At 68.9% G+C, this 113,439-nt stretch carries 108 protein-coding genes and 6 pseudogenes (1 of these 114 cut by a window edge); 52 read left to right on the plus strand and 62 right to left on the minus strand.

Annotation, left to right across the window (positions count from 1 at the left end; translation table 11 throughout):
* The coding region (locus ACGFNP_RS02815; RefSeq protein ID WP_393314054.1) for a hypothetical protein at positions 1–425 on the plus strand (425 nt) is incomplete at its 5' end.
* A 253-nt stretch (positions 426–678) separates the two neighbouring features.
* Here the strand turns inward: ACGFNP_RS02815 and ACGFNP_RS02820 are convergent.
* From ACGFNP_RS02820 to ACGFNP_RS02845, 6 genes are all read right to left on the minus strand, one after another.
* Positions 679–1,338 carry a hypothetical protein gene (locus ACGFNP_RS02820; RefSeq protein ID WP_358341261.1) on the minus strand — a complete coding sequence of 220 codons (660 nt, stop codon included), beginning with the start codon at positions 1,336–1,338 and terminating at the stop codon, positions 679–681.
* Positions 1,339–1,700: 362 nt separating this feature from the next.
* The gene (locus ACGFNP_RS02825; RefSeq protein ID WP_393314057.1) at positions 1,701–2,672 is read right to left on the minus strand and encodes an ABC transporter permease; all 972 of its coding nucleotides are present in this window, start codon (positions 2,670–2,672) and stop codon (positions 1,701–1,703) included.
* The gene (locus ACGFNP_RS02830; RefSeq protein WP_393314060.1) at positions 2,669–3,637 is read right to left on the minus strand and encodes an ABC transporter permease; all 969 of its coding nucleotides are present in this window, start codon (positions 3,635–3,637) and stop codon (positions 2,669–2,671) included. Before ACGFNP_RS02830 ends, ACGFNP_RS02825 begins: the two co-directional genes overlap by 4 nt.
* On the minus strand, positions 3,630–5,156 hold the full coding sequence (locus ACGFNP_RS02835) for a sugar ABC transporter ATP-binding protein (RefSeq protein ID WP_393314063.1): 1,527 nt from the start codon (positions 5,154–5,156) through the stop codon (positions 3,630–3,632). The genes ACGFNP_RS02830 and ACGFNP_RS02835 overlap by 8 nt, the downstream gene beginning before the upstream one ends.
* Before the next feature lies 1 nt (position 5,157).
* Entirely contained in the window at positions 5,158–6,219 is a 1,062-nt protein-coding gene (locus ACGFNP_RS02840; RefSeq protein WP_358341269.1) for an ABC transporter substrate-binding protein, read from the minus strand.
* Positions 6,220–6,234: 15 nt separating this feature from the next.
* Positions 6,235–8,745 (minus strand): PA14 domain-containing protein, encoded by a 2,511-nt coding sequence (locus ACGFNP_RS02845; protein WP_393314066.1) that lies wholly within the window; start codon positions 8,743–8,745, stop codon positions 6,235–6,237.
* A gap of 193 nt (positions 8,746–8,938) precedes the next feature.
* On the opposite strand from ACGFNP_RS02845, the gene ACGFNP_RS02850 reads away from it, so the two are divergent.
* Both ACGFNP_RS02850 and ACGFNP_RS02855 read left to right on the plus strand, forming a co-directional pair.
* On the plus strand, positions 8,939–9,739 hold the full coding sequence (locus tag ACGFNP_RS02850; RefSeq protein WP_358341273.1) for a DeoR/GlpR family DNA-binding transcription regulator: 801 nt from the start codon (positions 8,939–8,941) through the stop codon (positions 9,737–9,739).
* 74 nt (positions 9,740–9,813) lie between these two features.
* Positions 9,814–11,295, plus strand: a complete 1,482-nt coding sequence (locus ACGFNP_RS02855; protein WP_358341275.1) for a sugar ABC transporter ATP-binding protein — start codon at positions 9,814–9,816, stop codon at positions 11,293–11,295.
* Here the strand turns inward: ACGFNP_RS02855 and ACGFNP_RS02860 are convergent.
* Both ACGFNP_RS02860 and ACGFNP_RS02865 read right to left on the minus strand, forming a co-directional pair.
* Positions 11,292–12,287 carry a CehA/McbA family metallohydrolase gene (locus tag ACGFNP_RS02860; RefSeq protein ID WP_358341277.1) on the minus strand — a complete coding sequence of 332 codons (996 nt, stop codon included), beginning with the start codon at positions 12,285–12,287 and terminating at the stop codon, positions 11,292–11,294. The genes ACGFNP_RS02855 and ACGFNP_RS02860 overlap by 4 nt on opposite strands.
* Positions 12,288–12,296: 9 nt before the next feature.
* On the minus strand, positions 12,297–13,145 hold the full coding sequence (locus tag ACGFNP_RS02865; RefSeq protein WP_393314071.1) for a polysaccharide deacetylase family protein: 849 nt from the start codon (positions 13,143–13,145) through the stop codon (positions 12,297–12,299).
* A 187-nt stretch (positions 13,146–13,332) separates the two neighbouring features.
* Here ACGFNP_RS02865 and ACGFNP_RS02870 point away from each other — a divergent pair, with 187 nt between their 5' ends.
* The 4 genes from ACGFNP_RS02870 to ACGFNP_RS02885 all read left to right on the plus strand — a co-directional run bounded on the left by ACGFNP_RS02870 (position 13,333) and on the right by ACGFNP_RS02885 (position 16,853).
* Positions 13,333–14,355, plus strand: a complete 1,023-nt coding sequence (locus ACGFNP_RS02870) for an AraC family transcriptional regulator ligand-binding domain-containing protein (RefSeq protein WP_393314074.1) — start codon at positions 13,333–13,335, stop codon at positions 14,353–14,355.
* A gap of 311 nt (positions 14,356–14,666) precedes the next feature.
* On the plus strand, positions 14,667–15,599 hold the full coding sequence (locus ACGFNP_RS02875) for a site-specific integrase (protein WP_358341282.1): 933 nt from the start codon (positions 14,667–14,669) through the stop codon (positions 15,597–15,599).
* Positions 15,596–16,117 (plus strand): hypothetical protein, encoded by a 522-nt coding sequence (locus ACGFNP_RS02880; RefSeq protein WP_393314077.1) that lies wholly within the window; start codon positions 15,596–15,598, stop codon positions 16,115–16,117. The genes ACGFNP_RS02875 and ACGFNP_RS02880 overlap by 4 nt, the downstream gene beginning before the upstream one ends.
* 97 nt (positions 16,118–16,214) lie before the next feature.
* On the plus strand, positions 16,215–16,853 hold the full coding sequence (locus tag ACGFNP_RS02885) for a hypothetical protein (protein WP_393314080.1): 639 nt from the start codon (positions 16,215–16,217) through the stop codon (positions 16,851–16,853).
* Positions 16,854–17,045: 192 nt separating this feature from the next.
* Here the strand turns inward: ACGFNP_RS02885 and ACGFNP_RS02890 are convergent, their stop codons facing one another.
* The 3 genes from ACGFNP_RS02890 to ACGFNP_RS02900 form a co-directional block, all read right to left on the minus strand.
* Positions 17,046–17,462, minus strand: coding sequence for an SgcJ/EcaC family oxidoreductase (locus ACGFNP_RS02890; protein ID WP_393314082.1), 417 nt, complete (start codon positions 17,460–17,462; stop codon positions 17,046–17,048).
* An 84-nt stretch (positions 17,463–17,546) separates the two neighbouring features.
* The gene (locus ACGFNP_RS02895) at positions 17,547–17,699 is read right to left on the minus strand and encodes a hypothetical protein (RefSeq protein ID WP_358341305.1); all 153 of its coding nucleotides are present in this window, start codon (positions 17,697–17,699) and stop codon (positions 17,547–17,549) included.
* Between the two features lie 152 nt (positions 17,700–17,851).
* On the minus strand, positions 17,852–18,043 hold the full coding sequence (locus ACGFNP_RS02900) for a hypothetical protein (RefSeq protein WP_393314084.1): 192 nt from the start codon (positions 18,041–18,043) through the stop codon (positions 17,852–17,854).
* 201 nt (positions 18,044–18,244) lie between these two features.
* Between ACGFNP_RS02900 and ACGFNP_RS02905 the strand changes: the two genes are divergently transcribed.
* Positions 18,245–18,463: a sigma factor gene (locus ACGFNP_RS02905; RefSeq protein ID WP_358341309.1), complete on the plus strand. Its 219-nt coding sequence runs from the start codon at positions 18,245–18,247 to the stop codon at positions 18,461–18,463.
* On the opposite strand, the gene ACGFNP_RS02910 is transcribed toward ACGFNP_RS02905, so the two are convergent.
* Entirely contained in the window at positions 18,397–18,795 is a 399-nt protein-coding gene (locus ACGFNP_RS02910; protein ID WP_358341312.1) for a hypothetical protein, read from the minus strand. The genes ACGFNP_RS02905 and ACGFNP_RS02910 overlap by 67 nt on opposite strands.
* A 416-nt stretch (positions 18,796–19,211) precedes the next feature.
* Here ACGFNP_RS02910 and ACGFNP_RS02915 point away from each other — a divergent pair, with 416 nt between their 5' ends.
* Both ACGFNP_RS02915 and ACGFNP_RS02920 read left to right on the plus strand, forming a co-directional pair.
* On the plus strand, positions 19,212–19,415 hold the full coding sequence (locus ACGFNP_RS02915; RefSeq protein ID WP_393314088.1) for a hypothetical protein: 204 nt from the start codon (positions 19,212–19,214) through the stop codon (positions 19,413–19,415).
* Between the two features lie 153 nt (positions 19,416–19,568).
* Entirely contained in the window at positions 19,569–20,309 is a 741-nt protein-coding gene (locus ACGFNP_RS02920) for an SDR family NAD(P)-dependent oxidoreductase (protein ID WP_393314091.1), read from the plus strand.
* 487 nt (positions 20,310–20,796) lie between these two features.
* On the opposite strand, the gene ACGFNP_RS02925 is transcribed toward ACGFNP_RS02920, so the two are convergent.
* The 4 genes from ACGFNP_RS02925 to ACGFNP_RS02940 form a co-directional block, all read right to left on the minus strand.
* On the minus strand, positions 20,797–21,387 hold the full coding sequence (locus tag ACGFNP_RS02925) for a TetR/AcrR family transcriptional regulator (RefSeq protein ID WP_393314093.1): 591 nt from the start codon (positions 21,385–21,387) through the stop codon (positions 20,797–20,799).
* A 136-nt stretch (positions 21,388–21,523) separates the two neighbouring features.
* Positions 21,524–22,537, minus strand: coding sequence for an NADP-dependent oxidoreductase (locus tag ACGFNP_RS02930; RefSeq protein ID WP_358341324.1), 1,014 nt, complete (start codon positions 22,535–22,537; stop codon positions 21,524–21,526).
* Positions 22,538–22,610: 73 nt separating this feature from the next.
* Positions 22,611–23,522, minus strand: a complete 912-nt coding sequence (locus ACGFNP_RS02935; protein WP_393314096.1) for an alpha/beta hydrolase fold domain-containing protein — start codon at positions 23,520–23,522, stop codon at positions 22,611–22,613.
* Between the two features lie 74 nt (positions 23,523–23,596).
* Complete coding sequence (locus ACGFNP_RS02940; protein ID WP_358341329.1) at positions 23,597–24,412, minus strand: oxidoreductase; 816 nt, start codon at positions 24,410–24,412, stop codon at positions 23,597–23,599.
* A gap of 115 nt (positions 24,413–24,527) precedes the next feature.
* Between ACGFNP_RS02940 and ACGFNP_RS02945 the strand changes: the two genes are divergently transcribed.
* Positions 24,528–24,779 carry a hypothetical protein gene (locus ACGFNP_RS02945; protein WP_358341332.1) on the plus strand — a complete coding sequence of 84 codons (252 nt, stop codon included), beginning with the start codon at positions 24,528–24,530 and terminating at the stop codon, positions 24,777–24,779.
* 138 nt (positions 24,780–24,917) lie between these two features.
* Here the strand turns inward: ACGFNP_RS02945 and ACGFNP_RS02950 are convergent.
* A pseudogene (locus tag ACGFNP_RS02950) lies at positions 24,918–25,040 on the minus strand (FHA domain-containing protein); the annotation flags it as partial.
* A 17-nt stretch (positions 25,041–25,057) separates the two neighbouring features.
* Positions 25,058–25,399: pseudogene (locus tag ACGFNP_RS02955) on the minus strand (FHA domain-containing protein); the annotation flags it as partial.
* A 116-nt stretch (positions 25,400–25,515) separates the two neighbouring features.
* On the opposite strand from ACGFNP_RS02955, the gene ACGFNP_RS02960 reads away from it, so the two are divergent.
* Positions 25,516–25,869, plus strand: coding sequence for an STAS domain-containing protein (locus ACGFNP_RS02960; RefSeq protein WP_393314100.1), 354 nt, complete (start codon positions 25,516–25,518; stop codon positions 25,867–25,869).
* A gap of 187 nt (positions 25,870–26,056) precedes the next feature.
* Here the strand turns inward: ACGFNP_RS02960 and deoC are convergent, their stop codons facing one another.
* On the minus strand, positions 26,057–26,815 hold the full coding sequence (deoC, locus tag ACGFNP_RS02965; protein ID WP_393314103.1) for a deoxyribose-phosphate aldolase: 759 nt from the start codon (positions 26,813–26,815) through the stop codon (positions 26,057–26,059).
* Positions 26,816–26,937: 122 nt separating this feature from the next.
* On the opposite strand from deoC, the gene ACGFNP_RS02970 reads away from it, so the two are divergent.
* The 3 genes from ACGFNP_RS02970 to ACGFNP_RS02980 all read left to right on the plus strand — a co-directional run bounded on the left by ACGFNP_RS02970 (position 26,938) and on the right by ACGFNP_RS02980 (position 30,216).
* On the plus strand, positions 26,938–27,687 hold the full coding sequence (locus tag ACGFNP_RS02970; protein WP_358341338.1) for a GntR family transcriptional regulator: 750 nt from the start codon (positions 26,938–26,940) through the stop codon (positions 27,685–27,687).
* A gap of 558 nt (positions 27,688–28,245) precedes the next feature.
* Positions 28,246–28,848 (plus strand): DsbA family protein, encoded by a 603-nt coding sequence (locus ACGFNP_RS02975; RefSeq protein ID WP_358341341.1) that lies wholly within the window; start codon positions 28,246–28,248, stop codon positions 28,846–28,848.
* Positions 28,849–29,286: 438 nt separating this feature from the next.
* Positions 29,287–30,216: a hypothetical protein gene (locus ACGFNP_RS02980; protein WP_358341344.1), complete on the plus strand. Its 930-nt coding sequence runs from the start codon at positions 29,287–29,289 to the stop codon at positions 30,214–30,216.
* Between the two features lie 272 nt (positions 30,217–30,488).
* Here ACGFNP_RS02980 and ACGFNP_RS02985 read toward each other — a convergent pair whose 3' ends face one another.
* The 10 genes from ACGFNP_RS02985 to ACGFNP_RS03030 form a co-directional block, all read right to left on the minus strand.
* Entirely contained in the window at positions 30,489–31,322 is an 834-nt protein-coding gene (locus ACGFNP_RS02985; protein WP_393314106.1) for an NAD(P)H-binding protein, read from the minus strand.
* Positions 31,319–32,197: an alpha/beta fold hydrolase gene (locus ACGFNP_RS02990; RefSeq protein WP_358341349.1), complete on the minus strand. Its 879-nt coding sequence runs from the start codon at positions 32,195–32,197 to the stop codon at positions 31,319–31,321. The genes ACGFNP_RS02985 and ACGFNP_RS02990 overlap by 4 nt, the downstream gene beginning before the upstream one ends.
* Complete coding sequence (locus tag ACGFNP_RS02995; RefSeq protein WP_393314109.1) at positions 32,194–32,649, minus strand: nuclear transport factor 2 family protein; 456 nt, start codon at positions 32,647–32,649, stop codon at positions 32,194–32,196. Before ACGFNP_RS02995 ends, ACGFNP_RS02990 begins: the two co-directional genes overlap by 4 nt.
* The gene (locus ACGFNP_RS03000) at positions 32,646–33,050 is read right to left on the minus strand and encodes a nuclear transport factor 2 family protein (RefSeq protein WP_358341354.1); all 405 of its coding nucleotides are present in this window, start codon (positions 33,048–33,050) and stop codon (positions 32,646–32,648) included. The genes ACGFNP_RS02995 and ACGFNP_RS03000 overlap by 4 nt, the downstream gene beginning before the upstream one ends.
* 265 nt (positions 33,051–33,315) lie before the next feature.
* Entirely contained in the window at positions 33,316–33,537 is a 222-nt protein-coding gene (locus ACGFNP_RS03005) for a hypothetical protein (RefSeq protein WP_393314113.1), read from the minus strand.
* A 20-nt stretch (positions 33,538–33,557) separates the two neighbouring features.
* Positions 33,558–34,088 (minus strand): pyridoxal-dependent decarboxylase, encoded by a 531-nt coding sequence (locus ACGFNP_RS03010; RefSeq protein WP_393314116.1) that lies wholly within the window; start codon positions 34,086–34,088, stop codon positions 33,558–33,560.
* Positions 33,974–34,282 (minus strand): hypothetical protein, encoded by a 309-nt coding sequence (locus ACGFNP_RS03015; protein WP_358341362.1) that lies wholly within the window; start codon positions 34,280–34,282, stop codon positions 33,974–33,976. Before ACGFNP_RS03015 ends, ACGFNP_RS03010 begins: the two co-directional genes overlap by 115 nt.
* Positions 34,283–34,575: 293 nt before the next feature.
* The gene (locus ACGFNP_RS03020; protein ID WP_393314121.1) at positions 34,576–35,238 is read right to left on the minus strand and encodes a DUF4097 family beta strand repeat-containing protein; all 663 of its coding nucleotides are present in this window, start codon (positions 35,236–35,238) and stop codon (positions 34,576–34,578) included.
* Positions 35,239–35,762: 524 nt separating this feature from the next.
* A complete protein-coding gene (locus ACGFNP_RS03025) occupies positions 35,763–36,347 on the minus strand; it encodes a recombinase family protein (protein ID WP_358341368.1) in 585 nt (194 codons plus the stop codon).
* A gap of 265 nt (positions 36,348–36,612) precedes the next feature.
* Entirely contained in the window at positions 36,613–37,587 is a 975-nt protein-coding gene (locus tag ACGFNP_RS03030; protein WP_393314124.1) for an Lrp/AsnC family transcriptional regulator, read from the minus strand.
* Positions 37,588–37,712: 125 nt separating this feature from the next.
* On the opposite strand from ACGFNP_RS03030, the gene ACGFNP_RS03035 reads away from it, so the two are divergent.
* Together ACGFNP_RS03035 and ACGFNP_RS03040 are read left to right on the plus strand one after the other, a co-directional pair.
* Positions 37,713–38,561 carry an NAD(P)H-binding protein gene (locus ACGFNP_RS03035; protein WP_358341373.1) on the plus strand — a complete coding sequence of 283 codons (849 nt, stop codon included), beginning with the start codon at positions 37,713–37,715 and terminating at the stop codon, positions 38,559–38,561.
* A gap of 66 nt (positions 38,562–38,627) precedes the next feature.
* On the plus strand, positions 38,628–38,918 hold the full coding sequence (locus ACGFNP_RS03040) for an antibiotic biosynthesis monooxygenase (RefSeq protein WP_358341376.1): 291 nt from the start codon (positions 38,628–38,630) through the stop codon (positions 38,916–38,918).
* 176 nt (positions 38,919–39,094) lie between these two features.
* Here ACGFNP_RS03040 and ACGFNP_RS03045 read toward each other — a convergent pair whose 3' ends face one another.
* Positions 39,095–39,340, minus strand: coding sequence for a Tn3 family transposase (locus tag ACGFNP_RS03045; protein ID WP_393316575.1), 246 nt, complete (start codon positions 39,338–39,340; stop codon positions 39,095–39,097).
* A 263-nt stretch (positions 39,341–39,603) separates the two neighbouring features.
* On the opposite strand from ACGFNP_RS03045, the pseudogene ACGFNP_RS03050 reads away from it, so the two are divergent.
* Positions 39,604–39,906, plus strand: a pseudogene (locus ACGFNP_RS03050) (DUF4158 domain-containing protein); the annotation flags it as partial.
* Positions 39,907–40,266: 360 nt separating this feature from the next.
* On the opposite strand, the gene ACGFNP_RS03055 reads toward ACGFNP_RS03050, so the two are convergent.
* Positions 40,267–41,520, minus strand: a complete 1,254-nt coding sequence (locus tag ACGFNP_RS03055) for an MFS transporter (RefSeq protein WP_393314128.1) — start codon at positions 41,518–41,520, stop codon at positions 40,267–40,269.
* Between the two features lie 56 nt (positions 41,521–41,576).
* On the opposite strand from ACGFNP_RS03055, the gene ACGFNP_RS03060 reads away from it, so the two are divergent.
* From ACGFNP_RS03060 to ACGFNP_RS03075, 4 genes and pseudogenes are all read left to right on the plus strand, one after another.
* Complete coding sequence (locus tag ACGFNP_RS03060; protein WP_393314131.1) at positions 41,577–42,128, plus strand: CGNR zinc finger domain-containing protein; 552 nt, start codon at positions 41,577–41,579, stop codon at positions 42,126–42,128.
* A gap of 639 nt (positions 42,129–42,767) precedes the next feature.
* Positions 42,768–43,298, plus strand: coding sequence for a GNAT family N-acetyltransferase (locus ACGFNP_RS03065; protein ID WP_393316578.1), 531 nt, complete (start codon positions 42,768–42,770; stop codon positions 43,296–43,298).
* A 108-nt stretch (positions 43,299–43,406) separates the two neighbouring features.
* A pseudogene (locus ACGFNP_RS03070) lies at positions 43,407–43,658 on the plus strand (tyrosine-type recombinase/integrase); the annotation flags it as partial.
* Entirely contained in the window at positions 43,651–46,077 is a 2,427-nt protein-coding gene (locus ACGFNP_RS03075) for a tyrosine-type recombinase/integrase (protein ID WP_393314134.1), read from the plus strand. The pseudogene ACGFNP_RS03070 and the gene ACGFNP_RS03075, both read left to right, overlap by 8 nt.
* A gap of 230 nt (positions 46,078–46,307) precedes the next feature.
* On the opposite strand, the gene ACGFNP_RS03080 is transcribed toward ACGFNP_RS03075, so the two are convergent.
* Entirely contained in the window at positions 46,308–47,093 is a 786-nt protein-coding gene (locus tag ACGFNP_RS03080) for an alpha/beta hydrolase (protein ID WP_393314137.1), read from the minus strand.
* Positions 47,094–47,888: 795 nt separating this feature from the next.
* Positions 47,889–49,058 carry an alpha/beta fold hydrolase gene (locus tag ACGFNP_RS03085; RefSeq protein ID WP_358340266.1) on the minus strand — a complete coding sequence of 390 codons (1,170 nt, stop codon included), beginning with the start codon at positions 49,056–49,058 and terminating at the stop codon, positions 47,889–47,891.
* A gap of 99 nt (positions 49,059–49,157) precedes the next feature.
* Between ACGFNP_RS03085 and ACGFNP_RS03090 the strand changes: the two genes are divergently transcribed.
* The 6 genes from ACGFNP_RS03090 (at position 49,158) to ACGFNP_RS03115 (ending at position 54,568) form a co-directional block, all read left to right on the plus strand.
* Complete coding sequence (locus ACGFNP_RS03090) at positions 49,158–49,769, plus strand: TetR/AcrR family transcriptional regulator (RefSeq protein WP_358340265.1); 612 nt, start codon at positions 49,158–49,160, stop codon at positions 49,767–49,769.
* Positions 49,770–50,015: 246 nt separating this feature from the next.
* Positions 50,016–50,453, plus strand: a complete 438-nt coding sequence (locus tag ACGFNP_RS03095) for a VOC family protein (protein ID WP_358340263.1) — start codon at positions 50,016–50,018, stop codon at positions 50,451–50,453.
* A gap of 33 nt (positions 50,454–50,486) precedes the next feature.
* A complete protein-coding gene (locus ACGFNP_RS03100) occupies positions 50,487–50,645 on the plus strand; it encodes a hypothetical protein (RefSeq protein WP_358340261.1) in 159 nt (52 codons plus the stop codon).
* Positions 50,642–51,976: a dihydrolipoyl dehydrogenase family protein gene (locus ACGFNP_RS03105; RefSeq protein ID WP_393314142.1), complete on the plus strand. Its 1,335-nt coding sequence runs from the start codon at positions 50,642–50,644 to the stop codon at positions 51,974–51,976. The genes ACGFNP_RS03100 and ACGFNP_RS03105 overlap by 4 nt, the downstream gene beginning before the upstream one ends.
* A gap of 80 nt (positions 51,977–52,056) precedes the next feature.
* Complete coding sequence (locus tag ACGFNP_RS03110) at positions 52,057–53,520, plus strand: hypothetical protein (RefSeq protein ID WP_358340257.1); 1,464 nt, start codon at positions 52,057–52,059, stop codon at positions 53,518–53,520.
* 151 nt (positions 53,521–53,671) lie between these two features.
* The gene (locus ACGFNP_RS03115; protein ID WP_393316581.1) at positions 53,672–54,568 is read left to right on the plus strand and encodes a M23 family metallopeptidase; all 897 of its coding nucleotides are present in this window, start codon (positions 53,672–53,674) and stop codon (positions 54,566–54,568) included.
* 9 nt (positions 54,569–54,577) lie between these two features.
* Here the strand turns inward: ACGFNP_RS03115 and ACGFNP_RS03120 are convergent, their stop codons facing one another.
* From ACGFNP_RS03120 to ACGFNP_RS03130, 3 genes are all read right to left on the minus strand, one after another.
* Positions 54,578–55,225, minus strand: a complete 648-nt coding sequence (locus ACGFNP_RS03120) for a class I SAM-dependent methyltransferase (RefSeq protein ID WP_393314145.1) — start codon at positions 55,223–55,225, stop codon at positions 54,578–54,580.
* A 592-nt stretch (positions 55,226–55,817) separates the two neighbouring features.
* Complete coding sequence (locus ACGFNP_RS03125) at positions 55,818–56,294, minus strand: leucine-rich repeat domain-containing protein (protein ID WP_393314148.1); 477 nt, start codon at positions 56,292–56,294, stop codon at positions 55,818–55,820.
* A gap of 229 nt (positions 56,295–56,523) precedes the next feature.
* Positions 56,524–57,507, minus strand: coding sequence for an alpha/beta hydrolase (locus ACGFNP_RS03130; protein ID WP_393314151.1), 984 nt, complete (start codon positions 57,505–57,507; stop codon positions 56,524–56,526).
* 69 nt (positions 57,508–57,576) lie between these two features.
* Here ACGFNP_RS03130 and ACGFNP_RS03135 point away from each other — a divergent pair, with 69 nt between their 5' ends.
* Positions 57,577–58,155: a TetR/AcrR family transcriptional regulator gene (locus ACGFNP_RS03135; protein ID WP_393314154.1), complete on the plus strand. Its 579-nt coding sequence runs from the start codon at positions 57,577–57,579 to the stop codon at positions 58,153–58,155.
* Positions 58,156–58,263: 108 nt separating this feature from the next.
* Here ACGFNP_RS03135 and ACGFNP_RS03140 read toward each other — a convergent pair whose 3' ends face one another.
* From ACGFNP_RS03140 to fxsT, 8 genes are all read right to left on the minus strand, one after another.
* A complete protein-coding gene (locus ACGFNP_RS03140) occupies positions 58,264–58,524 on the minus strand; it encodes a hypothetical protein (RefSeq protein ID WP_393314157.1) in 261 nt (86 codons plus the stop codon).
* A gap of 257 nt (positions 58,525–58,781) precedes the next feature.
* Positions 58,782–59,360: a DUF4240 domain-containing protein gene (locus ACGFNP_RS03145; protein WP_358340246.1), complete on the minus strand. Its 579-nt coding sequence runs from the start codon at positions 59,358–59,360 to the stop codon at positions 58,782–58,784.
* Positions 59,361–60,104: 744 nt separating this feature from the next.
* Positions 60,105–61,121 carry a coiled-coil domain-containing protein gene (locus ACGFNP_RS03150; RefSeq protein ID WP_393314160.1) on the minus strand — a complete coding sequence of 339 codons (1,017 nt, stop codon included), beginning with the start codon at positions 61,119–61,121 and terminating at the stop codon, positions 60,105–60,107.
* A 143-nt stretch (positions 61,122–61,264) separates the two neighbouring features.
* Positions 61,265–62,866 carry a protein kinase gene (locus ACGFNP_RS03155; RefSeq protein WP_393314163.1) on the minus strand — a complete coding sequence of 534 codons (1,602 nt, stop codon included), beginning with the start codon at positions 62,864–62,866 and terminating at the stop codon, positions 61,265–61,267.
* A gap of 136 nt (positions 62,867–63,002) precedes the next feature.
* Positions 63,003–64,082, minus strand: coding sequence for an FAD-dependent oxidoreductase (locus ACGFNP_RS03160; protein WP_393314166.1), 1,080 nt, complete (start codon positions 64,080–64,082; stop codon positions 63,003–63,005).
* 92 nt (positions 64,083–64,174) lie between these two features.
* Complete coding sequence (locus tag ACGFNP_RS03165) at positions 64,175–65,668, minus strand: M28 family metallopeptidase (protein WP_358340240.1); 1,494 nt, start codon at positions 65,666–65,668, stop codon at positions 64,175–64,177.
* Between the two features lie 188 nt (positions 65,669–65,856).
* A complete protein-coding gene (locus ACGFNP_RS03170) occupies positions 65,857–67,323 on the minus strand; it encodes a S8 family serine peptidase (RefSeq protein ID WP_393314169.1) in 1,467 nt (488 codons plus the stop codon).
* Positions 67,324–67,409: 86 nt separating this feature from the next.
* Positions 67,410–70,451 carry an FxSxx-COOH system tetratricopeptide repeat protein gene (fxsT, locus tag ACGFNP_RS03175; protein ID WP_393314172.1) on the minus strand — a complete coding sequence of 1,014 codons (3,042 nt, stop codon included), beginning with the start codon at positions 70,449–70,451 and terminating at the stop codon, positions 67,410–67,412.
* Positions 70,452–70,535: 84 nt separating this feature from the next.
* Here fxsT and ACGFNP_RS03180 point away from each other — a divergent pair, with 84 nt between their 5' ends.
* On the plus strand, positions 70,536–72,578 hold the full coding sequence (locus ACGFNP_RS03180) for an alpha-amylase family glycosyl hydrolase (protein ID WP_393314175.1): 2,043 nt from the start codon (positions 70,536–70,538) through the stop codon (positions 72,576–72,578).
* Between the two features lie 27 nt (positions 72,579–72,605).
* Here the strand turns inward: ACGFNP_RS03180 and ACGFNP_RS03185 are convergent, their stop codons facing one another.
* Positions 72,606–74,411: a GMC oxidoreductase gene (locus ACGFNP_RS03185; protein WP_393314178.1), complete on the minus strand. Its 1,806-nt coding sequence runs from the start codon at positions 74,409–74,411 to the stop codon at positions 72,606–72,608.
* 117 nt (positions 74,412–74,528) lie between these two features.
* Here ACGFNP_RS03185 and ACGFNP_RS03190 point away from each other — a divergent pair, with 117 nt between their 5' ends.
* From ACGFNP_RS03190 to ACGFNP_RS03200, 3 genes are all read left to right on the plus strand, one after another.
* Entirely contained in the window at positions 74,529–77,510 is a 2,982-nt protein-coding gene (locus ACGFNP_RS03190) for an AAA family ATPase (protein WP_393314181.1), read from the plus strand.
* 328 nt (positions 77,511–77,838) lie between these two features.
* Positions 77,839–78,120 (plus strand): hypothetical protein, encoded by a 282-nt coding sequence (locus tag ACGFNP_RS03195; protein ID WP_393314184.1) that lies wholly within the window; start codon positions 77,839–77,841, stop codon positions 78,118–78,120.
* 1 nt (position 78,121) lies between these two features.
* A complete protein-coding gene (locus tag ACGFNP_RS03200; RefSeq protein ID WP_393314187.1) occupies positions 78,122–78,739 on the plus strand; it encodes a hypothetical protein in 618 nt (205 codons plus the stop codon).
* 86 nt (positions 78,740–78,825) lie between these two features.
* Here ACGFNP_RS03200 and ACGFNP_RS03205 read toward each other — a convergent pair whose 3' ends face one another.
* Positions 78,826–79,995: a helix-turn-helix domain-containing protein gene (locus ACGFNP_RS03205; RefSeq protein WP_393314190.1), complete on the minus strand. Its 1,170-nt coding sequence runs from the start codon at positions 79,993–79,995 to the stop codon at positions 78,826–78,828.
* Between the two features lie 249 nt (positions 79,996–80,244).
* On the opposite strand from ACGFNP_RS03205, the gene ACGFNP_RS03210 reads away from it, so the two are divergent.
* From ACGFNP_RS03210 to ACGFNP_RS03220, 3 genes are all read left to right on the plus strand, one after another.
* Complete coding sequence (locus ACGFNP_RS03210) at positions 80,245–80,781, plus strand: ATP-binding protein (RefSeq protein WP_358340225.1); 537 nt, start codon at positions 80,245–80,247, stop codon at positions 80,779–80,781.
* Between the two features lie 179 nt (positions 80,782–80,960).
* Positions 80,961–81,275, plus strand: coding sequence for a hypothetical protein (locus ACGFNP_RS03215; protein WP_393314194.1), 315 nt, complete (start codon positions 80,961–80,963; stop codon positions 81,273–81,275).
* A 14-nt stretch (positions 81,276–81,289) separates the two neighbouring features.
* A complete protein-coding gene (locus tag ACGFNP_RS03220) occupies positions 81,290–81,691 on the plus strand; it encodes a hypothetical protein (protein WP_393314197.1) in 402 nt (133 codons plus the stop codon).
* A gap of 83 nt (positions 81,692–81,774) precedes the next feature.
* Here ACGFNP_RS03220 and ACGFNP_RS03225 read toward each other — a convergent pair whose 3' ends face one another.
* Positions 81,775–82,587, minus strand: a complete 813-nt coding sequence (locus ACGFNP_RS03225) for an SAM-dependent methyltransferase (RefSeq protein WP_358340219.1) — start codon at positions 82,585–82,587, stop codon at positions 81,775–81,777.
* Positions 82,588–82,957: 370 nt separating this feature from the next.
* On the opposite strand from ACGFNP_RS03225, the gene ACGFNP_RS03230 reads away from it, so the two are divergent.
* The gene (locus tag ACGFNP_RS03230) at positions 82,958–83,299 is read left to right on the plus strand and encodes a hypothetical protein (protein ID WP_358340217.1); all 342 of its coding nucleotides are present in this window, start codon (positions 82,958–82,960) and stop codon (positions 83,297–83,299) included.
* A 77-nt stretch (positions 83,300–83,376) separates the two neighbouring features.
* Positions 83,377–83,580 carry a cupin domain-containing protein gene (locus ACGFNP_RS03235; protein ID WP_393314201.1) on the plus strand — a complete coding sequence of 68 codons (204 nt, stop codon included), beginning with the start codon at positions 83,377–83,379 and terminating at the stop codon, positions 83,578–83,580.
* A gap of 285 nt (positions 83,581–83,865) precedes the next feature.
* Here ACGFNP_RS03235 and ACGFNP_RS03240 read toward each other — a convergent pair whose 3' ends face one another.
* Positions 83,866–84,996, minus strand: coding sequence for a helix-turn-helix domain-containing protein (locus ACGFNP_RS03240; protein ID WP_358340214.1), 1,131 nt, complete (start codon positions 84,994–84,996; stop codon positions 83,866–83,868).
* Positions 84,997–85,980: 984 nt separating this feature from the next.
* Here ACGFNP_RS03240 and ACGFNP_RS03245 point away from each other — a divergent pair.
* From ACGFNP_RS03245 to ACGFNP_RS03295, 11 genes are all read left to right on the plus strand, one after another.
* Positions 85,981–86,316, plus strand: coding sequence for a TraR/DksA family transcriptional regulator (locus tag ACGFNP_RS03245; RefSeq protein ID WP_393314204.1), 336 nt, complete (start codon positions 85,981–85,983; stop codon positions 86,314–86,316).
* Positions 86,317–86,385: 69 nt separating this feature from the next.
* Positions 86,386–87,036, plus strand: a complete 651-nt coding sequence (locus tag ACGFNP_RS03250) for an STAS domain-containing protein (RefSeq protein ID WP_393314207.1) — start codon at positions 86,386–86,388, stop codon at positions 87,034–87,036.
* Between the two features lie 207 nt (positions 87,037–87,243).
* The gene (locus tag ACGFNP_RS03255; protein ID WP_393314210.1) at positions 87,244–89,982 is read left to right on the plus strand and encodes a universal stress protein; all 2,739 of its coding nucleotides are present in this window, start codon (positions 87,244–87,246) and stop codon (positions 89,980–89,982) included.
* Positions 89,983–90,534: 552 nt separating this feature from the next.
* Positions 90,535–90,939, plus strand: a complete 405-nt coding sequence (locus ACGFNP_RS03260) for a VOC family protein (RefSeq protein ID WP_393314213.1) — start codon at positions 90,535–90,537, stop codon at positions 90,937–90,939.
* A gap of 662 nt (positions 90,940–91,601) precedes the next feature.
* Positions 91,602–92,294: a GTP cyclohydrolase I gene (gene folE / locus ACGFNP_RS03265; RefSeq protein WP_393314216.1), complete on the plus strand. Its 693-nt coding sequence runs from the start codon at positions 91,602–91,604 to the stop codon at positions 92,292–92,294.
* A gap of 6 nt (positions 92,295–92,300) precedes the next feature.
* Positions 92,301–93,182 carry a dihydrofolate reductase family protein gene (locus ACGFNP_RS03270; RefSeq protein WP_393314219.1) on the plus strand — a complete coding sequence of 294 codons (882 nt, stop codon included), beginning with the start codon at positions 92,301–92,303 and terminating at the stop codon, positions 93,180–93,182.
* Positions 93,183–93,308: 126 nt separating this feature from the next.
* Complete coding sequence (locus tag ACGFNP_RS03275) at positions 93,309–93,971, plus strand: CBS domain-containing protein (RefSeq protein ID WP_393314222.1); 663 nt, start codon at positions 93,309–93,311, stop codon at positions 93,969–93,971.
* Positions 93,944–94,291 (plus strand): magnesium transporter, encoded by a 348-nt coding sequence (locus ACGFNP_RS03280; RefSeq protein WP_393314225.1) that lies wholly within the window; start codon positions 93,944–93,946, stop codon positions 94,289–94,291. The genes ACGFNP_RS03275 and ACGFNP_RS03280 overlap by 28 nt, the downstream gene beginning before the upstream one ends.
* A 180-nt stretch (positions 94,292–94,471) precedes the next feature.
* Positions 94,472–95,287 carry a trehalose-phosphatase gene (otsB, locus tag ACGFNP_RS03285; RefSeq protein ID WP_393314227.1) on the plus strand — a complete coding sequence of 272 codons (816 nt, stop codon included), beginning with the start codon at positions 94,472–94,474 and terminating at the stop codon, positions 95,285–95,287.
* 38 nt (positions 95,288–95,325) lie between these two features.
* Positions 95,326–97,782 carry a glycoside hydrolase family 65 protein gene (locus ACGFNP_RS03290; protein WP_393314230.1) on the plus strand — a complete coding sequence of 819 codons (2,457 nt, stop codon included), beginning with the start codon at positions 95,326–95,328 and terminating at the stop codon, positions 97,780–97,782.
* 7 nt (positions 97,783–97,789) lie between these two features.
* A complete protein-coding gene (locus tag ACGFNP_RS03295; RefSeq protein WP_393314233.1) occupies positions 97,790–98,578 on the plus strand; it encodes an HAD family hydrolase in 789 nt (262 codons plus the stop codon).
* Between the two features lie 22 nt (positions 98,579–98,600).
* Here ACGFNP_RS03295 and ACGFNP_RS03300 read toward each other — a convergent pair.
* The 10 genes and pseudogenes from ACGFNP_RS03300 to ACGFNP_RS03345 all read right to left on the minus strand — a co-directional run.
* Positions 98,601–99,054 (minus strand): annotated as a pseudogene (locus tag ACGFNP_RS03300) (transposase family protein); the annotation flags it as partial.
* Between the two features lie 127 nt (positions 99,055–99,181).
* Complete coding sequence (locus tag ACGFNP_RS03305) at positions 99,182–101,176, minus strand: aconitate hydratase (protein ID WP_393314236.1); 1,995 nt, start codon at positions 101,174–101,176, stop codon at positions 99,182–99,184.
* Between the two features lie 104 nt (positions 101,177–101,280).
* Entirely contained in the window at positions 101,281–101,643 is a 363-nt protein-coding gene (locus ACGFNP_RS03310) for a DUF488 family protein (protein ID WP_358340190.1), read from the minus strand.
* 63 nt (positions 101,644–101,706) lie between these two features.
* The gene (locus ACGFNP_RS03315) at positions 101,707–102,948 is read right to left on the minus strand and encodes an NAD(P)/FAD-dependent oxidoreductase (RefSeq protein ID WP_393314240.1); all 1,242 of its coding nucleotides are present in this window, start codon (positions 102,946–102,948) and stop codon (positions 101,707–101,709) included.
* Positions 102,938–104,065, minus strand: a complete 1,128-nt coding sequence (gene tal / locus ACGFNP_RS03320; RefSeq protein ID WP_358340187.1) for a transaldolase — start codon at positions 104,063–104,065, stop codon at positions 102,938–102,940. The genes ACGFNP_RS03315 and tal overlap by 11 nt, the downstream gene beginning before the upstream one ends.
* 188 nt (positions 104,066–104,253) lie before the next feature.
* Entirely contained in the window at positions 104,254–104,805 is a 552-nt protein-coding gene (locus tag ACGFNP_RS03325) for a hypothetical protein (protein ID WP_393314243.1), read from the minus strand.
* 153 nt (positions 104,806–104,958) lie between these two features.
* Complete coding sequence (locus ACGFNP_RS03330; RefSeq protein ID WP_393316584.1) at positions 104,959–106,617, minus strand: SulP family inorganic anion transporter; 1,659 nt, start codon at positions 106,615–106,617, stop codon at positions 104,959–104,961.
* Positions 106,618–106,685: 68 nt separating this feature from the next.
* Positions 106,686–107,027: a metalloregulator ArsR/SmtB family transcription factor gene (locus ACGFNP_RS03335; protein WP_357657552.1), complete on the minus strand. Its 342-nt coding sequence runs from the start codon at positions 107,025–107,027 to the stop codon at positions 106,686–106,688.
* Positions 107,027–107,290 carry a hypothetical protein gene (locus tag ACGFNP_RS03340; protein WP_358340185.1) on the minus strand — a complete coding sequence of 88 codons (264 nt, stop codon included), beginning with the start codon at positions 107,288–107,290 and terminating at the stop codon, positions 107,027–107,029. Before ACGFNP_RS03340 ends, ACGFNP_RS03335 begins: the two co-directional genes overlap by 1 nt.
* Before the next feature lie 122 nt (positions 107,291–107,412).
* On the minus strand, positions 107,413–107,688 hold the full coding sequence (locus ACGFNP_RS03345; RefSeq protein WP_393314247.1) for a pyridoxamine 5'-phosphate oxidase family protein: 276 nt from the start codon (positions 107,686–107,688) through the stop codon (positions 107,413–107,415).
* A gap of 140 nt (positions 107,689–107,828) precedes the next feature.
* On the opposite strand from ACGFNP_RS03345, the pseudogene ACGFNP_RS03350 reads away from it, so the two are divergent.
* From ACGFNP_RS03350 to ACGFNP_RS03360, 3 genes and pseudogenes are all read left to right on the plus strand, one after another.
* Positions 107,829–107,891, plus strand: a pseudogene (locus ACGFNP_RS03350) (hypothetical protein); the annotation flags it as partial.
* A gap of 237 nt (positions 107,892–108,128) precedes the next feature.
* Entirely contained in the window at positions 108,129–108,335 is a 207-nt protein-coding gene (locus tag ACGFNP_RS03355) for a hypothetical protein (protein WP_393316642.1), read from the plus strand.
* A gap of 149 nt (positions 108,336–108,484) precedes the next feature.
* Complete coding sequence (locus tag ACGFNP_RS03360; RefSeq protein ID WP_358340177.1) at positions 108,485–109,063, plus strand: dihydrofolate reductase family protein; 579 nt, start codon at positions 108,485–108,487, stop codon at positions 109,061–109,063.
* Here ACGFNP_RS03360 and ACGFNP_RS03365 read toward each other — a convergent pair.
* The 4 genes from ACGFNP_RS03365 to ACGFNP_RS03380 form a co-directional block, all read right to left on the minus strand.
* Positions 109,045–109,755, minus strand: a complete 711-nt coding sequence (locus ACGFNP_RS03365) for a helix-turn-helix domain-containing protein (RefSeq protein WP_393314250.1) — start codon at positions 109,753–109,755, stop codon at positions 109,045–109,047. The genes ACGFNP_RS03360 and ACGFNP_RS03365 overlap by 19 nt on opposite strands.
* 186 nt (positions 109,756–109,941) lie before the next feature.
* Positions 109,942–111,141, minus strand: a complete 1,200-nt coding sequence (locus tag ACGFNP_RS03370) for an AI-2E family transporter (protein WP_358340173.1) — start codon at positions 111,139–111,141, stop codon at positions 109,942–109,944.
* 267 nt (positions 111,142–111,408) lie between these two features.
* Positions 111,409–111,558: a GPGG-motif small membrane protein gene (locus ACGFNP_RS03375; RefSeq protein WP_358340171.1), complete on the minus strand. Its 150-nt coding sequence runs from the start codon at positions 111,556–111,558 to the stop codon at positions 111,409–111,411.
* 240 nt (positions 111,559–111,798) lie between these two features.
* Positions 111,799–113,439, minus strand: partial view of a LuxR C-terminal-related transcriptional regulator gene (locus ACGFNP_RS03380; RefSeq protein ID WP_393314255.1) — the 3' portion only. The gene runs 1,167 nt beyond the window's last position; the window shows 1,641 of its 2,808 coding nt (coding positions 1,168–2,808); its start codon lies off the right edge, out of view; its stop codon occupies positions 111,799–111,801.

The raw sequence follows: 113,439 nt of genomic DNA on the forward strand, positions 1-113,439 counted from the left end.
TGAGACTCGACCAACTAGCGGAGACTCAGAACAACCACACGCTGAGACTCGACCAACTAGCGGAGACTCAGAACAACCACACGCTGAGACTCGACCAACTAGCGGAGACTCAGAACAACCACACGCTGAGACTCGACCGAGTGGATGCGAGACTCGACCAAGTCGACGCGAGACTCGATCAAGTGGAGATGAGACTCGATCAAGTCGACGCGAGACTCGACCGAGTCGAGGTGAAGCTCGACGAGCACAGCCGGACGCTGGCCGAGCACCGAGAGATCCTGGACACCCACACAGAGATCCTCGATACCCACACGGAGATCCTGGACGGACACACGCACACGCTCGACAAGCACACCCGGATGTTCGAGACGATGTTCACCCACTTCGGCATCCCACTCCCCACCGAAGACCCCCACAACAACTAGAGGCCCCGTCAGGCTGGGTCCAGCAAAAGGAACGGGGACCGTCTCTCGACGATCAGCCAGCGAGTGCGTGAGCACATCCGCCTGATCCCCCAACGGTCCCCGCACAGTAGGGCAGCACCGGCGCGACGTACTCGCCGCATCTCGCGAGACACCAGCGATCCGCCGCCGCTGCCGCCTGACCCCCAGGCGCCTCTCCGGCGGTCGACTTGGCTCCGTAGGGCCCGGGGCTGAAGTGCCCCGGGCGACCCGATGCCTACTTGTCGGAGAGCAGCCGTCCGCGGAACTGCGGGTGGTCGGTCTCCCAGTATCGCCAGCCTTCGATCCTCGACGGGATGCTCGCGATGCCGGTACCGACTCTGACCTCGCTGCAGTTGTGGAGCCGTGCCCACTGTCCCCAGTGGACGCGGTAGCCGAAGACGCGGTACCACATGTTTCCGTACTTGCCGTCGCTGATCGTCCGCGTGTAGTCGTGGCCCGTGAAGATCATGTGCCTCTTCTCGAGGTGCGGAGTGACCTCGAGGTTCACCGCGCGGACGATTTCGTCAGTGGAGACCACGTTGCCGATCGCGGTGTCGTCTGACCTTCTGACTGAGGCGAACCTGTTCTTGTCGGCCTCCACGAACGCGAGCACCTCGAACTCGTGGTGGACCGAGACGGTCATCTCGCCGCCGGGACCGTCGGTGTAGCGGGTGCGCGGAATGAAGAAGTTGTGCGGCCTGAGGGAATGAACCCTGATGAAGGTTCCCGCCTCGCAGCCTCCCCCGTCTCCGACCAGGACCGGCTTGCGGAGTTTGTGCTCGAGATGGTGGAAGCGGTCGTGCCTGTGGTCCGGCGTCGGACCGTTCGCGAGGGCTGGGTTGGTCGTGGTGCCGGCAAGGGCCACGGACAGGGATCCTGCCACGGCCAGCGTCATCAGTCCTTTTGCCGAGCGCCGCCGCGCCGGCTGGGTCGGTATGGCTGTGGCGTCGCTTTTGGGAGTGTGCGTGAACATAGAGGTACCGTTTCTTTTGGAGCGCGGCCGTGACCGCGGCTAACCCATTGGCCGGAAGACGGCCCATGCCTGCCCGCTGGGCGACCCAGCGTGACTGAAAAAATACTTACAGCAGCCATCGATCTCCTCCCGCCGCCACGCCGAAAAGGACTTCCCCGGACAGGGAAAGCAAAGGTGAAAAAACATCAGTGAATGTCTGACGCGGCCCGTTATCCCGCCGAACCACCAAACGCGACAGCCCCCGGGAAGTCACCTCCCCAGGGGCCGCGCCGGTGTGGCAGCCGTTACGACAGTCGCTGCGCCTTGCTCAGCAGCCGCTGCGCCACCACCACCAGTGCCAGGAACGCCCCGCTGACCACCTGCTGGAAGGCCGACGTCAGGCTCCCCACCTGGTTGATCAGGCTTTGGATCACCCCCAGGAGCAGCACCCCCGCCACCGTCCCGGTGATCCCGCCCGCGCCGCCGGTCAGCAGGGTGCCGCCGATGACGACGGCGGCGATCGCGTCCAGTTCCAGCCCGATGCCAAGGATCGTGACCCCGGACGAGAGCCGAGCCGCGTTCAGCGCGCCCGCGAGGCCCGCCAGCAGGGCCGACATCACGTACACCGCCACTTTGGTACGCGCCACGGGCACGCCCATGAGCGCCGCCGCCTGCTCGTTGCCGCCGATCGCGTAGACGTTCTGCCCGAAACCGGTCCGCTGCAGCAGCACCATCGCGACCAGGGCCAGCACCGCGGTGATGTAGACGGGGTACGTCAGGCCGAGCAACTCCCCCTGCCCCAATGACGCGAAAGCAGGATTTTTCACCAAATAGGTGGTGGCCCCCTCGTCCGAAATGGCGAGCATCAACCCCCGCACGCCCAACAAACCCGCCAATGTCACGATAAAAGGGGCCATGCCGGTGCGAGCTATGACGAGGCCCTGCAACAGACCGACCACCCCGCACGCGCCCAACGGCAACGCCAGCGCCATGAGCAGGCCGTACTGGGACCCGTAGGCCGCCAGTACCCCGCCCAGCACGAACAGCGACCCCACCGACAGGTCGATCCCGCCGCTGATGATCACGAACGTCATCCCGATCGCGATGATCGCCAGGAACGACGACGAGACCACCACACTGGCCGCGTTCCCCGCCGTGGCGAAGGAGTCGAAGGCCAGGCTGCCCACGATCACCAGCATCGCCAGCACCATGAGCGCCCCGTGCTGCTGGAGCACCCGGCTCACCTGCTCACGCCGTACAGAGGCTACGGAGGTCATCGGTTCGCACGCTCCCTGGTGGCGTAGACGGCGGCCAGGATGATGACCGCCTGGACCATCTGGGTCCACGACTGCGGCAGGTTGTGCTTGATCAGTGTCGCCGCGAGCAGTTGCATGAGCAGCGCGCCCATGACCGTGCTGAGCACCCTGATCCGCCCGCCGGTGAGCGGCGTGCCGCCGACCACGACCGCGGTGATCGCCGACAGCTCGATGAACAGGCCGAGCGACGTCGGGTCGCTGGCCTGCAGGCGGGCCGTCGCCAGCACCCCGGCCAGCGCGGCGAGCAGCCCGGAGATCACGTACACGATCAGCAGCACCCGTTTGACCGGCAGGCCCGACAGCTCGCTGGCCGAGCGGTTGCCGCCGATCGCGACGACCTGCCGGCCGAACGTCGTGCGCCGCACCACGAACAGCATGATCAACGTCAGCGCCGCCGCGATCAGCACGATGAACGGGATCCCGGCCACCGAACTGCTGCCCAACGCGATCAGGTCCGGGTTGCGGAACTCGACGAGCTGCGGCACCAGGACGTTCGCGATGCCGCGTATACCGACGAGCAGCGCCAGCGTGGCCACGATCGGCTGGACGCCCACGTAGGCGACCAGGGCCCCGCCAGCCGCGCCGACGATCGCTCCGCCGATCACGGCGACGATCAGCGCGGGCAGCGCGCCGTACCCCAGGTAGAGGGCGACGAGCGCGGCGGCGAGCGCCATGACCGAGCCGACGGACAGGTCGATGCCCTGGGTGCCGATCACCAGCGCCATGCCGAGCGACACGATCACGATGGGCGTGACCTGGACGAACTGGGTGCGGAAGTTCGACGCGTCGAGGAAGTGCGGCGTGAACAGCACGTTGAACAGCAGCAGCGCCAGCACGGCCGCGTACACGCCGTAGTCCTGCACCCAGGCGAAGACCCGCGGTTTGAGGTCGGCCCGCGGCACCGCTTTCGAGGTGAGTTCAGTCATCGGACTGCTCCGCGATCGTCGCCATGATTCTCTCCTCGGTCACCTGGTCACCGGTCAGCTCCCCGACGACCGCGCCCTCGCGCAGCACCAGGATGCGGTCGGCGCCCTCGACCAGTTCCTCCAGGTGGGAGGAGATCAGCAGCACGCCCAGCCCCTCCTCGGCCAGCTCGTCGATCAGCGCCTGCACCTCGGCCTTGGCGCCCACGTCGATGCCGCGGGTGGGCTCGTCGAGCAGCAGCACCTTGGGACGTACCGCCAGCCAGCGGGCCAGCAGCACCTTCTGCTGGTTGCCGCCGGACAGCTCCGACACCAGCTGGTTCGGCGAGGCCGCCTTGATGCGCAGCCGCCGCATGAAGATCTCGACCATCCGGTCGATCTTCGCGTCGGACACCACGCCCGCCCTGGCCAGGGCGGGCAGGGCGGCCAGCGCGATGTTCTCGCGGACGGACAGTGTCGGGACGATGCCCTCGGCCTTGCGGTCCTCGGGCAGCAGGCTGATGCCCGCCCTGATCGCCGCGGTCGTGGAGCCGCCGCGCAGCGGCAGCCCGGCCACGAGCACCTGCCCGCCGTCGAGGGGCATCGCGCCGACGATGGCCTTGGCGGTCTCGGTACGGCCCGCGCCAAGAAGGCCGCCGAGCCCCACGACCTCGCCGGGCCGTACGGACACGTCGATCCCGTCCAGGACGTGCCGCCGGGTGAGGCCGCGCGCCTCGACGGCCGGTGGCTCCTGGCCGTTCGCGGCGCGGTGGCGATCACGGGAGAACCTGGTCAGGCCACCGGCTTTGACCTCGTTCAGGTCGCGGCCCAGCATGAGCGAGATGAGCTTGAGCCGGTCGAGCCCCGCGAGCGGCCCGGTGTGCGCGACGCGGCCGTCGCGTAGCACAGTGACCCGGTCGCACACCCGGTAGAGCTCGTCGAGCCGGTGGCTGACGTACATGACGGCGATGCCCTCGCCGCGCAGCCGCCTGATCACCCCGAACAGCGTCTCGACCTCGCGCGGCTCCAGGGACGAGGTCGGCTCGTCCATGATGACCACGCGGGCGTCGACGGCCACGGCCCTGGCCAGGGCGACCATCTGCTGGGCTCCGATGCCGAGCGTGCGCAGCGGCCGCCGGACGTCGGTCTCGACGCCGTAGCCGGACAGGATCCGGGCGGCTTCGGCGTACATCCTCGTGGCGTCGATCACCCCGAAGCGGCCGCGTGGCTCGCGGCCGAGCAGCAGGTTGCGGGCGACGCTCATCATCGGGACGAGGTTGACCTCCTGGTAGATGGTGGAGATCCCGGCGCGCTGCGCGTCGAGCGGCGTGCCGAAGGCGGCGAGCGCGCCGAGGTGGCGCAGTTCGCCGCCGTCGGGATGGTACACGCCGGTGAAGACCTTGATCAGGGTGGACTTGCCCGCGCCGTTCTCCCCCACGAGGGCGTGCACCTCGCCGGGGAGGAGGGCGAGATGCACACCGTCGAGAGCGAGTACGCCGGGGAAGCGCTTGCTGATCCCCTTCGCCTCAAGAACCGCATCCAACTCAGTACGCCTCACCGAGGGAGTTCTTGGCGTTGGACGTGTCGTAGTCGCGGTCGGAGATGACCACCTTGTCGGGGATGGCCTGGCCGTCGAGGAACTTCTGCGCGGTCTCGAAGGCGAGCGGCCCGAAGCGGGGGTTGGACTCGATGACCGAGTGCAGCCAGCCGTCGGCGATGCCCTGGACGGCGCTGCGGGTGCCGTCGACGGACACGATCTTGATGGTGCCCGCCTCCTTGCCCGCGCCCTTCAGAGCGGTGACCGCGCCGAGCGCCATCTCGTCGTTCTCCGCGTAGATGCCGTTGATGTCGGGGTTGGACTGGATGAGTTGCTCGGTGACCTGCTGGCCCTTCTCACGGGCGAACTCACCGGTCTGCTCGAAGGAGATCTGGATGCCCGGCGCCTTCTCCGCGATCCGCTCCTTGAAGCCGTCGGTCCGCTCGGTGGTGACGTTGTTGCCGGGCGCGCCGAGCAGGATGGCGACCTTCCCCTTGCCCGACAGGGCGTCGATCATCCGGTCCGCGGCCCGCTTGCCCTGCTCGTGGAAGTCGGAGCCGATGAAGGTCAGGTAGTCGCTGCACGCCTTGGCGTTGATCTTCCTGTCGACCGTGATGATCGGCACCTTCTTGGCCGCGGCCTGCTGGAGCACTGGCTCCCAGCCGTCGGAGTTCAGTGGCGCGATGACCAGCAGTTGCACGCCCTGGGCGATGAGCTGCTGCACGTCGGTGATCTGCTTGGAGAACTGCGACTGGGCGTTGGTGACCTTGAGATTGGCGATGCCCAGCTTGGCCGCCTCATCCTTGATCGACTTGGTCTCGGCGATGCGGAACGGGTTGGCCTCCTTCTCCGACTGGGAGAAGCCGACGGTGGCCGTCTTGAGGTCGAACTTCTTGCCGCCGAACTGGTCGAGCGTGCACGTCGGTCCCGCCGAGCCGCTGGGGCTCTGCACGACCTGCTGCCCGGCCGTGCTGGTGGCGGCGGGCGCGCTCTGCGGCTCCTCCGACTTGGCGCAGGCCGACGCGGTGAGGAGTACGGCCAGCGCCAGGCAGGCTGTACGGAGATTCATAGGGGTTCCTTCCTATCAGGCGCAAGCCGGGGAGATCTGGTCGGTGAGCGCCTTGTTCGCGTCGTGGACCCGGGCGACGTCGGTCTTGGTGACGGCTCTGTCGTAGGTCATGAGGCCGTTGAGCTCGGTCTCGACGTCGGTGGTCTGGGTGTAGATCGCCGCGCTGAGCTGGTCGCAGGCGTGCAGCTTCTGCAGGGCCTTGGCCATGTCGACGTAGCGGGTGGTGAGGGCCTCGGGGTCGGGTTCGACCGCGTAGCCCCAGCCGCCGCCCGACCAGGTGTGGCCGATGAGCGGGAGTCCCAGGCCGCCGTACTCGCCGATCACGACGGCTCTGGTGCCGGTGGGCTTTCCGGGGGTGCCTGGGCCGGGGTAGATGTGGAAGTCCTGGACGTCGCCGTTGCCGCCGTCCTGAGCTCCGCAGCAGTTGACGCCGCTCATGTTGTCGACCAGGCGGGAGGGGTCCCAGCTCTTGACCAGGTCGGCGATGCGGGCCTGGTCGTACTGGCCCCAGCCCTCGTTGAAGGGCACCCACATGATGATCGACGGGCTGCTGCGGTGCTGGTCCACCAGCTCGCGCAGCTCGGTCTCGAACTGCGGCTTGTCGCCGGTCTTGAACATGGCGGGCATGTCCTGCCAGACGAGCAGGCCGAGCTTGTCGGCGTGGTAGTACCAGCGGTCGGACTCGACCTTGGTGTGCTTGCGCACGGTGTTGAAGCCGAGCTTCTTGGTCTGCACGAGGTCGTACTTGAGCGCCTCGTCGGTGGGGGCGGTGTAGATGCCGTCCGGCCAGAAGCCCTGGTCGAGCGGGCCCATCTGGAAGACCGGCCGGCCGTTGAGGAGCATCCGGTTGTTCTCCAGCGTGATGGTGCGCATCCCGAAATAGGACTTGATCTCGTCCTGCTTCACCCGGACCGTGAGGTCGTACAGGAACGGCTTGTCCGGCGACCACAGCTTGGGGTTCGGCACCGGCAGCCGGAGCTCGGTGCCGACGGGCCCGGAGACCGTGCCCACGACCTTGTGACCGTCCTTGGCCACGATCACGGCGGTGCCGGCCGAGCCCTGGACAGTGACGCGCAGCGCCTTGCCCGCGACGTCGGGCACGGTGTCGACGCGGTCGATGTGCTGCTGGGCGACGGGCTCCATCCAGACGGTCTGCCAGATGCCGGAGACGGCGGTGTACCAGATGCCGCTCGGGTCGAGCCGCTGCTTTCCGATGGGCTGCTGCCCGCTGTCGGTCGGGTCGGTGACGCCGACGACGAGCTCCTGGGATCCGCCGCGCTTGAGCGCGTCGGTCACGTCCGCGGTGATCCGGCCGTAGCCGCCCTTGTGCGCGCCGACCTGCTTGCCGTTCACGTAGATGGTGGCGTCCCAGTCGATCGCGTCAAGGTGCAGGAGCAGGCGCTCGCCGCTCCACGAGCGGGGCACCTCGAACGTCCTGCGGTACCACATGCGGTCCTCGTGCCGGCCGATGCCGGACAGCTGCGACTCCACCGGGTACGGCACGACGATCCGCTCGGCCAGGTCACGGCCGGTGGGGACGGCCTCGCCCGGCTTGGCGGCGGCGAACTGCCAGGTGCCGTTGAGGCTGCGCCACCTGTCCCTGACCAGTTGGGGGCGCGGGTACTCGGGCAGCGGGTTCGCCGGGTTCACGTCCTTGGACCAGCGGGTCTTGAGGATGTAGGCGGACTCGTTGACGACGAAGGCGTAGGGGAACGCGGCGACGGGGGTGCCGTCGGCGAAGGAGAGACCGGTGCCGTCGTAGGCGGCGCGCAGCGTGCTCCCCGCCTTGGCCGGAACCGGATATTTCAGCTTAAGCACCACCGTGTCCCGATTTTTCAGGGCTACGGAGGCTACGGGCCATTTGGTGCCGGCGACGGTGAGGACCAGGTGGTCGGTCAGGTCGGCCGGCAGCGGGGCGAGCGCCTTGGCGAACGTCAGCGTGGCCAGGTCACCCGTCGCACCGACCTTCGCCTCGCTGGGCCCGGGCGGGTCGAACCCGTCCGGCGGCGTGAACGCCTCGGACGGCACGGCCACCTTCGGCTGGCTGGCGCTCTGCCAGCGCAGGTGCAGGTTCGCCCCGCCGAAGTGCTCGAAGTACTCGACCTTGATGTCGTAGTCCTTGCCCGCCTCCAGCGCGATGGGCGTGCCCACCTGCTCCCGGTCCCAGTCGTCCACCCAGTGGTCGATGACGGCCTTGCCGTCCACCCAGAGCCGGAAGCCGTTGTCGCCGATGATCGAGAACGTGTACGTCTCGGAGTGCTCGGGCCGGATCTTGCCGGTCCACCGGACGGTGACGTCGTCATCCCGGCCGGTCAGCAGCTTGAGCGCCGGGTTGAGATCGGCCATTTCCAGGCTCGGGTCCACGACGCTGGCCTTGAGCTCGCCGAAGTCGAACGCGCCGGCCGCCGAGGCGAGGTAGTAGTCGCCGCGCAGCCCATGCCGTTCGGCGGCGGCACCCGCCGGGGTGGGAGCCTGCCAGAGCACGGCCAGCAGCACGGCGATCATTGCCGCGAGTGACTTTCGCACAGGGTGTCCTTTCACGCTGGGGGATGGAAGGAGGTGTCGTACGCCATGCCGTTCGATCAGGATCGGACAGGTTATGACCCTGTATGGCTCTCAAATAAGCACCCTTGGACCGAGCCGGTCAAGATTTCCGATCAAATTCGTTCTCATATGATCAGAGGTGAGCCGGAGTTGAGCATTCGTCTATGATCGGGATGTGAGCGACACGCAGAGCGACGGCCGCCGGCCGGTGTTCGCCGCGGAACGCCGGCAGCGCATCCTCGAACTGGTGCGCGCCAACGGCGCCGTGTCCTTGCGTGAGCTCGCCCAATCCGTGCACTCCTCCGAGGTGACCGTCCGCCGCGACCTGCGCGCGCTGGAGTCGGAGGGCCTGCTCAACCGCCATCACGGCGGGGCCACCCTGCCCGGCGAGCTGTCGCGCGAGGCGGGCTACGCGCACAAGGTCTCGCTGGAGTCCGCCGAGAAGGCGGCGATCGCCGACCTCGCCGCGGCGCTGGTCGAGGACGGTGACGCCATTGTCGTCGGTCCCGGCACCACCACGCAGGAGTTCGCCCGCCGCCTGACCAGGCACGCGGAGCTCGCCGTGGTGACCAACTCCCTGCTGGTGGCCCAGGTGCTCGCCGGCTCGCCGCGGATCGAGGTGATGCTGACCGGCGGCACACTGCGCGGCTCGATCCTGGCCCTGGTGGGCAGCGCGGCCGAGCACTCTCTGTCCGGGCTGCGGGTGCGCCGGGCGTTCGTCTCCGGCAACGGGCTCACCGCCGAACGCGGCCTGTCCACCCCGAACATGCAGGTGGCGGGCGTCGACCGGGCGCTGGCCGCGGCCGCCGAGGAGGTCGTGGTGCTGGCCGACCACACCAAGATCGGCGTCGACACGATGGTGCAGACCGTCGCCCCCGAGCAGATCGGGCACCTGGTCACCGACGAGGGCGCGCCGGGCGACGTGCTCGACGAGCTGAGCGGCAGGGGCGCCCGGCTACATATCGCCCGTATCTGATCGAATGTGACATTTCTGTTACTGGATTGTTTCCTTCCGCGACCACGATCGAGGCGGAGGCAAGCGTGTTGCAGGTGGCCGGTGTTCTCAAGTCGTTCCAGGGCGTGACCGCGCTCGACCATGTCACGCTCTCCGTGCGCCCCGGCGAGGTGCACGCGCTGATCGGCGGCAACGGCGCCGGCAAGTCCACCCTGGTCAAGGTGCTCTCCGGCGTCTACCAGCCGGACGCGGGCCAGCTGCGTTACCTGGACGAGCCCGTCAGGTTCGGCAGCCCGGCCGAGGCCAGGCGGGCCGGCATCGCCACCATCCACCAGGAGACGAACCTGGTCCCGACCATGAGCATCGCCCGCAACCTGCTGCTCGGCAGGGAGCCGCGCGGCCGCCTCGGGCTGATCGACTTCGGGGCCGCCAACGCCCGCGCCCAGCAGGTCCTGGCCGAGTACGGCCTGCGGACCGACGTCCGCAAACCCCTGGGCACGCTGGGCGAGGGGGCCAGGCAGCTCGTGGCGCTGGCCAGGGCGGCCACCGCCGACGCCCGGCTGGTCATCATGGACGAGCCCACCTCCGCGCTGGAGCATGCCGAGCTGGAGACGCTGTTCGGCGCGGTGGCCCGGCTGCGCGACGAGGGCCGCTCAGTCGTCTACGTCACGCATCGGCTGGAGGAGCTGTACGAGGTCTGCGACCACGTCACCGTGCTGCGTGACGGCCGCGTCGTGCACACCGGCCCGCTGACCGGGCTGGATCGCCTCCGGCTGGTGTCGCTCATGCTCGGCCGGCCGTTCCACCCGGTGCAGGAGGCGATCGAGCCCGGCGAGCCGGACGAGCCGGGCGACGAGCCGGTGCTGGAGGCGAAGGGGCTCACCCGCCACCACGTGCTCGACGGCGTGTCCTTGGCGGTGCGCGCGGGCGAGGTCGTCGGCCTCGGCGGCCTGCTCGGCGCCGGGCGCAGCGAGACGGCCAGGGCGATCGCCGGTGTCATGCCGGTGGACGCGGGCCAGGTGACCGTGGCCGGCGCGGCGGCCCGCAAGTGGTCGATCAGGAGCGCCATCCGCGCCGGCGTCGGCCTCGTCCCCGAGAACAGGAAGACCGAGGGCATCGTCCCCACGCTGTCGGTACGCGACAACATCGCGCTGGCCGCGCTCCCCCGGCTGTCCCGGGCCGGGATCGTCTCCGACGCGCAGATCGACGGCATCGTCGAGACGTTCATGAAGCGGCTCGGCATCAAGGCCGTCTCGCCGCGCCAGCCCGCGGGCGAGCTGTCGGGCGGCAACCAGCAGAAGGTGCTGCTGGCCCGCTGGCTGGCCATGCACCCCAAGGTGTTGCTGCTCGACGAGCCGACCCGCGGCGTCGACGTGGCCACCAAGCTGGAGATGCAGGCGCTGCTCGACGAGCTGGCCGTGGACGGGCTGGCCATCCTGCTGATCTCCTCGGACGTGGCCGAACTGGCGGGCAACTGCGACAGCGTGGTGGTGCTGCGCGACGGCGCGATCAGCGCGCAGCTCAACGGCGCCGAGGTGACCGAGGACCGCCTCCTCGCGGCCCTGGCGAAGGGCTAGCTGAGAATGATCGGGTTGCTGAGCGCCGCCATGTGTCCTGCGGCGTGGCGTACTTCGATGCGGACGAACGCCGATTCCGCCGCGCTGGTGCGCCACTCCACGGTGCCCGATCCGGGCACCGATTCGCGGTGCGCCTTGCCGCGATCGGTGTGAAAGGTGATGGTCCCGGACGGCACCCCGCGTACGTCCACCCGTACCAGCGCCGGCTCGTCGCCGGTCTTCAGCCGCTCACCTATCCCGGCGCTGCGATCACCGGCGGAGACCGTGAGCGACAGTTCGATGGCGGCCGACTCGGCGATCCAGCTGCGGCCGGCCCGGATGCCGGCGAGGACCGCGTCCGTAGTCAGTTCCTCGGCCAGCACGACGGTGTGCGGTGTGCCGATCTGGCCCTCCAGATGGGTGTCGCTGTTTCCCATCGCGGGCCGCCATCGCCCGCCGTGGATGTCGGCGGCCAGGCCGCGGCCCCACTCGGCCAGCGCTGCCTCGTTGTCGGCGTTCCAGGGCAGGTCCGAGGCCCACAGCCCGTTCCACACCTCGACCACGTCGACCTTCTGGAACGGATACATGAACACGCCGGAGGGGTACGGCGCGTGCGGGTGGGCCGCCACGCACAGCCCACCGGCTTGACGTACCTGGTCCAGTTGCCGGTCGACCACGTCGTCGCGTAAGCCGTATCGCCAGTCGACCACCTGCCCCGGGTCGATGCCGAGCGCCAGCCAGTGCCCGGTCTGTGTGGTCACCTCCTGGCCCAGGACCACCAGCAGACCGGCGGCGTGCGAACCCCAGGCGGCGTGCGCGGCGGGTGTGTTGTGCTCGGTGGTCGCGATGAAGTCCAGCCCGGCCTCACGGGCACCGGCCGAGAGCTGCTCCGGCGTCAGCTCTCCGCCGTTCGAATACGTCGAGTGCACGTGGCAGTCACCTCGGTACCAGCCACGCCCCCGACCCGCCACCCACCTCGGCGGCAATTCCGCCCGTTCGTCAGCCTTGGCCATCCCGGCAGCCTACGTGCTCGCGTAGTGCTCGGCGATGTCATCGCTCGTCGTCAGCCACACACCGGGGTGGCCGGCGACGTACTCAAGGGCCTGTCCGAGGTATTTCGCGCGGAACGCCTGGCCGATCACGAACGGGTGCAGCGCCAACGCCATGACCCGCCCGCTGTCGGCGGACTCGGCATAGAGCTGGTCGAACTGGTCCTTGACCAGTCGCACGAAGTCGTCGCCGCTCATGCCGTGCATCGTGAAAATGCCCAGGTCGTTGAGTTCGAGCGAGTACGGCACGCTCAGCATCCCCGGGACGTTCAGCCGGTACGGCTGGTCGTCGTTGGTCCAGTCCAGTACGTAGCTCAGGCCGAGCTCGGCGAGCAGGGACGGCGTCTGGAACGTCTCGGTGAGCGCGGGACCGAGCCAGCCGCGCGGCCGCTGCCCGGTGGCCTTCTGAATGGTCTCCACCACCTCGCTCAGGTAGGCGCGCTCGTCGTCGACGTCGGCCTGGAGCGTGGAGTTGTTCTTGCCGTGGGCAAGCCAGGCCCAGCCGCGGGCGTTGCCCGCCTCGATGATCTGGGGGTACCGCTCGCACACGTCGGCGTTGAGCAACGTGCTCGCCCGGAGCCCGTACCGGTCGAGGATCTCCATCACGCGCCAGATCGCCACCCTCGGCCCGTAGTCGCGCCAGCCGTAGTTCAGCGGATCCGGCACCAGCGCCGCGGTCGCTTCGTTGATGCTGGTGGAGGGGCGGTCGATCGTGAAGTGCTCAACGTTCAGGCCCACGTAGAAGGCGACGCGGGCGCCGCCCGGCCAGTGGATCGGGTCGCGTCCGACGATCGGGCTGTAGTCGAACAGCGTGTTCTCCATCGCGTTTCCTCTCGGATCGGTTCACCTGCCTGACCCTGAAGGTAGGATTCCGCGCTCTCCGTCAGGAGGGCTGAAGGCGCCACCAGGTGGGCCGAAGGCGCCAATCCGATATGTCACGCTAAAAGGGTCATCGCCGCCCCGGGAGAACAGGCCGTTGATGGTGAACGACACGATGCGAGACGGCGCGGTGGCAGACACCGTGAAAGGCACCGTCTCCCCCCATCTGACCCGCTTACTGGTCCGCGCGGGCCTCGCCGCGGGCCTGGATCGGTCGCGCCTCGCCGGCGTGCCCGGCCTCGCCGTACTGGACGAGAACGGGATCCGCATCCCCACCGCGACCTGCCTGCGGGTCTGGGAAGTGATCTCCAGCCCGGCCTGGGAGGCGGGCGGCAGCAAGCGGGTCATGGAGCTGTGGCGGCCGGGCTCGCTGGGTGTGTGGGACTACCTGTTCTCCGTCTCCGGCACCCTCGGCGACGCGCTCCGCGTCTCCAGCCGCCACTTCACGGCCATCGCCGACCCCGCCGACCGGCTCCTCGTGACCCGCGACGACGGCGGCGGAACGACAGCGGGCTGGCAAGGCCCCTACCGCGACCACCCGGAATACCCGATGATCGCGGAGTTCGTGCCGTACATGCTGCTCACGCTGACGAGCCTGGCAGCCGGGCGACAGCTCACACCGGTGCGCGTACGGCTGCCGCACCGCCCGCCCGCCGACGTCAGGCGTCTCGTCGAGCTGTACGGCACCAGCGACATCGAGTTCGAGGCCGACCATCCATCGATCACGTTCGCCGAGGCGGACATGGACGCTCCCCTGCCGCGCGCCGACCCCGCGCTCGCCGCGATCCTGGACGACCACGCGCGGCTGTCCACCGCGGCCGCCCGCCCGGTGCTGGGCTGGCTCGACCGCTTCCACGCCGTTCTGGAGTCCGCGGTCGCGAGCGGCCCGCCGGGCCTTGACCAGGTGGCCGGACGGCTGGCCATGAGCCCGCGGACCCTCCAGCGCCGCCTGCGCGAAGAGGGCACCACCTGGCGCGAAGAGCTGGAAAGGCTTCGGCAACGCCGGGTGGACCGCCTGCTGCGGGAGACCTCGCTCAGCGTGGAGTCCATCGCCGCGCGGGTCGGCTTCACCGACTCCCGGGCGCTGCGGCGAGCCATCCACCGCTGGTACGGCCACGGCCCGGCCGCGATCCGCGCGAGCGGCCCGGCCTAGTCCACCGGCTACCCGAGGGACATGGCGTCGGGATGATCACCCGTGAGCGGGGCCGCCGGCGCGGCAGGTCCCGCGCCGCTTCACCCGCGGCGACCCGGAGCACCCCACCTACCAGGTGATCGAGGAGATGGGCCGGGCGGTGCGTACATGGTTCGTCTGCGACTAGCTCGCCGACGCCGAGTTGCGGCAGGAGATCCACGAGGGCTCGCAGGTCGTGGAGAACTGGAACAGCGCGAACAAGGACCTCTTCTCCCTGTTAACTGCACTTCTATCCCACCCTTCACAGGGGTACCAGGAGAGGAGAGCAGTTCATGGACGACGTTCGTACGGCTCTGTTGGAAGGGCGCATGGACCTTCCTCGAGTCGGCGAGGTTCGTGCCGGGGGCCGGTCATCGCTGCCCTATCTCGTCGTCGATGCCCGGGAGGCCGAGGTCGAGCCCATCAGCAAGTACCTGCGGGATCTCGCGCTCAGTGATGCGAGCCCGTTGACGTGCCGGTCCTACGCCCACGATCTGCTGCGCTGGTGGCGGCTGCTCGATGTCCTGGGCGTCGGCTGGGCACAGGCCACGAGCGCGGAGGTGACCGTGCTGGTGGGCTGGCTGCGTACGGCGCGCAATCCGCAGCGTCGGCGCACCTCGAAGCTGCGGCCCGGGACGGTCAACCTGCGTACGGGCAAGGCGGCGCTGCCAGGAGGGTACGCGGCATCGACGATCAACCACACGCTGTCGGTACTGTCGGGCTTCTACGCCTTTCACGCTCACTATGGACGCGGTCCTGCGAGCAATCCGGTGCCGGATCAGCAAGGGCGGCGGGCGTTGCTCGCGCACCGCAACCCGCTGGAGCCCCACCGGCTCGCGCCCCGGGCGAGGCTGCGGCAGAAGGTCGTCGAGCAGGCGCCGCGATCCATCCCCGACCCCTTGTGGGCCGAGTTGTTCGAGGCGATGACCTGTGACCGCGACCGGGCGCTGCTGGCCTTCTACGTCTCTGGCGGAGCCAGAGCCAGCGAGTTGCTGGAGCTGCGGTTAGATCACGTGGACTGGGCGGGCATGCGGATCTGGGTCACCTCGAAGGGGTCGCATGTGCTGCAGGAGATCCCCGCGTCCCCGGAGGCCTTCGGCTACCTGGCCCTCTACCTCGACGAGCATGGGCTGCCGGAGCGGGATCAGCCAGTCTGGCGGGCTCTGCACGGCACGCCGCGACCGTTGACCTACTCGGCGATGCGAACGCCGACGGCCGTGCGATGAGCGAGGAAACGCACGCCTCCTGCTCCGGTAACGGCGCCTGCTTCCCTTCCAAGACCCGCGCCACCTTCTACTGCACATGCCCAGAAAGCCACGACTACGTGCCGCCGAAGTCTGCCGAGAAGCCCAAGGTGCCGGTCAAACTCGTCCGCGAAGGCAACATCGCCTGGGGCACCAGCGGCGAACTGCGTCAGGAGTGGCTCAAGCAGCGCCTGGCCTCCCGCACCGACCCTGGACAGGTCGTGCTGCGCGCGGTCACCCGGCTGCTGGCCGTGGAGATGCCTGAGCCGCTGAGCGACCTGTTCGGCGCAATTCACCGCAAGCAGTTTTACAAAGACCTGGTCGGCGCACCCAAGGTCGAACAGGTCACCTCCGCGTCCACGGCGCGGCTCGGCTGGATGCTGCTGGCCCGCGTCGCCGCGGCGATCGAGTACTGGCTGACTCAGAACAGCTGGTCGAACTACCTGTGGCGATCCGATTGCCTGCGAGCCGAGACGCGGCCCAGCAGATCGGGGTCGTGACCTGTCAACCAATCTCAAGAACGACGGGCAGGGACTCGACCTGCCCCCGGAGGAGTGGATCGCTCCGCCGGACCCCGGGCCCGGCATCGCTCCCCTCATGCACATCAGTTCTCCCGAACCGTCCTGGCTTGCCACTCAGGACTTCCCGCAGCTGGTCACCCGCGCCCGGCTCGCACGCCTGGTGCGCAAGTTGCCCAGAGCCCGGCGCGGATGGATTCTCGACAGCGACGCCTACCAGCATCTGCAGCGCAACGGTACCTGGGTCATCCCCGCCGAGCAGTACGCCGCCGAGGCCGACCGGTGGATGCGCCGCATCGGCCGGCTCAAGGCCGCGGCCGTGCAGGACTGGCCGACCGAGGATGAGGTCCTCGCCGCCACCGAATCGCGCATCATCGCGCTTCGGGGACCGGTGCGGTTTCTGCCGGACTACGTACGGGCGCATCAGGAGTGGACGATTGAGTCCTATCTGCGCCTGCGGTCGCTGGCGCCCCGCGTACCGTGGATGCCGGTCTTGCAGGGCCGTACCTCCGGGGAGTACCTCCGCCATCGCCAGATGTGGGCTGAGGCCGGCGTGGATCTGGCCGCGCATTCCCTGGTCGGCATGGGCTCGCTGTGCAAGCGCTCGGGCAGCATGCTCAGCTTCTTCCAGATGACGCTCGTCATCGAAGAGCTCGCCCGTGACGGTATTCGCCTGCACGGATTCGGCCTTCTCTTACCCAACCAACATCTGTCGTGATCGCAGCTTCCAGCAGAGTAGTGGATGACGATCAAGTTGTCAGCCGCGGCTGTCGCGCCAGGAGGTCGTCGAGAGGTCCATCAGCCGCGTGAAAAGACCCCGCCGGACGTGGGTGCCGGACGGGGTCTTGATGTGCGGGTTGGCGGCTTGGTGCGCGTCTTGTGGCTGGAGGTGTGTCGCGGTCGAATGCGGTCAGTCGCTGCTGAGCACGCTGGTGTTCTGGCAGGCGGTCAGGCGCCACTGCCCGTCCTCCTTTGCCATGACGAACAGTGGCGTGCCCACCTCCTCCGTCCCGTCGGGGTTCCGATAGACCTGGCGCACCTTCACGGCTGCGACGTCGGGACGGACGAACAGCACGTGTTCGACCTCGAACGTGACCGTGGTGTCCTGCATCCCTCCGGGAAGCACCTGGTGCGTGAACGTCGAGATCGCATCACGGCCGAAGAGGCGCTTGCCGTGGCCTGTTGTCCAGATCGCGTCGGCTCGGAACAGAGCAACGAACTCGTCAGGGAGTTCATTGTTCTGGGAGTGCTCAACTGCGGCCACCACCTGCTTGATCGCTTCGATGTCGGTCTGGCTCGTCTGGTCGGCAATGTTCGTTGTGCTCATGACGATGGACGATAGAACCTTAAGTTTGCTTGAGGTCAAGAGCGTCAATCGTGCCGGGCGGGGTCTTGATGTGCAGTGATGCCCTCAGGCTAGGAGGCCCAGGGTTTCGGGCGTTTCCCAGGCGGTCAGCTGCCGCTCGGGGTCGGTTTCCTCCTGCGTGCACTGGTTGATCAGGCCGGCGAGGGCTTGCCGGTCCTGCTCGGGCAGGTCGGCATCCGGCGCGTTCAGCTGATCCATGGCAGCTACCATCCATCTCGTATGGTGATACGCGATTCCTGCATTGTGGACAATGCTGCCGCGTGGACATGCCTGACCGCCACAGGCTTTCGGTAGATGAGACGCTGGGGCGGTAAGCCCGCATGAAGATCGGCCACGTACGGAAGGCAGGGCTAGCAGATCCATGTCTCGTGGCGCAGGACGGCGCGCCAGCCGTCGGGGGTCCGACCGTAGGCCGTCGACGCGTACCAGGACTGCGTTTCCTCGCCCATGGCGCTCATCACCTTGTAGGTGATCACGGCTGCCGCGTCGCCGAGTCGCTTGAGGACGACATCGTGTGCCTGGCTGCGGTGTTCCGGCCACACCACCTGGAAGCTGACTCCACGTGACGCAGATCACATCCTAGAACGCGAACTCGCGCCAGCCGTACGGGCGAAAGCTGACAACCAGTGCGTACGGACAGGAGCACCATGTGATCGCCGAAGAATTCGGCAGAACCGACGACGCCGAGCTGATACGGCGCTCGGAGCGCGTTCCGGAGGACTTCGCCGACCTCTTCGACCGCCATGCGGAGGTATGTCGCCAGGCGGCTGGGCCCCTCCCTGGCCGACGACATCGTCTCCGACACCTTCCTGGCCGCTTTCCGGCGCCGCCACCGCTACGACCCGAGCCATCCCGACGCAGCGGCCCTGGCTGTACGGCATCGCCGCCCGGCTCATCAGCCGGCGTCGGCGTCCGCGGGGAACGCGTTCGGCTTGTCTGCCTGCTCCGGCTTGCCCCAGTAGCGGATGCGGTTCTGGAGCGCGACGCGCGATACGCCGAGCATCCGGGCGATGGGGCCGACTTCGATCGGCTGCTCGGCGGCCGCGTCGGCCACCTTGCGCCGCTGCGACGGGCGCAGTTCGACGCCCTGCGCCTTGATGTCGCCCGACACCATGGTCAGGTCGAGCTTGTACTCGGCGCCGATTTCGGCGATCTCCCACTGCCTGCCGTCCAGGTGGCCCTGGTAGAGGGCGGCGATGTCCTGCCGCCGGATCTCCCGGACCGCGTCAGCGAGTGCGCGCTTGGCTTTGAGCTCCTTCGCGGCCTCGTCGCGCTTGGCAAGCGCGGTGTTCACGTCCCAGTCGGAGAGCTGCTCGGCGATCTCCTCGTCGGACTGCGTGACAGGCCCGCCGGTCGGGAACAGGGAGGAGGCACCAACGCCGGTGTTCTTGGACGCCTTCTGCTTGTTCCACCCCTTGGCCTTGTGCCGGTAGTGGAGCGTCCAAACGGCCTTCCCGAGGAGGTCACGGGCGTCCTTCGCGGCGGCGTTCGCGTTCGCGGCGAGGCCGGCCGCGCACGAAGCCGAGTTGGCGCGCCTGCGTGCCGAGCTGGACGCCGTGAACGAGGCGCTGCCGCAAGGCGGGCATCGACTACCCGCAGGGCGCGCGTGGGATCCGCGACCTCTACAACGCGTTCCAGGGTGCGCTCGAAGGTCGGCGGGAAGCGGTGGAGGAGCTCCGCACCCTCAAACGGTGACAGAGCGTGCAAAGGGTGCTGAAACCCGCGTCGGAAGAGACGAACGGCCGCTACCTCATCTACAAGTGGAACAACGCCGACGGCGTGAACGTGGTGCGCTACGGCGTCACGAAGGGCCGCGGCCACAGCACCATCCCAGAGGAGATGCGGCTGCTCTGGAACTGGTATGAGCTTTGGAAGAAGGCTCCTGACGGGAGTAGCACCTACGTAGGGCGGTAGGAGTCGGCCTGCACCGTCCAGGTGCCAACGTGGCGGCGGCTCCCTCGACGACCCGGCCGTGGCCGGGCACCAACCAGCTGAACATTACAACGAGCCAGCCTGCCAACCGCGATCCCTGAGGACGCACAGACCTCACGCGCGAGCGATCCACAAGTGACAACCACGACCGTCGCCGCCAAGCACGCCGTCATAACCGGAGCGAGCTCAGGCATTGGCCTCGCTGTGGCACATCGGTTGCTCAACGAGGGCTGGCATGTCACCGGAGTATCTCGACGCCCGTCACCGAGCACCATCCACCCGCCCGCCCAAACCGGCGGATCCGCCAGCTCCAGACTGTCCTGGCTGTGCGTGGACCTCAGCGACGTGGAAGCCGTCGGTCAGGCCCTCGCGACGGTGACCGGCGACATCGACGCCATCATCCACTCCGCAGGACTTCAGCGCACCGCAAAGCTTGGTGCGCTGAACATGGCAGATGGCGCAGCGATGTGGCAGGTGAACGTCGCCGCGGCTAGCTACGTCGTCAACGCGTTAAGCGGACAGCTCGTGGCTGGCGGCCGAATTGTTCTGCTCGGCAGCCGGACAATGCAGGGAGCCGCCGGCAAGAGCCACTACGCCGCCACAAAGGCCGCCCTGCTTGGGCTATGCCGGTCGTGGGCCATCGAATTGCTACCCCACGCGATCACCGTGAACGTCGTTGCGCCAGGCCCGACCGATACCCCCATGCTGAAAGACCCGGCCCGGTCCGATATACCGCCCAAGACGCCTCCGCTGGGCCGGCTCATCCGCCCGGATGAGGTAGCCGGCCTAGTCTCGTTCCTCCTCGGCCCCGACGCCGGCGCGATCACAGGCCAACACCTCATGATGTGTGGCGGGGCCTCGCTGGCCCTGCCCTAGGGACCATGTCCGAGCGGTTCCCGTGCTCGCTGTTGTTCGCTTGTCGAAGTAGGAGCTCCAATGTGCCCTGCGGCAGGTGAGCGGTGCGGTGCTGGCATAGCAGGTGGCACAGCGTATCTGCCGGTCACGCTTGATCCTGCTACCCAGCCCTATAGGGCAGGAACTGCGCGAACTGCGTCTCGATCGGCTGGTGAAGACTGGCGCAAACCGATCGGGCGAGGTCAGCGGCCATGATCTCCACCGCACCGTTCTCCCTCCGGGCTTGGGGAGCATCATGTTCGCCCGTCAACGCTGGGACGAGCTTGCCGATGTTGCTGTGCTTCCCGGGAACGAGGTCACGGACCCGGTAGGCGATGGGCGACCCGTCGTCCCCCACCGGCACGCGTACGGCATGACGAGCCGCCTGTCCGTCAGCCGTAGCCGGGTACCGGGAGCGTGCCCGCCGTGCAGGCGGCACGGCGGGGCTGCCGCGTGGTGCTGCGGCGTGTCAGCGGGACTCCTGTGCGCCGAGCAGAGTGAGGGCGTTGCGGATGCCCTCTTCGAGGAGTTCGTCGGAGAGTCGCCGGTCGGCCAGGGCGCGGGAGAGCTGCAGCGTCCCGACCATCATGGCGTAGACGCTGAGGGTCTTCGTGCGCACCGAGCGCGGATCGGCAGGCGCCAGGCGAGCGGCGATACCGTCGATGACGGCGAGCACGCCGTCGGTGTACGCCTGCTTGGTCTCGTCCGCGCAGCGCCCTATCTCATCGAGGAGTGCGGCGGAGGGGCAGCCGTCGTCGGGACTGTCGCGGTGCTGGGGCGACAGATACCACCGTACGATCTGCTCGAGTCCGGCGATCCCGGGGGCCGCCTGCTCGATGACGTTCGCGTACTGCGCGCGCAATTGGTCCGCGACCGCGGCGGCCACGAGATCGTCCTTGGTTTCGAAGTGGCCGTAGAAGGCGCCGTTGGTCAGTCCGGCGTCCACCATCAGCGTCGAGATGCCCGAGCCGTCGATACCGTCCTTCTTGAACCGGCGGCCGGCGGTTTCGATGATCCGCTGCCGGGTCGTCTGCTTGTGCTCTTTCCCGTAACGCACCACGCGCTCGCTCCTTTGTACGCCGGAAGGGACGCCTGCCCTCCGCCAGCTTCGCCATCATATTGGATTACGAACGAACTCCAATGGTAGGCGAACGGCGTCTGGAGCACCGCCACGCCTTCTCTGCGGCCAGCCCGATTCAGTCGTTGCCGGGCGCCATCGAGATCACGACCTTCCCGGCCGTGGTACGCCCCTGCTCGACGTACGCCATCGCCTCGAGCGTCTGGTCGAAGGGGAAAGTTCGGTCGATGACCGGGCGGAGCCGTCCGTTGTCGTACAGGGCGCCGAGTTCACGGAGCTGGGAGCCGCTGGCCTGCATGAAGAAGAACTGATAGCGCACGCCCAGGGCCTTGGCCTGCTTGCGCACCTTGCGGCTGAGCGCGTTCATGGCCACGCCCATGAACGAGGGGGCGCCGAGTTGTCTGGCGAAACCGGCGTCCGGCGGGCCGGCGACACCGATGGCCAGGCCGTCCGGTTTCAGTACGGTCAGCGACTTCTCGAGGTTCGCCCCGCCCAGGGAGTCCAGCACCAGGTCGTAGCCGCACAGCACCTTCGAGAAGTCCTCCTTGGTGTAGTCGACGACGATGTCGGCGCCGAGGCTCCTGACCAATTCCTTGGTGCGGGTGTTCGTCGTCGTCGCCACCGTGGCACCGAGGTGCTTGGCGAGCTGGATGGCCGTCGATCCGAGGCCACCGGCACCGGCGTGGATGAGCACCTTCTGGCCCGGCTTCACATGGGCACGGTCGACGAGGATCTGCCAGGAGGCCAAGGCCACCAGCGGAACCGCGGCCGCCTCGCGGAGGGTGAGTGACTCCGGCTTGGGCGAGACGTCGTCCTGGTCGATCGCAATGAACTCGGCGAAGCCTCCGATCCGAAGGTCGCGGGGACGTGCGTAGACCTCGTCGCCGACGGCCACGTCGCGCACGGCGGACCCGACCTTCGTCACGACGCCAGCGACGTCGTGGCCGAGCACGAAGGGCAGCTTGTACCTCAGGAGTCGTTTGAACTCCCCGTTGCGGACCATTTTGTCCAGCGGGTTGATGCTGGTGGCACTCACTCGGACCAGGACGTCGCCGTCCCCGACAGTGGGCTCTGGAACGTCTGCGGCGCGTACGCCGTCCTTGCCGTACTTCTCGACGACGAATGCCTTCATGTCAGCCATCCCTTTGCGTGGTCTTCTCGGTTGTCTTTCGGCGGACGATGCGCATGTCCGGGCGACTTGCGCATCAGCTGCCGAGGTGCCGGCGGAGCCACTGACCCATCTGCTCGATCGCCCGGTCCACCTCGGGCACGCGCCCCGCGCCCAGGATGAACGAGTGCTGGCCCTCGGGCAGCGGGCGGACCTCGGAGAGGATCTTGAAGTCGGCGAGTCGGCGGCCGAAGTCGGCGCCCTCGCCGGCAAGCGTCTCGTGCTCGCCGTAGTGGAGGGCCGTGGGCGGCAGGCCGGTCAGGTCGGCGTTCAGGATGCTGATGTCGGGGTCGGTGAAGTCCACGCCGGAGTCCTGCAGCCAAGCTGCTCGGAACTGCTCGAGGATGTCCCGGCTGAGCATCTTGTCGTGTTCCTCGTTCTCGTCCACCTTCGGGTTGCTGATGGTGAGGTCGGTCCACGGTGAGATGCTGATGATCGCCCCGGGGGTCGCCTCGCCCTTGGCGAGCAGGCGCAGTGGCAGCATGACCGCGAGGGTGCCTCCGATGGAGTGGCCGGTGCTGCCGATGTTCCGCGGCTCGTAGCCCTGCGTGAGCAGCCAGCGGTAGGCGGTCTCGGCGTCGTCGATCTGCGCCGGGTGGGGGTGCTCGGGCGCCAGGCGGAAGCCCACGACGAGTGAGCGGGCTCCGGCCGCCTTGGCGATGTGGCCGGCGGCCTTGCGGTCCGATGCGATGGAGGCGGCGACCGATCCGCCGAAGTGGAAGTGGAGCAGGGCCTTGTCGGGGTCGGCGCCCTCGGGGATGGCCCACAGGGCGGGGACGCCGTCGGCGTCCACGTCGGCGTAGGTGACGCCTTCCGGCTCGGTCGATGCCGAAGCATGTGTGTCGACGATGTCGCGGACGACGGCCAGATCGAGGCCCGGTGTCGACGCCTTCGCGCGCACGCTCTCGAGGAACTGCGCGAACTGCTGTGCTTGCGTACTGATTCCCATGGTGATGCTCCTGTTCAGGTCGGAGGTGAGTGCACTTCTCGCGCGCAGTGCAGGCCGATGGGCCGGGTGCGATGTCAGCCGGGCATGCGGTTGAATCTGCGGATCTGCTTGTCGAAGATCCCGGCGGGGACCAGGCGTCGCGCGGTGGTGATGCGTGAGGCGAGCGGTCCAGCGGTGTAGCGCAGCTTCGGCTTCGGGGCGGTGGCCGCCGTGACGATCTCCTTGGCGACGACGGCGGGGTCGTCGCCGGTCTTCATCGCCTCAGCGACCACTTCGTCGAAGACACGCCGCCGCTCCGCATACAGCGGCAGCGGGGTGTCGGGCTGCGCGGCATTGGCGTCGAAGGCGGTCCGGGTGTAGCCGGGCTCGACGAGCAGGACGCGGACGCCGTGCTCGCGGACTTCGTGGTCCAGTGACTCGGAGTAGCCCTCGATGGCGTGCTTCGCGGCGACGTAGAGGGCCATGTAGGGCTGCGGGATGACGCCGAGGACGGACGAGAGGTTGACGATGCGTCCACGGCCCTGGGCGCGCATGTGCGGCAGGACGGCCTTCGTCATGCGGACGAGACCGAAGAAGTTGAGGTCGAAGAGCCTCTGTGCCTGGGCGACGGAGTTCTCCTCGGCGGCGCCGGCCGAGCCCAGACCGGCGTTGTTGACGAGGACGTCGATCCGTCCGAACCGTTCGATCACTTCCTGGACGGCGGCGGTGACGGATTCGTCACTGGTCACGTCGAGGTCGAGGAAGGTCACACCGGCGGGCGGGGTGAGTCCCGAGGTGTTCCGTCCGGTTCCGATCACCTCGAACCCGGCTGTGGCGAAGGCGCGAGCGGTTGTGTTACCGATCCCCGATGACGCCCCCGTCACGAGTGCTACCGGCCGATGTGTCGCCATCACAGACTCCCTGCATCATTAAATTTCGATCGTTTAGCTTACGGTCGTAATATTATTAGGGGACCGGGCGGATGGCAAGGAGCGACTCCGGCGATCGCCGGGAACCTGCGGCTTGGTGCGGGAGGGGAAAGAGGGCGCCGAAGGCGGCAGGCCACCGATACAAGCCAGCAGCGGCGCCCGCCGACAGCCGTCCCCCCGCGAGGTGTTCCTCGGCAGTCACCTCTACTGGCAGAACCACGACCTGCTGTGGGAGCCGGTCTCCCGCAGCGACCTCGGCGAGGAGAACTGGCTGCACCTGGCGTATGCCGACAAGACCCTGGTGACCCAGATCGACGGACTGGGCGCCGCCGCTGCCACCACGCAGTAGACGGGCTGGCCCACATCCTTGGCCACCCTGCCGTCACTGGTGGTGCGCATGCTGGAGCTCCCCGGAGGCCGCGTGTTGGAGATCGGCGCCCTTCTTACTCTTCGGCTTGGCGGCCGGTTTGGCAGGCTAGATGCCTTTACGTGCGGGTGCCGTACGTGATCCGAACAAGTCAGTCCGGATCACGCCGACTGCGGCAATGACGAAGAACCACAGCACCGCCAGGAATGCGAGCCGGATCAGCAGCAGCGTGAGCTCGGACATGGACCGTTTGTCCGCCCCTAATCGCGCCGGAACACCAGAGTCGTACGTCCAAGCGTCACTCGCGTGCCGTTTTGGAGCTCGACCCTGCGTACCGGCTGGCCGTGGACGAACGTGCCGTTCGTCGATCCGAGATCGACGAGAGCGACGTTTTGACCCTCGACGCGCAACTCCGCGTGGTGACGTGACACGCCGGGGTCGACAAGACGAAGGTCGCAGTCGGTGCCCCTGCCCAGCAAGGTCACCGGAGTGGTGAGCTCGTAGGAGCGGTCGCCCTGCGGGTCGTCCTGAGTGGACACGAGCAGCCTGGGCCGCCCGTTGAAGGCATTGGACCTCGATGGTGGCAGATCGCTCGCCGGCTTCGTCGGCCTCGCCCTGGCCATCACGAGATATCTGACGCGCGCGCAGGACTGATCTCATGGCCGCTCTCACCTGTTCCCGTCCTGCCAGACGGTCCACCCGCTGCCGGGGAGCCGCGATGACCCCGCTGACGTTCGCCTGCCAGCACGTGCCCGGCGTCACCGTGATCTCGATGGCCGGAGACCTGAACGCCGCCAACGTCGACCAGCTGGACGCCTTCGTCAGCCGGGCGCGGCGGCAGCCAGGCGATCACTTGGTGCTCGATCTGAGCGAGGTACCGCATGTAGGCCGTTCAGGCCTGCGTGTGCTGCTCAATGTCCGGGCCCTGCTCCGCCGGCACGGAGGCGACCTGCACCTGGCGTCCCTTCAGCAGGCACCCGCCCGGCTGCTGAACGACACCGGAGCCAGACTCATCCTGACCGTGCATCACAACGTGGAACAGGCCATCCTCGCAGCGCTGCGGGCACACTGAACCACTCCAGGCCGGGGCTCCGCTCCCGAAGGTGTCCCCAGCCGCCAGGTATGGATCGTTACTCACGCAGGAACAGCCGTTGGCGATGAGACGGACAGCACTGCCTGGACATGGACACCCGCCTCGACCTCGCAGCCGCCTAACCACGCGGGTCGGGGGGCGCTACGCCCTCCACGATGCTTCCCACTCAGTAGCCCGCCGTCAGTTCGGCGGCGCTCGCGGTGGGCAGGTTGCCGTTGCGGCGGCTTTCCAGGTCGTCGAGGATCGCCGCGGTGGCTGTGGCTCCGAAGCGGGTGGCGCCGAGCTGGTGCAGGTGCAGGAGCGCGTCCAGGGTGCGAACGCCTCCGGCGGCTTTGACCTGCACGTTCGAGGACACGGTGCGGCGCATCAGGGCGATGTCGGCGGCCGTCGCACCGCCGCGGGCGAACCCGGTGCTGGTCTTGATGAAGGCTGCGCCCGCGGTCTCGGCGGCCTTGTACCCGGCGGTCTTGTCCTGGTCGGTCAGGTAAGCGTTCTCGAAGATCACTTTGACGGACAGGCCCTCGGCGGCCTGGATGACGGCGGCGATCTCGTTCTGGACGAACGCGACGTCGCCGCCGCGCAGGCGGCCGATGTTGATCACCATGTCAATCTCTTCCGCCCCCAGGGAGATCAGTTCGGTGCTCTCGAAGACCTTCGCCTGCGTGGTGCTGCTGCCGTGCGGAAAGCCGACGACCGTGCCGACGCGAACCTGGCTACCGCGCAGCGCGGCGGCCGCAGCCGCCACGTCGGCGGGCCGCACGCACACCGACGCCGTGCGGTACTTCAGGGCAATTGCCAGGCCGTCCTCGACCTCGGCCGGAGTCAGTTCGGGCCGCAGCAGCGAGTGGTCGATCATCTTCGCCACCTGCTCGCGTGAGGGCAGGTGGCCGTCCCAGCGCGGGACGTCGATCGAGGCCACGGACATGATGCTCTCCTTCGGGTCGCCCGAGTAAGCTGTATATACAGCCTATACAGATCTGAGTGACGGTGTCGACTGGCGTCACACTGGGAGCCGACACCATCCGACTGAGGAGGAGCACACCCGCCATGGCCGCGTCGCAACCGCTGTACGAGCGCATCGAGAAGCAGCTGCGCCGGCGCCTCGAAGGCGCCGGCGACGGCGATCCGTTCCCCTCCGAATCGCGGCTGGCGCAGGAGTTCGGTGTCTCCCGGATGACGGCGCGCGCCGCTCTGGTCCGACTGGAGCGCGACGGCCTGCTGGAGCGGGTCCCCGGGCGAGGCAGCTTCGTGCGGCAGGCCGCCGCCGCCCGGCCGGTCGGCACCCTGCTGAGCTTCCATGACCAGGCCCTCGCCCTTGGCAAGACACCGCGTTCCCGGGTCCTGGAGGCCGCCGTGCGCCCTGCCTCCCACCAGGAGATGGCCGCCCTCTACCCGGCCCTCACCACGCAGCCCGCGTCCGTGGTCGCCATCAGCCGCGTCCGGCTCTTCAACGACCTGCCCGTGGCCATCGAACACGCCACGTTCCCCGCCACCCTCGACGCGCTGCTCACCGCAGACCTGGAGACCGGATCACTGCACCAGACCCTCCGCCGCACAGGACTGCACCCGACCCTCGGCTCCTCCGTCCTCACGGCGCGCACAGCCGACGACGATGCACCGGAACTCGACGTTGACCCCACCACGCCGATGCTCGTCGAGACGCGCTCCATCATCGACCAGGATGGGAACCCTCTCGAATACACGATCAGCTCCTACGTGGCGCACCGCTACGCGCTCAAGGTCGACTTCTTCGTCTCCGCGCCCGGCCACCCCTCGCACCGGGCCGACACACGTTAGGCGCCTGAGGTGTCTGACGTGACTAACAGGCCTTCAAGCGTCTGACCAGCAGGTTCGCTTGACAACCCCAGATAACCATCGCGCCCTCAACTCAAGAACTGTTGCTTACCCTGCTCGGCCGCCTGGCGCGGGCAGCCCAGCCGCGCCGCCCCTGGCTGCGGGTGACCGTCTCGCCCTGGTGGGCTCGGGTCCTCCTCGCCGCCGGCACGCCTGGCGCCCGTCTGCACGCTGACCGCCAGCTTTCCCTCCGTGCCTACGATCGGCCCGGGCCAGGACCTGCGCGGCGCGAACCTGTGACGTGCCACGGTTTATGTCGCTGTTTCGGCCACGCTCTTGTCGTGATTCAGAACAGTCGAGCGGGACACCGCGGCCGAGGCCAGCAACTGCCCGGGTTCCGCCACCGCGTGGATGAGTATCTCGGGGACACGGGCTGACTGGGCCTGGCAAGCTCTGTGGTCGCGCACCGGCGGGCGTGGCGGTTGGCCCAATCAGATTGCCAGGAATCGGCTCTTCTGTAGGGTCCATGCGCTGAGATTGAATGCCGCTGTGCAGATAGACATGTGGTTCGACCCGAAATGCCCTTGGGCGTGGAACGCCTCTCGCTGGCTGCTCGAGGTGGAGCAGGTTCGCGACGTTCAGGCCCGGTTCCATGTGATGAGCTTGGCCATTCTGAACGAGCGTCGCGATGATCTGGAGGACTGGTATCGGGAGTGGCTGGGTGACACCCGCGCTCCTGTGCGGGTTGCGATCGCAGCTGAGCAGGCCTTTGGCAACGGCGTGCTCCGTGACCTCTACACGGCACTCGGCAACTTGATGCATCACGCCAAGATGCCTATCGGCCGGGAGCTCTTCACGAAGGCGCTGGTCGCGGTGGGACTGCCCGAACGGCTGGCGGATGCCGCCGACTCCGCAGAGTACGACGAGGCGCTCCTCGCCAGTCACCGCGCGGGCCTGGACCCTGTCGGGGAGAACCTCGGCACACCTGTGATCCACGTCCCCACCCCAGACGGGTCGGTGAACGCCTTCTTCGGGCCGGTGGTAACCCCGGCGCCCCGCGGCGAGGCGGCGGGACGGCTGTGGGACGGAATCCTCCTTACTGCGGCGACCGACGGGTTCTTCGAGCTCAAGCGCGGTCGTACCCGTTCACCACAAGTGGACTGATGAGCCTCCGAGCGCACGCTCGGGCTCGCCGAGTTGAGCAGCTCCATCGGCGACGGCACGTTCTTCGCGACGTCGGCCCTGTACTTCACCGTGAGCGTCGGCATGTCGGTGCCGCGGGTCGATTGTTGTGCACCAGGTTCCACGGGCCTGGGGAGTGTCCCCGTCTGATCCTCGAGGCGAGGGCCGGTAGACAGGTAAGGCGCTGGCAGGCGAGGACGAACGCCTGGGCGCCCAAGGCCAGGTGCGCTCAATCCGCAGCTTCCGATGCCGGGCGTCGGAACCAGAAGCCACGGTCAACACCCCCGACCGGATCCTTAAGCGGGATCGCCGTCCTCATAGGTTCTCCGGAGGCACGGCTCCGCCGGCGGCGACGCGTATCGCCAACCCGCTGGGAAGCAGCAGCTGCTGCTGGGCTGAGCACGAAACCTAGGAGTGATGATGAGCCTGGCCAGCCTCGGGCTGACCACAGAGCAGGAACGCCTCTACCGCTACCTGCTGCGCAAACCGCATGCCAACCTGGATGCGGCCGGCGTGGAGCTCGGCATGGCCGACGGGCGCGGCGTGGCCGCCGAGCTGCGCGCGCTGAGACTGGTGGACGAGGCGCTGACCGTGGTGACCCCGACCGCCGCCGTGGACCTGCTGGTGCGGCGGCGGGTGGAGCAGACCCAGCGGCAGCTCACCGAGCTGACCGTCGCCTGGGACGTGCTCAAGGAACTGACCGAGGAGCATCGCAGCGGCCGGCATGTGCAGATGGTCGAGCACCTGACGGACGGGCCGACCGTGACCCGGCGCATGTATGCGATGCTGGGCGACGATCCGGGTGAGTTCGTGCACATGAAGGAACGGGCACTGTACCGCGGGACCGAGTACGCCGCCGCTCCGTTCAAAGGCTTCCTGGCCGCCGGTCTTCGCAGCCGCACCCTGTTCTCAGCGCAGGCCCTGGAGGACCCCGAGCAGGAGCCGTACGCGCGGTTCTGGCACACGCTGGGGGACCTGCACCGGGTCACCACCGAGCCGTTCCGGCACCTGGCCGTCGTCAACCGGTCGGTCGCGTTCGTCCAGGCCGATCCCGCTGACCCGAAGGCAGGCGCGCTGCAGATCCGCCAACCTGGCGCGGTGGCGATGCTGGCGGAGGTCTTCGAGGGCATGTGGGCACGCGCCCGTGACCTGGACGACCTGCCGCTGTCCCCTGTCGAACAGCGGGTCCTGCATGCGCTGACCAGCCATGACACCGACGAGGCCGCAGCCCGCTCGATCAACGTCTCGGTCCGCAAGTTCCGTGCCCACGTCGCCGATCTGATGGCCCGCCTCGGTGCGAGCACCCGCTTCCAGGCCGCTCTGCTGGCCAGGGACCGCGGCTGGTTGTGACGCCCCTGGCGGGCACGCAGAATCATGCTCCTCGTCTGCTGTCCCCGGTACACGCGGTGTGCACCGAACCGACCGTGACCACCTGCGAGCGGTGACCGCTGACGCGGTCCAGCTACTGCCCGACGACGAGAACATCCGTCCGTACACCGACCGAGCCCGGCTGCGTCGAACCAGGCGGAAGCGCCAATCCGAGCCCAGTGCCCGGAACTCGGCACGGTGTGGGGGAGCCCGAGAGGACGATCATGCCCTGATCTGCCCGCTCAGCCGGCAGCTCAAGGGTCCGTCCGCGCGGTGAAGGCAGCTCGGTGGGCGATGGCCCACTGCTGGAAGGTCCGTGGTGGCGTTCCGGTCACCTGCTCCACCGTCGGATAGATCTGGGATTCGTCGAGCGTGCCGTCGCTGTAGAAGCTGAAGAACGCTTGGATGTACTCTTCGGGGATCTTTCCGGCCATGTCGGCCCGGGCTTCCGCGTCCGACAGCGCGTGGAAGCGCAGATCACGGTCGAGAACCTCGGCCAGGACGGCCAGCCGCTGGGCGGGCAGGAGCCGTTCCGGCCCGCTGAGCGGGTACATCCGTCCCTCGTGGTTGGGATCCAGCAGGGCGCGGACGGCCACGGCCGCGATGTCGTATGGGTCGACCGAGGCGATCGGCACCTCGCCGAACGCATCCCTGATGACATCCCCGGCCTGCAACTGCGGCAGCCAGCGCAGCGCGTTGGACATGAACGCATTGGGCCGCAGGACCGTCCAGGCCAGCCCGGATTCGCGCACGGCCGTCTCCGAACGGATCATGTACTGCGAGACGGCGTTGCGCGTGTCGGTGGCGACGCTGGCCAGGCTGGACAGCAGCACGACCCGTTCCACTCCGGCCCGCCGTATCCGGGCGAGCAGGCCCGTCATGTTCCGGTAGCCGGGCAGCAGGAACACGCTGCGCACCCCGTCGAGCGCGGCGCCGATCGAGCTCGGCTCGTTCAGGTCGCCGACGGCCTGCTCCACCGGCAGGTCGGCGGGTTCGCGTACCAGCACGCGCGCGGGTTCTCCGGCGTGCACCAGAGCCTGGACGACCTCGCCGCCGACGTTGCCGGTGGCTCCGCTGACGAGGATCATCGCAGCGTCCTGCCGAAGTGGGCGACGACGGCGTCGACCGACACGGTCACCTGTGGCTCCTGGTCGTAGAAGTCGAACTGGGTGCCCTGGGTCCAGTGGATGTCCTTGGGCCCGGCCAGCCCGGCGTGGAAACGCCGTGCCCCATCGGGGATGGCGGCGTCCTCGCTGTGCACGAGCAGGGTGGGCTGGGTGATCTGCGGCGCGAGGACGATGGAGTCGTAGGTGAGCCAGTCCGGCCAGGACATCACCGCGAAGCGGTTGGGCCAGGCGGGGATGCCGCCGCGCTCGGGGTTGAGGTAGAAGTCGATGTCGTACGGCATGGCCGCGCGCGGGTCGGTGGCGCTGACGACCGGCACGTAGTCGATCTCGCCGGTCTCGTCGTACCGGGACCGGGCCTCCCGCCCGATCTTGATCTTCTCGGCGATCGCCTCGGCGCCGCCGTACGCCTGCTCGCAGATGGCGGCGTCGTGCAGCCACGGCGCCACCAGGGCCAGGGACGTGACGAGGGGGTCGTGGGCGGCGTTGCCGGCCATGTACATCGCGGCCGCGCAGATGCCCAGCGCGCCCAGCCGGTCGGCGTCGACGGCCGGGTGGGTGGCCAGAAAGGCGACCGCGTGGTGGATGTCGAGGACCTTGCGGGCCGGCTCCTCCACGTCGCGCGGCTCGCCGCCCGACTCGCCGAAGCCGGTGAAGTCGAAGGAGAGCGCCGCGTAGCCGCGTTCGGCCAGGCGCTGGGCATAGCGGTCGGCCATCAGCTCCTTGACGCTGGTCCAGGTGCCCGCGACCACCACGCCCGGGGCCCGCTCCACGCCCTGGGGCAGGTACAAATTGCCGGTCAGGGTGACGCCGTCGCTGTCGAAGGTGACCTTGTTCACGCATACTCCAAAGTGGCCTTGGTGATCAAACCGTTGGTGATGTCGAAGTGGTAGTTGGCGCGGAAGCCGCCCGCTCCGCCGGGCTGGAAGCGGACCAGCATGGTGACCCCGCCGGTGCGCGGGGTGTGGTTCAGCAGCGTGTAGACGCCGCCGATGACCTCGTCGGCGGCCCACCGCCGGATGGCGTCCCGGCCGCGGATCTCGCGCCCGACGTCGATGACGAGGCCGTCGGGCGCGAAGGCGGCGGCCAGAACGTCGGCGTCCTTGGCCGCCACGGCGTCCAGGTAGCGCTGCGCCGCCGGGTCCAGCGGCCCGCGGGAGGCGGTCGGCGAGGGCAGCGGCTGGACGGCGTCGGTGGCGACCGCGCGCAGGAAATCGCTGCCGGTCACGGCCACCACCCCGCCGACGACCAGCACGGCCGCCGCCACACCCACGATGGTGGGTATCCTCATCGGGTGCCGTCGCTCCAGGCTGCGGTCATCAGCACTTCGGTGATTCGCCAGCCGTCGCCGGTGCGTGTCAGGTCGAAGCGGTAGGTGCCGCCCAGCGTCCACAGGGTGTCGTCGGTCTTGCGGTGGGTGGCCTGGAAGGAGGCGGTGCACACCGCGGTGTCGCCGTTGATGGTGGCCAGGTGGTTGCCGATCAGGTGCTGCGTGGCCACGTAGGCGCCGAGCGCGCCCTGCCAGCCCTCGATGATCTGCGCCGGGGTGAGGGTGATGGGTTCGCCTCCGTTGAGGCTGGTGTAGTCCAGCCTCACCTTGTCGGCGAACACCTCAGCGAGCCTGCTCCACTCCCGCTGATCGGCGTACCAGGCCATCCGGGTGCAGGTGTCGAGGATGTCGAATCGATCCATGCGGCCCAGCATGTCGGTCGTCGCTGCGGGCGCGGGAGACGGAGAAGTTGCAGGCAGGGCTGCAGGAAACTGCGACGTTGGGCGCGGAACTTGCGCACGGAAACGTCGAGCGAGCGTGCTGTCTCCGGGGGCGCGGGCTGGACCGGCGGGCGATCGTCCAGTTCGAATCGAGGTGTCCGTGACGTGTGAACGCTTTCCTCAGCCTGGGCCATGGCCCTTTCGTCCTTCTTCGGTGAGGTGATGCCTGCACGGTGAGGGCGTTGAGTCACGGTGGCCGGGGGACGAGGCGGATGATTGCGGCGATCGACTGGTCCACGTCCGTCTCGGCCGTGTAATCGTTCGACGCTGAGATCCGCATCAGCCGCCGCCCTCGCCAGGTCGTGCCCGCCCAGCAGGTGCCGTCCGCCTGCACCGCCGTCACCACCTGGTCGGTGCGCGTGTCGTCGCCGAAGCTGGCCAGCACCTGGTTGAGTACGACCTCGTTCACCACCTCGAACCCAGCCGCGGTCAGACCATCGGCGAACCGGCGGGCCAGTGCGCAACAACGATCGACCAGGGCCGCGACCCCCGTCGCGCCCCAGCTCCCGCAGCCCGGCCCACACGGCGAACCCGCGGGCCCGGCGCGAGGACTCGGCGGTGAGGTCCGCGCCTGCCGGAACCGACCAGGTACGCGGCGGTGTAGGACATCACCGCCGCGTGCACGTCGGGGCGGGCGCAGAACGCGAAGCCTGAGTCATAAGGTAGGTTCAGCCATTTGTGACTATCACAGGCCCACGAGTCCGCCAGCTCCAGCCCGTCCACCAGATGCCAGGTCGCGGGGTTCGCCACCGCCCACAATCCGAACGCTCCGTCCACGTGCGCCCATCCGCCGTGCCGGTGGACCAGCTCGCATGCCTGCCGCAGCCGGTCGCAGGCGCCGGTGCTCAGGTTGCTGGCCTGGAGGCAGATGATGGTGGGGGCGGGGAGCCGGCCCGGAGCACCGCCTGCAGTGCTTCGAGGTCGATGGCCGTTCGGTCCGGCCGGCACCGGCTCCACCACGTCCGTCCCGAGGCCGAGCAGGCCCAGTGCCGGAACGAGGTGCGCTGGTAGCCCTCGCGCCGCTCGGTGGCCACCGGCAGCATGGCGACCGCGTCGGCCAGCAGCGGTCCCTCCGCGCGCTGTGCCGCCGTCTTGAGCGTGTTCTGGACAGGGCTCGCGGCAGCGAGATCGGGGGTGGCGGCCATCAGGGTCATGCTGGCCAGTAGGGCCGTGCTGGTGAGGGCGGTACTGATCAGGGAGTGGCGCCGTGGGGGGGTGGGACATGCCGATCCTCTCACAGGGAACTACAAAGAGCGAATTTCCAACTACTCAATGTAGTGATCTTTGTGAGGGTGACTCTCTACCGGTGTGGTGACCGTTCGGTTTCCCTGGGTTCTCCGGACCACGAACCCGAGTGGAGGGCCTGGAACGGCCCCGGTCCGCATGGATGGACCGGGGCCGTTCGTCGTGACCGGGCTTGGTCTGCCTCTCCTTGGGAGGTTGCGGGTCACAGGCTGCGGGCGGTGATGTCGCCGTTGGAGGTGGTGGCGTGGATGTCGAGTTCGGCGGTGCCGTTGTTCTTGAGGGCGTTGGTGATGCGGCCGTAGCTGGTGCCGGCGTCCAGGGCGGCCGAGACCCCGGTGGCGGCGGCGATCGCGATGTCGCCGGATTGGGTGCGGAGCACGACCTTGCCGCCGGTGGCCTCGGCGATGCGGATGTCGCCCCGTGCGGTGCTGATCTCCGCGGGGCCGGCCAGGCGGCCGACCTCGACGTCGCCGTCGGTCGCGGTCAGGCGCAGGCTTGCGGTCTCGTCGAGCTTGATCTGGCGGTACGCGCCTTCGAAGGCGATGTCGCCGAGGCGGCCGACGGTCCGGAGTTCGGCGCTGGCCGTCTTGGCCTCGATGTGGGAGCCGGCGGGCAGCTTGACGGTCACGTCGATGGATCCGGACGGGCCGAGGTACTGGTTCTTCACCGAGGTCTCGATCCGCAGGACGCCGTCGGCGTAGGCGACCGTGGTCTCCTCGGCCGCCTTCACGTCACGGCTCTTGGAGGTGTTCGTGGGCTGGACCTCGACCGTGGTGTCGGCCTGGTCGGCGGCGATGAACTGGACGCGTCCCGCGGGGATGTGCAGGACGGCGGCGATCGGGGCGGGGGTGTCGAACTTCTGCATCGTGTGCTCCTTGTGCGGCGTTCTTTCGATGCCCCTACGATCGCCGACCGCTCTGATACCGAGCCGTCGCCGCCCTGACGCCGCCGCTGACATACGGGCGGAGGTGGCCAGCCGGGCCCGGCCGGGGGTCCAGCCCGGTCGGGCCTCTTGCGTTCAGGGCAAGGTCGGCGCCTGGCCCTCGCCAGTGGTGTCGGGGTGGCCGACCATTACCGGCACCACGTACCGACCCCACGCCGTCTTCTTCTTCGCCATGCCGCGATGATGCTGGGGAGCTCCTGGGGCAGGTCCGGATACTTCGGCATGGCGAGGGCCTCCCGTGCGCGTCCAGCACGGGAGGCCTCGGAAGAATGGGATCGTCAGTGTGAGGCGCCCCGCGGCGGCGGGCGGATCATCGTTCTCCAGCGCCCCGACAGCCACGGGCGGGGAATGACGCCTCAACCGGGGTTGAGGAACCGAGGAACAGCCGTTAGCGGTGAGAATGATCTTGGGTGAAGTGTGACGTCCGGCTTTGGCGTGTGATCGCTCTATCTGGAGGTTTCTGGCCTGTGGATGATGCGGTGGATGGTGGAGCGTCCGACGCTGTACTCGGTGGCCAGGTCGGCCAGGGATACCTCGCCTTCGGCGTAGCGGCGGCGGATGGAGCGCCGGGCGGGTTCGGGCAGTTTGGGTTGCTTGCCCTTGAGCTTGCCGTTCTTCTTTGCCAGGGCCATGCCCTCGCGGGTGCGCATGTGCCCGAGGTTGGCCTCGAACTCGGCGACCATGGCGAGGGTCTGCAGAAACAGCCGGCCGAACGGGTCGTTCCAGTCGTAGACGGATGCGCCGAGGCCGAACAGGACGCCGCGTCCGGACAGGTCGGTGAGGATCTGGTTGGCCTCGGCCATGTTGCGGGCGAACCTGTCGAACTTGGTCACGGTGAAAACGCTGCCGTCCCACACGGCGGCGAGGGCCTGGTCGAGGCCGTTCCGGTTGCGGCGGGTGGTGCCGGAGAAGCCGCGGTCGATGTAGATCCGCTCCTCGGGGACGCCGAGGGCCAGGAGCTGCTCGGTCTGGATGATCACGTCTTGCTCGTCGGTCGAGCAACGGGCGTAGCCGACACGGATTCCGTTCACGCGCTCGAGTGTTCCGGATAGGGGGTCTTCACCGGAACAGTTCGCGGAACACCTATACGGAACACAGTGACCTGGGGCGCTGTCTCGGCTGGCGGGTGTTCCGGTTGAGGATCCCCTTACGGGACACCAGCACAGACTTCTGACCACCGACCCGCGAACCGTCAAGATCAACTATTAGGCGCCGGTGTCCCGGCTCTTACCAACCCCTGAGCCCCGCGCCACAACAAGACACCTTTGACCGCGTGCGCCGAGGCGATCGTAAGATTCACCCGTCGAGGGCCGCCTGCAGGAGGCGGCCGACGCGTTTACGGGTCTGGATGACCGGGGTCGTCTCCACATGGGTGATGGCGGGCAGGGCCGCGACGCGTTCGGTGAGGTACCGGTACACGTCGTGCGCGTCGGTGCAGATCACCGTGGCGACCAGGTTGGTGGGCCCGGTGGTGGCGGCGGCGAAGACTATTTCGGGATGAGAGGCCAGGGCCTCCCCGGCGGCGGCCAGCTCGGCGGGCGGGGCCGAGGCCCACAGCCGCGTGCCCGCGCGGTAGCCGAGGTAGGTGAGATCGAACTCGGCGTAGAAGTGGAGCGCGCCGCTGGCTCGGAGCTCGTCCATCCGCCGCCGCACGGTCGACTGCGACCAGCCGGTGGCGGCCGCAAGATGGGCCAGTCCCGTACGGGCGTCGCGGGCGAGGACGTTCAGCAGGCGTAGGTCATCGGCATCGCAGTGCGGCAGGTCGGCGCCCGTCACCGCGTCGGGCCCCGGGCCGAGTCGGCCTGCCTCCTCCGGCGTGAGGGCGTTGAGCAGCCGAACGCGTCCGGGTGAGCCATAGAAGGTGTGCAGCAGCGAGTAGGCGGTGATGTCCACCACCCGCCCATGGCGGGGCAGACGTTCCAGAAGAAGCTGCTCGCTCTCACCGGGAACCCGGGCGCGGATGATGCACTGCACCTCGGTGCCCCCTGAGACCAATTGCACCCACGCCGTATCGGGACGGCGGGCCAGCGCGGAGGCGATCGCGTCGGCCGCCCCCGGGACACAGCGCAGCCGCAGCATCCAGCGCCCGTGCCCGTAGAAGTTGGCGGGCGGCACCGCCACGACCCGCAGCAGATCGGCCGAACGCAACCGCCGGTAGCGACGCGCGACCGTCTGGTCCGAGACGCCCAGAACCTCAGCGATGCGGCTGAACGAAGCGCGCGCGTCGAGCTGGAGCGCGTGGATCAGCCGTCGGTCAAGCTCGTCCGCCATGTCGGTTTCCACTGTCACAGACTATTCAGTGTCGAATTCGGCTCGTCCGGCCGCTTCTGAGTCGCCATAAGGCCCACCAGATCGCACGATCGTCGGAAAATGAGACCTCCGAAAGGGATGAGGCAATGATTCTGGTGATCGGGGCCACGGGAAACGTGGGGCGACATGTGCTCTCCCAACTCCACGCGACGGGCACGGCCGATGTCCGCGCCCTGGTGCTTCCGAGCGAGGCCACAGCCACCCGAGTGCCCCACGGCATCAGCGTCGCGACCGGAAGCCTCGACGCCCCAGAAGGACTGACCGAGGCACTGACCGGGATCAAGACGGTCTTCCTGGTGTGGCCGTTCCTCACCACCCAAGGCGCGCCCGCTGTGCTTGAAGCGATCGCCCGGCACGCCCAGCGCCTGGTTTACCTGTCGTCGATCGGCGTGGACGGCCGCCCCGAGGAACGCGGCGACCCCATCTTCAAACTGCACGCCGGCATGGAACGCCTGATTGAGGGGTCTGGCCTGCCACGGACCATACTGCGTGGGGACACCATCGCCAGCAACACCCTGAGCTGGGCCGAGCAGATCCGAACCACCGGGGTCGTCCGTGGCCCGCTGACCGCGGCGACGGCGGTCATCGACCCGCGTGACATCGCGGCCGTCGCCGCCCGCACGCTCACCGACGACACTCACCTGGGCGCGACCTACCGGCTGACCGGGCCCCAGACGATCAGCCGCCCCGAACAGGTCCAGGCGATCGGTGCGGCGATCGGCCGCGAGCTCCGCTTCGAAGAAGTCCCCGTCCAGGACGCGCGGGCGCAAATGCTGGCCGACGGCCGTCCGCCCGCCCTCGTGGACGCACTACTGTCGGCGGCCGAGAACCGCTCGGCCTCGACCCTGGTCACCTCGACCGTCGCGGACCTCACCGGGAAACCACCGCGCAGCTTCCAGCAGTGGGCACGCGACCACCGCGAGACCTTCCGCTGAATGAGCGCCCCAAGCCGAACCGGACAGACACACCTCCTGCCGTCCCTTTCGTGCGAAGCAACACCCGTGGTCATCGAACATGCCGAACTAGTGATCGCCCTCGGCCGGGAGGCCGAGTTCGAAGAGGCTTTCGCCCGTGGTCACCAAGCTGTCGCGCAGGCTGCTGGCTACCGCTGGGCCCGTCTCATCCGCCAGATCGAAAATCCTCGCAACTATCCCCTGCTGGTTGGCTGGGAGACCGTGGAGGCACACACTGTTGACTTCCGCCAGTCCGAACTCTTCCAGCTGTGGCGCGAAGCGGTCGGCGAGTTCTTCGCCACCCCACCTGTCATCGTGCACTACGCGCAAGACTCTTGAGGCGCGGACAGTTCCCGTCACGGGAGCAACTAACAGCGACAGGCGATTCTCAAACACCCCGCGGTTGGGGCGGTCAGAGATCGTTCTCGCCTACGAACGGAGGTCTGGAGCTGGCCGGCGCGTTGTCGACGGCCGATTGGGAAGCCCATCGTCCCGCCCGGTGTTCAATGGCGGGCCTACCGCATTCGCCGTGTCCCAAGGGGGTCTACGCCCCCTTCTCCCACGCCGCCGCCGTCGGGGAGGTCGGGGACCTCGCCGAGCTGGCGCAGGCCTTCGGCTGGTGCTGAGGAGGAGATAGAGTAGCGGCCCAGAACGTTGAGGTGGGCGTGGCCGAGCGGGGACAGCCGGGCGGCGTCTTCGTCCCTGACCGGGATGCTTTGGGCGCGCAGCTGGTCGACCGCGGCCGACAGTGTGACTTGGATCGTTCGACGTCCTCATTGCCCTCCACCTGACCGATGGTGTGCCTCGCCCACGCAAGGTCCGTGTCCGGCAGCAAGATGAGGAACCACCTCTGGCAGAGGCCGCGCTTCGCGAACGGCTGCAAAGCCAAGATCGCCTCTAGGTGGTCACTTGGAGTCTGCTTGCACCGTCCGGGGCAGCTACCCCTCAACCAATCGCTGACCTGCGCGTTCTATCGGCGATCTAGCTCCCGCGGCCCGTTTCCGGCGTATTCCGGAACCACCCCATGAAGTCGGTCGAGCGGACCGCCTATCGGGTGTTCCCGCGCTTGATGATGACGCGCGAGCTGTACCTCTTCTACTCGCCCTCGGCCGAGGAGATGGCGTGGGCACGGGAGAAGACCGACACCGATGAGCACCTGCTGGCGTTGACGCTTGCGCTGAAGTGTCTTCAGCGGCTGGGTCGCTTCGCCAAGGCCCGCGAGGTGCCGCCGGTGGTGGTGGAGCACATGCGGCGGTGCCTGGAACTGGGCGAGGACGTCGCGCCGGTGTATGCCTTGCCGCGTACGGCGGAGTCGCATCGGGTGCTGGTGCGGCGCCGGGGGGCCCATCCAGGCCATCCAGAGCAAGCACGGCGAGGACTTTCGCACCGTGGAGGAGTCGCCGGCCTCGGTCTGACCGACTCCGCGCAAGCGCCCCGGCGTCCCGGCTGGATCCGCTACAAGCGGCTGATCGATCAGATGCTCCGGGTGGATCTGGACGCGCCGCCCAAGCAGCGGCACACCGCCAAGCGCATCTTCGACCGGCTGCTGTAGGAACACGGCACGGTGGAGGGCTGATGAGCAGGGGACCTACTCCTCCGCCATCCCGACCCTAGACGTGCAAACGAGCAGCTCCGCGATCGAGGCTCTGAGCGGGCTGGGCCTTCGCGGGTGCCGATGACGATGCGTTCAGGCGCTGGCCTCGGCCTCGCGAGGACGGGCATCCTCGGCGGTGCGCAGGTGGCGTACGGGCGACAGCAGCACCCACACGGGTGCCAGCGCGAGACCGATGCCTCCTGCCAGCAGCGCCGGGCGCAGGCCGATCAGGTCGCCGAGCAGGCCGCCGGCCAAGGCTCCCAGCGGGAGCACGCCGAACGACAGCGTGCGGTAGGCGGCGTTGGCCCGCCCGACCACGGCGGCGGGCACGGCGACCTGCCGCAGTGTCACCGCCTGCGAGCCCGACACCGCGATGCCGAACCCCTCCACGAAGTACGCGATGGCCAGTACGGTCGGGCTGGCCGGGCCGGTCACCAGGGGGATGGCGATGAGCGGCGTGGAAGCGATCACCATGGTCGCGATGAGTGCGGGGCCGAAGCCGAGCCTGCGCACCAGCGGCTCTGCGGCGAGCGCGCCCAGCACGGCGCCCACCGCTGCCGCCGAGGCGATGGCGCCGATGACCCCGGCGGACAACCCCAGATCGTGCACGGCGTACAGGACGTAGAGGGCGGCGATGAACTGGCCGAAGAAGTTGAACGTGGCCGCCTCCAGGGCGACGGGCCGGACGTGGCGGTTGCCGAAGGTCGCGCGCAGCCCTTCGGCGATCTCCTGCCGGATCCGCCGGCGCCGGCCGGCCTCCGGGGGCTGCTCGCGATGCCGGATGCGGACCAGGAACAGCGCCGAGAGCAGGAAGGACAGCGCGTCGAAGGCGAGCGCGACGGGCGCGCTGAGCGCCTGGATCAGCAGACCGCCCAGCCCCGGCCCGGCCAGTTGGGCGAGCGAGGCGCTGAACTGCAGGCGGCTGTTGGCCCGAACCAGGCTCTGGCCTGGCACGAGCGCGGGAACGTAGGCGTGGTAGGCGGTGTCGAACAGCACAGTCAGTGCCCCGCTCACCAGGACGATCACGTACAGACCCTCGATGCCCAGCGCCCCGGCCAGGGCGGTGACCGGGATCAGGCCGATCGCGACGGCTCGTCCCAGGTCGGCTCCCAGGAGCAGCGATCGGCGGCGGCTGCGGTCGATCCACACGCCGGCGAGCAGGGTGAGCAGGAGCGCGGGTAGATAGCCGGCGGCGTTCAGCAGGCCCATCTGGGCAGGGCCGGCGTCGAACAGCGCCACGGCGGTCAGCGGCAGCGCCACGGTGGTGATCTGAGATCCCACCTGGGAGATGGACTGCGCGGCCCACAGCGATCCGAAGTCGCGGTTTTCTACCCTCTTGAGAAGCATCACAGGGTTAGAACTAGAGCCTTCTAACCCCTTGTGTCAACTCTTATAGTTAGAGCATGCCGTTCATGTTCGTCGGGGGTTCGCTCCCGCTCGACTTCGCCAACACGGTCAGCTGGCACACCGGGCCGGAGCCGTACGACCATCTGCAGACCCCTGCCGACCTCGCGGACTGGGCGGAGCAGGCGGGAATCCCGGTGCCCGCCGGCACGCAGGCCACACTGGCCGCGGCCCGGGAACTACGCGAGGTGCTGTTCCGCTCCTTCCTGGCCGCCATGAATGAGCACTCCCCCGACCCCGGGGACCTGGACACGGTGAACGCGCACCTGCGGATGGCGATGGGTCACAGGCGGCTGACCCCTGACCTGGCATGGGGCTGGGACGACGAGGGCTCTCCCGACCTGGTGGTGTGGACGATCGCCCGGCAGGGCACCGAACTGCTCGCCTCGCCCGATCTGCGGTCGGTGTCCATCTGTCAGGCCGACAACTGCGGCTGGCTCTTCCTCGACCGTCGCCATCTGCGCCGCTGGTGCACGAAGGAGGGCTGCGGCAACCGGGCCAAGGCAGCCAGGCACTACCAGCGGGTCAAGGCACGGAGGATTTCACCGTGACAGAGGTAATGACCTCTCGTCTCTTGCCGTAGGCGTGAGCGAGCGCGGACCGCTCGACCTTCGCTGTCGCAGCTCAAGGTCGATGTCACCAAAGCGCACTAACTACTGGAGTTGCCCAAGGCCAGGTAGTTAAGGTTTCTGGGCTGCTGGCAAGAGCGCCGGGGAGAGCGGCCCGGCAGTGTAGATACCCGGCCCGATCTTGCAGATGAGCTGGCCGTCGGCCCAGCGCGACAGCTGCCGATACATGGTGTTCAGGGTGACATCGCCGAGGTGATGGGCGATGTCGCAGGCCCTCCAGGGGCGGTCGGGGTCTTGGTGGAGGAGGGCCAGGACCTGTTGTTGTCTGCGGCGGTCGGCCGGGGCGATGGGCCGCTCGTCTCGGGATGCGGCAGGCAACGTGGGTGGGGGTGGCAGGAGGGTGATGGACCAAGACCTTCACCGAGCCGCGCCTCTGCGCCGCGATCGTCGACCGCCTCACCTTCAACACCGCCATCATTGATACCGGGACACGCTCCTACCGGCTCGCTCAGAGTGAGGCCCAGCACTCCACCCACAGCTGACGGCGGTCAACCCTGTTGTTCGGTGCCTGATTCAAACCTTTAGCTCGTTGCCAAGCGCGACTGGCAAGATCGGCTTGTGATGCTATCGGTGACTTTGAGCAAGATCGAAGTTTCAGACTGGCGGGCTGTCCATTCCTGGGCTTCTCTCGCCGAGGTCTGCAGGTTCCAGGCCTGGGGTCCGAATACTGAGGAGCAGACTCGCACGTTCGTGACGGCTGCGGTTGAGGCGTGGTCGCAGGCGCCCCAGCTGCGGTTTCCGTATGCAGCGCGGATCGACGGCGACGTGGTTGGCATGGGTGAGTTGCATGTCCGGAGTCGAGAACAACGCCAAGGCGAGATCACCTATGTTGTCCACCCACGTAGGTGGGGCCACGGGGTGGGAACCGCGATCGGGAATGAGCTCCTCAGACGAGGATTTGAGGAGGTAGGCCTTCACCGGATCTATGCCACCTGTGACCCGCGAAATGCTGGATCGGCTCGGGTGCTCAGCAAGCTCGGCATGACCTGGGAGGGGCGGCATCGCCACACCGCGCTGATTCGTGACGGTTGGCGAGACTCCGAGCTGTTTAGCATCATCGAAGATGAGTGGCGCGTGGTCTTGCGGCGGTAGTCGATGCTCGTTCTCTGGTCAGGCATGGCGATCTATGCCGTCTGTGACATGAAGCGGCATGGGCGCTGAGCTGAGTCCGCGCACCCGAACAGGGCCAACGCCAAGCTCGGCACCAATTGGACGCTGCATGACCTGCGCCACACGGCCGCCGCCCGGATGGCTGGGGACCCGGAGCTGAGCATCGTGGAGGTCCAAGCTGTGCTCCGGCACCGGCACCTGTCCACGACCGAACGCTACACACGCCCTCGCATCGAGGAACTGGTCAACAAGCTGCAGCAGCATTACGCCCGGCCGGCGGCTGAGCGGCACTACACGCCCGGTTACGACCCTGACGACATCCGGGCGGTGTTCGGTGGGTGAGATCAAGACCTGGCGGACCAAGGCGCGTCCCGCGGTAGTCGACCAGGACATCCCGGGCCGGTGGGCCGGCCTCTTGCGCGCGGCTCCAGCGACACCGACCATCCCGCCGCAGCCACGTGGTGATCTGACCCGGGCGACGCCGGAGGAGATCGTGGCGGCCTCCCGGTCGACCTGGAACGACTGGCGCACTCGGCAGAACTATCGGGAGAGGGCGATCAAACGGCTGCTGCATCACCTGGACCAATTCCCAGGCCTGACCTGGCAGCAGCGTTGGGAGGCCAGCGGGCTGGACGCGCCCGGCCGCTTGGTCCGCGACCTGGAACGGCCCCAGGACCGAGGCCGGTCCGTCATCACGGGCGGGCTGGAGGCGCTGCTCTGCCTGCGAGTGATCCGGCCGAGCCTGCCCGCGATGCGGTCCAACAAGTTCCTGGCCTATGCCAAGACCTTCCGCGTCGCTCAAAACGATCCGCTGCTGGACCGCTTCTTCGAACAGGTCGAGACCGCCGAGGTCAGCCGGCTTTACCGGAACCGGGCACTGTTCGACGTGTGCTGCGCGCTGACCACGCAAGGCATCGTCCTGGCGGAGCTGACGCCCGAGGCGTTCCTGCACTACACCAAGGAATGTCGGGAACTGGCGGGCGTCGTCAACACCTCGACCACCCGCTTCACGGGCCACCTGGCCTGGGAAGTTCTGCACGAGATGGAGCTCTTCCCGCCGCAGACCCCACGGACCCTGCGGGCCGCGCTGCGCGCCGGGCGGCTTACCGTCGAGCAGTTGGTCGGCCGCTACCCGGTGGCCAACCTAGAAGTCGCCCAGCTCTTTGTCGAGTACCTGCGCCGTCGTCAGCCCGGCCTGGACTACACCAGCTTGGAAGGGCAGTCTCGGGAGCTGGTCAACACGTTCTGGTGCGCCGTCGAACGCATCAACCCTGGCCAAGCCGACCTGCGCCTGGCCGAGGAGACCTACCAGCAGTGGCGGGCGGAGCTGAAGTTCAAACCCGACGGATCACCGCGGCTGTCTCAAGACGTCACTCTGGTGGCGGTCCGAGCCTTCTACTACGACCTGCAAGCGTGGGCTGCGGAGGAGCCTGAACAGTGGGCTCGCTGGGTGGCGCCCTGCCCGATCCGTGATCCGGAGACCCGCGGCAAGGCCGCCCGTCGCCGGCGAAGCTCCGAGCGGATCGCCGATCGGACGCGTCGCCGACAGCCTCTCCTGCCTGCCCTCGTCGCGCATGTCGAGGACAAGTACGTGCAGGTCGCCGAACTGCTGGAGATCGCCGGAAAGGCGGCCGCAGACGAGACGATCACCGTCGATGGGCGCGCCTATCAGCGGTTGTTCACCGACTACGACCGCCGACGCGAGACCGAGTTCGGCCGGGCCCATGTCCGCGTGCGCGACCAGGCCACCGGCGAGCTCATCAACGTCTCCCGCAAGGAACACAAGGCCTTCTGGGAGTGGGCGATCGTGGAGACCCTGCGCCACAGCGGCGTCCGCGTCGAGGAACTGCTGGAACTGTCGCAGCTGAGCATCCGCCAATATCAGCGGCCCAACGGGGAGGTCGTCGCCTTGCTGGTGATCGCTCCCTCCAAGACCGACCGCGAGCGCGTCATACCCATGTCGGCCGAGCTGTTCCACGTCATCGCCGCCATGATCCGCCGCCACACCAGAGACCGGCCCTCGATCCCGCTGGTGACCCGGTTCGACCCGCACGACAAGGAGACCAGTTCACCGCAGCCGTTCCTCTTCCAGCGCGTGATCGGCTCCCGCCGTGAGGTGTTCAGCTCCACCGCCGTGGTGAAGATTCTCGGCCAGCTCTGCGCCGAGCTGGCCGAGCACCGACCGGAGTTCGCCGAGGCCAAGTTCACCCCGCATGACTTCCGTCGTCTCCTGGCCACCGACCTGGTCAACAGCGGCCTGCCCATCCACATTGGTGCCGCGCTTCTTGGCCACCTCGATCTCGGGACCACTCGTGGCTACGTCGCGGTCTTCGAGGAGGACCTCGTCCGGCATTACCAGGCTCACCTCGCCCGGCGCCGCAAGCTGCGGCCCGACCACGAGTATCGCCCGGCCACCGATAGTGAGTGGCGGGAGTTCGAAGAACACTTCGACAGACGCAAGGTTGAGCTCGGCAACTGCGGCCGACCCTACGGAACCCCTTGTCCGCATGAGCACGCCTGTTTGCGATGTCCGGTCCTGCAGGTGGACCCCAAGATGCTGCCGCGCCTGGACGAGCTCGAAGCCGACCTCATCGTCCGCCGCAGCCGGGCCCTGCACGAAGGCTGGCTCGGAGAGATCGAGGGCATCGATCTCACCCTCACCTTTCTTCAGCAGAAACGCGAGCAGGCTCAGCGGCACCGGCGCACTACCGTCATGCTCGGCCTGCCCACACGGCCTGGTGCACCAGACCACGCACCATGATCAAAGTTGCGAAGTGCAGAGAATACGGCAAGGACGGCGACCTGGCCAGGCAGAACAAGGAGTCCCAGGAGGCAGGCGATCCTGAGCTCCGACAGCCGCCCCCGACCGGCACGAGAACACGATCAACGACACACCAGCCCTGTGACCAGCGACTCCAGATGATGGATCTTCATTCGACAGCTTGCCCGTCGTGGGACCGCGATTGCTGACCGTCATCCGCTGACGGCGGCTCAGCGATCCGGCGCACCCACCCGTCGGCTCGCGTTCGGCGCCAGGTGGCTGCGGAAGAAGCCGGTGGCCGCGGCCGAGGCTTGAGCGAACTCGGTCGTGTACGGGCTGAAGTGCCCGCCGGAGAGCATTACCAGCTCTTTCGGATACAACGCCCGGTTGTAGGCGGCGAGAGCGGTGTCGGTGAGTGTGACGGTGTCCTGCTTCCCGACGATCATCAGCAGCGGGGTGGGAGAGACGCGATCGACGAACGCGCCCGGCTCGTACATACGCGCCTTGCGGGTGGAGCGGACGGTGACGGAGTTGTCCCAGCGGGTGCCATCGGGGAGCTCCTGGAGGTAGTAGCTGACGGCGTCCGGAGCCCTGTAGGAGGCGGCGACGGCCGGGTCGGCGCTGACCAGAGCCTGGGTGTGCGGTGGTTCACCGGCCAGTTGGGCGCGTTCGTCGGCATCGAGGGCGGCTTCCAGCGCGGGGAGGTCGTCGGGGGCGACGCGGCGCCTGGACTGCTCGAAGCCGCTGATGGTGGGTACCTGGGCGACGACGGCCTTCAGACGTCGGTCGGTGGCTCCGAGCACGAGGGCGTGTCCGCCGGCGTAGCTGGATCCCCACAGGCCGATCCGGTCGGCGTCGACTTCGGGGCGGGCTTCCAGATAGGTGAGGGCGCGCCGCCAGTCCTCGATCTGCCGCCAGGGGTCGATGTCCTGGCGCGGGGTGCCGTCGCTGGCGCCGAAGGTGCGGTGGTCGTTACTTCTTCCGGGGTGGGCGTCCGGGGTCGTTGGGCGTGGCATCCGCACCTTCCACCTTCTCCCGCGGAGTCCCATCGCGCAAATGGCTCATATGTTGTTGATCGATAGAATCGTGCCACGTGTGGCGAACAGCCCACCGGGTCGCTGTCCCCGCGCCGCGCGAGATCTGCCCCTTTCGTTCCGGCATCCCCGCGCGCGTGCGGGGCGCGGCCCGCCGTTCGCCGAGTCGGTGTCGCACCTGCTGGGCTCACCTGTGCGGCGCGAGGGCCCAGCCACCCGCTCCGCCAAGCGCGCCATCGGATGTCTCGGCCACACCTGCCACGGGCCACCGAGCCCCTGGCCCTGCTCCGCGTCTATGGTCGGGCCCGCGAACCTCGCCCGACGGGCCGGACCGTGAAACCGGGCGGACCCAAAGCGGGCTGGGGCGGGTACGGAGCCGGGAGGAGTTGTGTCAGCGTGCGGGGACGGGCACGAGGCGGAGAACTCCCGCTCGCTGCGGGAGGTGATGTAGCGGGCGTGGGGCAAGGTGGGGATCCACTGGGCGTCCACCTCCTGAGTGTTTCGACGACCAACGCGAAGGTGTGGCGGTCGATGTGCAGGATGCCTTCGTAGTCGGCGAAGTGGGAGCGCAGCCAGCCCCGGGCAGGAGCCATGGTCCGGTCGCCGGCGGCAGGAGGGTCTCGCCGACGCGATGGACATTGACGTCGCCCACGACCCAGGAAGGAACGGGGGTAGCGGGAGACGTCTGCCCCACCACGCAAGCGAGGACAAGAACGGTGCGGCAACTCGCATCTGCTCAGCAAGCCCTCGGCACGAGCTGCAGGCCGGCCGACGAGGTCAGCCGGCGAGCAGGGTGTCGAGCCAGTCGAAGGTGCGCTGGTGGAACAGGAACATCGCACCCTCGTGGCAGTGCTCGCCCGCGCCTTCGTCCTCACGGAAGGAGATCAGCTCCTTCTGACAGGTCAGCTCGTCGAACAGACGCTGCGGCTGCCCCTTGAAGAACTGGTCGTTCTCGGCTTCGAGCACGAGCGTCGGGCAGGTGACGCGGTCGGCGATACCCGCCATCGTGTACGCCTCGGTCGCCTTGACCAACTCGTCGAGGTCGGACACACCGAAGGTCCACCGGCCGTTGCGCACCACCCATCGCACCATGGTGTTCTGCGCCATCAACGCCTCCAAACCGCCGGGCATCGAAGCCGCACGGCCGGCGGTTGCGGCGATGACCGCGTGGAAGTCGTAGACGCCGTCGTACAGCACGCACGCGGCGACGCGGTGCTCGAAGGCGGCCGCCCTCGCGGCGAGGTAGCCGCCGAGACTCATGCCGATCAGCACCAGTCGCCCGGCGTCCACCTCGGGCACGGTGAGCGCGAAGTCGACGACCGGGGTGACCACGGCCTCCCAGTCCGGCCGGAAGCGCAGGCCCTGCTCGCGAACGGTGCTGCCCTGGCCGGGGCCGTCGAACGCGATGACGTTGTAGCCGCGCCGCAGCGCGCCTGCGGCCAGCGCCGGATAGTCCTCCTCCAGCGTGGAGTCGTACCCGCCGTGGAAGAGCACGGTCGGACGCGGGGTGCCCGAATCGTCGGCGAGGAACAGGTAGCCAGGAAGCGTGGTGTCCTCGTACGGGATGCGCAGGGCGCGGGCCGGAGGGTCGAGCAGGGCGGCCGCGTCGGCGAACGTCTGCTGGGAGGCCTTGGCCAGCCGCGCCGACTCGGTGTCGGCGGCGGGATTCTCGCGGCGGTAGAAGTCGGCGGTCCGGTAGTAGTTGGACGCGCGCAGCAGCGCCTCCCGGGCGCTGACCCGGTGACCGGAGGCCAGCGCGTCCCGGCCGATGCGCTCGATGCGCGCCGCCGTCGCGGCCCAGTTGGCCGACCAGGCCTCCTCGTCCCCCTCAGGGATCTGCCGGCAGGTGACCAGGACCTCGCCCAGATCGGCGCCGGCATAGGCGGCGTAGCCCGCGGCACGCAGTGCCTCGAAGGAGAAGGACTCGTCGTCGAAGAGGAATTTCATCATCGGCTCCTTTCTGTGAATGGAACGGAACGGCAGCGTTCCGTCATGCTCAAAGGTAACACATGGAACGAGACCGTTCCGTTCGCTATGCTCGGGAGCATGACAATGCAGCAGAAGGGCCGGCCGGCGACCGGCGGGGCGGTCCTGCGACAGCGGGTGACCGAGGCGATCACCGAGGCAGCCTTCGCCGAACTCGCCGAGGCCGGGTATGCGCGGATGTCGATGGAGTCAGTGGCCCGGCGCGCCGGCGTGGGGAAGGCCGCGCTCTACCGGCGTTGGCCCTCGAAGCAGCCGATGGTCACCGAGTTGATCCGTAGCAAGGTCGCCGACACGCTCCCGCCCACTCCGGCCACGGGCGCCCTGCGCACCGACCTTCGCGAGCTACTCGCCACCTTCCGCAGCCAACTGTCCAATCCGCTACTTGCCCGGATCGCGGCCGGGCTGCTCGCCGAGGCCAGTCACGACGGCGCTCTGGCGGAGGGGCTCTACACCGGAGTGACCGCACCGCGGCGGGCGGCGGCGCGCGCGATACTGCAGGGCGCGATCGACCGCGGCGAACTTCCCCCCGGGTTGGATCTGGAACTCGGCACCGACCTGCTGATCGCCCCGCTCGCATTCCGCATATTGGCCATGCAGGGCAGCAGTGACGATGAGTATCTGGAAACGCTGACCAACGCGATCGAGGCGGCGTTGAGAGCGGCCGTCCGCTGACCGACGGGCGAACGGCGGACTTCGACGGCGGGGGCGGTGCCTTTCGTAGGCGAGGTGGCCGCCATGAGCATCCGGCACGATGTCGAGGCATCACCGCCCGCCGCCACAAGACTTTCCCGAGCGATTTGATGCGGTTTGTGTACTTCGGCGATGCGTGAGGCGATGGTGGATGTCAGGACACAAGGGCCTGAGGCCTTGATACACGCCCAAATAGCATCAAAAGGAGATGGAGCCTACGCCGTGGACATGAAGCTCGAGGTTGTGGTGCTGCCCGTCGCCGATGTGGACCGGGCCAAGAACTTCTACAAGGCACTGGGCTGGCGAGAGGATGCCGACGTCACCACTGGGGAGGACTTCCGGGTGGTACAGCTGACACCTCCGGGGTCTGGCTGCTCGGTCATCTTCGGCACCGGTGTCACCTCGGCCGCGCCGGGCTCGGCGCAGGGCCACTATCTGATAGTGACCGACATCGAGGCGGCCCGGGCCGAGCTGGCCGACCGCGGCGCCGAGCTGAGCGAGGTGTTCCACGACTCGGGTGGCGTGTTCCACCACGCCGGGACCCGCGAACGGGTCTCCGGCCCGGATCCGAACCGGGCCAGCTACGGCTCGTTCGCGTCGTTCAGCGACCCGGACGGCAACGGCTGGTTCCTCCAGGAGATCACCACCCGCCTGCCGGGCCGGTGACCTGGCTCGACCCTGGCGAGGAGGAGTACTGGCATGCAGGCGACCTATGGTTCCGCGGCCGAGCTGGCCGCCGCGTTGCGCCGTGCGGAGGCCGCGCACGGCAAGCACGAAGAGGAGATCGGGCAGCCCGACCCGGACTGGCCGGACTGGTACGCGCAGTACATGGTGAATGAGCAGACGGGGCGCCCATGAGCGACTACGACGTCATCGTCGTAGGCGCCGGCTCGCCGGGTGAGCACTGCGCCGGCGAACTGGCCGACGGCGGCCTGCGCGTCGCGCTGGTCGAGCGCGATCTGATCGGGGGCGAGTGCTCCTACCGGGCGTGCATCCCGTCCAAGACGCTGCTGCGCCCAGGAGAGGCGGCGCACGACGCGCGCGAGGCGGCGGCCACCGCGCAGGTCGACGTCGGGGCGGCGCTGGCCTGGCGGGACTTCATGGTCTCGGACTACTCCGACGCCGGGCAGGAGCGCTGGCTGGCGAGCAAGGGCATCGCCTTGCTGCGCGGGACCGGCAAGCTCACCGGGATCGGCGAGGTCGAGGTCGATGGCGTACGCCACTCCGCCCGGCATGTCGTCGTGGCGACCGGCTCGGATCCGGTCATCCCGCCCATTTCCGGCCTGCGCGAACTCGACGGCGTGTGGACCAACCGCGAGGTGACCGGCATGAAGGCCGTCCCGCGCCGCCTGATCGTGCTGGGTGGCGGGCCGGTCGGCGTCGAGATGGCCCAGGCCGTACGGCGCCTGGGCGGAGAGGTGGCCCTCGCCGAGGCCGCCGCGCACCTGCTCGCCCACGAGCCCGCGCCACTGGGCGAGGCGCTCGGCGAGGTGCTGCGCGCCGACGGCATCGAGCTGTGGCTGGGCGTGCACGCGACCGCCGCGCGACGCGACGGTGAGGACTACGTCCTGGTCCTCGACAACGGCGGCGAGCTGCGCGGCGACCGCCTGCTCGTGGCCACCGGCCGGCGTCCGCGCGTGGCGGGGATCGGCCTGGAAACGGTCGGTGTGCAAGCCGATGGGCACGGGATCCCGGTCGACGCGCGGCTGCGGGCCGGCGAGCGGCTGTGGGCGATCGGCGACGTCACCGGCGTACGACTGCTGACGCACGTAGGCAAATACCAGGGCGAAGTCGTCGCCGCCAACATCCTCGGCGAGCCGCGCGAGGCCAATTACGCTGCCATACCGGACGTTGTCTACACCGACCCGCAGGCAGCCGCGGTCGGTGCCGCCGAGGCCCGGTTCGCCGCCACCGTCCCGGTGTCCGAGGTGGCGAAAACGGCCACCTACACGCGCGCCTACGCCGATTCCAACGGATTCCTGACTCTGCTGTCCGACGGCGAGCGGCTGACCGGCGCCTACGCGCTCGGCCCTGAGGCGGGCGAGTGGCTGCAGCAGGCCACCCTGGCCATTCGCGCCGAGGTCCCGCTCGCCGTGCTGCGCGACACCATCCAGCCCTTCCCCGCCTTCTCCGAGATCTACGTCTCCGCCCTCAAGGCGCTCCACAACGCCATCACCGCCGCGCCGTAGCTTCATGGGTGTGCATCCCTTCCGGCAAGTCTCGTCGCCTTGTCCGCCCTCCGGAGGCGAGCGGCGCTAAGAACAGGCAGGTGGGATCAACCAAATCGCTTCGTTCGTGGCTGCCGGCCGATCCATGGCGCACGCTGCTGATTCTGGTCGCCGTCTGCTACGGGATCGTCCAGTTGGCCACCGTCACTCCCAAGATGGGAGTGGGATGGGACGAGGTCGTCTACGTCAGCCAGGTCGATCCGCGCGTGCCCGCCGCCGAGTTCATCGCGCCCCGCGCTCGGGGAATCACCCTGATCGTCGCCCCGGTGGTGCTGATCACCTCGTCGACGGACGCGCTGCGGATCTATCTGAGCCTGCTGTCGGCCGTGGCACTGTACGCGTCGTTCGGCACCTGGCTGCGGGTACGCTCCGGACCGACGGTGCCCCTCGCCGCCCTGCTGTTCGCGTCCCTGTGGCTGTCGTTGTTCTACGGCAGCGCGGCCATGCCGAACATGTGGGTGGCGTTCGGCGCGGTGGCCGCCGTCGGCTGCTTCGTGCGCTGCGTGCGGCCGGACAGCGGGCGGGGGCCGCTGATAGGGCTGGCGGTGAGCGTGGCCGCGGTGGCCCTGCTTCGCCCGCCGGACAGTGTCTGGCTCGTCCTCCCGCTCGCGGTGGCGCTCGCCAAGCCGGGATGGCGGCGGATCGGAGCCGGGGCCGCTCTGATCGTGGGCCTGGTGGCCGGCTGGGCCGACTGGATCATCGAGGCATTCGTCCGCTTCGGCGGGCTGGCCGCTCGATGGCAGGCCGCCGGCGCGGCGAACGAGACCGGCCTGCACTTCTCCCTCTATGAGCACGCCCGAGCGCTCAACGGACCGCTGCTCTGCCGGCCTCCCGCGCACTGCGGGCCCGTCGTGCTGCCCTGGCTGCTCTGGTGGAGCGCGATCCCCGTCCTGGTCCTGCTCGGTCTGTACGCGGCGCGACGCCGTGGACGCCTGGCCGAGTGCGTGCTGCCGGCCCTCACCGGCCTGTCGCTGGCCGTGCCGTACATCTTCCTGGTCGGCTATGCGGCGCCCCGGTTCCTGCTGCCCACGTACGCGCTGCTGGTGTTCCCGATCGCGCACAGCGCCCTCTGGCCGCTGGAAGGGTCACGCGGGCGGGTGGCTCGCCGTGCCGGTGCGGCTCTCGTGGCCGCCGGCTTCCTCGCCCAGTTCACCCTGCAGGGCCTGACGCTCGACAAGGTCGTCTCGCCTCGCCTGTCCAAGCGGCAGGCCGACGTCGAGGTCGCCGGCGCGTTGGCCACGTTCTCCGTGCACCGGCCTTGCCTGGTGTACGGCGAGCACGCGGTGATGATCGCCTACCGGATGGGCTGCGAGGGGCACACCGTCTTGAGCTGGCCGCAGGACAGCGCGGTGCCGTCCGCCGTGCTCGGCGCCCAGGACGCGGGAAAGACCGTGGTCGCCGTCGACAAGGGCCGGTCGATCCCGGCGCCGTTCCTGCTGGCGTGGGAGAGGCGGCGGCTGCCAGGAGTGCGGCCCGGCACGTGGTACGCCTACGTTCCCCGCTGACCTGAGCGCCGCCTTCAGAGCTCGCCGCAAAATTTCATGTTGCAGAGATTGATGAAGAGAACTTTCAGAGTTATGTTCATGATCGACCCTCCCTCCCGAGGAACTGGGCGCCTAACACATCCCCCCAAACGCACCTGTTCGAGAGGTGAGCATGCCCACAACCGGCAGGCCGACCTGGCCGAAGACCCTCAGATTCGCGATCACCGCCCTGTTAGTCACTCTCGCGGCGGCGCTGGTCCCCCAGTCCGCCTCGGCGCAGGTCCTGGCCGTGTCCCACAAGAGCCCGTTCAACTGCGGGAAGACCTTCTACGCCAACAACTGGACCGGGACCCCCGCCCACAACCCATCGGGCTCCATCGACTGGCAGGACTACGGCAGCGACGACATCAACGGTGAGACCGTGCGGGCCACCGCCGCGGGCACCGCGTACTTCTACGACGCGGGAAGCACCAGCTACGGCAAGTGGGTGCAGATCAATCACAGTGACGGCACCAGTACCCGCTACGCCCACCTCGCCACCCAGGTGAAGTCGGCCGGCAGCTCCATGACCGTCAGCCAGGGCACCGCGATCGGGACCGTCGGCTCGACGGGCGGCGCGACCGCCGCGCACCTGCACTACGAACAGCGCACCTCCAGCGGTGCGATGGACACCAGCCCGACCGTGGACGGCGTGAACGTGCCCTTGGGCACGAAGAAGGCCGTGACGAGCACCAACGCCTGCGGGGGCAACCCCTACACCCCCGAGGAGGTCTGCGGCAGCGATTACTCGGTCATCGACTCGGCCGCCCTCACCGGTGGCCGCACCTATCTGCTCTACAACTCGGGCAACGGCTACAACTGCGTCGTGACGTTGAAGACGACGAGCCTCGGCACGGCGTCGGCGGTGTCGGCGTTCCTGGAGCCGCAAGGGGAGAGCAGGACGACCGACTCGGGCAGCTACGCCTACTATGCGGGGCCGGTCAAGCGGGACGCGGCCGGACAATGCGTCAAGTGGGGCGGCTCGGTCGGCAGCAGCTCATACACCAGCGGCTTCGAACACTGCGACTAGGAGCGTTGTTCATTCGGTGATCGGTCGCTGAAGGAGCCGTGGCAGGGTTCCTTCAGCGACTGGTTTTTTGCGCCAGATGATGCTGTAACGCAACAAGAGGTGACGGCGGTACTGGGAGCCGGGCAGGATCTCTGTCGCCAACGCCCGCATCTGCGGATACGTCACCGGCGGCGGCCACACCGTGGGGGACGGATGCTGCCAGAGGCCCTTCGCGGCGCGGTGGACGGTACCGACGACGATGCCGGCCAGGTCGCGCGGCAGGTCGTTGGGCATGGTGCTTCGGGCCAAGCCGACGATGGCCAGGACGCCGCCGGGTCGCAGCAGGTCGCGCATGCGGGCCAACCCGGTGGCGGCGTCCATGTGATGCAGGGTGGCCACCGACGCGATGACGTCGAACGAGGCCGGCTCAAAGGGGTGGGTGAGGAAGTCGCCGAGGATGTAGTCGACGTCGTCCGGGTACTCGCGGGCTTGGCCGATGCCGGCCGCGTCAAGGTCGATGCCGGTGACCTGCGGCACGGCCCGCCGGAGCGCGCGGGCGAGCATGCCCTCGCCGCAGCCGATGTCGAGGGCGCGCTTGGCGCCGTCGGGGACCGCGCGCAGGATGCGGGGGTGGTAGTGGATGTTGTGGTTCCACCGCTTTCCGTCCTTCACTGCCATGTGATCATCCTGTCGAACATGAGCCCCGCTGGTCGGGTGGTCGGTGAAACCGGGCAGTCAGCTGGTGAGGAGGCCCCGGGCGCGCAGGCCGGAGATGACGTCGGACGGCAGCGCACGGCATTTCGGTGTACGCCACGTCGAGACGTTCCAGCCGCCACAACCCGGAGAACGGGGTGAGGTCGTAGATCTGCTCCAGACCTTGGAGGGTCAGCGTACGCAGTGCGGGCATGTGGGCGAGAGCGGAGAAGTCCCGCAGGTCCAGCGCGTAGCACAGGTGGACTTCGGCGATCGATGGATGCCCTTCGAGCCCGTCGAGCGAGGCCGGTCAGGGCGGGCAGTCGAGACAGCGGGCGCAGGTCCGGGATCGACGAGCTCGGCAGACCGAGTTTCGTGAGGTGGGGGTGGTGGCCGAGGCCGTCCAGGCTTGTCAGGTTCGTGCAGCCGCTGAGCCACAGCCTGCGCAGCCCGGGCATGGCGTCGATGCCGTCGAGGCTGGTCAGGCGGGCGCAGTGCATGGTCAGTTCGGTGATGGATTCGAGGCCGTACAGCCCGGCGATGGTGCTGATCTTGGTACCGGCCAGATCCAGCTCGGTCAGCGGCGTAGCCCGGACAGCGCACGTACGTCCTCGATGGATCGGCAGTTGTCGAGACTGAGGTACTCCAGGCCGGGGAAGGCGTCGCCGACTCCTTCGACGCTGCTCACCCCGCTACCGCGCAGGTCGAGTCGGCGGAGGCGACGCAGACCGAGCAGCGCTGAGATGTCGGATATCCCGCGACAGCTCAGGAGGCTGAGAGTCTCCAACGCGGCGAGCCCGGCGAGCGGCGCGAGGTCGGTGACGGCCGCGCAGCCGTCCAAGTCGAGCTCGATCAGCCCGGTCAGTGCGGCGAGCTCGGAAAGGTCTGTCAGGCTCGTGCAGTGGTCCAGGCGCAGTGTCCGCAGTGTCGTCAGGTGCCGCAGGCCGGTGAGGGAGCCACGCCTGCGAAGTGCCAGTTCGGTACGTCCTTCACCGGCGAAGGCAGGGGCGAGAAGGCACGCGGCGAAAGCATCCGGGTCTGGGGACTGCGACAAGCTGCCGGACAGTTTTCCAGGCGCGCGCGGGGGATGCGGACGTCAGCTTGGCGCGCAGGACAGTCAGGTCCGGCGATTCCGGGGAGGGAGTCATGACACGGCACCCTACGGAGCGACACGGACATTCGCCCACCGACTCGCTTTTTGACGACATGTGGCACGGTCTGCCGGGAGTGCGCGGGACAGCATGCCCTTGCCGCAGCCGATAACGGGGGCACACCGGGACCCTTCACCGAGCGATGGTGCCCCGGAGGAACTCGACGATCTCCGCCCGCGCGGCCTTCGCCTGCGGCACCACGCCCGGCATGCTGAGGAACGCGTGCGTCGCCCCGGGATATTCGGTGAGCCGCGCGGGCGTCCCGGCCGCTCGCAGTCGCTGGGCGTAACAGCGACCGTGATCGGCCACCGGATCAATGGTGGGCACCAGCACGAGCGCTGGAGCCAGCCCGCTCAGGTCGTCGGCGTACAGCGGCGACACCGCACGAGGATCCGTCCCCGGCGGAACGGCGAACCGCTGGAACAGCCGCATCTGCGTCATGGTGAGCATCGGGCTGTGGGCGTACCGGCTCATCGAGGCATGCTCGAACCCCGTCGAGGTCAGATCGACAGGAGAGTTGGCCAGCACCTGCGCCCGCAGGGGCAGGCCGGAGTCTCTGGCCCGGATCGCGGCCAGGGCGGTGACCATCGCGCCGGTGCTCTCACCGAAGACGGCGGTCCGTGCCGGGTCGACTCCCCACTGCGCCGCGTGCCGCACCACGCGCTGGAGCACGTCCCAGCCGTCGTCGACGGCCGCCGACAGCGGAGTCTCCGCGTCGAGGAGGCGGTGCTCGACCGAGACGACGACCGCGGGCAGCCGCGCGGCGAGGTGACTGTTCACCCAGTCGCTCTGCACCGCCGTGCCCACGAACCCGCCTCCGTGCACGTGGAGCACGAGCGGCAGGCCGAGCCGGTCGGCGCCTTCGCGCCCGGGCGAGGGCCGGGACACCCGGACCTTGAGCCGACGGCCGGGCAGCGCCACTTCCTGCCACTCGATGGTGGCGCCGCGGTCCGGGAACCCGAGGATCAGCCGCGCCAGACGGGACGCCCGCTTGCGGTTCACCGTGCCGCGCAAGACGACCAGTTCCTCGGCCGTCATCGCCAACCAGTCCGGCTCCTTTCCCAGGGCACTCATCAATCGGATGCCCAGCGGCGGCCGCTCCGTTGTCTCGCTCACGTGTCCCTCTCAGGTTTCGCTACCTCAAGTATCGATACCGATGGTAGCGCAAGAGGTTATGGTGTGGGCATGACCCGAGCGACCACCTCCGCCAGGCCACCCGGTCGCCCGCGCTCCGGCGTCCACGCCGTGGTCTTCGCCGCGACGCTGAGCACGGTCCAGGAGCTCGGCTACGCGCGTGCCACCGTTGACCGCATCGCGGCGGTGGCCGGCGTCGCGAAGACGACGATCTACCGGCGCTGGCCGTCGAAGGGGGCGCTGATCGTGGACTGCCTCCTTGACGCGTTCGGCCCGGTGCCGCTGGAGGGCACCAGCCGAGCCGAGCTCATGACCTCGGCCATCCGCTGGATCGCGGCGAAGATCGGCGAACCCGGGGTGGGCGACGCGTTCGCAGGCGTGTTCAGCGACGCCGTCAGTGATCCGGCCCTGCGCGAGGTGCTGTCCTCACGGTTGCAGGACCCGTACCGGCTCGCGCTCCAGGAGGCGCTCGGCGAGCCGGAGAACCGGGTCCTGTTCTTCATCGACGTCGTCGTCGGAACCTTGCTCCACCGGATGGGCATGACCGGCGAGCCGATGGTCGACGCCGACATCGCCGCGCTGGTCGAGATGGTCCTGCCGCACTTCGGGGAGAGCGCCGATCCGACCTAGACCTGCTGCCGAACCGGCGATCGGCGTCGGCGACGACTCGGCCAGAGCTCGGGCACCACGGTTCTGGGATTCGCCCGCCGACCCCTTTCCGAGACGGACGGTGGCCGATCAGGCGGGCTCGGCGGCATCGTCCTGGGAGATCGAGGCCACCGGCAGGTCCAGTTGGCGGCCGATCACCTGGGCGATGTCGCGGATCAGCACACCCTGCTCAGCGACCCCGTGCAGGATGGTGCCCGCCGGGGCCTTCTCGAGCGCGAGCCGGAAGAGGCGGGCGGCATCCAGCCGGTGCACCGCCGGCCAGTGATTGACCCGGTCGCCGAGGTAGCCCGACACGCCCCGGCTGCGGGCTATGCCGATCAGGGCCGGCATGAAGCCGTGGTCTCCTTCGCCGTGCACGGTCGGGGACAGACGCACGACTGACGAACACACTCCGCCGGCGGCCAGAGAGAGCGCCACCATCTTCGACCAGCCCGACGCCGCCACCGTGCGCAGCCAGCACGCCTGGGTCGTGCAAACGCTGGAGGCCGGACACCCAGCCGCGGCCGAGCGCCTGGGAGTCAACCTCAGTGCCTGCGCCTGGACCACTCTGGACGACCAGTACGCCGTTTCAGTCGCCGAACTCGGCGCTAATCGTCACCGAGATAGCGGTACCCGGCCAGCCGAGGGAACCGCGATCGGGCGATCTGCTCATTCTCCACATCCACCGATTCGCCACTCGGCTCAGCGGTCGACAGCGCCACCCCAGCGTCGGTGCGTTCTTCGTAAACCTCATAGACCTGCGAAGCGTATTCCTCCGCGTGCCCGCCGCTCTCGCAGTTCCACTCGTCCAACAGATCAGCGAAATTATCTGGGTCGTCAACGACCCGCTCGAACGCCAGACGCCCCTGCCCGATGAGCCACGCACGGAAGTCCGCGAACGCATCGTCATTGAACCCCTTGTCGCCGTACCGCTCAGGATCGAACCGCATGGCCCACGGGTCGACGTCGAAGTCCTCGGGGTTGCCAAAAACCAGGGCCGCAGCGTCCCAGACCGGCCAGGTGAAGGCGCGGTTATCCACCGTTTCCCAAAGGGCTGTGAAACTCGCCAGCTCATCCACCGTGAGGGCAAGCAGCCGTTCACGCTGCAACCACACCTGCTCCTCGAAGTCCCCGCCACTCGCGGCCCGACACGACTCAACGATCTCCCAGAAATCATCTTCAGTCACGCGGGAATCGTACTCATCCGCATCGCCAGTCCAAGCCCTCAAGCCGGTCGCCATGAGCGGAGGTGTATCCCTAAACCGCCGGCATTCCCTGAGAGCTTCCATCGCCTTGCGGACGGTCACGCGTGCAACGTCGAACTCCTCTTGCAGCCTCACCTCCGAGATGAGGGCGAGGGGCGCGTAAGTGCATACGGCGCTACGACTGGTCCCACCTACCCCACCTCCGAGATGAGGGCGAGGGGCGCGTAAGTGCATACGGCGCTACGACTGGTCCCACCTACCCCACCTCCGTCATGGAGGGCGAGCGAATGACCGACCACCGCGCCCAAGAGCTGTGGATGCGGATTTTGAGCGGAGAGGCGAGGTGATCAGCACCCGCAACGGGCCACAGGTCGGTTCCGTGGACTTGAAGGAGATCGCGATGGCCCACGTAGGGAGTGCCGGGGAGGCAGCAGTGGACTACATGCCCGCAACGACCCGACGCCCCAAGATCGCGCGCGAGCTCGCACCTGCCGTCCATTTATTGAAGGCCAAGGTCAACAAGGTCCTCGCAGGCGAAGCCTGCTTGGGGGAACGCCCGAGCGAAGCGAGGCCCTCCAGGAGTCGGGGCTTTGGCCCGACTGGAAGCAACGTCTGAGCCCCCAAAGCGCGAAGCGCCCAGAAAGCGAAGCCCGCTGTGCGCCGAAGGCGCCCCAGAAGAACGCCCGGAGCGAAGCGGAGGCCCTTTTTGGCGGGGCGCCCACCGGCTCAGTACACCGAGATGTGTGGGTGGTCGTAGTGGTTGGCCGTGGTGCCGCCGCGGTCCGACATCGTGCGCCAGGTGCCGCGGCTGGCGTGCCAGATTCGCTGCCGGTAGATGATGTACATGATGCCCAGCCGCTTGGAGTTCTTGATCGCCCAAGCGGCGATCTCGTTGCCGCGGGCCACCTCGGCGGCCGTCGGCATCGAGCCGCCGCGGCTCAGCATGAAGTCGCAGGCCCGCCCGAGCGGGTGCTCGCCGCCGTCCTGGATCGCCCGGTAGCAGCCGATCCCGTTCGGTACGTCGAACCGCTCCTTCACCAAGGTCTTGACCAGGCGCATCCGGGGCGTGATGTTGTCGGAGCCCCCAGGTAGCTGCGGGACCCAGGTGCCGTCCGAACGCCGTACCCCCGGCGCCTTGAACAGCTTGTCGATCTTGTCCTTGATCTTCTTGATCAGGCTCTCGGCTTTGTCCTTGCGCTTGCCGAGGTCCGCGACCTGGGTGCCGAGTTCCTCGGCGCGGGCGGCCGCCTCCTCCTCGGCCTGCTTGCGGCCGTCCCTGACCTGGGCGAAGCCGCTCAGCCGGGCGTTCTGCCGGTCGATGAGGTGCTGGGAGAGCGCCAGGTTGCCCATGAGCGCCGACGGGTCCGCGGTCCCCGAGAGCATGGTGGCCGCGCTCGGGGGGCCGCCGTTGGTGTACTGGGCGATGGCCAACTGCCGGAGTTCGGCCGACTCGCGGTCGTAGATCTCCTGGGCCGCGGTCAGTTTCTCCTTGGCGGCCCGCTCCGCCTTCTCGGCCTTCTGGTGGGCGATGCGGCCGTTGTAGTACTCGGTGATCAGTTTGTCGGACTGCTTCTGCAGGGCGGCCAGTTCCTTCTTGAGCTGCTTGACCGTCGGCTTGGGGGCCGCGTGCGCCGGGGTGGCCGGTCCCGCTGTCAGGAGCACCGCTGTGAGCAGCGCGGAGAGCGCTTGGGTGAGGGTTCGGATGCGACGGCGCCGCCGGTCAGCGGGGGATGCAACCGCCACACTTCTCCTTCGCCCGAGCTGTGGGGCTCTGAAGTACGCCCCTGTCCGAGGCTAGATAGTAGGGGATTACACGTATCGGACGGCAAATTAGCAAATTTCGGTGTGACCGTCATGGTGGGTGCTTACCCGGCGCAGGTCACAGGTCAGTCGTCGGCGTCCGGAGGCCAGGACGGGCGATGAGGCCGGGCCCGCCTGGCTCTGCGGGCCGCCCAGTGGCGGCCGAGCAGGGCCGAGCCGGGGACCAGCACGAAGCCGAGCAGACCGCTCCCGAGCCCGAGATCGACGTCCGCGTCCAGCAGGCCGTCCTTGCCTTCGAGCAGCGGCACGCCGACCGACACCTTGACCGACACCGAGACCAGCGGCTGCGCGGCCGCGGTCGGGGCGGGAGCCTGGGTGGTCGCGGGGCGGGTGGTGGCCGGGCGTTCGGACGGCTTGGGCTCGCTGGTGGCGGGCTTCGTCGTGGCCGCCTGCTTGGTGGCCGGCCCGCCGGTCGGCCTGATGGTCGGCTTGATGGTCGGTTGTGAGGTGGCGGGGTGAGTGGTCCGCGTCGGCTCCGGCTCACGGGTGGGCTCGTGCGAGCGGGCAGGCTCGCGCGATCCGGTGGGGTCGGCGTGCTCCCTGATGACGGCCGGATCCACAGCGTCGGTGGCGCTCGGGCCGGCGGTGGAGATGGACGGCTCCGCCGTACCCGATCGACTGGGGATGACGGGGGCGGACGTGCTGACGGGCGGGAGCGCGGCGACGCCGTCCGGCGGTGAATCGTTCCAGATCACGAATGCCGACACCACCGCGGCGGCGGTCGCGACCACCAGGCCGCTCGTCACCGCGAACTTGGTCACCGGCGCGAGCGCGCTCTCGAACAGGCTCCCCCGCTCCGGCAGCGGCTTCGACAGGGGAAGGAGCGCGGTGAGCGGCACGGTCAGCAGGCCGAGGCCGGCCCGGCCGCGTACCTCCCAGCCGGTGCCGTAGGCCAGGTCGGCGACCTTCTCCAGCTCCTCCAGGAACGCCTCGGCCGACTCCGGCCGGTCGGCGGGGTCCTTGGCCAGGCCGTGCCCGACCAGCGCCCGCATCGGCTCCTCGATGTCCGCCAGCGGAGGTTCGGCGTGCTGGTGCTGGTAGGCGAGGGCGGCGTAGTTCTCGCCGGTGAAGGGGCGGTGCCCGGTGAGGCACTCGAAGAACACCACGGCCGCCGCGTACACGTCCGACGCCGGCCCGGCCGGGGCGTCCGCCCACTGCTCGGGCGCCATGTAGGAGGGGGTCCCGGCGAGCGGGGCGTTCTCGCCGGAGTGCGCGGCGACGCCGAAGTCGACGAGCTTGCTCTGTCCGTCCGGCGAGACGATCACGTTCTCGGGCTTGAAGTCACGGTGTACGACGCCGCGCCGGTGCGCCTCGGCCAGCCCGAGCAGGGCGCCCTTCAGTACGGCCAGCGCCGCCTCGGGGCCGGTGGCGCCCGCGTGCCGCAGCAGGCGGCGCAGGGTGATGCCGTCCACCAGCTCCATCACGATGCAGACGTCGTCCTGGCCTTCGACGTAGTCCAGCAGGCGGGCCGTGTGCGGGCTGTCGAGCTCGCCGATCAGCCCGGCCTCCGCGCGGAACCGTTCGACGAACAGCTCGTCGTCGCGTAATCGCGCGGACAGGTGCTTGATCGCCACGGGCCTGCCGTCGGACGCCCGTAAAGCGAGCATGACCTGGCCGGTGGCGCCATGTCCAAGTTCCCGGACTTCGGTGTAGCCGGGAACGTCCATCGGGGGGACCTCCAAAGACGGATAAAGATCCTTATACATGGACGCTAACCCGTGGTAACGCCCCGTGTCGAGGGCTATTGCCCGCGTCACCGAACCCTTGCGGCAATCGGTATTTTTACTACGCCTTATAGTAGGTTCAGGCGGCTGGGGCCACGGCGAGGAGCCGGCGGATGTTCCCGGCGGCGGTCCGGCCCGCACGGTTGGCGCCGATCGTGCTCGCCGACGGGCCGTATCCGACAAGCTGCAGCAGCGGCTCGGCGATCACGGCGGTGCCGTCCACCCGGATCCCGCCCCCGGGCTCGCGCAGCCTCAGCGGGGCGAGGTGGTCGAGCGCCGAACGGAACCCGGTGGCCCAGATGATCGTGTCGGCTTCCTCGTACCGTCCGTCATCCCAGCTCACCCCGTCGGCCGTGATCCGGCCGAACATCGGCAGCCGCTCCAGCGCCCCCTTGGCCAGCGCCTCCCGGACGATCGGCGTGTACCCGAGCCCCGTCACGGCGACCACGCTCTGCGGCGGCAGCCCGGCGCGTACCCGCTCCTCGACCATGGCGACCGCGTCGCGTCGCGCGCCCTCGCCGAAGTCGTCCAGAGGGCGGAACACGGGCGGCCGGCGCGTGACCCACAAGGTGCTCGCGGCCACGCCGGCGATCTCGGAGAGCACGTGCGCGGCCGAGTTCCCGCCGCCCACGACGACCACCCGCCGCCCCGCGAACTCCTCCGGTCCCCGGTACGTCGCGTAGTGCAGCTGACGACCGCGGAAGGAGCGCGCGCCCGGATAATACGGCCAGTACGGGCGGGTCCAGGTGCCGGTCGCGTTGACGACGGCACGCGCCGCCCACTCCCCCGCGCCGGAGGTGACGACGAGCCGCCCGCCCTCGCCACGCGCCACCGCCGTCACCTTGACCGGCCGCAGCACGGCGAGCCCGAGCTCGCGTTCGTAGTCCGCGAAGTACGCGGGCACCACCACGGCGGCGGGCCGCCACCCATCAGCCTCACGCGGGCCGCCCACCGCCGGATCGGAGCGCCGCACGCCGGGCAGGTCGAAGAGGCCGTGCACCTTGTCCATGGTCAGCGACGGCGACCGGTGCCGCCACGCGCCACCCGGCCCGTCGTCCGCGTCCAGCACCAGCGGCTCGAAACCGAACCGGCGCAGGAAGTAAGCACTCGACAGCCCGGCCTGCCCGGCCCCGATCACCACGACGTCGATCTCGTCCACGTACGGATGCAACCGGCGCGACCCCACGCCTCTTCCCGGCCGGATCACACAAGACGGGCGGGCCGTGAAAGGCCCGCCCGTCGACCAGCAGGTCAGCTGATGGAACTGGTCACCGCGGCCCGCGCACCGGACGCGACCGCCGCCCGGCCGGGGATGGACCGGGTGTTGAACGCGTACCTGGCCATGGAGTCGGCGATCGCGTCGGCGTCCACGTCCAGCGCGGTCGCGTTGATGTTGGCGGTCGTGTCGCACGCCTGGTGGTAGCAGACGTCATACGCGACGCCCGCCGTGCCGCCGAACAGGGCCGCCTCCGCGGCGGTCTTGATCCCCTCGGCACCGGTGAAGATGCCGCCGGACGGGATGCCGACCGCGATGAACGGCCCGTAGTCGGAGCGACCGTCGAAGTCGGTGCCGTTGTGGCCCAGGCCGCGGCTGTCGTAGAAGGCTTCGAGCTGCTTCTCGATCTGCGCGGATCCGGGCGGGCCCGCGGGCGAGCCGACGGCGTCGGAGTTGTCGCCGTCGTAGAGCTTGTAGGCGTAGTTGGGCGAGGCGACCATGTCGAAGTTCAGGTACAGCCTGATGCGGTCCCGCTGTGCCTGGGTCAGCTTCTCGACGTACTGGTCGGAGCCGAGCAGACCGATCTCCTCGCCGGCCCAGAACGCGAACCGCACCTTGTTCTTGACCGGGAAGCCCGCCATCTCCTCGGCGACCTCCAGGATGGAGGCCGTGCCGGAGCCGTTGTCGTTGATGCCGGGCCCGGCGTGGACGGAGTCGAGGTGCGCTCCGGTCATGACGACGTTGCGCGGGTCGCCGCCGCGGCTCTCGGCGATCACGTTGTCGTTGGTGCCCAGGACGAGTGTGGAGTCGACCTTGAGGTGGACGCTCGCGCCCGGCGTGGCGGCCAGCGCGTTGCCGACGGCGAAGTCGGCGAAGACCATCGGGACGCCGGCCCGCCACTCGCCGATGTCCAGCGGGAACGCGTCGGTCCTGCCTGGCTGACCCTCGTTGAAGACGATGATGCCGGAGGCGCCCGCCGCTCCCGCGTTGCGGATCTTCAGCGCGAAGGCGCAGGTACCGCGCTGGATGAGCGCGATGTTGCCCGGCGTGAAGCCGGCGAAGTCCGCCGCCTCGCAGCCGCTGTTGGACGTCGGTGCAGGCGTCGGCGGCAGGGTGAGGTCCACGCCCTGTACCGGCGCGGTCACCTCGCCCGCCGGGGAGGGCTGGAAGGTGAAATAGTCCTCGTTCGGGACGTAGCCGTTGAGTACGGGCGGGCTGTTCTCGGTCCAGCTCTCGACGAAGTTGATCGGCTGGAGCGTGACCTTGTAACCGGCCTTGCGCAGCTTGCCGGCGACGTAGTCGCGGGAGGCGTTGTAGCCGGGCGTGCCCGCCGCCCGGGTGCCGCCGTTGGCGTCGGCTATCGCCTGCAACGCGTCGAGGTGCTTCTTGACGTTCACGCCTTTGACCTGCTTCACCAGCAGCTTGGCGAAGAGGTCGTCAAGCCCGCCGGCCTGCGCCGGGACGGCCATGGCCAGCGGCAAGGAGAGCGCCGTGATGAGGATGAGGACCGTTCTGCGGATAGTGCGCATGCGGATTCCCCCACTAGGGACGAGTCTGGAATCTCCCCCGAGACGTACTGCACCGGAACGTAAACCGCTGGAAGCCCCCTGAGAAGGCCCAGCAGGGCCGCGGCGGCCGCCCCCGCGACACCGCCGCGACCCCCGCCGGTCTGACCTGCCCTTCGGGCGGGCCGGCCTACCGGCAGTCAGGTGGCCCGTCAGACGGGCGGGGGGACGGTGCGCAGGTTGCGTGGTGTGACCGAGCGCGCCAGCCGGTATGCCGCCGCCGCGTCGACGAGCCCCGCGCCCGTCGCCCCGTCGAAGCCCTCCCCCGCGAGCTCGCCCGTCCCGCTCTTGCCGTCGACGACGTCCCGCGCCGACGCCCGGAGCAACGCCTTCACCAGGTCGGGCGACAGCCCCGGCTGGACCTGCTTCAGCAGCGCGCACACCCCGGCGATCTGCGGCGCCGCCGCGCTGGTGCCGCTGATCACGCTCCAGCCGTCGTCGGGCGCGGTGCCGTCCTTGACCGGGTAACCGGGCCCGGCCAGCGAGGAGTCGATGACGTCGCCGGGCTCGGTCGGCAGCATGATGTAGAGCGCCCTGGGCTGCCGTCCCACCAGCCCGCAGACGTCGGGCACGTGCCGCCCGGGATAGATGAGGCTGTCGAAGCTGCTCGCGTAGTCGGACGCCTCCATCTTGAACTCCCCGTTGACCTGTGTCTCGGCCACGTACACGCCGCCCGCGGCGATGACGTCGGGCATCATCGCCGGGAAGGAGATGTGGCCGTTGCCCGCCGAGAAGCAGACCGTGATGCCGCGCACCCGTACGGCCTCCAGCACGGCCAACTCCAGCGGCCGCAGATGGTTGGGCAGCCCGGTGAGCCCGTTGAGGTCGTAGCCCCAGCTGTTGGTCAGGACCGCCGGCGACAGGTCGGAGGCGGTCTTGAACGCGAGGGTGGCGTTGCCGCCCATCTTCACGCCGACGAAGTCCACGTCGCGCGCGCAGGCGAAGATGTTGGCCGCCTCGGCCGTGCCGTGGCCGTACTCGTCGTGGTCCACGCGGGCGGCGTCCGGCGCGAGGGTGGCGTTGTAGTTGTAGCCGTGATGCGGGTAGAAGGGATGTTTGTAGAAGCCCGTGTCGACCATGGCGACGAACACGCCCCGGCCGGTCACCCCCTGCTCGTGCGCATGGCAGGCGCGCAGGATGAGCCCGATGTCGTCCGGCACCCGCAGGTGGTGATACGCCACCCGGGGCGGCAGCGGCGAGCCGTAGAACTGCGGCGGCGCCTGCGGGTAGGCCCGCTCGACCAGCGGCTCCAGGTCGGCGGGCAGCGTGAACGGGACCCCGGACACGTGCGACAGATAGGAGACCTCGTCCTCCACGGTGGCGACCGGCGCGCCGCGCAGGCTGTGCGGCCTGACTTCCACGCGCGTGTTGAACGTCTCCTCCCAAAGCCGGCGCGGGCCCTCCGCGCTGATGGAGAACGTCCCGATGTGCCGGATGGTGAACCCCCTGCGCTGCAAGGCGAGCGCGGCCTGCGCGGCCCGGTCCGGCGGCGGTCTGAGGTCGTCAAGACGCGCCGCCTGTACGGCCGACGACTCGTCGAACATGGAAGCCCGGCCCGGCGGCCGCACCACCGCCTCGAAGTGGACGGTGGACTCGCGGCGTTCGGTGATCGTGGTCATGCTTCCCCCGGGACGCGTCCGTGAAATCCGGCATGTCCCCAGGGTCACGTTCCCGGGCGGATCCGGCCTCGGGGGCCGGCTGAGGGCTAACCCTGAATGGGGTTCCTGCCACGTGCCAGAATCCGCTCGGCCCTGGAGCGGCAGTCGTCGGCGGACTCCTGCTCCTCCAGCCGCTCGTACGCCTGCGCGAGGTCGAGCAGCGTGTACGCCACGTCGGGGTGACCGCTCCCCAGCACGCGCTCGGTGCCCGCGAGCGCGCTGCGCAGCAGGTCCCGCGCCTCGGCGGGCCGGCCGTCGGCCAGCAGTGCCTGGCCCAGCCGGCGGACGCCCAGGTGGACGTGCGCGTGGTCGTCGCCGTAGGCGTTCCTGAACACCTGGATCGCCCGCTCCTGGTGGTCCCTGGCCAGCTTCGGCTCGCCGGTGTCCAGGTCGACCAGGCCGAGGTTGGTCAGCGGCATGCCGACCTCGCCGTGGCCGGGGCCGTAGCAGAACTCCAGGATCGACAGCGCCCGCTCGTGGCTGATCCTGGCCTCCTCGAAGCGGCCCGTGAGGCGCAGCGCGTACCCGAGCTTGTCGAGCGTGTGGGCGACGTCGGGATGCTCGTCGCCGTAGACGGCGGCGAGCATCGACGCCGCCTGCTCCTGCAGCTTGACGGCCCGCTGCGGGCGGCCGGTGTCCTGGACGACGAGGCCCAGCCCGGACAGGGTGTGCGCGACGTCCGGGTGGTCGGGGCCGAGGATCGTACGGGCCGTGGCCAGCGCCCTGGTCAGCCATTCCTGGGCGGCGCGCAGGTCGCCCGCCGTCCACGCGGCGAAGCCCAGGTCCCGGCTGACGCGGGCGATCTCCCTGCGGTCCGGCTCGTGCCAGGCCGTCAGGATGGCCAGGGCGCGTTCAAGGGTACGCCTGGCCTCGGGCAGGCGGCGCTGGCAGACGAGCACGGCGCCGAGCCGCTGCAGGACCCGCGCCACGTCGGGATGGTCGCCGCCCATGGCCCGTTCGGCCAGCACCAGCGCCTGCTCCTGGGCGGCGCGGGCGCCGTTGATGTCCCCGGTCAGCTCCAGCAGGTTGCCGTGGTCGGACAGGACGGCCGCCAGGTCGCCGTCGGCGCCCGGCTGCCGCCTGACCAGCCGCAGCGCCAGCTCGAACAACTCCTGCGCCCGCTCGAACGCCGCCCGGATCGTGAGGTAGTGGCCGGAGCCGCAGAGCATGCGGGGCAGGCCCGGCACGACGAGGCCCGCGCTGCCGGCCTCCTGGCCGAGGTGGATGACGTCGGGGATGACGCTGTCCCAGGTCCGCCAGGTGGTGGGGTTCTCGGCGTCGGCGGGCACGACCGAGCTCACGATGCTGACGGCGCAGGTCACCCAGGCACGCCGCTCCTCGCCGGGCAGCCTGGCCCAGACCGCGGCCTTGACGAGCGGATGCATGCGCAGCCGTCCCCGGTCCCGCTCGACGAGCGAGTGACGCAGCAGGTGGGCGATGGCGTCCTGCAGGGCCAGCTCGTCCTCGACCGCGTCCCTGAGCGCGGGCGGCAGCACGCCGGGCATGGAGTGCAACAGGTCGAGCGAGACGCCGCCGGGGCCCAGCGTCGCGCAGAGGTGCAGCAGCTCGATGGCGACGGGCGAGGCCTGCGCGACCCGCTCGAAGGCGAGCTGCCAGACCGTGGCGAACGCCTTGTCCCGGGTGAGCAGCTGGTCCGCGCGGCGCCGGAACAGGTCGCCGTACTCGTCGAGCTTCATGCCGGTCTGCTCGCTGTAGGCGGCGGCCTGCTCCAGCGCGAAGGGCAGGTCACCGAGCTGGTCGGCGAGCGCCCAGGCGCCGCTGGTCCTGGCCACGCGCTTGGACAGGAAGTCGACGGACTCCGGCCGGGAGAAGGGGCCCACGCGTATGCCCACGGCCAGCTGGCCCCAGGCGGGGTTGCGCGAGGTCACGATGACGTGCCCGGCCCGCAGCGACGACAGGAACGCCTCGATCAGCGTGCCGTCCTCGACGTCGTCGAGGATCAGCAGCCAGCGCTCCATTCCGGCCAGGCGCTCGCTCAGCGCGGCGAGGATCTCGCCGCGGTCGGCCTGCTGGCGTACGCCCAGGCGCAGCGCCAGCTCCGCCAGTACGCTCCAGAAGGCGACGGGTTCGACGGCCGATGCCTCCCAGACCACGTCGTAGTCGGCGGCGTGCCGGTGCGCGTACTCCACGGCGGCCTGCGTCTTCCCGGTGCCGCCGAGCCCGTGCAGCGCCACCACCCGGGGCGGCGGGCGGGTCGTCGGCTCGGTCAGCGCGGCCTCGATCTCCTCCAGGATCGTCTCGCGGCCGGAGAACACCTGGTTGCGCGAGGGCAGATTGACGATCCGGCGCGGCGGCGCGTCCTGGCGCGCCGGTGGGGCCGGGCTGCCGTCGAGTCCCGGATCGTGTCGCAGGATGGCCTGGTAGGTGGCCTGTAACGCCGGCGCGGGGTCCACGCCCAGCTCCTCGGCGAGTATCCGGCGGACCCGCTCGTACACGTTCAGCGCGTCGCCCTGCCGCCCGGACCGGTAGAGCGAGCGCATGAGCTGGGCGACGGACCGCTCGCGCAGCGGATGCTCGCTGACGCGCTGCTCCAGGCGCGGCAGCGCCTCGGCGTGACGTCCCAGGGCCAGCTCCGCGTCGGTCCGGCCCTCTTCCGCGCTGAAGCGCAGCTCCTCCAACCTGATGGCGTCGCACTGCGCCCACGGTTCGGTGGCGAACTCGGTCAGCGCCGGGCCGCGCCACAGGCCGAGCCCCTGGCTGTACAGCGCCACGGCCTCCGCCCAGTCCCGCTGGGCCAGCGCCCGGCCGCCCTGCTCGACCAGCCGCTCGAAGCGGAAGGCGTCGACCGCGTCCGGCTCGACGACGACGCGGTAGCCCGAGCCGTGCGACTGCAGGATGTCGGCGCCGTTGAGCGCCTTGCGCAGCCGGGACACGTGGGCGTGCAGCGCGCTCAGCGCGCTCTTGGGCGGTGACCCGCCCCAGACGTGCTCGATGAGCTGGTCGGAGTTGAGAACCTCGCCTTGATGCAGGAGCAGAACTACCAGGATGGCCATCCGCTGCGGTCCGCCGAGCGCGACGGAGTCGCCATCGATCAGGACGTCGAACGTGCCCAGGATCCGGATGTCCACGCGTCTCCTCTCCTCTTGCCTGCGACTGTAACGCGGTTCAGATTGGGCAGACAGGGACGAATCCAAGGCCGAGGAGCTGGCGCCATGGCGAACATCGACGAGATCATCGGCCAAGCTCCGCCCCGGAGCATCTGGGAGGCCGTCTGGCCCCAGCGCGAGAGCTATCACCCCTCGCCGTCCGACTGGCGGGACGAGGTCATCTACTTCCTGCTGCCCGACAGGTTCAGCGACGGCCGTGAGGCCGAGCGCGACCCCGTCGACCGGGCCCACCCGGCGAACTCCCGCCCGGCCGGGTGGATGTGGAACCAGTGGGCGGCCTCCGGCCGGGACCGCTTCCAGGGCGGCACCCTGCGGGGGGTCATCTCCAAGCTCGACTACCTGCGCGACCTCGGCGTGAGCGCGCTGTGGATCGCTCCGGTGTGGAAGCAGCGGCCCGTCACGTCCGTGGACGGCGTTCCCGCGCCGGACGACCCCCACGGCTACTCCATCCAGCACTTCCTGGACATCGACCGCAGGTTCGGCACCCGCGGGGACCTGGTGGAGCTGGTACGGGAGGCCCACGAGCGCGGTATCCGCATCATCCTGGACATCCTCATCAACCACACCGGTGAGAACTGGGACTACGACCTCGGCACCCCCGGCCATCCGCAGTACGTGGTGCGCCCGCCGTACGCGGGCCCAGGCGGGCGGCTGCCGTTCGGCGCGTGGCGTGACGGCACGGGACAGCGCCTGCCGCACGGCACCGCGCCGACCGAGCCCGACCACGGCGTGTGGCCGAGCGAGCTGCACGACCCCGAGGCGTACACCAGGGCGGGCGGCGACGGAGGCGGCTGGGGCGCGGGCGGCGACGAGGAGCCGGACGCGCCCTACCGGCGGGCCGACTGGTTCAGCCGGGACCTGGACCAGTCCAGGGAGCTGCAGACGATCATCCGCATCTGGAGCTACTGGGTGGCGCTCACCGACATCGACGGCGTGCGCATCGACACGCTCAAGCACGTGCCGCCCCACGACGCGACGCTGTTCTGCGGGGCGCTCAAGGAGTTCGCGGACGGGCTGGGGAAGGCGAACTTCCTCATCGTGGGCGAGGTCGGCGGCGGCGACACGATCGAGGAGCGGTACCTGAGCCTGATCGGGCGCAATCTGAGCGCCGTCCTGGAGACCGGCGAGACGCGCCGCCTCATGCGCGAGGTGGCGCTCGGGCAGGAGGGTTTCCCCTTCCCCGACGCCGTCGAGGAGTTCTTCGGCAGGTTCGCCACGCATGGGGTGACTCATCGTTCTCTCGGCTCCGCCTATGTCTCGTCGCTGGACGATCACGACGACCTCTGGATCGATCCTCAGCTCCGGTTCGGCGCGCTGACGCCGCCGGGCCGGAGCGAGCCCGATCCCCGCCAGGTCACGGTCGGGGTCGCGCTGCTGCTGTACTCGCTGGGCATCCCGTGCCTCTACTACGGCACCGAACAGGGGCTCACCGGACCCGAGGAGAGCGAGCGCCGGTGGCTCAGGGGCAAGGACGAGGGCTGGGGGGTACGCGACCTGTCGGGTGACCGGTATCTGAGGGAGGCCATGTTCGGGCCGGAGCATCCGCGCAAGGCGGGAGCCGCCGGCCGGCCCACCGACGACGAGTCGCCGACCGCGGCGCACCTGTTCGACACCGAGCTGCCCGGCTTCGGTCCCTTCGGCACCGCGAACCACCACGTCTTCGACCAGGACAACGAGATCTACCAGCGGGTCAGGATGCTGCTGGCCACGCGGGCGGCGCACCGGGCGCTGCGCGCCGGCCGGCAGTACCTGCGCAGACTCGGCCAAGCCGACGGCGGCTACGCGCTCCCCCGGCCCGGCGAGGTGCTGTGCTGGTCGCGCGTGCTGGCCGGGACCGAGGTGGTCTGCGTGGTCAACCCGAGCCTGACCGAGACGCGCGGCGCCCTCGTCGAGATCGACGGCGCACTCAACGCCCGTACGCAGGCGCTCACCGTGGTGGCCAACACGGCCGAGGTCGGCGGGGTGACGAAGCACCCGCTCAAGTCGACCGCGACCGTGCTGCCCGGCCCGGGCGCATCGCGCCACATCGAACTGCAGGATCTGCCTCCCGCGTCCGTACTGGTGTTGACGAACGAGTTCGTCGATTAGACCGAGCCCTCAAGGAGAGTTGGCCCGTCAAAGAGAAAGGTGGTCAGCCAGCCGCATCGCCAGGGCCGTGAGCGTCAGCGAGGGGTTCGCGGCCGGCGATGTCGGGAAGACCGACAGGTCGCAGACGTAGAGGTTGTCATGCCCCCACACCTTCAGGTCGGGGTCGACCACGCCCATGCCGGGGTCCTCGCTCATCCGCAGCGTGCCGACCTCGTGGCCGACCGCGCCGAGATCGGCGTCGAACGGGTCCGAGGCGGCCGGGTCGCCGCCCATGATCCGGATGATCCGGCTGCCGAGCTCCCGCACCGCCGCGAAGTAGCCGGGGATCTCGACCGGCTTCATCGTGATCACCGGCCGGCCGTTGACCGGGTCCAGCTCGACGGTGTTGCCGTCGAGCAGCGGCACCGACGGGAAGAAGACGATCTCGCAGTCCATGCGGGAGACGTCCGCGACCGCCGGGACGGCGTCCTCGTCCACCCGGTACTGGTTGAGCCCGATGCCCATCTCCACCACCACGTTGATCGGCATCGAACCGACCATGCCGCGCAGCAGGATCTTGACCGAGTCGTGCGCGGCGTATCCGGGCGCGTCACTCGGCAGCGTGAACTTCCAGACATAGGTCGGGTGGTCGGTGATCCCCTTGCCGACCCACTCGTTGTCGAGCTGCGCGCGGCGGGCGAGCACGGCGCTGCCCACGGTGCCGGCCGCCATGATCACGCGTCCGCCGTCCGCCAGGCGGAACTCCCGGTCCTTCCCGGCGATCAGGTCGCGCGCCCGCACGGCCGCCACCCTGGGCTCGCCGCCCGACCGGTCCCATCGGAACGCGACGACCTCGTGGTTGAGGTTGACGTGCAGGTACTTGTTCCACCCGTCGCGCAGGCGGTCCTCCATCAGCAGCGCCGCCGTCGAGAAGATCCCCGAGGGGATGCCCAGCCGGTGCGCCACCGAGTTCTCAGCCGCCACCTGCACCTCGTGCTGGCGGAACCGCTTCAGCTGGGTGCGGAGCAGCTCCTTGACCGTCCTGCGGTAGTCGCTGAGCGCCGGGGGCGTGCCGTGCATCAGGTCGGTGGCCTCGTCGTACCACTGGGTACGCAGGTCGTCGCGGACACCGCGCGGCCACGACTCGAACTCCCGCCCGGCCATCGGCGGGATCAGCGCCCCCCAGAAGACCGACTTCCCGCCCAGGCAGAACGCCTCGGCGACCTGCATCCTGGCCGAGTTCGTCCGGTAACGCTCCGACCGGTACTGGTACCACAGGCCCCAGACGGTCCTGTTCGCCTCGGCGCCGGTGCTCTGCATCCTGGGCATGTTGCCGACATGGGTGGAGAACAGGTAGCCACCGGCCTCCAGCACGAGGACCTGCGGCATCCGCCCGCCCTTGGCCGCGGCCATCCTCGTCAGCTCGTGGGCCAGGACGCCGCCGCCCATGCCGCTGCCGACGATGATGTAGTCGTACACCGCTCCCTCGTCCAGCTTGGGGGCGAAGTGCCGGCGGGCGGGCAGCGGGTTGGTGACGATGATGTCGTCCCGGGTCGGGAACAGCTCCGACTGGCTGCCGGTCATCGTCTCGATCCGCTCGCCCGCCGCGATGTCCGCGGGCGAGGCGAGGCGGTTGCCGTTCAGTGCCTCCCAGGCCCCGTCACAGTGGAACTTGAACTCCACGGCCGTCCCCGCCGGTGGCCTGACGAGCTCCACCCGCCACTCGTCCGCACCTTCCACGTAGCGGCAGGGCACGCGGACCCGCCACCCGTCGAGACTGCTGAACACCCCCAGCCGCGCGTCGGGACGGATCGCCCCGCCGCGCAGCACGATCGTGAACGTCTCCCCAGCCATGCAAGCCCCCTCGCATGTCTCGCTAAATCTCCCGATGCTGGTATATCTCGCTCCGCTTAACCTTCGCTTGCAGCCCGCGACAAGGTGAGTGCGAGGACACCAGAGCACTGTGTGCGCATGCGAGAACGAGAGCTGGAGTCGCTGGCGGGCCACTTCGAGCTGGCCCGCCGGGGTGAGCCCGGCCTGGTCCTGATCCACGGCCCGGCCGGCATCGGCAAGAGCACCCTGCTGCGCCGGTTCCTGGCCACCCTCGACGACCAGGCGCACGTACTCGCCACCGACGCCGTGGAGAGCGAGTCCGTTCTGCCGTACGGCGTGCTCACCAGGATCGCCGGGCTGCAGCCCGCGGACCCGTTCGAAGCGGGGGCACGACTCCGGGACCGGCTCGACGAACTCCAGGCGGCGCGGCCGGTGGTGATCGCCATCGACGACGCGCACTGGGCCGACTCCGTCTCGCTCACCGCGCTCGCGTTCGCCTGGCGCCGACTGCGGCCCGCCCGCGTCCTGACCGTGCTGACCAGCCCGGACCCCTACCAGCCCGCCTCGCTCCAGCCGCTGCTGACTCGCGAGATGTCGGTACGCCTGGCGCTGACCGGCATCGGCGCCCGGCAGGTGCGCGCGCTGACCCACCTGCCCCTGACCGAGCAGGCGGCCGGACGGCTGTGCGAGCACACCGGCGGCAACCCGCGGCACATCCTGCAGGTCCTGGAGGAGACCGACCTCGACGAGCTGGCCGATCCGCAGATCCCGCTGCCGGTGCCGGGGCAGCACGCGCGCGACGCCCTGGCCCGGCTGGCCTGGTGCAGCGACTCCGCCCGGTCTCTGGTGGAGGCGGCGGCTGTCCTGGCCTGCGACATCGCCGTGGTCGGGGTTGTCGGGGTCGAGGGCGGCGGGGTCGGGGGCGGGGCTGCGGTCGGGGGCGGGGCTGCGGTCGGCCGGGTGGTGGGTGAACCGGCACCCGGCTCGGCCGCCGCCCGGCTGGAGGCGCAGCTCGGCGCGACCGCCGCGCCTTTCGACGACGGGCCGCTCAGTGCGCCTGCCAGGCTGTTCGGTGAAGGGTCGCTGAGCTCTCCCGCCAGGCTGTTCGGCGAGGGGCCCCTGAGCGCTTCCGCCAGGCTGTTCGGCGAGGGGCTGCTCAGTGCGCCCACCAAGCTGGCCGGCGAGGTCCCGCTCGGCGCGGCCGCCAAGCTGGCGGGCGTCCGCGCGCCGCTCTCGGCGCTGGAGGAGGCGCTGGGGGCCGGGCTGCTCGTGGAGCGGCCGACGGGTGCCGGGATTCTGATCCGCTTCTCGTACCCGCTGCTCAAGGGGGCGGTGTACCAGCACATGGGCCCCACCAAGCGGCTGCGCCTGCACGCCGCGGCGGCGACGCTCGCCCAGGACGAGACCACCCGGCTGGAGCACCTGCTGCGGGCCGCTGAACGTCCCGACCCACCGCTCGTCCAGGAGCTCGCCGCGGAAGGGCGGCGCAGGGCGGCGGCGGGCGACTGGGGGCCGGCGGCACGACTGCTCGCGCAGGCGGCCAGACTGAACCGGGAACCGGGCGCCGACGCCGTCGAGGCCCTCCTGTTCGACGGCCGCCCAGCCGAGGCCCACGCCCTGGCGGCACGGCTCGGCGCCCACGAGCCGACCCTCCTCAGGACCGTTTCCCCGCAGGCCCCACCCAAGAATCCAGCCACGCCACCAGACCTCGGCGTGCACAACCCTGGTACGACCTCCCGGACGGCTTCGGACCTCGTCGTGCACAAGACGGGCCCCGAAACGGCTTCAGAGGTCGGTGCGCACGAGACAGCTTTCGAAGCCGGTGCGCACGAGACGGGAGCCGGGGCCGGTGCGCACGAGACGGGAGCCGGGACAGGCGCCGGGGCCGGTGTGGCGGACGGTCGTTTCGCCCGGGGGGTGCTGGCGCACTACGCGGGCCGGGCCGAGGAGGCGGTGGTGGCGCTCGCCGAGGCACGGGCTCTGTGCGTGCGGCCCGCCCTGCTGGCCAAGATCGACGCCTGGAACTGCCGCCCCGAGCCCGGCGACTATCTGCGCCTGATGCGTCACTCCGGCGGGCTGGGGGGCTCGCCACCGGCCAGGCTGCTCGCCGCCGCGATGAGCAGCCTGGCCGACTACCGGCAGGGGCGCTGGGACGACGCCGCGGCCCGGGGGCAGGTCGCCGCCGCGATCGCCGACGAGCTCGGCCCCTGCTGGATGTCCGCGCACGCCCACGCGGTGGCATCACTCGTGCTCGCGGCCAGGGGCGACTGGCGGCGCGCCGGACAGCACGCCGACGCGGCCCGGCGACTGGCCAGGGACGCGACGGCGCCGGTCGCGGTCATCGGGCCCGCGTTCGCCGCAGCCCACCTGGCCGCGGCCCGGAACCGGCCAGACGAGGTGATCACCCTGCTGACACCACTCCTCGACCTGTTCACCCGCCCTGAGCCCGCTCCCCCATCACCTGACCCGACCACGCACACCCAGCCGGCTCCCTCGTCGTCCGGCCTGATCGCGCCCGCCCAGCCCGCTCCGGTCGACGCGATGGCGTATGCCGAGCGCGGGTTGCTGCCCTGGGCCGATCTGCTGCTGGACGCGCTCATCACGGAGGGCGACCTGCGCAGGGCCGACGACGTACCGGCCGGCTCTCCCGGCGTCCGGGCTCGGCTGCTGGCGGCGGGGCATGAGACCGAGCTGGCCCGGGTGGCGTTCGAGGCGGCGTGCGCGGAGACCGAGGAGCCGTTCGAGCGGGCGCGGACCCTGCTGGCGTACGGCTCGTTCCTGCGCAGGCTCGGCCGCCGGGCCGCGGCGGCCGAACAGCTCAAGGAGGCGCTGCGGGAGCTGGAACGCCTGGAGGCGGTGCCGTACGCGCAACGCTGCGAGATCGAGCTGGCGGCGTGCGGGCAGCAGCACGCGGTGTCCGCCCTCGGCCTGACCCCGCAACAGGACGCCGTGGCCCAGCTTGTCGCCAACGGGTTGACCAACCGGCAGATCGCCCGCGAGCTGCTGCTGAGCGTCAAGACCGTGGAATATCACATCAGCCAGGTGTACGCCCGGCTGGGCGTGTCGTCCCGCGTCGCCCTGGCCAACGGCGTCCGAGCCCGCGCGGGCACGTCACTTTGAGGCGTCCAGCCGGAACGCGGCATGCCGAGGTTCGTTCGGGACGAAGAGGCCGTGGGTTCAAATCCACGCCTCCAGAGGTCGCTGACGGGTTCAATTGAGTTTTCCTGATCACCCTGATCGATCAGCCGCCGATCACGGATGGCACGCACGTTCAAATGACAAGCACGGCTCAAGCGCTGCTACGGTCACACCTCCAGGCACAACATCAGTTCAGAGGCGAGAATCCCGGACGGACTAGGACCTCACGGTGTTCTCCTCGATGACAATCTGCAGACCCTCGTACGGGACGCACCCGTACCGCACTCCATGGATGCCTTGCCGATAACGGGTGTATGACGGTCGAGCACTTCGCGTCGTCCAGGGCGTCGACGGCCCCGGCGTGTGGCTGTCGGGCGCCGACCGCTCCGGCGCGCTGGAGTTTCGGTTCCTGATGAACGGGCTCGACCGCGACCGGAGACGGATGACTATGTCTTCCCTGGTCGGCGAAACCCCCGCCGATGTGCTACCAGCAGTGCGACTGGTGGCCGGCCTCCGGGCCGCCACCGGTCTGTTGCTGGCGGTGCGCGGCGCGCGGCCTCTCACCTCCCTGTGGCGGCCAGAAAGAATCTGAGGTGCGCGCCTCACCCCTGGTGAACATGGCCCGCTGGATGGTCACCTTTCCGCAGGCACTGCTCGCCGTGCAGGCCCATACCTTTCAGCGCGTGACCATTCCCGACCTGGAAGAGGTCACGCCCGAACAGATCAGCAAACTCATCCGGCTCGAAGGCCTGCTGCGCGGAGAGGAGATCCGAACCGCCTGGACCGGGATCACCCTGACCCGCGGCGCCTCCGCCCGGCCGACCCCCATGAGCTCGCCGCAGCCCAGCCGGGCGACACCGTTCGCCTCGTGCCGGGGTCTTCTGCCGAGGCGACGATCGCTGTGGTGCCCATCGGCGACCACTCGGGATGAATACCTCACCCGGGCGGCAGACAGCTCCGGGCAGGAACACCTCAATGTCGAGGTCGCCGAGTCGGGGATCTACGTCGGCACCCTGTCGATCGCCGCGTTCATCGGCGGCAGCGAGGCGGCAGAGGCGGCCGGCGCGTCAGAGTGGACGGTCGCGTTCCCGGTCGTAGGCCCGGACGACCTCGCCGCGCTCTACGGGGACATGTACACCAAGCGCGACCGCATCGAGGAGGTCCACCCCGACCTCAGGACCGCGACGGCCGCGACCAGCCTGCTTGCCTGAAGGGCACTCCCACAGAGACTCAAACCGTCATGTGCGCGGCGAAGCAGCTCGTGACCACACAGAGTAAAGGTGGCCAGAGCAACGATCTACAACGTGCTGATGATCTGGCTAAGAATCGTCCGGGACTTGGCCGCAGACTGCGCGTGGACACCGAGCTGGTTCAGCAAATGCCGGTACGGGCGAACGTCGGATTCCTTGCTCAGGTATTGCGCACTAGCGAGTTGTTCCAGATAGACCACATCGTCCAGTTCTTCTTGGACGAACCGAAGGAGGGTGACGGGGCCGACACCCCCGACGCGGCTGCCAGAGCTGAAGGGAAGAACCTGAATGGTGACGTGACGCAACGCGGCCATCTCCCGGAGATGTTCGAGTTGGGCGCGCATCGTCGCGCTGCTGCCGACCTGACGGCGAAGCGCCGCCTCATCCATCACCACCCAGAGCTTGCGCGACGTGGGTGGTATCAAGATCTGCTGGCGGCGCATCCGCACCGCGACCCGGCGCTCGATCTGCTCGGCAGAGGCGTTCTCGTGGCCGTCTGCGATAACCGTGCGGGCGTAGTCCTCGGTCTGCAACAGGCCCGGGATGTACTGGACCTCGTAGGTGCGAATGACGGCCGCGTCCTGCTCCAGCCCAAGGTAGGCGTCGAACCAGTCGGGGAGTACGTCTCGGTAGTCCTGCCACCAGCCGGGCGCGTTGGCTTGCTTGGCCATGATGAGCACGGTCTGGCGTTCGGCCTCGTCCACGTCGTACAGGGTGAGCAGGTCAGACACATCACGCAGCTTGAAACTGGTCCGCCCGCACTCCAAGCGGCTGATCTTGGAATGAGAACCCCGGATGACATATCCCGCGGCCTCGCGAGTGATCTCCCTTGCCTCGCGCAGCCGGCGCAGGTGCGCACCAACCAGCATCCGTAATGCCGTCGACCCGGACTGCCGCAAATCCCCGACGGGGAGTTGCGGTAAATCGCCTGTACCGCGCGCAGTTGGCATATGTGCTCCCAAATCGGCGAATTGCCCCAGTCTGACCGTCGATAATCCTGCCACGGCAGCTGGCTCAGACACCATATTCCACGCGATCTGCCGTTGCCTCTTCTTCTTCGAGCACCAAGCCTGGCGCGGGGCTACGGAAACTTCCCACGTGCGGCCGAGCCGACTCATCTCGAAAGCTGCTGACCAGCTGAAACGCCCAGTAGTGGGAATTCCCGGCCGCATATGACCACGCGACTTCTGACCGTTCTGCCCCAGGTTCCAGTTCACCAAGAAAACCACGCGCGGTGACTAAACCGATACGGCCATACTTTCGACGCGATACCCTTCACGCGCTACACCGAGAGGACCTGACCTCAGTGATACCGATTTACCTGTCCGCGGCGCAGTCTCGCTGGCCCCCCAAGACCGAAGCAGATCTCCAGGCCGGCATCACCGAGGGGCTCCTGGACGAGTCGCACCACCTCGACCTCAAGGCGATGCCTGCCACCAAGGGGGACAAAGGAGGCAGCGCGGGACATGGCCTCCTTCGCCATCGACTCAGGAACACTGATCTACGGGGTCGCCGAGGACAAGGTGAACAGAACCTTCACCCTCGCACCCCAACCCCTTAACGGGCTCGCGGAGAAGCTGGAGCAGATCGGCCGGTCCACCCTCATCGACCCGCCCTTGAACATCCTCACCGAAGAGATCCCCTCTGACGCGGATCCCACGCACGGGTACCTGGTCGTTCACATTCCGGCCAGCCCGGCCGCACCGCACATGGTGGACGGCCGCTACTACGGCCGCGGCGACAAGACCAAGTACGTTCTGTCCGACCCCGAGGTGGTTCGACTCCACGAAAGCCGCCGGTCCGCCGACCGCGACGCGCTGGCCCTGCTTCAGCATGAGATCGACAACGACCCAATCCCTGCTGATCAACGAACCCTCGCCCACCTCTTCCTCATCGCTCAACCCGTAGCTGGCCGCCGCGACATGCTCCTGGACATGATTGGCGGCGCCCGGTGGAACCATAACCTCGCGGCCTTCGTCGACCAGGCATACACACCTGACTGAACAAGATCCTTGAGGGGACCGACATCGAGCCGACCCTCAAGGCGGCCGGCAACGGCTTCAGGCGTGCCCGCGCGGTCGCACGCGCCACCTCCAACCTGGGAGAGGGCCGCATCTTCAGACCCACGTCAACGTATTCACCGGAAAGCGCTATTGAACTGCAGGTTCATGAGGACGGTGGCTTGCGGCTGTTCTTCAGCCGTCTCTCTGACCGGCTGAACGGCGACTTCGGGCGGCCGGATCAGCACGTGGTCTACGATGCGGCGGCCGTCAATTGCACACGCCGGCTCCTGGCCCTCGTCGTGGACGCCGCTGAAAAGGGAGGCTACTTCGGCAACTGGGCTGTGGCTTTCGGCGCCACCGGGCTACGCGGCCTTCGCGGATACCAGGGCATGGGCATCACCAGCAGGGCACAGTACAACGAAGACAGCTACACCTACGCGCCCGCGCCGACGCGGGCAGCGGGTCCGCTGCCCGCTCGCTGGCCGGACTGCTGACTGAGCAGCAACGGGTGGAGGAGGCCATCGCCATCTTGCGTGCCCACGCCGATGCTGGAGACCCGAACGCCGCTCTGGCTCGGGCCGATGTGCTGTGCGAGTACGGGCGAGAGGAGGAACTGCGCGCCCTCGCCGAGGCCGGCGACCCGCCCGCCGCCTTGAGCTTGCCTAAGCTCCTACGCATACAGAAGCGAGCGGGGGAACTGCGTGCCCGCGCCGACTCCGGCGATCGGATCTCTGCCAGAGAACTGGCCCACTTGCTAGCCGACCAAGGGCAAGTGGCAGAGCTGCGCACCCGTGTCGAGGCGGGCGACGGCGAGGCCGCCATGCGCCTGGTTGACGCTCTGGAGCAGGCAGGTCATAGGGAGGAGGCGGAGCGTGTGCGCCAGTTCGGGCTGGTGCTGGAGGAGGATTGACGCCCGGGTCGGCCGGCGTCTCTGGCCATCTTGGTTGCCGGCCTCTTCTCCGGCCTCGGGGGCCAGCGGAGCAACCAAGGGCTTCAGGGCTTTCGGCCGACTCCACAAAAGCCTGCTACTTCGGCGGGTTCACCCCACGGGGTGGCCTCGACCCGCCACCGTGACATCGAGACCAGGCCGGGTTCCACCATCTGCAGGCCGTCGAAGAAGCGGCTGATGTCGGCGCGGGTGCGGGGGGTCATCGGGTCGGCCTTCTTATTCCATTCCTGCTGGGCCTCGGCCTGGGCGGTCGTCTCGCCGTCGAAATCGAGGGTGGCATGGGTGAGGGCCAGGCAACTGCCCGAGGGCACGGCGTCCAGCAGACGCATCACGCTCTGGTGCACCTGGGCGAAGTCCGGGACGAGATGCAAGATGCCCAGCAGCATGATCGCGACTGGCTCGTCGAAGTTCAGCGTCTGCGCAGCCCGTTCCAAGATCTTGTCTGGGTTGCGTAGGTCGGCATCGATGTAGTCGCAAACCCCCTCGTCGGAGCTTTTCAGCAACGCCTCGGCGTGCAGCAGGACCAGCGGATCGTTGTCGACGTAGACGATGCGGCACTCTGGGGCGACCCGCTGGGCGACCTCGTGGGTGTTGTCCATCGTTGGCAGGCCGGTTCCGATGTCCAGGAACTGGCGGATGCCTTCGCCGGTTAGGAACCGTACGGCCCGGCCGAGGAAGGCTCGGTCGGTGCGGGCGATGTCGACGATCCCGGGGAAGGTCTTTTTGTACTGGTCGGCGGCCTCGCGGTCGACGGGGTAGAAATCTTTGCCTCCGAGGAGGTAGTTCCACACCCGCGCTGAATGCGGTCTCGTGGTGTCGATCTTGGCTAAGAGCTCCTGGCCCGAAGTGTCAGTCATGGGGACCCCCTACGTCGTCTTGCCCTTATTGTCAGCTCTTAACGTAGTCGCATAAGGCGCTGCTGAACGGCCCCCCACTCCGCTGGCGGGAAGCGTGAACAAGGCGGGTCTGGTCACCGTCCGGTGAGCCGAGTCCTTCATGATGCCCGAGATAGTCGGCTGCTATCGCGCGCCGGGCGACATGCTGCCACCAACGTGTCAATTGGTTGGGGGACTCGGGTGGCTGGTCGGCGGTCAGCAGGTGGTCTCTTCAGAGCGGGCAGTGTGCGTCCTGCCTAGTGAGTAGGCGCAGCGCATGCCGGTCCAGCGGAGATTTGACCCGCGTGCGCCGACGGGCCAGGGCGAACCACTGCTCGAAGCCGAAGGTGGCGTGGCCGTAGATGTCGCGGAGCTGCCGCTGGTGATCCCAGCACGCCTCCTTGTTCCCGTAGCCCTTCAGGTCGGCGGGATCCAGGCCGAGTTGCTCGGCCAGTCGACCACGACAGCCGGGGCGGCGGTCGGGTCGGCCAGGAAGGTGCCGAGGAAACGCACGGTCGCGATCGCTCCCATCAAGCCGCGCGGGTTCCGTACGATGGCCGAGACCATCTACGGACCGCACCCGGCCGAAGACCTGGCCGAGGCGGCGTTGTGGACGCCAGCCCTCGCCTCAGACGTGCTGAGCCGCCACGCCACTCGCTCACAGCTCTGGCCCGCCAACAAGCCGACCGGGTAGCCGCGGCCGGTGGCGGTCATGCTGCCGGCACCGTCTACGGCGGCCACGAGAAGGTGCTCCGGCAGACGGTCATCGGCATGAGCCAAGGCGCGAGCCTCGCCGAGCACGAGAACCCCGGCGAGGCCACGGTGCAGGTGCTCCACGGCCGTGCCCGCATGATCGCCGGTACGCAGTCGTGGGAGGCGCGCGCCGGAGACCTGCTCATCGTGCCCGACACCCGCCACAGTCTCGAGGCGTTGGAGGACTCCGCGGTCCTGTTGACCGTTGCCAAGCTGCTCTGATCCGATGGTGGCGCGGCCACCCAGCAGGCCGGGCGAAACGCCCCCGCACCGGTGCCGCAGCGTCGTGCGGGCTGAGGCGGGCCAGCTCAACCGCGGCCACCGCGCCCAGGTCATGTCCCGGTCATCGTAGGAGGCACCACGGCGTCTGCGTGATCATGGTCGTCGCGCCGATCAACGGCTGCGGCCGGGTGGTCGATGCCCGTCCGGGGCGGGCCTTGATCGACTTGTTGAGCGGCACGGGTCGCGTTCAACTGACTCCAGCCGTATGGGTTGCTCGCTGTGCAGCTAGGCCGACGTGGGCAAGGGTTGTTCCGGCCAGTTGAGAACCTTGGCGCCGAGCACCGCCGCTTGCAGGGTGAAGCGGTGAGCAGGGTCGGCCGGGTTGTAGCCGGTCAGTGTCTTGACCCGGTTCAGTCGGTAGGTGACGGTGCGCACCGACACGTGCAGCCGCTTGGCCGATTCGGTGGCCACTTCTCCGGTGTCGAAGTAGGCCTCCAGGGTGGTCAGTAGCGGCTGGGCACCACCGCGGGCCTGCAGCAGCGGGCTGAGCACGGCGTGTACCAGGTCGACGATGGCGGGTTGGTCGCGTAGCAGAACCCGGTAGATGAGCAGGTCGTGGGCGTTGACGACCGGGGTGTCGACATGCAACCGGCCGGCCATGGTGAGGGCTTCGCGGGCTTCTTCGTAGGAGCGGGCGATGCCGTACAGACCCGGATAGGCACGACCGACAGCGACCCGCCAAGGGCGCCCGCGCGGCAGGCGGCTGAGTTCGCGGTGCATGAGCCGCCCAAGGTCGTCTCCGGGATCGTCGGTGGGCGCCACCCGGCCGGCCAGGGCGGGGTCGGCGGGTGCCAGCACGACGAGGAGACCGTCCTTGGTAGCGACGAGCACGTCCCGGTCACCGAGCCGATCGAACACGACCGCCTCCAGGGCGCTGATCGCCGCGTCGGCATCGGGCAGCCGCCGGCTTGGCGCGGCGAGGGCGACCTGGTGGACGCGGGCGAGGTCGAGCCCGAACGGCTCAGCGCGTTCCACCAAGGCGCCCAGGTCGGAGTCGCCGCGCAGGAGGTCGTCGATCAGTTCGCGGCGCAGCGTCTCTTCCCGGCGGACCAGGTCGCGGCGCGCGTCCGCGTAGCCTTCGGCGAGCCTCGCGACCGCGACATCGACAACGTGCAGCACCGCGGTGGCGGCGGCGCGCACCGCCTCACGGTCGCGGGAGCGCACCGCCATCGGCAGGTCCTGCCACAGCCGCCGCGCCGCCGACAGGTACAGCTGAACCACCCGCCCGGCGGAGATGCCCTGTTCCGCGGCCCGCCGGCCGAGCAGACCCACCGCCTCCAGTTCGCCGCGCTTGGGCCGGCGTCCGTGGACGGCGGCGTCGGCCAGCAGCGGCAGGTACTCACCGAGCAGCTCCACCGGCACACCCCCAGCGTCCCTGCTGGCCCCCTCAGCGACCCCGATAAGCCACGCATCATCCGCCTCAGATTCCAACGGTGAGTCCTCGCTGCGCCCCCGAATGCTGTCGGCCATGCCCACCTCCGTACCCGCCTCGCCTACGGGGCGCCTGCTTCGCCAGCCGGTCCTTGCCGGGCGTCGGCAGTTTAGACCTGGCCGTGCCTATCCGCCTGGCACCTGCCCGGTACCGCGGGACGCAACCACCATGAATGCCGTGTCCGAGAAACCCACCACGGCCCATCTTTGAAAGCCTCACTCGTGCCGGCGGCCGGCGCCGCCGCTGCCCTGGCCGTCGCCCCTGTTCGTCATCCGCGGCGTCGTCGATGTCCATGTCCGGCACCGTCCCCACAGCCGCCGTCTTCCAACCTTGATCGGGCAGGCGGCATCAATCCCATGGTGAGTGGCCTGCCGGGCGAGCCCACGCCGCCACCGACCTGACGAAACGCCTGCGACAGCCCACCACGATAGACGGAGGCGACCAGCGTCGCCGCTGTCGACGTGACCAGACAGGGGCAGGTCGCGGTCGGCGTTGACCATATCGCCTACCGGGGCACGCAGCTGCCGGGCCGACCTGCTGGAACGATCGCTGATCACCGGTGTCTTCATCATGTCGACGGGCGCGGGCACGAGGCGTCCGGCGACGGCGTGCGGTCCTCGTTGGCCAGGTGAGCGCGGTGACGTTGTGATTGCCGACGGTCGGCAACCAGGCGCCTGGCATGTTGGCCGGTGGCAGCCCCTGCCTTCCACCTCATGACGACGTAGGTTGGCAGTAGAAGGTGATGCCGGATCCAGCGAGGAGGCAGGCCATGGCGGCCTGCCGGGATCCCGCCGCCGCGGCTGCCTGATCCCGTTGGCTCGCACCCGGCGCCAGCGCACCCATCGCGACCCGCGGCGTGGACATCTGCCGCGCCTGCCACCGCGAACCTTGAGAAAGGGGCCAGTTACGTGACCAGCACTGTGCACGATCCGACTGTGCACGATCCGATCGAGGAGCTGCGTACCACGTTGGAGGAGCAGTTCCAGCGGCACAGCGATCAGCTCGCACACCTTACCGTGTGCGGCCAACAGCCCGACCGCGGCGGCTTCGACGACGACATCCTCGAAGCGCTGATCGCCTCCTCCCGCCAGGTGGTGGCCGACACTGCGCAGGCGTTGCGGCGCATGGCCGAGGGCAGCTACGGGATCTGCGAACGCTGCGCCACCGCCATCCCGCCGCAACGGCTGGAAATCCTGCCGCACGCCCGGTTCTGCGTGCCGTGCCAGCGCAAGCGGACCGGCTGACCGGCCGGCATCTGGCCGGGATGCACCGGCGCGAACTCGGCAACAAGCTGCACTGAACGGAGGCCACCGATGCGTTTCTCATCGACCCGATACTCGGTCGGCGACCGGGTCGTCGTCACGCTGACCCCTGTCGGCGAGATCGATCTGCTCACCGCCGGTGCGCTACGAGCCGCCATCGAGGACACACTAAATGCACCAGGCCCGGTCAACGTCCTCGTCGACCTGGCCAGGGTGACGTTCCTCGATTGTGCGGGAATCGGCGCCCTGGTGGCCGGCCATAACATCGCCATCCGGCGTGGACGCGGCTACACGGTGGTCAATCCGCAGCGGCGCGTGCGCCGGGTCCTGGAGCTTGCCGGTGTTTTGGAGGAGCTCACGCACCTCCCGCAGTCGGCACCGTCGACCAGTCGGCCGGCACGATCACCGCAGCTCGGGCGGCGCCGACTCGACCAGTGGGCAGAGCTGGCATCACCTGCAGCCGCGGAGCTGAGTCATGTTCGAGTAGCCGGCGCTCGCCGATGGCCTGCTGCGGCCGTGCGACGATCGCCGCACGGCCGCAGCAGGCAAAACATCCACGGTGGACGCGGGCACCGCCTGTCGAACTCCGCACCTGCTGCGCGGTCAGACAAGGCTGGCCGGCGACGGCGCCACCTCATCCGGCTCAGCCGGAAAGCTGCTGATCGTGCTTGGCGCGTGGCACAAGCCGCAGGCCGGGAATAACGCGGCCCGCTCTCGACCATCGCCAAGCAATCGCCGCTCAGCGATCCGGGCACGTAACTCCTCACGCAGGTGCAGGCGCCGAGATCACCATCCACAGCCGGACCCGCAACGCTCGTACCTGAACCCGGCATCGACTGATCTGGCCGACGGCCAGATCACCCAGCTGCGGCAGCCGCCGTCGCTCACACTCGGAAGGGGACCGAGAGCATGACCATCAACCCGGCCGCTGTGATCGTCGTGGGAGTCGATGGCTCTCCACAGAGCCTGTCCGCGGTGGACTGGGCAGCCCGAGAAGCGGCCGCCCGGCAGTGTCGGCTGCGGATCGTGCACGCGTTCCTGTGGCCATTGATGGGCGTATCGCTGGAACCGCCGGTGATGGGCCCGCCCGATGCCGGGCTCCAGCAGGCAGCCGAACAACTCCTGCGCACCGCCGCCGACCGAGCCCGCCAGATCGCCTCCTCCCTGGACATCAGCACCGATCTTCCGGTGTGCGCCCCCGCCGCGGCGTTGATCGACGCCTCCCGCGACGCTGCCCTGGTGGTGGTCGGTCACCGCGGCCTGGGTGGGTTCACCGGGCTGCTCGTCGGGTCCGTCGGCGTCCAGACCGCCGCGCACGCCGCCTGCCCCGTCGTCGTCGTGCGTGACAGCCCATCCGGCGCCCCCGATGAGGCCGGCCCGGCTACCGGTCAGGTGGTGGTCGGCGTGGACGGCTCGGACCTGTCGAATCTGGCCGTCGACTTCGCCTTCGCGTACGCGGCGCTGCACCGCCTGGGCGTCGTCGCCGTGCACGCCTACCAGTGGCGGATCGGGAGCTACTACACGGATTACCTGTACCAATGGCCTACCCGGCTGCTCGCCGAAGCCGTTGCCGAATGCCGCGAGAAGTACCCCGATGTTCCGGTACAGCAGAAGGCCGTCCAGGGTGAGTCCGCCGATGTCCTGGTCGCCGAATCCGCGGGTGCCGCCCTGACCGTCGTAGGATCCCGTGGCCGCGGCGGCTTCACCGGCCTGCTGCTCGGCTCCACCAGCCAGCGCGTGCTGCACCACGCGACCGGCACAGTGGCCATCGTCCGTGCCCAAGCCACCTATGACGGCGACATGACACGACCTCGGCAGGGCGTGTCGGACGCCCCGGAACCTGCGCGCATAGCCGCCAGTCCCACCGCGCTGGCAGCACCTCAGCCAACCGTCGCCACGCAACCCGCAGCACGAGACCGGACCGGCGCCGACGCAGCGGACACGAGCGCACCGCCGGTGTCGTCATTCGCCAAGTCGCTGTTCACGGGCCGGCTGCCGGCCACGATGGTGATGCCCTATCCGCGGCTGACCCGTGACGAGCAGCGCCGCGTCGACAACCTGATCGGCGACGCCCGGGACTTCCTTGACGCGCACTACGACCCGATCAAGGTCGAGCAGGAACGGTGGGTGGGCGACGACATTGTGCGCGGGCTCGGCGAACGCGGCCTGCTCGGCCTGTACGTGGCGCCCGAGTACGGCGGGCAGGGCCTGTCGCAGACCGGCTACTGCCGGGTGATGGAGGAATTCGGCGGCTATGACGGCAGCCTGTCGGTGGTCATGGGGGTGCACCAGTCGATCGGGATGAAACCGATCCACCTGTTCGGATCCGACGAGCAAAAGGCCCGGTTCCTGCCCGATCTGGCCTCTGGCCGCAAGCTTGCCGGGTTCGCGTTGACCGAGCCCGGCGCCGGCTCCGACATGCGCGGCATCACCGCCTACGCCGAGCGGCAGGCAGACGGTTCCTACGTCCTCAACGGCGAGAAACGGTGGATCGGCAACGGCGGCAAAGACGTCGTGTGCGTCTTCGCCCGCGCTGAGACCGGGCACGTGGCTCTCATCGTGGAGAAGGGCATGCCGGGCTTCGACGCCCCGGACCGCTACGACACCCTGGGGCTGCGCGGCAACGACCTGCGCCGGCTCACTTTCCGCGATGTACGGGTGCCCAAGGAGAACGTCCTCGGCGAACCCGGCGACGGCCTGCGGGTCGCCATGCACACCCTCAACAACGGGCGCATGTCGCTGGGTACCGGCGTCGTCGGCGCCACCAAACGCCTCATCGACCTGGCCATCGACCACACCACCCGACGCGAGCAGTTCGGCCGGCCCTTGGCCGAGTTCGAACTGGTCGAAGACAAGATCAGCTGGATGGTGTCCTACCTGTACGGTTTCGAGTCGATGGCCTATTTGACCACCGGTCTCGTCGATGCCGGCGTGCCGGACTACTCTGTCGAGTCGGCCATGGCCAAGATCGCCGGTAGCGAGTTTCACTGGTACGCCGTCAACCGGGTCTTCCAACTCCTCGGCGGTCAGGCGTACATGGCCGACTCGTCGGCGGCCAAGGCGCTGCGCGACAGCCGCGTCTTTTCGATCTTCGAAGGCGCCAACGATGTGCTGCGCTCCTTCGTCGCGCTCGCCGGCCTCAAAACCGTCGCCGACGAGGTCGCCGACCTGCGCCACCTGAACCTCACCGACCCGATCGGCAGCATCGGCATCCTCGCCGACTACGCCGGTCAGCGTCTGCGGCGCCGGGTACGACCCGACCGGCTCGACACCGCCCACCCCACGCTTGGCCGCCACGCCGACCGGGTCGCCGGCCAGGTCGGTCAGCTTCGCGCCACTGCCGAGAAGCTGCTGCGCATCCATGGCCCCGACATCCAATTCCGGCAGCGCCAGCAGAAACGCCTTGCCCACGCCGCGATCGACATCTACGCGCAGATCGCCACCATCTCTCGTACCAGCGCCCTCTTTGATGAGCAGGGCGTCCAAGCGTCCGGGCAGGAACGCTACATCGCCACCACCTTCTGCGACCGCGCGGGCGGCCGGGTCGCCGAGCAGTTCGACCGCGTCGATGACAACGACGACGAACAGACCCACGCCATCGCCCGACTGGCCCACAATCGCGGCGGCTATACGCTCCGACTGCCGTGAAGGCCCACCCGAAGGCGACGTCAGACCCACCGCTCTGGCCGGTTTGCCTCCTGCGCAGTTCGGTCAGCCAGCAGGTCGCCACCCATGCGATCGGAACCGTCATCGTCGTCCGCGGCCTTCGCCGACGCCCTGGGCGCTCCGATCATGGTCGGCGTCGACCGCTGACCATCGGCGCAACGGGCGCTGGAGCTGGCATTCGAGCAGGCGCAGCGCGGCGACTGCCCACTCACTGCGGTTCCCAGGTGCACCGAGCTGATCCCAGCGCACGGTGTCGACGTACCGGCGCTGCTGTTTGGCCGCAACGCCGTGCGCGATGCCGTAGCCGAGGGACTCGATGCGGCGCCGGCGCCGTGGTGACCCGAATGCTGGGCGTTGTAGCGTGGAAGGGACCCGTAGTCCAGAGCAAGCCTTTCGCGATTGCGAGGGAAGATCGGGGGCGGCATGCGACCGGGTTCTGCGTCCGGCTCTGACCGTTGGGAATCCGCCGCGGACAGCAGCCCTGTCCAGCCGGGAGATGCTCAGCGGGCCTCCCTTCCAGAGGCCGTCCCCCGAGTGCAGTTGGCATCGGTGGTGATGTTCGTCCGCGATTTGGACGTAAGCGTGGATTTCTACCGTGAGCTCCTGGGGATGGAGGTCACGGTCCGCAGTACCACTGCGGCCCTGCTGGTCAGCGCGGACAACCTCCAGGTTTACCTTCGCGCAATGGGTAGCGATGCCTCCCGCGCGCTGGGCACCATCGGCATTCAGTACGTGATCTGGACCGCGGCTGACGAGCAGGATCTGCGGCGCTGTGAGCAGTTCCTCAAACACGCAAAAGCCCATGTCCACACGCGGACCGGTGACGGCTTCACGCTGGTTGAGGGCAGTGATCCGAGCGGTGTGCCGGTGATGGTGGCCTATCCTGGCCCCGACTTGGCGGTGCGGCGTGGGATCATGAACCGGATCTATGCCTGGTGAGGACATGCCTGTCTTTGCGTAGTCGCGCTGAGGGCCGGGCCGTCGTGCGATTCGGCCGCCCGCCCGCCGTGTTCGAACTGACGCTGGCCACGATCGCATCAGCCGCCACGGGACCCGCCGTGAAGCTGTTTCCGGCCAGTAGGCGGCTCAGGCGATCGCGGCGTTGTTCGACGCTCCGGCCGCTGCCCAGCCCCCCGGCGACAGACACCATGCGACAGTTTCCAGCGCGCACTATCGGTTAACAGGCTATCTGCTGGCGGCCCTGGCTGCCGCGATCACCGATGTATTCGTCGAGCGCCGCGCTGACGGACAGTCCGGGTGAAGGATCGGGGCCGTGCTGCCGAGGATGTGAATTGCTGGACGAATCATAGACCAGACAAGGTCGTACGGCCACTGAGCTGGGACATGTCGTACATGTAGCTGTTTACCTCAAGGACCTCATCGCTCGCCAGGCCACCATGTATGTCTGCAAACGGTAGGGCGGCCTAGAACAACCAACGGATTCTCATGATTGAAAAAGCACAGGCAATGCGCTGGCGGCGCCCACGCCACCCTTGCCCTGCACACGATGGGCAAAGCAGCGCCAGTTCAGTACTGATGAGCGCCGCAAGCCCTGCGGATGCGCGACCCGCGCGGATCAATGTTGTGAGGAGGCAGCACAGGTGAGCGACCATACCGAGCACGTGGGGGTGTCGTCGGATGTCACCGAGTTGCCGGTAACGGTCTCTGGGGCGTTTGCCGAGGAGTGGGAGGCCGTCTGCCCTAGGCAGATCGCTCCGGAGCAATGGCGGCGGTTCGAAGGCTACATGAAGGAGATTTTCACCGCGATGGGCCTGCCGGTCGGGTCATCGTCCACGGTAGACACGCCACGCCGTTTCCTGCGCGCGATCTTCGATGCGACCAGCGGGTTCGAGGGCGATGAGAAGCTGGTCACCGCGTTCCCGACCGAATGCCACGGCGGCCCGGATTGTCGTATCAGTCAGGTGGTGGAGGGCCCGATTCCGTTCTTCTCTCTGTGTGAGCACCACAGCCTGCCGTTCTTCGGCAGGGCCTACATCGGCTACATCGCGCATGAGCACATCCTGGGCCTTTCCAAGTTGACCAGGCTGGTGCGACTGTTCGCGCGCCGGTTCTCCGTGCAGGAGCGGATCGGCCAGCAGCTCGCGAACGCGCTGGAGCGCATCTTGGCCCCGCACGGCGTGGCGGTACACCTGGAGGCGGTGCACCTGTGCACGCAGATGCGCGGCGTGCGGGAGATCGAATCCAGCACCCGCACCACCTACTGGCGCGGTAACTACGACGCCGATGCGCAACTGCGCGCCGAGTTCATCGGGCTGTGCGGTCACCGAGGCTGACCGGGCATGGCAACGCACAGCGCCGGACATCCCGCCGGCCAGGCACCGGTGGAGTTGCCGAACCTGCTGTATGAGCAGGCCGCGCTGCCGCCTGCGGGCCTGCCCTCGACCCTCGCCACGGCCTACGGCGGGGACCTGGGATTCACCGAGCCGTGCGTGTACGCCAACTTCGTCGCCTCACTGGATGGAGTGGTCGCTCTCGGCCCGCAGTACCCGTCCTCCGGTTCGGCGATCAGCGGCGGCGAACCGGCGGACCGGTTCGTCATGGGGCTGCTGCGCGCCTTCGCCGACGTTGTGCTCATCGGTGCCGGAACCCTACGGGCCAGCGCGGGCCATCGGTGGACCCCTGAGCACGTCTACCCGGCGGCCGCCGCCGACTTCGCCGAGCTGCGAGGCAGCCGAGGGCGTACCGCCGGTCCTGAGCTGGCCGTGGTCACCGCCACCGGAGACGTGCCGACCGGGCATCCTGGGCTCGAAGCCGGTGCGCTCATCCTCACCACGAAGGTCGGGGCCCGGCTGCTTGACGAGCGTCTCCCGGCAACCTGCACCGTCGTCGTTCTGGGCGTAGGCCCGGTCCTGCGCATGGCGGATGTGCTGCGGTCCATCCGTGATCGCGGGCACACCATGGTGTTGAGTGAGGGCGGCCCGCGCCTTTTCGGGCACCTGGTCCGCGACCGCCTCGCCGATGAACTCTTCCTTACCCTTTCCCCGGTGATCGCCGGCCGCGCGGACACCTCGCGTCCCGGCCTGGTCACCGGGTTGGAGCTGCTCCCCAGCAGACGGGAGAGCGCCGAACTGGTCAGCCTCCGCCGGTGCGCGTCGTACCTGTTCCTCCGCTACCGGCTTCGCCGCGTCGGCCACCTGGGAGCAGACTATGACAGCGGATAACTCCGGCATATCCTGCTGCCGCACTGTTGGCGATGAAAGCTACGACATCGTCCGGCTCGAGCGGATCGACGGGCCGGCGAGGCTCCCCTACGGCGTTCGGCCGCCTAGAGCTCCAGGACACGCACCGTGACGGTCGGCCCGCTCACGGGCGGTGCGGACTTCACGGGCACGGCCGCCGAGCATGTCGTGACGGAGGTGCCAACCTTCAGGCCCGGGGTGAGCGTGGGAGATGCGCGCGCGCGGATGCTGGGTCGCCGCTTCGACTGCGCCTGCGACATCGTGGTGGTCGACGAGCAGGGCAGGCTCGACGGCCTGCTCAGCATCGAGCAGTTGCTCGCCGCCGACGACGCTGTCACCGTAGGCGAACTCGCCGATCACAATCCGCCCACCGTGACCCCGGGTGTGGATCAGGAGATCGCCGCCTGGCAGGCCGTCCAACATGCAGAAAGCAGCCTCGCGATGGTCGGCCCCGACGGGCACTTCCACGGGCTGATCCCCCCGCGCCGGCTGCTCCGTGTCCTGCTCGAGGAACACGATGAGGACATGGCCAGACTCGGCGGCTACCTCAAGGGCTCCGCCACCGCCCGCACCGCCGCAGAAGAGCCGGTGCGTCGGCGATTCGCCCATCGGATTCCCTGGCTGCTGCTCGGACTTCTCGGCGCGATGCTGTCAGCCGGCATCGTCGGCTCGTTCGAGGAACAACTGGCCGCCAACGTCACCCTCGCCTTCTCCTGCCCGGCGTCGTCTACATGGCCGACGCGGTGGGCACGCAAACCGAAGCGGTCGTAGTACGGGGACTCTCCGTCGGAGTCTCCATCCGCCGCCTTGTTCGCGGAGAGGCCATCACCGGCCTCCTCATCGGCGCCGCCATGGCCGTCGCCTTCCTTCCGTTCGCCCTCTTGTACGGCGACGCCCAGGTGGCCCTCACCGCCTCCATCTCCCTCTTCGCCGCCTGCTCAGTAGCTTCAGTGCTCGCCATGGCTCTGCCGTGGCTGCTCAACCGGCTCGGCCAGGATCCGGCGTTCGGCTCGGGACCGCTGGCCACGGTCGTACAGGACCTGGTGTCCATCGCGGTGTATCTGCTCACCTCTCTGATCATCGTCAGCTGACGTCTCCCACCTGGGCGGGGGAAGAATCATCCTGGCCTTGCCCCATCCGGCGGAACAGCCGATGGTGATTCGCCTTGGATTTACCCGGCAATGCGACGGCTTGCATCGGGCTGTGCCTCAGGGGCACCCTGGAGGGTACGGAGACGTTCCAGGCTCGGTGAGCCACGGGGGTGACGTCGGATGGGTCCAGGGACCGTTCGTGACCTGCCCAGCGCACTTCACGACGACGGGCGGCTGGCGACGCGGCTGGCAGGTCGTCGCCCTGCGGTGTTCCTCGACTACGACGGGGTGCTGACGCCCATCGTCGACCGGCCTGAAGACGCCGTGATCTCGGACGGCATGCGCGAGACCGTGCGGCATCTCGCCGCCAGGTGCCCGGTGTGCGTCGTCAGCGGCCGGGACCGGACGGTCGTGCAGCGGTTGATGGGCATCGACGACCTGGTGGTGGCGGGCAGCCATGGGTTCGACATCTGGAGCCCATGCGAGGGTGTGATCGCACACGATCCGGCGCCTGGATCGGCGGATCTGATAACCGCGGTCGCCGAACGGCTGCGGGCCCAGACGGGATCGCTGGACGGTGTGATCGTGGAGCCGAAGCGGGCGTCGGTCGCAGTGCACTACCGGCTCGCGGCCGTGGAGGACCGTGACCGGGTCGCCGCCGTGGTGCGGTCGCTGCAGGCCCGACAGCCCGACGAGATCAAGATCATGCCGGGCAAGATGGTGTATGAGATCCAGCCGAAGGTCGACTGGGACAAGGGCAGGGCTGTGCTCTACCTGCTGGAGGTGTTCAACCTCGAGAGCGAGGTGTTCGTGCCGCTGTACCTGGGCGACGACGTCACCGACGAGGACGCCTTCCGCGTGCTGCGTGGTCGCGGGATCGGCATCATCGTCGGCCATCCTGATGACGCCGAGGTGGCCGGCCGGCGGACGGAGGCGGAGTTCGCGCTGGCCTCGCCGGGGGAGGTGGAGCGCTTCCTGATCACTTTGGGGTATTGACCGCGCTTTGACCGTGCTGGACGCGTTCGGGGGGCGCCATGCAAGGTTTCGTACTCAGCTACGACGGCTTCGACCCGGCGTCCGAGACGCTGCGGGAGGCGCTGACGTCGACGGGCAATGGCTATTTCTGCACGCGCGGCACCGCCGAGTGGGAGGACATGGGCTCGGTCCACTATCCGGGCACCTACGCTCACGGCGGCTATAACCGGGAGACCACGATCTTCGACGGTTTCCCAGTGTTGAACGAGGACCTGGTCAACCTGCCCAACTGGCTGGTGCTGAAGCTCAGGATCGAGGGCGAGGCCGCCGTCAGGTTCGGCAGCGTGGAGTTGCTCGACTACCGGCACACCTACGACATCAGGTTCGCGCTGGTCCGGCGCGATCTGCGTTTCCGTGACCACGCGGGCCGCGTGACGACTCTGACCAGCCGCCGGTTCGTGAGCATGGCCTACAGTCACCAGGCAGGGATCGAGTGGACGCTGGTCCCGGAGAACTGGTCAGGGCGCGTCGAGGTCGTGACCGCGCTCGACGGCCGGATGACCAACCATATGGTCGCCCGCTACCGCGAGTTGGAGGGGCGCCATCTCGACCCCGTGTCGCCGCGCACGTTCGGGCCCGAGATCATCGCGCTCAAGGTACAGACGCGTCAGTCGAACATCTACGTCGCCGAAGCCGCGCGAACGCAGGTGTTCCTGGGCGAGCGGCTTCACCTTGACGGCCCCGTTGGCGTGGAGCGGAGCCTGCACCAGATGGAGGACTACATCCAGCAGGTGCTCGCCTTCGACGTGGAGCAGGGCAAGCCGGCCCGCGTGGAGAAGATGGTCGCGCTGTTCACCTCCCGCGACAACGCGATCACCGAGCCGCTGACCGCCGCTGGCCGGCACGTGCTGCGATACCCGCGCTTCGACGACGCATTGGACGAACATCAATCGGCGTGGACCGAACTGTGGGACAGCTGCGACATCCAGTTGCCCCGCGAGCCCCGCGCCCAGCTGCTGCTGCGCCTGCACATCGCCCACGTGCTGCAGGTGTGCTCCCGCCACACCGCCCGGCACGACGCCGGCGTGCCGGCCCGCGGCCTCAACGGGGAGGCCTACCGCGGGCATGTTTTCTGGGACGAGTTGTACGTCTACCCGTACCTCAACCTGCGTCTGCCGGAGATCACGCGGGCGCTGCTGCTGTATCGCTACCGGCGGCTGGCCGAGGCGCGGGCCGCCGCTTGCGAGGCGGGCTACCGGGGAGCCATGTTCCCCTGGCAGAGCGGCAGCGACGGTACCGAGGAGACCCAGCAGGTTCATCTCAACCCGCTGTCCGGCCAATGGGACCCCGATCTCAGCCACAACCAGCGCCACGTCAGCGCGGCGATCTTCTACAACGTATGGCGGTACTACCAGGCAACCGACGATCTGGAGTTTCTGCGCGACTACGGCGCCGAGCTGATGCTGGAGATCACGCGTTTTTGGGCGTCGATCGCTCACTACAACCCCGGCAGGCAGCGGTATGAGATCCACGGGGTGATGGGCCCCGACGAGTTCCACGAGCGCTACCCCGGCGCCGAGCAGGCGGGGCTGCGCAACAATGCCTACACCAACGCGATGGCGGCCTGGATCTCCGCGACCATGCCGCAGGTGCTCGACCTGCTCCCTGCCAGCCGGTCCGCCATGCTGCGCAGATACCTGCACGTGACCGATGAGGAGCTACGCGTCTGGGAGGACATGAGCCGCCGGATGTACCTCCCCTTCCACGATGGCGTCATCAGCCAGTTCGAGGGCTATGCCGATTTGGAGGAACTCGACTGGGACCATTACCGGGCCGCCTATCCCAACATCCAGCGCATGGACCGCATCCTCAAGGCCGAGGGCAAGGACCCCAATTGCTTCAAGGTGGCCAAGCAGGCCGACGCGGTGATGATGTTCTTCCTGTTCGATCACGACGAGCTGCGGGCGGTCTTCGAGCGGCTCGGATACGGCTACGACCGGGATCTGGCGCGGCGCACCATCGAGTACTACGACCGCCGCACCTCCCACGGCTCCACGCTCAGCTTCGTCACCTTCGCCGGCGTGCTGGCCGGCCTTGACCCGGCGAGCTCCTGGGACCGATTCCTGGTGGCGCTGGAAAGCGACGTCAGTGACGTGCAAGGCGGCACCACCAAGGAAGGCATCCACATGGGCGTCATGTCCGGCACGTTGGACCTGCTGCAGCGCAGTTTCATGGGCAGCAGCATCGGCGACGACGGCGTGCTGCGCCTGCAGCCGCGCCTGCTCGACCGGCTCGACGGCGTGGCGCTGTGCATGCGCTTTCGTGGCACCTCGCTGCGGGTGAGTGTCAAGGGCGGGGAGCTCATCGTGTTCGCCCAGGCCGAAGGGTTCCGCTGGCCCTTGCGCGTCGGTGTCGGCCCTGACATCCACGAACTGAGCCCAGGCGGCACGTGCGTGTTCAAGCTGCCTGCCGAGGCGTCCTCCCCGCTTCCACATGACGCGGACGACAGAAGGTGAGCCCGCCATGGCGACCGGCGGATTCGACGGAGCGATCTTCGATGTGGACGGCGTCCTCGTCGACTCACCGCACCAGCGCGCCTGGAAGGACGCGCTGCGCGAGCTCATGGAGGGGGACTGGGCCGACATTCGCGAGCACACCACCTGGTCGGAGGAGGCCTTCACCCCGCAGGTCTACCAGCGCGTCATCTCCGGCAAACCGCGCACGGCCGGGGCGCTCGCGGCCCTCGAACACTTTCAAATCCCCGACGCCCAAGCCCGGACGCAGACCTACGCCGCCCGCAAGCAGGCGTTCATCGTCCGGCTCATCGAGGCCAGGCAGTTCACGGCCTATCCCGACGCGCTGCGGTTCGTCATGGCCGTCCGCGACCTTGGCATCCCGGCGGCAGCGGCCTCGTCGTCGAAGAACGCCGACCGCTTCCTCAAGCACATCCACCTCGACACCTTCGCCCACCAGGAAGGCCTGATCTACGACTTCGTCCACCCCGGGCTGACCCTGCTCGACTTCTTCGACGCCGACCTGTCCGGGCGCGACCTAGCGCGGGGCAAACCGGACCCGGAGATCTTCCTGACCGCGGCGGCCGAGCTCAAAGCCGCACCCGAGCACTGCTTCGTCGTCGAGGACGCGGTCAGCGGGATCCGGGCCGCCAAAGCCGGCAAGATGGCCGCGCTGGGCGTCGCCCGCGCCGATGACCAGCAGTTGCTGACCGCCGCGCACGCCGACCTCGTGGTCACCACCCTGGACGAGGTCGACGTGCGCGGCCTCGCCTCCCACCAGCTGAGGACGACACGGTAGAAACAGGTCGTGTACGACCGTCCCGCTGGCCGCGTGACAGCCAGGGACGATGGCGATGCCGCTTGAAGGGTGTGCGGATCGTGCCGCCCGCGCCTTGATAGCCCTTGTCCGCGAAGGTCTTCACGCCGGCGCTGGTCAAGGCGTCGATCAGGCCGATTGTTCGAGCGGCGGTCACGTCGTGGGTGGCGCCGGGCAGCGCAGGTGAGGCCCACACCAGCCGGCCGGCCGGGTCGGCCGGCAACTGCACATTCACCCCGTGCTGCTTGTGTTTGCCGCTGTAGTACGGCCGTTCGTCGGCCAGGCGGTCGACCGGGACGAGGGTGCCATCCAGGATGGTGTAGGACCAGCAGCGCTTGCCGGGCCGGGTCTAGCTTCCGCCACCGCGAGCGGCGTTCGGCGCGCCGGATGCGGATGAGCTCGGCCAGTCGGATCAAGGTGTGGTTGGACAGTGGAATCGCGGCACGGTAAGACAGCACCGAGGCTCCCGGTTGGGGTATCGGATCTTGGTCGACTGCTGTCTTACCGGGAGCCCCCTCTCATGCCAACCCTCCCCAGGGTGCACCCCTATCGACGTGCACAATCAGGTTGGAAAAGCCTCCATGTCTACCTGGCGTCGTGCGAGGCGGGCGGCTGGGGTGATCGGCTGCTCTTTCGCTCGCGGAGCCAGGGAATCAGCCCACCGGCCAGCAGCATCGCGATCTGCCGGTCGGACAGCCGGTGCCGGGTGGAGTACAGCTGGTCTCGGCTGGTGTTGCGCACCGTGATCTCGGTGCCGTCGGAGCCGATCGCGTGCCTTAGCCCGTCCAGCACAAGAACGTCGCCCTGCTCGACGCGGTGGTAGTCGTCGGGGTCGGCGAACTCCAGCGCGAGCACGCCGAAGTTGGCCAGGTTCTGCCAGTGGATGCGCGCGAAGGACACCGCCAGCACCACGCGCAGGCCGAGATAGCGGGGGGCGATGACGGCGTGTTCGCGCGAGGAGCCCTGTCCGTAGTTGGCGCCGCCGACCACGATGTGCCCGCTGCCGCGGCAGGCGTGTGCCCGGCCGACGTAGTCCTCATCGATCTGTGCGAAGGTGAACTCGGCCAGCTTGGGGATGTTGCTGCGGTAGGGCAACACCCGGGCCCCGGCGGGCAGGATCTCATCGGTGGACACATCATCGCCGACCTTGAGCGCGACCGGCGCCTCCATGTGGTCGGGCAACGGCGGGAAGTCGGGCAGCGAGGAGATGTTCGCGCCCTTGACCAGTTCGGCCTGATCGGCGTGCGCCGAGGGCGGCGGTTCGAGCATGGCGGTGTTCACGCTGGACTCGGCGGGCAACTCCAGGTGCGGATAGTCGATGCCGAGCAGGTGCGGCAAGTCGCGAGGGTCGGTGATCTGGCCGGTGAGAGCGGCCGCGGCGGCGGTCTCGGGCGAGCAGAGAAAGACCGAGTCCTCACGGGTTCCGGACCGGCCAGGAAAGTTGCGCGGGACGGTGCGCAGGCTGTTGCGCCCGTTGGCCGGCGCCTGGCCCATGCCGATGCAGCCCATGCAGCCGGACTGATGCAGGCGCGCACCGGCCGAGATCAGCGTGAATGTAGCACCCATCTTCGTGAGGTCCTGCAGGATCTGCCGCGAGCTCGGGTTGATGTCCAACGACACCCTTGGATGCGCCTGCCGCCCGGAAACGATGGCGGCGACGACGGCGAAATCGCGTAGTCCTGGGTTGGCTGACGAGCCGACCACCACCTGGTCCACCTGCCGACCGGCTACCTCGCGCACCGTGACCACGTTCCCCGGTGAGCTGGGCACCGCGATCAGCGGCTCCAGACTCGACAGGTCGATCTCGTCGGTGACGTCGTAGGTGGCATCCGCATCGGCGAGCAGTTCGACGAAGTCGTGCTCGCGCCGCTCCGCTCGCAGGAAATCCCGGACCTGATCGTCGGCCGGGAACACCGTGGTGGTCGCGCCGAGTTCGGCCCCCATGTTCGCGATCACATGCCGGTCCATGGCCGTCAGATGCGCCAGCCCAGGACCGTGGTACTCGATGATCCGGTTCACGCCGCCTTTGACACCGTGCCGGCGCAGCATTTCGAGGATGACGTCCTTGGCGCTCACCCAGGCCGGCAGTTCGCCGGTCAGCCGTACCCCCCAGATCTCGGGCATCCGGAGGTACACCGGTTCACCGGCGATCGCCATCGCCACTTCGAGGCCGCCCAGGCCGATCGCGAGCATCCCCAGCGAGCCCGCCGCCGGCGTGTGGCTGTCGGAGCCGGCCAGCGTCTTGCCGGGGATGCCGAAGCGCTGCATGTGGGTCGGGTGGGAGACACCGTTGCCCGGCTTGGAGTACCACAGTCCGAATCGGTGGCAGGCCGAGCGTAGAAAGGTGTGGTCTTCGGCGTTCTTGCTGTCGGTCTGCAACAGGTTGTGGTCGACGTACTGTACCGACACCTCGGTGTGGGCCCGGTCCAGGTCGAGTGCTTCCAGTTCGAGCATCACCAGGGTGCCGGTCGCGTCCTGGGTAAGGGTCTGGTCGATCCGCAGGGCGATCTCCTGCCCGGCGGTCATGTCGCCGGACACGAGGTGGGTGGCGATCAGTTTCTGTGCGACGTTGTGCCCCATGCTGCGCCTCCCGGCTTACCTCAAGAGTTTGTCGCGGAGGTCCAGAGCCTGCGCCTGCGCGTAGCGGCCTCTTCGATTACGCGTTTCCTTGCCGATTGCCGTGGTCAGTGCTGGAGCAGTTCGGCGAGCACGGCTGCCTCGCTGATCTCGGGCTGTTTGGTCGCGGTGAGGAGCGTCAGCATGCCGTCTTGGGCGAGCTTGCGCAGGTGCGTCACCGCGTCCGCCCGTTCGGGGGCTTGGAGTTCGCTGCGGTAGCGGCGGCCGAACTCGGCGAAGAGTTCGGGGTCGTGGTGATACCAGGTGCGCAACTCTGTCGAGGGGGCGACCTGTTTGCACCATTCGTCGAGGCCGGCCTTGGCTTTGGTCAGCCCTCGCGGCCAGATCCGGTCGACCAGCACCCTGGTGCCGTCATCCGCCGCCGGTTCTTCATAGACCCGACGCACCTGAATCTTGCCCTTGCCTGCCATCGTTTTGCCTCCCCGCGTTCGTGCGAGTTCCTGGATGGTTCAACGTCTTGACCAGCCGTTGGTTCAGGGCGAAGCGCCGACCAGCGAGCCCAGCGGTGTCCTGGGATCACCCAGCGCGCGGGTGTCCACCTGTTCGCCCGCGCGCACGAGATCCTGGATGGCGTCGTTGACGTCCCAGATATTGACGTTCATACCGGCCAGCACCCGCCCGCCGCACAGCCAGAACGCGACGAACTGGCGCGCCTCGACGTCACCGCGGAAGATCACCTCGTCATATCCGTCAGGTTCGACGTAGCCGGAATACTCCATTCCGAGGTCGTATTGGTCGGTGAAGAAGTACGGCAGCCGGTCGTAGTGGACGTCCTGGCCGAGCATGGTCTTGGCCGCGACCTGCGGTTGGTGCAGCGCGTTGGCCCAGTGCTCGACGCGGATGTGCTTGCCCAGCAGAGGGTGGAAGGCGTTGGCCACGTCGCCGGCGGCGTAGATGTCCAGGTCGGAGGTGCGTAGTCGCGCGGTGACCCGGACGCCGTTGTCCACCTCCAGCCCCGCGGAGGACGCGAGCCCGGTGTTGGGGGTGATGCCGATTCCGACGATGACGGCGTCGGCGTCGATCTGGCTGCCGTCGGCCAGCCGTACGCCCACGGCCCGGCCGCCACGGCCGACGATCTCGGCGACCCGCACGCCGCAGCGCAGATCGACCCCGTGCTCGCGGTGCAGCCCGGCGAAGACCTCGGCGACCTCGCGGCCGAGCACCCGCAACAGCGGCAACTCCGCGCTCTCCAGGACGGTCACCTCGGCTCCGGCGGCGCGGGCGGCGGCCGCGGTCTCCAGCCCGATCCAGCCGGCGCCAATGATCGCGACCCGGGACGCGGTTGGGAAGACCGCCTTGAGCCGGTCGCTGTCTTCGACCCGGCCCAGGTAGAGCACACCATCCAGGTCGGCGCCCGGAATCGGTAGCCGCCGCGGGGAGGAGCCGGCGGCCAGCAGCAGCTTGGCGTAGCCGATCCGGCTGCCGTCGGACAGGCTCACCTCGTGCCCGGCGGGGTCGATGCCGGTGACCGCCGTACCGAGGAGCAGATCGACGTCGTGCTCGCCGTACCACGGTTGCGGGTGGACGTAGATCTCCTCCCGCTCGGTTCTGCCCAGCAGGTAGCCCTTCGACAGCGGCGGCCGCTCGTAGGGGCGTTCGCTCTCCTCACCGACGAGCACGATCCGTCCCTGGAAGCCCTCCTCGCGCAGGGCCTGGGCGGCCTTGGCCCCCGCCAGACCTGCTCCGGCGATCAGGTACGTCATGTCAACGGCCATGTCCAGCACCTCTGCCGGTTGCTCGTAGGGTGGTGGCCAGTTGCTCGCGCAGCCGGTCCCAGCTCGCCTCGAACGCGGCCACGCCATCGTCTTCGAGCCTTTGCACGACGTCGTCGTAGTCGATGCCCAGCCGTTGCAGCCGCTCGAGTACCTGCTGGGCGTGCTGGTAGTGCTCGTGTACCGAGTCGGGCGGCACCTGGCCGTGGTCGGCGACCGCGCGCAAGGTGGCCTCGGGCATGGTGTTGACCACACCGGGCGCGACCAGATCGACCACGTAGCGCGTGTCGAGGTAGGCCGGGTCCTTGGTCGAGGTCGACGCCCACAGCGGACGCTGCGGGCGCGCGCCCGCGGCCTCCAACGCCGTCCAGCGTGGCGAGGCGAGCACCTGCTCGTAGCGTTGATAGGCGAGCCGGGCGTTGGCCAGGGCGGCCTGGCCGCGCAGTCCGGCGGCCTCGGCGGTCCCGATCTTGTCCAATCGCGCGTCGACCTCGGTGTCCAGCCGGGAGACGAAGAATGAGGCCACCGAGGCGAGCGCTGACACATCCCGTCCGGCCTGCAGGGCGGCTTCCATCCCGTCGAGGAAGGCGTTCATCACCGCTTCGTAGCGGGACAGGGAGAAGATCAGCGTGACGTTGACGCTGATTCCGTCGGCCAGGCACGCGGCGATCGCCGGCAGCCCCTGACGCGCGGCCGGGATCTTGATGAACAGGTTGGGCCGGTCCACCAGCCACCACAGTGCCCGTGCCTCGGCGATCGTCGCCTCGGCGTTGTGGGCGAGTCGGGGGTCGACCTCGATCGACACCCGGCCGTCCACCCCGTCGCTGGCGTCATAGACCGGCCGCAGGACATCGCAGGCGGCACGGACGTCGAACGTGGTCAGCGCGCGCAGGGCCTCCGCGGCCTCGACGCCACGCGCCGCCAGGTCGCTCATCTGTGCGTTGTAGGCATCGCCGCCGGATATGGCTTTCGCGAAGATGGTGGGATTGGTGGTAACCCCCACCACGTGGTCTCGCGCGACCAGGTCCGCCAAACTGCCTGAAACCAGCCGTTCCCGGCTCAGGTCGTCCAGCCAGATCGACACCCCGCGGGCAGTAAGTTCAGCTAGTGGATCGGCCATAGCATGGCTTCCTTTCCTATTCGTGCGGTGATGTACATCCACGGACGTACATCCGCTTTCGTTTAGGACTCCACCAGGGCCGCCATCCCTCTCATGACACCGACGCTACGCCGGTGGACGTCAAGCCGAGTTCAGGTGGCTTCCATGACGGTGGAGGCCTTCGTCCACCTCCCGGGAGGCACGGAGGCCTACCGGTCAGCCAGCACCCCATTGGACGCGACAGGGTCAAGGTGTTGGCTGTCCTGCAGAGGTCGGTCGACCGGTAGGGATAGCTCCTCCGGTCGCGTGGCGATGAACGGCGGGGTCGAGGTGCCATTGGTGGCTGTCGCGGGGGCGGCCTCGGGCGGCGTCGCGCGTTCCAGGAAGCGGAGCAACTCGATGGGGAAGGGCAGGACGAGAGTGGAGTTCTTCTCGGCGGCGACTTCGACGACGGTCTGAAGCAGCCGCGACTGCAGCGCTGCGGGGTGCTCGGTCATCGTCTCGGCGGCCTGGGCCAGCTTCTCCGAGGCTTGGAGTTCGCCCTCGGCGGTGATGACGCGTGAGCGCCGTTCCTCGCCCGGATCGGCATCCGCTCGCTCATCGTCGGCCTGCTCGTCTTCGCTGCGGTCGAGACCGCGCGGCGGCTCCGCTGGGACGACGCCCAGGTAAAGACGCAGGCCGTCCGTCGCCAGGGCGCGCCGGTGGGCATTCGAGCACGGGTGGTGGCGCGGCCGTCCGGTGCTCGTCGCGGTCGTGGCCACGGCCCTCTGCAGTGTTTGGTCACGCTGGTGCCACCGCTTGGGACTCTGCTCACCCTGGTTCCCATCCCATCGCTGGGCTGGCTGATGGCGTTCGGCGCCGCTCTGCTCACCCCGGTGCTGTGCGATCTGCTCAGCCCGAGAGTGGTCGGGTCTTCAGCGGGGGGTGATGGCGGGGTCGGGGACCGTGTTGGCGTGGCTGGAGGCGGGCAGGACACCGGTTCGCTGAAGCCGGTCGCGGGCTGCGGCGATGGCTTGGGGGGTGGTGGCGAAGACGTGGCCGGCTTGGTCGAGATGGGCGATGACGCCGAGGGCGTGCAGGGGCTGGTGGTGGCCGTCGCGGATGCCGGAGATGTAGACGGTGATGCCACGCCGCTGTAGCCGTTGGATGGCGTCGCCGAGGACCAGGGCGCCGCTGGCGTCGAGGGTGGTGACGCGGGACATGCGCAAGATCACCACGGAGACGGTGGCGACTTCGGACAGCTCCAGCAGGAAGCGATGGGCCGCGGCGAAGAACAGCGGTCCGTCCAGGCGGTAGGCGACGATGTGCTCGGCAAGCAGGGCGTGTTCCTGTTCGGTGTGGTCGCCGGGCAGGTCAGGGTGAATCGGCATCGCGTCCAGGCGAACATCGCGGGCGATGGCGCGCAACGCCAGCGCGCCGGCCACGATCAAGCCGAGGATGACGGCCTGGACCAAGTCGAGGGCGAGGGTGGCGAGCGCGGTCAGGGCCAGCACGACGGCGTCGCCGCGGGTGGAGCGGATCATGGCCTTGACCGAGCCGACTTCCACCATCCGCACCGAGGTGGCCAGCAGCACGCCGGCCAGCGCGGCCAGCGGGATCCGGGCGACCAGGCCGGCAGCGCTGAACACGATCACCGCCAGGATGCCCGCGTGCGCCAGGGCGGCCAGCCGCGATTGGGCGCCCGAGCGGACGTTGACCGCGGTCCGGGCGATCGCCCCGGTGGCCGGGACGCCGCCGAACAGCGGCGTCAGGAGGTTGGCCAGACCCTGCCCGAACAGCTCCCGGTCGGGGTCGTGCTTGTGGTTGACGCTCATGCCGTCGGCGACCGCGGCTGAAAGCAGCGACTCCAGCGCGGCCAGGGCGGCGACCGCGACCGCCGGGGCCAGTAGTGAGCTCAGCGCGGCCGGGTCCAGGAAGGCCAGGGAGGGGGCGGGCAGGCCGGGGGGCAACTGCCCGATCCGGGCCACCGGCAGATCGGCCAGTTCAGTGGCGAGGGTGGCGGCGGCGACGGCCAGCAGGGAGAACGGCAGTGTGGGCCGCCAGCGTGCGCCCACCAGCATCAGCGCGGCCACGGTCAGAGCGATGCCCAGGGGCCACCAGCGCGGCTGGGCGAGGAAGTCCTGGACGGCGTGCCAGGCTACGGCGGTGACCTTGTCCCCCGCGGGAGTCGCCACCCCCAGGGCGGCAGGGATCTGCTGCAGGCCGATCACACAGGCGATGCCGATGGTGAAGCCCTCCACCACCGGGGCCGGGACCAGGGCCATGTATTTGCCGGCGCGGCCCAGCGCCAGGGCGATCAGCAGCAGCCCGGCCAGCACACCGACCATCAGCACGCCGGAGGCGCCATGAGCGTGCATGATCGGCACGAGTACCACCGTCATCGCCCCGGTCGGGCCGGACACCTGCAGGCCCGAGCCGCCGAACAACGCCGCCAGCGTCCCGGCGACCACCGCGGTGGCCAGCCCGGCTTCGGCGCCCATGCCGGAGGAGATGCCGAACCCCAGCGCCAGCGGCAGCGCCACGATCGCCACGGTGAGCCCGGCCAGCAGGTCACGGCGCGGGCGGCGGCCCATCGCGGCCAGCTCCCCGCGTTCGGGCAGCACACTGCGGATACGGGCCCAGCCCGAGGAGAACAAGAGGGTCACGAGGCGCCGGTCTCCGCCTTGAGCAACTCGCTCAGCAGCTCATGCTGACCGGTGAGCTTGTGCGTCAACAGCGTGCGCGCCGCGCGCAGCAGTTCGGCCACATCCCCGCCGGACAGGGCATAGGTCACGGTCGAGCCATCACGGTGCGCGGTGACCATGGCCGAGCGGCGCAGCACGGCCAAATGCTGCGACAGCCCCGTCGCCTCCACCTCGATGGCGGCCAACAGGTCCCGCACCGGCATCGGCCCGTCCTGCAAGAGCTCCAGCACCCGGATCCGGACCGGATGGCCCAGCAGTTTGAACAGCTCCGCCTTGGCCTCATACAGCGGCATCGACATCACTGGGCCGCCGCCTGGCCTGTTGTGGAGCCGCCCGAATCGGTAGTGCCCGCGTCGACATCCAGACGCACCCCGTGTGAGCGGGCCAGGTGCGTCACGTCCTCCCACTCCGCTTCGGCCAACATCAGCGCGTCGACGTCATCCTCGGCGCGGGCTGCCCGCAACGCCGCGTCCGCCAGACGTAGTCGTTGCCTGACTGCGGCGGCAAAAGACCCGCTCACATCACGTCCCTGATTCTCGATCACCGACAAAGCCAGCTCCATGCTGTACTAAATTGCGAAAATGCGCAATTCATGGATCTGCTGGTCGGATAGCAAGGACAACAGAAGCCTGCCTGATGACGCAGCGGCACCACGTGATCTCAATGCGGAGAGTTCGCGAAAGGTCAGAGGTTGTGTATGCGGCGGCCGATGACCCGGTGTGGGGTGATGCGGATGTAGAGGTGACGCACGGCCGCCCACGGGGTGACGCACGCGTCGGTGAGCTGCGGCAGTTCGTCGGCGGAGATGTGGTGGGCGGGGCCCTGGATGAGGACGCTCCATCCCTCGTGCTGGGCCTCGTCGATCCGGCCCACCTCGAAGCCGACCTGGATCTCCACGCCTTCCAGGCCGGTACGCAGGTCCTGGTCCCATGGGGCCGCCCAACGCTGTGCGGAAGACAATGGAGCCGTGGTGCGGCTTCCCCGGGGTGGCGAGCTCGTTGCTCCGAGGCCCCTCTCAGGGCCGCACGTCCTTCATCTGAGGGACCTTCGGCGCCAGGCCGCCGCGACAGTCGGTGGAGTCCTGGAAGGAAGGAGCCGTCATGATCGTGGTCGGAGTCGACGGCTTGCGTGCCGGGTTTGAGGCCGTCGGGTGGGCAGCCATGGAGGCGGCATTGCGCGAGTCGCCGCTGACCGTGGCACACGTGCTGCCGAGGTGGGTGTGCGAGACAGAACGCGGGGCGTCCGGCCGCTGCAAGTGCTGGCGGCCGAACGCCTCTATGCGGGCGCCCCCTCCGAACGCAGCGCCACATCACTCCTCCATATCAGTAGCTAACCGATCGCGCTACGTGAAATCGGAATCAGGCACTCCGCCAGACAGCGGAGAGCCAGGGGAAGATCTCGTGGAGAGAACCCTGGCCTGGCTCACGGCGCACCGCCGGCCGGCCCGCGACTACGAACGACACCCCGAGACCTCGGAAGCCGTCATCCGCTGGGCCGCCATCAACGGCATCCTCTGTCGGATCACCCGCGGACAACCTGCCCGCCGGCAGCCCCGCCGCACCTTCACCTGGACCTTCACCTGGACCTGGACCTGGACCTGGACCTGATCAACATCTCACACTCGCCAAGGACGAGCTGGTCGCGGCGGTGTTCCGATACGCGTTTTGGACCCGCTGTCGTTTCCGTCCAAGACAGCTACCGCGGCCTTGATCTAGCGTGGACCCGGCAGCTCGCCCGAGCATGAGGAGACGGCACAGTGCGTAACTTGGTCTACACCGGTTTCATGTCGCTCGACGGCATCGTGGACTCGCCTGGCGGCGGGCTGGGAGAAGAACACCGCAGCGGCGGGTGGGTGGTCAAGGACCTCGAGTTCGTCCCCGAAGCCTGGTCGCTAAAGGGTGAGGAGCTCACCGACACGACGGCGCTGATGTTCGGCCGTCGCAGTTACGAGGCGTTCGCGGCGGTCTGGCCCGGCTCGGAGGACCACGCCGACTACAAGGAACTGCCCAAGTATGTGGTGTCGACCACGCTGTCCGACGACGCCATCGTCGACGGATGGGGGCCGACCACGATCCTGCGCTCGACCGAGGACGTCGCGGCGCTCAAGGAGGGTGAGGGCGGTGCGATCTTCATCCACGGGAGCGCGGAGCTGGCCCGGCGGCTGTCGGACGCGGGGCTGATCGACCAGTACAACCTGCTTGTCTTTCCTGTGCTGCTCGGTGCCGGGAAGAGCCTGTTCGGCCGGGCCGACCGGGACAAGCACATGCTGACCCTGCGGGAATCCGAGAGCTACTCGAACGGGATCCTGAAGCTGGTCTACGACGTCAGGCGCTGATCCAGGTCGAGGCCGATCGCGCCGCCGGCGCCCTCGCGCAGCTGCCTGACGGTGCGTCCGACGTAGGAGCGCAAGGCGCGGGCCAGGTGCGGCTCGTCGCAGTAGCCGAGCTTGGCGACGACGTCGGTGGCCGGGTCGCCGGCCGCCAGCAGCTGCGCCGCCGTGCGGGCGCGCTCGATCTGCCGGACGGTGCCCTGCGTCAGTCCGGTCGCGGCGCGGAACCGGCGTTCGACCGTGCGCCCCGAGACGGATGGGCGGTGACCCCGCAGTACCTCGACGCAGAGCAGGTCACGGACCACGATCCCGGCCCGGACGAGACGTTCGACCAGAGCCTCGGCGTCGTCGGGGCCGGGCGTCTCCCAGCGCGTGCCGTCCAGCCGGAACGTCCGGCGCGTGGTGTCGGGCAGCCCGATGCCGCCGTCGACCAGCGCCGGCGTGGGCACGGCCCGCAACGAGGTGCCCACAGCGAACTCGATGCCGGTAAAGGTCGCGCCCTCCGGCACCGGCGCCGTGCCGGTCCGGGTCTCGGGACCGGTGATGCCCGTGTACGCCCGGCCAGCGTGTTCCCAGAACACCAGGCCCCAACGCACCCCTGCGACGGACGTCATTGCAGTGACCTGCTCGCTCGTGCATGTCCACACGGTGTCGACCCACGCCGAGTCCGACTCGCGCGTCTTGAACCGCAGTCCCACGGGCGAAGAATACGTCACTTCGCGTTCTCGGTGGCTTGCCCGGCTATGCGGCTTTGCGCTACGGCAAGCTGCGCGGGCTGCGCTGAACCGAGCTTCGACCTCGACCGCGCGATCTAACCAAGCGAACGCGATCTCGGGCCGATCCGGCCGTAGTTCGCCCAGGTCGAACACCATCACGTCAGACGGTCAGTGCTGTTCCTGGCGGGGCAGGATGACCTCGCTGACGATCAGTTGGATGGCGGCGGCGACGGGGATGGCCAGCAGGGCGCCCACGATGCCGAGGAGGGCTCCGCCGATCAGGGCGGCGACGATCGTGGTGACGGCGGGCACGTCGACGGAGGTTTTCATCACCTTCGGGGCGATCAGGTAGTTCTCGATCTGCTGGTAGATGATGAAGAACGCCAGCGTGGCGATAGCCACGGGAAGCGAGACGAACAGGGCGACGAGGGTGGCGATGGCGGCGCCGATGCCCGCGCCGATGAGCGGGATCAGGTCGGTGACGGCGACGATGATCGCCAAGGCGAGAGCGTAGGGCACGCCCACGATCGACAGGAAGATGAACGTGGTCACGCCCGCGATGAGGGAGATGATCAGGTTGCCGGCGACATAGCCGCCCACCCGATTGAAGATCTCATCGCCGAGTAGTTGCACACGGGTGCGGCGGCTCTTGGGGATCAGCCGGTATCCGGTGCGGGTGATGGTGCGCAGCGCGGCCAGGAAGTACAGGGTGAGGATGAGCACGGTCAGTGTGGAGAAGACGGCGCTGACCACGATGCCGGCCGCGCCGAGCAGCCCGCCGAACACCTGCTGGCCGAGGTCTCCGTTGGTCAGGTAGGACTGCAGTCGTTCTAACAGGCCGAACCGCTGGTCCAGCTCGCGTACTTGAGGGTTGTTCTGGAGTTGCTGGATGTAGGTGGGCAGCTGCTTGGCGAACTGGCCGGCCTGTTGCGACAGTGCGGGGATGGCTGCGAGGCCGAACCCGGCGAAGAAGGCGATCACGGCGGCGAACACTGCCGCGATGGCGGCCCAGCGCGGTAAGCCGCGCTGTTGCAGCCAGCGTACGGCGGGATCCAGGCCGACCGCCAAGAACAGCGACACGGTGATCAGGATGAGGATCGAGGCGGTGACGGTCAGCGCCTGGACCAGCAGCCAGGCGGTCAGCACGCCGAGCGCGGCGGTGAATCCGAAGGTAAAGGGTGTGCTGCCGAACGGTCGCCCGGGTTTGCCGAAGGGCAGTTCCCCTGACGCGCCGACTCGAGGGCCGGGGCCGTCCGGGTGGGCGTTCCGGTCAGTGGCAGGTGCTGCGGCTGACTCGCTGGCGCCATGTTCACCGGGATCTGGGTGGGGGCCGTCCGGGACGGCGGAAGAGGGGTTGTCACGAGACATTGGCGTGCTCCTGAACCGTTGGGAACCCCTGCTCCTGCCCATGCGGGTCGGCGCTTATCTGGCCACCGTCGACTGGTGGCGTACCGTGCGTCGGAGTCGGCCTCGGTCGGTGGCCTGTCGGGCTCGTTGGCCTGGCCGGGTGTTGAGCGGGTGCGGTTGAGTGCCGGTTGCAAGGCACCAGCGTCTCTTTATGGCCTTGGCGAAACAGCACGCGGTGCTGGTTGCCGCTTCGCCGGTTGTGCCCCGCATCCCGGGCGCGGCTGGGCCTTAGACGTGGAAGATGCTCACCCCGCCGGGGCCGACCAGCAGCCCGATCACGATGAGCACAATGCCCCACAGAATGTCGCGGCGGGCAAGCAGCACATAGATGCCGGAGATGACGAGGATGACGGCGATGATCCACAGAAGGGTAGCCATGACTCCCCGACTGCCCTGGCCCTCAAGCGGCAAACGAGCGACTGCCGCCACCAGGGCCGATCCCCTGTCGATGCCCGCGCGAATCTCCCTCTACGTCCCCTCCCTGGCCTGGGGCTTCTCGGGTTTGCCGGATGGATCACGGTCACCTGGAGTAGCTCGCTCTCCGTGAAGCACCTGTCACTGGAGTGACGGAGTGAAATCGGGAGGCGCGGGTTGACGCTGGCCGTCGTACGGGGCCGTTCAGGTCTTGGGCGGCACGCAGGCCAACTCGGCCAGCCTGTGCATGCCCTCGTCCGCCCGGCCAGGGAGCAGAAGCAGGGTGCAGGCGCGTTCGAAGCGAGCGTCGATCCGTTCCCAGATCGCCAGGGCGATGCGGAATTGGCCGTGGTCCTCGTACAGGCGGCCCCTGGCGCGGGCGAGGCAGGCGGCGGCCCAGTCGTTCTCGTCCGCGCTCGTGGCAGCCAATCGGTCGGCCGCTGCCGGCAGATCGGCGACTACCGCCAACTCCGCCACGATCGCCGCCCGGTACGGTGCCGTCGCCGCTGTCGGGTTGCCGACCAGGGCGGAGTCGATGAGCTCGGCCACCTTTTCGAAGCGTCCGTGGTGCAGTGCCAGCCTGGCGTCGGCGAAGGCCGTGAAGCGGGCGTACTGTTGCCGGTCAGGTGGGTTGAGCGCGCGCGAGCGCCAGAGTTGCGCGGCGTCGCTGTCGCCGCGCAGGCCGTGGGCGAGAGCGAGGGCGCCGACCGCAGGACCGAGCTGTGGGCCGAACGGCCGGCCCACCCGTTGCCAGCCTTCCCACACCATTGTCTCCAGGCTCAGGGCCTCGTCGAACCGGCCGGTGAGGACCAGCGGCGTGATCAGATGAGCGGCTGCCAGGTAGGAGCCGCCCACCAGGTCGTCGTCCATGGCCTGACGAGCGACGGTCAAGGCGGCGGGCAGATCGCCCACGCCGAGAAAGCCGTAAAACGCCATCCTGAAGGTGTCCACGATTTCGGGGCAGGCGGCGGGGGCGTGCCGTGGCAGGCTCTCCAGCAGAGACAGACGCCGGCCGGTGATGCGACAGGCGTGGCGCCGCCTTTCGCTCTGGAGGGCGGCGAGGGTCGCGATGTCCAGTGCCGCGCTGACGAGCACGGGGTCCCCGGTTGCTCGCGCCGCCTCCACCGCTGCCGCGACCGGCGCCGGATCCGCCCACTCGCCGTCGCCGCCCGCAGCCGTCGCTGCCGTTCTGGGCGCCTGGGCATGAGTGGAGGGCGGGGCCTCGGTCGCCATCCAGGCTGCCGCGGCCGCCAGGTGCGCCGCCACCGTCGGGTTCGCCGTACCGCCGACGGCCCGTGCCTGTGCCAGGAGCCCGGTCTTGCTCTCGTGCGGCACCTCCTCCTCGAACTCGACCTGCTGGCGGCAGGCGGCGCTGACTGCGCAGGCCAACGTAATGGCCGTCAGGTCGCCGTCACCCGTCTCGCGCGCCCGGTCGACGGCCTTGAGCAGCAGGTCGAACGGCTGCCGTCCGATATCACCGACCGCGAACGTGCAGTCGGCCGCCGCGCGCAGGTCGGCCACCGCCTCCCGTGGAGTCGGTGCCTGCCGCGCCGCCGTCTCGTAGTGGCCGAGCGCCTCCTCGAGGAACCGTCGTGCGTACGTCAGGTGACCGAGCGCCCGGGCCAGCCGGTGCGGCAGGTGTCCGGGCCCATCTGGTGCCCAGGCCAGGGCGCTGCGCAGGTTGTCGGCGACGGCGTCGAAGTCGTCCCGCCACGAGTCGGCGGTCCGGCCATCCGCTGCCGTCTCCAAGCTCTCTTCCAGGGCCGTCGCCACCCCCGCGGCCCACTCGAGGTGCAGCTGCCTGACCGTTTCCGTCTCGCCCGCCTTTTCGAGCCGCTCTGCGGC

It is taken from the genome of Nonomuraea sp. NPDC049269, from assembly GCF_043197155.1.
In the GTDB taxonomy this organism is placed as follows: Bacteria; Actinomycetota; Actinomycetes; order Streptosporangiales; family Streptosporangiaceae; genus Nonomuraea.

What these genes read in the sequence shown, in the direction of transcription:
- ACGFNP_RS02935 (WP_393314096.1), bottom strand. Translation starts at nt 23,522, where the DNA reads ATGGGAATCAGTACGCAAGCACAGCAGTTCGCGCAGTTCCTCGAGAGC.
- ACGFNP_RS02860 (WP_358341277.1), bottom strand. Translation starts at nt 12,287, where the DNA reads ATGGCCAAGGCTGACGAACGGGCGGAATTGCCGCCGAGGTGGGTGGCG.
- ACGFNP_RS03140 (WP_393314157.1), bottom strand. Translation starts at nt 58,524, where the DNA reads ATGCCGGCCCTGATCGGCATAGCCCGCAGCCGGGGCGTGTCGGGCTAC.
- ACGFNP_RS02865 (WP_393314071.1), bottom strand. Translation starts at nt 13,145, where the DNA reads ATGGAGAACACGCTGTTCGACTACAGCCCGATCGTCGGACGCGACCCG.
- ACGFNP_RS03210 (WP_358340225.1), top strand. Translation starts at nt 80,245, where the DNA reads ATGGCCTCCTTCGCCATCGACTCAGGAACACTGATCTACGGGGTCGCC.
- ACGFNP_RS02820 (WP_358341261.1), bottom strand. Translation starts at nt 1,338, where the DNA reads ATGACGCTGGCCGTGGCAGGATCCCTGTCCGTGGCCCTTGCCGGCACC.
- ACGFNP_RS02895 (WP_358341305.1), bottom strand. Translation starts at nt 17,699, where the DNA reads ATGGATCAGCTGAACGCGCCGGATGCCGACCTGCCCGAGCAGGACCGG.
- tal (WP_358340187.1), bottom strand. Translation starts at nt 104,065, where the DNA reads ATGGCCGATCCACTAGCTGAACTTACTGCCCGCGGGGTGTCGATCTGG.
- ACGFNP_RS03180 (WP_393314175.1), top strand. Translation starts at nt 70,536, where the DNA reads ATGGCGAACATCGACGAGATCATCGGCCAAGCTCCGCCCCGGAGCATC.
- ACGFNP_RS03055 (WP_393314128.1), bottom strand. Translation starts at nt 41,520, where the DNA reads ATGCTTCTCAAGAGGGTAGAAAACCGCGACTTCGGATCGCTGTGGGCC.
- ACGFNP_RS02830 (WP_393314060.1), bottom strand. Translation starts at nt 3,637, where the DNA reads ATGACTGAACTCACCTCGAAAGCGGTGCCGCGGGCCGACCTCAAACCG.
- ACGFNP_RS03080 (WP_393314137.1), bottom strand. Translation starts at nt 47,093, where the DNA reads ATGCCACGCCCAACGACCCCGGACGCCCACCCCGGAAGAAGTAACGAC.
- ACGFNP_RS03235 (WP_393314201.1), top strand. Translation starts at nt 83,377, where the DNA reads ATGAGCCAAGGCGCGAGCCTCGCCGAGCACGAGAACCCCGGCGAGGCC.
- ACGFNP_RS02905 (WP_358341309.1), top strand. Translation starts at nt 18,245, where the DNA reads ATGCGGAGGTATGTCGCCAGGCGGCTGGGCCCCTCCCTGGCCGACGAC.
- ACGFNP_RS03120 (WP_393314145.1), bottom strand. Translation starts at nt 55,225, where the DNA reads ATGGCAGTGAAGGACGGAAAGCGGTGGAACCACAACATCCACTACCAC.
- ACGFNP_RS03030 (WP_393314124.1), bottom strand. Translation starts at nt 37,587, where the DNA reads ATGGCGGACGAGCTTGACCGACGGCTGATCCACGCGCTCCAGCTCGAC.
- ACGFNP_RS03295 (WP_393314233.1), top strand. Translation starts at nt 97,790, where the DNA reads ATGGCGACCGGCGGATTCGACGGAGCGATCTTCGATGTGGACGGCGTC.
- otsB (WP_393314227.1), top strand. Translation starts at nt 94,472, where the DNA reads ATGGGTCCAGGGACCGTTCGTGACCTGCCCAGCGCACTTCACGACGAC.
- ACGFNP_RS03290 (WP_393314230.1), top strand. Translation starts at nt 95,326, where the DNA reads ATGCAAGGTTTCGTACTCAGCTACGACGGCTTCGACCCGGCGTCCGAG.
- ACGFNP_RS03015 (WP_358341362.1), bottom strand. Translation starts at nt 34,282, where the DNA reads ATGACCCTGATGGCCGCCACCCCCGATCTCGCTGCCGCGAGCCCTGTC.
- ACGFNP_RS03065 (WP_393316578.1), top strand. Translation starts at nt 42,768, where the DNA reads ATGCTATCGGTGACTTTGAGCAAGATCGAAGTTTCAGACTGGCGGGCT.
- ACGFNP_RS03185 (WP_393314178.1), bottom strand. Translation starts at nt 74,411, where the DNA reads ATGGCTGGGGAGACGTTCACGATCGTGCTGCGCGGCGGGGCGATCCGT.
- ACGFNP_RS02825 (WP_393314057.1), bottom strand. Translation starts at nt 2,672, where the DNA reads ATGACCTCCGTAGCCTCTGTACGGCGTGAGCAGGTGAGCCGGGTGCTC.
- ACGFNP_RS03340 (WP_358340185.1), bottom strand. Translation starts at nt 107,290, where the DNA reads ATGGAGCTGGCTTTGTCGGTGATCGAGAATCAGGGACGTGATGTGAGC.
- ACGFNP_RS02875 (WP_358341282.1), top strand. Translation starts at nt 14,667, where the DNA reads ATGGACGACGTTCGTACGGCTCTGTTGGAAGGGCGCATGGACCTTCCT.
- ACGFNP_RS03305 (WP_393314236.1), bottom strand. Translation starts at nt 101,176, where the DNA reads ATGGGGCACAACGTCGCACAGAAACTGATCGCCACCCACCTCGTGTCC.
- ACGFNP_RS03090 (WP_358340265.1), top strand. Translation starts at nt 49,158, where the DNA reads ATGACAATGCAGCAGAAGGGCCGGCCGGCGACCGGCGGGGCGGTCCTG.
- ACGFNP_RS03255 (WP_393314210.1), top strand. Translation starts at nt 87,244, where the DNA reads ATGACCATCAACCCGGCCGCTGTGATCGTCGTGGGAGTCGATGGCTCT.
- ACGFNP_RS03310 (WP_358340190.1), bottom strand. Translation starts at nt 101,643, where the DNA reads ATGGCAGGCAAGGGCAAGATTCAGGTGCGTCGGGTCTATGAAGAACCG.
- ACGFNP_RS03370 (WP_358340173.1), bottom strand. Translation starts at nt 111,141, where the DNA reads ATGTCTCGTGACAACCCCTCTTCCGCCGTCCCGGACGGCCCCCACCCA.
- ACGFNP_RS03330 (WP_393316584.1), bottom strand. Translation starts at nt 106,617, where the DNA reads ATGGGCCGCCGCCCGCGCCGTGACCTGCTGGCCGGGCTCACCGTGGCG.
- ACGFNP_RS03170 (WP_393314169.1), bottom strand. Translation starts at nt 67,323, where the DNA reads ATGACCACGATCACCGAACGCCGCGAGTCCACCGTCCACTTCGAGGCG.
- ACGFNP_RS03225 (WP_358340219.1), bottom strand. Translation starts at nt 82,587, where the DNA reads ATGACTGACACTTCGGGCCAGGAGCTCTTAGCCAAGATCGACACCACG.
- deoC (WP_393314103.1), bottom strand. Translation starts at nt 26,815, where the DNA reads ATGTCCGTGGCCTCGATCGACGTCCCGCGCTGGGACGGCCACCTGCCC.
- ACGFNP_RS02890 (WP_393314082.1), bottom strand. Translation starts at nt 17,462, where the DNA reads ATGAGCACAACGAACATTGCCGACCAGACGAGCCAGACCGACATCGAA.
- ACGFNP_RS03060 (WP_393314131.1), top strand. Translation starts at nt 41,577, where the DNA reads ATGCCGTTCATGTTCGTCGGGGGTTCGCTCCCGCTCGACTTCGCCAAC.
- ACGFNP_RS03085 (WP_358340266.1), bottom strand. Translation starts at nt 49,058, where the DNA reads ATGAAATTCCTCTTCGACGACGAGTCCTTCTCCTTCGAGGCACTGCGT.
- ACGFNP_RS03135 (WP_393314154.1), top strand. Translation starts at nt 57,577, where the DNA reads ATGACCCGAGCGACCACCTCCGCCAGGCCACCCGGTCGCCCGCGCTCC.
- ACGFNP_RS03335 (WP_357657552.1), bottom strand. Translation starts at nt 107,027, where the DNA reads ATGTCGATGCCGCTGTATGAGGCCAAGGCGGAGCTGTTCAAACTGCTG.
- ACGFNP_RS02880 (WP_393314077.1), top strand. Translation starts at nt 15,596, where the DNA reads ATGAGCGAGGAAACGCACGCCTCCTGCTCCGGTAACGGCGCCTGCTTC.
- ACGFNP_RS03035 (WP_358341373.1), top strand. Translation starts at nt 37,713, where the DNA reads ATGATTCTGGTGATCGGGGCCACGGGAAACGTGGGGCGACATGTGCTC.
- ACGFNP_RS03165 (WP_358340240.1), bottom strand. Translation starts at nt 65,668, where the DNA reads ATGCGCACTATCCGCAGAACGGTCCTCATCCTCATCACGGCGCTCTCC.
- ACGFNP_RS02985 (WP_393314106.1), bottom strand. Translation starts at nt 31,322, where the DNA reads ATGATCCTCGTCAGCGGAGCCACCGGCAACGTCGGCGGCGAGGTCGTC.
- ACGFNP_RS03270 (WP_393314219.1), top strand. Translation starts at nt 92,301, where the DNA reads ATGGCAACGCACAGCGCCGGACATCCCGCCGGCCAGGCACCGGTGGAG.
- ACGFNP_RS02975 (WP_358341341.1), top strand. Translation starts at nt 28,246, where the DNA reads ATGTGGTTCGACCCGAAATGCCCTTGGGCGTGGAACGCCTCTCGCTGG.
- ACGFNP_RS02885 (WP_393314080.1), top strand. Translation starts at nt 16,215, where the DNA reads ATGCACATCAGTTCTCCCGAACCGTCCTGGCTTGCCACTCAGGACTTC.
- ACGFNP_RS03250 (WP_393314207.1), top strand. Translation starts at nt 86,386, where the DNA reads ATGCGTTTCTCATCGACCCGATACTCGGTCGGCGACCGGGTCGTCGTC.
- ACGFNP_RS02970 (WP_358341338.1), top strand. Translation starts at nt 26,938, where the DNA reads ATGGCCGCGTCGCAACCGCTGTACGAGCGCATCGAGAAGCAGCTGCGC.
- ACGFNP_RS02980 (WP_358341344.1), top strand. Translation starts at nt 29,287, where the DNA reads ATGAGCCTGGCCAGCCTCGGGCTGACCACAGAGCAGGAACGCCTCTAC.
- ACGFNP_RS03375 (WP_358340171.1), bottom strand. Translation starts at nt 111,558, where the DNA reads ATGGCTACCCTTCTGTGGATCATCGCCGTCATCCTCGTCATCTCCGGC.
- ACGFNP_RS02840 (WP_358341269.1), bottom strand. Translation starts at nt 6,219, where the DNA reads ATGAATCTCCGTACAGCCTGCCTGGCGCTGGCCGTACTCCTCACCGCG.
- ACGFNP_RS02940 (WP_358341329.1), bottom strand. Translation starts at nt 24,412, where the DNA reads ATGGCGACACATCGGCCGGTAGCACTCGTGACGGGGGCGTCATCGGGG.
- ACGFNP_RS03155 (WP_393314163.1), bottom strand. Translation starts at nt 62,866, where the DNA reads ATGGACGTTCCCGGCTACACCGAAGTCCGGGAACTTGGACATGGCGCC.
- ACGFNP_RS02930 (WP_358341324.1), bottom strand. Translation starts at nt 22,537, where the DNA reads ATGAAGGCATTCGTCGTCGAGAAGTACGGCAAGGACGGCGTACGCGCC.
- ACGFNP_RS03190 (WP_393314181.1), top strand. Translation starts at nt 74,529, where the DNA reads ATGCGAGAACGAGAGCTGGAGTCGCTGGCGGGCCACTTCGAGCTGGCC.
- ACGFNP_RS02995 (WP_393314109.1), bottom strand. Translation starts at nt 32,649, where the DNA reads ATGAGGATACCCACCATCGTGGGTGTGGCGGCGGCCGTGCTGGTCGTC.
- ACGFNP_RS03115 (WP_393316581.1), top strand. Translation starts at nt 53,672, where the DNA reads ATGCCCACAACCGGCAGGCCGACCTGGCCGAAGACCCTCAGATTCGCG.
- ACGFNP_RS03000 (WP_358341354.1), bottom strand. Translation starts at nt 33,050, where the DNA reads ATGGATCGATTCGACATCCTCGACACCTGCACCCGGATGGCCTGGTAC.
- ACGFNP_RS03100 (WP_358340261.1), top strand. Translation starts at nt 50,487, where the DNA reads ATGCAGGCGACCTATGGTTCCGCGGCCGAGCTGGCCGCCGCGTTGCGC.
- ACGFNP_RS03105 (WP_393314142.1), top strand. Translation starts at nt 50,642, where the DNA reads ATGAGCGACTACGACGTCATCGTCGTAGGCGCCGGCTCGCCGGGTGAG.
- ACGFNP_RS03315 (WP_393314240.1), bottom strand. Translation starts at nt 102,948, where the DNA reads ATGGCCGTTGACATGACGTACCTGATCGCCGGAGCAGGTCTGGCGGGG.
- ACGFNP_RS02960 (WP_393314100.1), top strand. Translation starts at nt 25,516, where the DNA reads ATGACCCCGCTGACGTTCGCCTGCCAGCACGTGCCCGGCGTCACCGTG.
- ACGFNP_RS03095 (WP_358340263.1), top strand. Translation starts at nt 50,016, where the DNA reads ATGAAGCTCGAGGTTGTGGTGCTGCCCGTCGCCGATGTGGACCGGGCC.
- ACGFNP_RS03020 (WP_393314121.1), bottom strand. Translation starts at nt 35,238, where the DNA reads ATGCAGAAGTTCGACACCCCCGCCCCGATCGCCGCCGTCCTGCACATC.